The 115,343-nt window shown below is 40.3% G+C and carries 107 protein-coding genes, 1 tRNA gene and 1 pseudogene (2 of these 109 cut by a window edge); 65 read left to right on the top strand and 44 right to left on the bottom strand.

What is annotated here, in order from left to right; all coding sequences use genetic code 11:
* The 13 genes in view from DI060_RS02955 to gspN are tightly spaced (at most 31 nt apart) and all read left to right on the top strand, a layout consistent with a single transcriptional unit that may run on beyond the window.
* Positions 1 to 63, top strand: partial view of a peptidoglycan DD-metalloendopeptidase family protein gene (locus DI060_RS02955; RefSeq protein ID WP_108973529.1) — the 3' portion only. Its footprint begins 948 nt before the window's first position; only the last 63 of its 1,011 coding nucleotides appear in the window; its start codon lies off the left edge, out of view; the stop codon is at positions 61 to 63.
* Positions 64 to 94: 31 nt separating this feature from the next.
* Positions 95 to 1,006, top strand: coding sequence for a general secretion pathway protein GspC (locus DI060_RS02960; RefSeq protein WP_108973531.1), 912 nt, complete (start codon positions 95 to 97; stop codon positions 1,004 to 1,006).
* Positions 984 to 2,783 (top strand): type II secretion system secretin GspD, encoded by a 1,800-nt coding sequence (gene gspD, locus DI060_RS02965; RefSeq protein ID WP_209451976.1) that lies wholly within the window; start codon positions 984 to 986, stop codon positions 2,781 to 2,783. Before DI060_RS02960 ends, gspD begins: the two co-directional genes overlap by 23 nt.
* Positions 2,780 to 4,456 (top strand): type II secretion system ATPase GspE, encoded by a 1,677-nt coding sequence (gene gspE, locus DI060_RS02970; protein WP_108973533.1) that lies wholly within the window; start codon positions 2,780 to 2,782, stop codon positions 4,454 to 4,456. The genes gspD and gspE overlap by 4 nt, the downstream gene beginning before the upstream one ends.
* A 1-nt stretch (position 4,457) precedes the next feature.
* Complete coding sequence (locus DI060_RS02975; RefSeq protein WP_108973535.1) at positions 4,458 to 5,684, top strand: type II secretion system F family protein; 1,227 nt, start codon at positions 4,458 to 4,460, stop codon at positions 5,682 to 5,684.
* A gap of 11 nt (positions 5,685 to 5,695) precedes the next feature.
* Positions 5,696 to 6,169 carry a type II secretion system protein GspG gene (locus DI060_RS02980; RefSeq protein ID WP_108973537.1) on the top strand — a complete coding sequence of 158 codons (474 nt, stop codon included), beginning with the start codon at positions 5,696 to 5,698 and terminating at the stop codon, positions 6,167 to 6,169.
* A complete protein-coding gene (locus DI060_RS02985; RefSeq protein WP_108973539.1) occupies positions 6,170 to 6,802 on the top strand; it encodes a prepilin-type N-terminal cleavage/methylation domain-containing protein in 633 nt (210 codons plus the stop codon).
* Positions 6,747 to 7,298: a prepilin-type N-terminal cleavage/methylation domain-containing protein gene (locus DI060_RS02990; RefSeq protein ID WP_108973541.1), complete on the top strand. Its 552-nt coding sequence runs from the start codon at positions 6,747 to 6,749 to the stop codon at positions 7,296 to 7,298. The genes DI060_RS02985 and DI060_RS02990 overlap by 56 nt, the downstream gene beginning before the upstream one ends.
* A 4-nt stretch (positions 7,299 to 7,302) precedes the next feature.
* Positions 7,303 to 7,929, top strand: a complete 627-nt coding sequence (locus DI060_RS02995; RefSeq protein ID WP_108973543.1) for a type II secretion system protein GspJ — start codon at positions 7,303 to 7,305, stop codon at positions 7,927 to 7,929.
* A 19-nt stretch (positions 7,930 to 7,948) separates the two neighbouring features.
* The gene (locus DI060_RS03000; RefSeq protein WP_108973545.1) at positions 7,949 to 8,992 is read left to right on the top strand and encodes a type II secretion system minor pseudopilin; all 1,044 of its coding nucleotides are present in this window, start codon (positions 7,949 to 7,951) and stop codon (positions 8,990 to 8,992) included.
* A gap of 1 nt (position 8,993) precedes the next feature.
* A complete protein-coding gene (gene pilM, locus DI060_RS03005) occupies positions 8,994 to 10,616 on the top strand; it encodes a pilus assembly protein PilM (RefSeq protein WP_108973547.1) in 1,623 nt (540 codons plus the stop codon).
* Entirely contained in the window at positions 10,616 to 11,140 is a 525-nt protein-coding gene (locus tag DI060_RS03010) for a hypothetical protein (RefSeq protein WP_108973550.1), read from the top strand. Before pilM ends, DI060_RS03010 begins: the two co-directional genes overlap by 1 nt.
* A gap of 4 nt (positions 11,141 to 11,144) precedes the next feature.
* Positions 11,145 to 12,098 carry a type II secretion system protein GspN gene (gene gspN / locus DI060_RS03015; protein ID WP_108973552.1) on the top strand — a complete coding sequence of 318 codons (954 nt, stop codon included), beginning with the start codon at positions 11,145 to 11,147 and terminating at the stop codon, positions 12,096 to 12,098.
* A gap of 65 nt (positions 12,099 to 12,163) precedes the next feature.
* Here the strand turns inward: gspN and DI060_RS03020 are convergent, their stop codons facing one another.
* Complete coding sequence (locus tag DI060_RS03020; RefSeq protein WP_108973554.1) at positions 12,164 to 15,805, bottom strand: vitamin B12-dependent ribonucleotide reductase; 3,642 nt, start codon at positions 15,803 to 15,805, stop codon at positions 12,164 to 12,166.
* 214 nt (positions 15,806 to 16,019) lie between these two features.
* On the opposite strand from DI060_RS03020, the gene DI060_RS03025 reads away from it, so the two are divergent.
* Both DI060_RS03025 and DI060_RS03030 read left to right on the top strand, forming a co-directional pair.
* Positions 16,020 to 16,095, top strand: a tRNA-Asn gene (locus tag DI060_RS03025).
* Between the two features lie 79 nt (positions 16,096 to 16,174).
* A complete protein-coding gene (locus DI060_RS03030; RefSeq protein WP_108973556.1) occupies positions 16,175 to 16,861 on the top strand; it encodes a L,D-transpeptidase family protein in 687 nt (228 codons plus the stop codon).
* Between the two features lie 134 nt (positions 16,862 to 16,995).
* On the opposite strand, the gene DI060_RS03035 is transcribed toward DI060_RS03030, so the two are convergent.
* Both DI060_RS03035 and DI060_RS03040 read right to left on the bottom strand, forming a co-directional pair.
* Complete coding sequence (locus DI060_RS03035; protein ID WP_108973558.1) at positions 16,996 to 17,481, bottom strand: hypothetical protein; 486 nt, start codon at positions 17,479 to 17,481, stop codon at positions 16,996 to 16,998.
* 4 nt (positions 17,482 to 17,485) lie between these two features.
* Positions 17,486 to 18,313 carry an SPFH domain-containing protein gene (locus DI060_RS03040; RefSeq protein ID WP_108973560.1) on the bottom strand — a complete coding sequence of 276 codons (828 nt, stop codon included), beginning with the start codon at positions 18,311 to 18,313 and terminating at the stop codon, positions 17,486 to 17,488.
* Between the two features lie 402 nt (positions 18,314 to 18,715).
* On the opposite strand from DI060_RS03040, the gene DI060_RS03050 reads away from it, so the two are divergent.
* From DI060_RS03050 to DI060_RS03060, 3 genes are read left to right on the top strand one after another with little or no spacing between them, the layout of a single operon-like run.
* Positions 18,716 to 19,405: a succinate dehydrogenase cytochrome b subunit gene (locus DI060_RS03050; RefSeq protein WP_108973564.1), complete on the top strand. Its 690-nt coding sequence runs from the start codon at positions 18,716 to 18,718 to the stop codon at positions 19,403 to 19,405.
* An 18-nt stretch (positions 19,406 to 19,423) separates the two neighbouring features.
* Positions 19,424 to 21,349: a fumarate reductase/succinate dehydrogenase flavoprotein subunit gene (locus tag DI060_RS03055; protein ID WP_108973567.1), complete on the top strand. Its 1,926-nt coding sequence runs from the start codon at positions 19,424 to 19,426 to the stop codon at positions 21,347 to 21,349.
* Positions 21,350 to 21,357: 8 nt separating this feature from the next.
* Positions 21,358 to 22,089: a succinate dehydrogenase/fumarate reductase iron-sulfur subunit gene (locus DI060_RS03060; RefSeq protein WP_167836910.1), complete on the top strand. Its 732-nt coding sequence runs from the start codon at positions 21,358 to 21,360 to the stop codon at positions 22,087 to 22,089.
* A gap of 85 nt (positions 22,090 to 22,174) precedes the next feature.
* Here DI060_RS03060 and DI060_RS03065 read toward each other — a convergent pair whose 3' ends face one another.
* From DI060_RS03065 to lepA, 3 genes are all read right to left on the bottom strand, one after another.
* Positions 22,175 to 23,107, bottom strand: coding sequence for a glycosyltransferase family A protein (locus tag DI060_RS03065; protein WP_108973571.1), 933 nt, complete (start codon positions 23,105 to 23,107; stop codon positions 22,175 to 22,177).
* An 8-nt stretch (positions 23,108 to 23,115) separates the two neighbouring features.
* Positions 23,116 to 23,937: a hypothetical protein gene (locus tag DI060_RS03070; protein WP_135354977.1), complete on the bottom strand. Its 822-nt coding sequence runs from the start codon at positions 23,935 to 23,937 to the stop codon at positions 23,116 to 23,118.
* Positions 23,938 to 24,010: 73 nt separating this feature from the next.
* A complete protein-coding gene (gene lepA / locus DI060_RS03075) occupies positions 24,011 to 25,816 on the bottom strand; it encodes a translation elongation factor 4 (protein WP_108973575.1) in 1,806 nt (601 codons plus the stop codon).
* Between the two features lie 128 nt (positions 25,817 to 25,944).
* On the opposite strand from lepA, the gene eno reads away from it, so the two are divergent.
* The 8 genes from eno to DI060_RS03115 are packed head-to-tail and all read left to right on the top strand — an operon-like array spanning position 25,945 to position 33,206.
* Positions 25,945 to 27,249 carry a phosphopyruvate hydratase gene (gene eno, locus DI060_RS03080; protein ID WP_108973577.1) on the top strand — a complete coding sequence of 435 codons (1,305 nt, stop codon included), beginning with the start codon at positions 25,945 to 25,947 and terminating at the stop codon, positions 27,247 to 27,249.
* 1 nt (position 27,250) lies between these two features.
* Positions 27,251 to 27,697 (top strand): FtsB family cell division protein, encoded by a 447-nt coding sequence (locus DI060_RS03085; RefSeq protein ID WP_108973579.1) that lies wholly within the window; start codon positions 27,251 to 27,253, stop codon positions 27,695 to 27,697.
* A gap of 11 nt (positions 27,698 to 27,708) precedes the next feature.
* Positions 27,709 to 28,317, top strand: a complete 609-nt coding sequence (locus DI060_RS03090) for a ClpP family protease (RefSeq protein ID WP_108973581.1) — start codon at positions 27,709 to 27,711, stop codon at positions 28,315 to 28,317.
* Positions 28,310 to 29,314 carry a YheT family hydrolase gene (locus DI060_RS03095; protein ID WP_167836897.1) on the top strand — a complete coding sequence of 335 codons (1,005 nt, stop codon included), beginning with the start codon at positions 28,310 to 28,312 and terminating at the stop codon, positions 29,312 to 29,314. Before DI060_RS03090 ends, DI060_RS03095 begins: the two co-directional genes overlap by 8 nt.
* A gap of 24 nt (positions 29,315 to 29,338) precedes the next feature.
* A complete protein-coding gene (locus DI060_RS03100) occupies positions 29,339 to 30,724 on the top strand; it encodes a TldD/PmbA family protein (RefSeq protein ID WP_108973583.1) in 1,386 nt (461 codons plus the stop codon).
* Positions 30,724 to 32,106: a TldD/PmbA family protein gene (locus DI060_RS03105; protein WP_108973585.1), complete on the top strand. Its 1,383-nt coding sequence runs from the start codon at positions 30,724 to 30,726 to the stop codon at positions 32,104 to 32,106. Before DI060_RS03100 ends, DI060_RS03105 begins: the two co-directional genes overlap by 1 nt.
* Entirely contained in the window at positions 32,096 to 32,644 is a 549-nt protein-coding gene (locus tag DI060_RS03110) for a DUF4416 family protein (RefSeq protein ID WP_108973587.1), read from the top strand. Before DI060_RS03105 ends, DI060_RS03110 begins: the two co-directional genes overlap by 11 nt.
* Complete coding sequence (locus DI060_RS03115; protein ID WP_108973589.1) at positions 32,619 to 33,206, top strand: hypothetical protein; 588 nt, start codon at positions 32,619 to 32,621, stop codon at positions 33,204 to 33,206. Before DI060_RS03110 ends, DI060_RS03115 begins: the two co-directional genes overlap by 26 nt.
* On the opposite strand, the gene DI060_RS03120 is transcribed toward DI060_RS03115, so the two are convergent.
* A complete protein-coding gene (locus tag DI060_RS03120; RefSeq protein ID WP_108973591.1) occupies positions 33,183 to 33,941 on the bottom strand; it encodes a diacylglycerol/polyprenol kinase family protein in 759 nt (252 codons plus the stop codon). The two genes, DI060_RS03115 and DI060_RS03120, sit on opposite strands and share 24 nt — an antisense overlap.
* 3 nt (positions 33,942 to 33,944) lie before the next feature.
* Entirely contained in the window at positions 33,945 to 34,301 is a 357-nt protein-coding gene (locus DI060_RS03125) for an STAS domain-containing protein (protein WP_108973593.1), read from the bottom strand.
* Positions 34,302 to 34,374: 73 nt separating this feature from the next.
* Between DI060_RS03125 and DI060_RS03130 the strand changes: the two genes are divergently transcribed.
* From DI060_RS03130 to DI060_RS03155, 6 genes are all read left to right on the top strand, one after another.
* On the top strand, positions 34,375 to 34,674 hold the full coding sequence (locus DI060_RS03130) for a hypothetical protein (protein WP_108974027.1): 300 nt from the start codon (positions 34,375 to 34,377) through the stop codon (positions 34,672 to 34,674).
* A 38-nt stretch (positions 34,675 to 34,712) separates the two neighbouring features.
* Entirely contained in the window at positions 34,713 to 36,221 is a 1,509-nt protein-coding gene (locus tag DI060_RS03135; RefSeq protein ID WP_108973595.1) for an LIC12015 family putative lipoprotein, read from the top strand.
* A gap of 90 nt (positions 36,222 to 36,311) precedes the next feature.
* Positions 36,312 to 36,704: a helix-turn-helix domain-containing protein gene (locus DI060_RS03140; RefSeq protein WP_108974030.1), complete on the top strand. Its 393-nt coding sequence runs from the start codon at positions 36,312 to 36,314 to the stop codon at positions 36,702 to 36,704.
* Between the two features lie 97 nt (positions 36,705 to 36,801).
* The gene (locus DI060_RS03145; protein WP_108973597.1) at positions 36,802 to 38,382 is read left to right on the top strand and encodes a sodium-dependent transporter; all 1,581 of its coding nucleotides are present in this window, start codon (positions 36,802 to 36,804) and stop codon (positions 38,380 to 38,382) included.
* A gap of 109 nt (positions 38,383 to 38,491) precedes the next feature.
* A complete protein-coding gene (locus DI060_RS03150) occupies positions 38,492 to 40,480 on the top strand; it encodes an ATP-dependent DNA helicase (protein ID WP_108973599.1) in 1,989 nt (662 codons plus the stop codon).
* Positions 40,481 to 40,487: 7 nt separating this feature from the next.
* Complete coding sequence (locus DI060_RS03155) at positions 40,488 to 41,351, top strand: hypothetical protein (protein ID WP_108974032.1); 864 nt, start codon at positions 40,488 to 40,490, stop codon at positions 41,349 to 41,351.
* Here DI060_RS03155 and DI060_RS03160 read toward each other — a convergent pair.
* Complete coding sequence (locus tag DI060_RS03160) at positions 41,314 to 42,117, bottom strand: hypothetical protein (RefSeq protein WP_108973601.1); 804 nt, start codon at positions 42,115 to 42,117, stop codon at positions 41,314 to 41,316. The two genes, DI060_RS03155 and DI060_RS03160, sit on opposite strands and share 38 nt — an antisense overlap.
* Before the next feature lie 54 nt (positions 42,118 to 42,171).
* Positions 42,172 to 43,449: an asparagine--tRNA ligase gene (gene asnS, locus DI060_RS03165; RefSeq protein ID WP_108973603.1), complete on the bottom strand. Its 1,278-nt coding sequence runs from the start codon at positions 43,447 to 43,449 to the stop codon at positions 42,172 to 42,174.
* 53 nt (positions 43,450 to 43,502) lie between these two features.
* Between asnS and DI060_RS03170 the strand changes: the two genes are divergently transcribed.
* From DI060_RS03170 to DI060_RS03190, 5 genes are read left to right on the top strand one after another with little or no spacing between them, the layout of a single operon-like run.
* Positions 43,503 to 44,363, top strand: coding sequence for a tetrahydrofolate dehydrogenase/cyclohydrolase catalytic domain-containing protein (locus DI060_RS03170; RefSeq protein ID WP_108973605.1), 861 nt, complete (start codon positions 43,503 to 43,505; stop codon positions 44,361 to 44,363).
* Position 44,364: 1 nt separating this feature from the next.
* Positions 44,365 to 45,333, top strand: coding sequence for an acetylxylan esterase (locus DI060_RS03175; RefSeq protein ID WP_108973607.1), 969 nt, complete (start codon positions 44,365 to 44,367; stop codon positions 45,331 to 45,333).
* A 10-nt stretch (positions 45,334 to 45,343) separates the two neighbouring features.
* Positions 45,344 to 46,798: a cysteine--tRNA ligase gene (gene cysS / locus DI060_RS03180; protein WP_108973609.1), complete on the top strand. Its 1,455-nt coding sequence runs from the start codon at positions 45,344 to 45,346 to the stop codon at positions 46,796 to 46,798.
* Positions 46,780 to 47,550, top strand: coding sequence for a 23S rRNA (guanosine(2251)-2'-O)-methyltransferase RlmB (gene rlmB / locus DI060_RS03185; RefSeq protein ID WP_108973611.1), 771 nt, complete (start codon positions 46,780 to 46,782; stop codon positions 47,548 to 47,550). Before cysS ends, rlmB begins: the two co-directional genes overlap by 19 nt.
* Positions 47,551 to 47,554: 4 nt before the next feature.
* On the top strand, positions 47,555 to 48,634 hold the full coding sequence (locus DI060_RS03190) for a lipase family alpha/beta hydrolase (RefSeq protein WP_167836898.1): 1,080 nt from the start codon (positions 47,555 to 47,557) through the stop codon (positions 48,632 to 48,634).
* Here DI060_RS03190 and DI060_RS03195 read toward each other — a convergent pair.
* Genes DI060_RS03195 through DI060_RS03220 form a run of 6 tightly spaced genes read right to left on the bottom strand, consistent with a single transcriptional unit; the run spans position 48,612 to position 57,245 of the window.
* On the bottom strand, positions 48,612 to 50,351 hold the full coding sequence (locus DI060_RS03195) for a sodium:solute symporter family protein (RefSeq protein WP_108973615.1): 1,740 nt from the start codon (positions 50,349 to 50,351) through the stop codon (positions 48,612 to 48,614). The two genes, DI060_RS03190 and DI060_RS03195, sit on opposite strands and share 23 nt — an antisense overlap.
* The gene (gene hisF / locus DI060_RS03200) at positions 50,348 to 51,124 is read right to left on the bottom strand and encodes an imidazole glycerol phosphate synthase subunit HisF (protein ID WP_108973616.1); all 777 of its coding nucleotides are present in this window, start codon (positions 51,122 to 51,124) and stop codon (positions 50,348 to 50,350) included. Before hisF ends, DI060_RS03195 begins: the two co-directional genes overlap by 4 nt.
* A complete protein-coding gene (gatA, locus tag DI060_RS03205; RefSeq protein WP_108973617.1) occupies positions 51,121 to 52,587 on the bottom strand; it encodes an Asp-tRNA(Asn)/Glu-tRNA(Gln) amidotransferase subunit GatA in 1,467 nt (488 codons plus the stop codon). The genes hisF and gatA overlap by 4 nt, the downstream gene beginning before the upstream one ends.
* The gene (gatC, locus tag DI060_RS03210) at positions 52,584 to 52,868 is read right to left on the bottom strand and encodes an Asp-tRNA(Asn)/Glu-tRNA(Gln) amidotransferase subunit GatC (protein WP_108973618.1); all 285 of its coding nucleotides are present in this window, start codon (positions 52,866 to 52,868) and stop codon (positions 52,584 to 52,586) included. Before gatC ends, gatA begins: the two co-directional genes overlap by 4 nt.
* 12 nt (positions 52,869 to 52,880) lie before the next feature.
* On the bottom strand, positions 52,881 to 54,281 hold the full coding sequence (locus DI060_RS03215) for an undecaprenyl-phosphate glucose phosphotransferase (RefSeq protein WP_108973619.1): 1,401 nt from the start codon (positions 54,279 to 54,281) through the stop codon (positions 52,881 to 52,883).
* A gap of 3 nt (positions 54,282 to 54,284) precedes the next feature.
* On the bottom strand, positions 54,285 to 57,245 hold the full coding sequence (locus DI060_RS03220; RefSeq protein ID WP_439956883.1) for an LPS-assembly protein LptD: 2,961 nt from the start codon (positions 57,243 to 57,245) through the stop codon (positions 54,285 to 54,287).
* 212 nt (positions 57,246 to 57,457) lie between these two features.
* Between DI060_RS03220 and DI060_RS03225 the strand changes: the two genes are divergently transcribed.
* A complete protein-coding gene (locus tag DI060_RS03225) occupies positions 57,458 to 57,805 on the top strand; it encodes a hypothetical protein (RefSeq protein WP_135354978.1) in 348 nt (115 codons plus the stop codon).
* Positions 57,806 to 57,817: 12 nt separating this feature from the next.
* Here the strand turns inward: DI060_RS03225 and DI060_RS03230 are convergent, their stop codons facing one another.
* The gene (locus DI060_RS03230) at positions 57,818 to 58,927 is read right to left on the bottom strand and encodes a response regulator (RefSeq protein ID WP_108973622.1); all 1,110 of its coding nucleotides are present in this window, start codon (positions 58,925 to 58,927) and stop codon (positions 57,818 to 57,820) included.
* Positions 58,928 to 59,000: 73 nt separating this feature from the next.
* On the opposite strand from DI060_RS03230, the gene DI060_RS03235 reads away from it, so the two are divergent.
* Both DI060_RS03235 and DI060_RS03240 read left to right on the top strand, forming a co-directional pair.
* Positions 59,001 to 61,025: an ATP-dependent helicase gene (locus DI060_RS03235; protein WP_108973623.1), complete on the top strand. Its 2,025-nt coding sequence runs from the start codon at positions 59,001 to 59,003 to the stop codon at positions 61,023 to 61,025.
* A gap of 46 nt (positions 61,026 to 61,071) precedes the next feature.
* A complete protein-coding gene (locus DI060_RS03240) occupies positions 61,072 to 61,644 on the top strand; it encodes an MORN repeat-containing protein (protein WP_108973624.1) in 573 nt (190 codons plus the stop codon).
* Positions 61,645 to 61,665: 21 nt separating this feature from the next.
* Here the strand turns inward: DI060_RS03240 and DI060_RS03245 are convergent, their stop codons facing one another.
* Both DI060_RS03245 and DI060_RS03250 read right to left on the bottom strand, forming a co-directional pair.
* A complete protein-coding gene (locus DI060_RS03245) occupies positions 61,666 to 62,442 on the bottom strand; it encodes a M48 family metallopeptidase (RefSeq protein WP_108973626.1) in 777 nt (258 codons plus the stop codon).
* 35 nt (positions 62,443 to 62,477) lie between these two features.
* Complete coding sequence (locus DI060_RS03250; protein ID WP_108973628.1) at positions 62,478 to 64,583, bottom strand: putative bifunctional diguanylate cyclase/phosphodiesterase; 2,106 nt, start codon at positions 64,581 to 64,583, stop codon at positions 62,478 to 62,480.
* 97 nt (positions 64,584 to 64,680) lie between these two features.
* Here DI060_RS03250 and DI060_RS03255 point away from each other — a divergent pair, with 97 nt between their 5' ends.
* Both DI060_RS03255 and DI060_RS03260 read left to right on the top strand, forming a co-directional pair.
* Complete coding sequence (locus DI060_RS03255) at positions 64,681 to 64,863, top strand: hypothetical protein (RefSeq protein ID WP_108973630.1); 183 nt, start codon at positions 64,681 to 64,683, stop codon at positions 64,861 to 64,863.
* A gap of 82 nt (positions 64,864 to 64,945) precedes the next feature.
* The gene (locus tag DI060_RS03260; RefSeq protein ID WP_108973632.1) at positions 64,946 to 65,269 is read left to right on the top strand and encodes an STAS domain-containing protein; all 324 of its coding nucleotides are present in this window, start codon (positions 64,946 to 64,948) and stop codon (positions 65,267 to 65,269) included.
* On the opposite strand, the gene DI060_RS03265 is transcribed toward DI060_RS03260, so the two are convergent.
* Both DI060_RS03265 and DI060_RS03270 read right to left on the bottom strand, forming a co-directional pair.
* On the bottom strand, positions 65,266 to 66,831 hold the full coding sequence (locus DI060_RS03265; RefSeq protein ID WP_244594254.1) for a tetratricopeptide repeat protein: 1,566 nt from the start codon (positions 66,829 to 66,831) through the stop codon (positions 65,266 to 65,268). The two genes, DI060_RS03260 and DI060_RS03265, sit on opposite strands and share 4 nt — an antisense overlap.
* Positions 66,828 to 68,351 (bottom strand): PP2C family protein-serine/threonine phosphatase, encoded by a 1,524-nt coding sequence (locus DI060_RS03270; protein WP_108973634.1) that lies wholly within the window; start codon positions 68,349 to 68,351, stop codon positions 66,828 to 66,830. The genes DI060_RS03265 and DI060_RS03270 overlap by 4 nt, the downstream gene beginning before the upstream one ends.
* Before the next feature lie 80 nt (positions 68,352 to 68,431).
* Between DI060_RS03270 and DI060_RS03275 the strand changes: the two genes are divergently transcribed.
* On the top strand, positions 68,432 to 69,481 hold the full coding sequence (locus DI060_RS03275) for an LB_137 family protein (RefSeq protein WP_108973636.1): 1,050 nt from the start codon (positions 68,432 to 68,434) through the stop codon (positions 69,479 to 69,481).
* Here the strand turns inward: DI060_RS03275 and DI060_RS03280 are convergent.
* From DI060_RS03280 to DI060_RS03290, 3 genes are read right to left on the bottom strand one after another with little or no spacing between them, the layout of a single operon-like run.
* Positions 69,478 to 70,824 carry a PrsW family intramembrane metalloprotease gene (locus tag DI060_RS03280; protein ID WP_108973638.1) on the bottom strand — a complete coding sequence of 449 codons (1,347 nt, stop codon included), beginning with the start codon at positions 70,822 to 70,824 and terminating at the stop codon, positions 69,478 to 69,480. The genes DI060_RS03275 and DI060_RS03280 overlap by 4 nt on opposite strands.
* Before the next feature lie 42 nt (positions 70,825 to 70,866).
* Complete coding sequence (locus DI060_RS03285; RefSeq protein ID WP_108973640.1) at positions 70,867 to 72,072, bottom strand: VWA domain-containing protein; 1,206 nt, start codon at positions 72,070 to 72,072, stop codon at positions 70,867 to 70,869.
* Positions 72,073 to 72,861, bottom strand: coding sequence for an AAA family ATPase (locus DI060_RS03290; protein WP_108973642.1), 789 nt, complete (start codon positions 72,859 to 72,861; stop codon positions 72,073 to 72,075).
* A gap of 106 nt (positions 72,862 to 72,967) precedes the next feature.
* On the opposite strand from DI060_RS03290, the gene DI060_RS03295 reads away from it, so the two are divergent.
* A complete protein-coding gene (locus DI060_RS03295; protein ID WP_244594255.1) occupies positions 72,968 to 74,845 on the top strand; it encodes a hypothetical protein in 1,878 nt (625 codons plus the stop codon).
* Positions 74,845 to 75,555: an amidohydrolase gene (locus DI060_RS03300; protein WP_108973644.1), complete on the top strand. Its 711-nt coding sequence runs from the start codon at positions 74,845 to 74,847 to the stop codon at positions 75,553 to 75,555. The genes DI060_RS03295 and DI060_RS03300 overlap by 1 nt, the downstream gene beginning before the upstream one ends.
* On the opposite strand, the gene DI060_RS03305 is transcribed toward DI060_RS03300, so the two are convergent.
* Genes DI060_RS03305 through DI060_RS03315 form a run of 3 tightly spaced genes read right to left on the bottom strand, consistent with a single transcriptional unit; the run spans position 75,552 to position 78,840 of the window.
* Positions 75,552 to 76,109 carry a lipoprotein signal peptidase gene (locus DI060_RS03305; RefSeq protein WP_108973646.1) on the bottom strand — a complete coding sequence of 186 codons (558 nt, stop codon included), beginning with the start codon at positions 76,107 to 76,109 and terminating at the stop codon, positions 75,552 to 75,554. The genes DI060_RS03300 and DI060_RS03305 overlap by 4 nt on opposite strands.
* Positions 76,110 to 76,123: 14 nt before the next feature.
* Positions 76,124 to 77,785 (bottom strand): ABC1 kinase family protein, encoded by a 1,662-nt coding sequence (locus tag DI060_RS03310; protein WP_108973648.1) that lies wholly within the window; start codon positions 77,783 to 77,785, stop codon positions 76,124 to 76,126.
* On the bottom strand, positions 77,782 to 78,840 hold the full coding sequence (locus DI060_RS03315) for a Gfo/Idh/MocA family protein (RefSeq protein WP_244594256.1): 1,059 nt from the start codon (positions 78,838 to 78,840) through the stop codon (positions 77,782 to 77,784). The genes DI060_RS03310 and DI060_RS03315 overlap by 4 nt, the downstream gene beginning before the upstream one ends.
* Positions 78,841 to 78,890: 50 nt before the next feature.
* On the opposite strand from DI060_RS03315, the gene DI060_RS03320 reads away from it, so the two are divergent.
* From DI060_RS03320 to DI060_RS03330, 3 genes are read left to right on the top strand one after another with little or no spacing between them, the layout of a single operon-like run.
* Positions 78,891 to 80,306 carry a UDP-N-acetylmuramoyl-tripeptide--D-alanyl-D-alanine ligase gene (locus DI060_RS03320; RefSeq protein ID WP_108973650.1) on the top strand — a complete coding sequence of 472 codons (1,416 nt, stop codon included), beginning with the start codon at positions 78,891 to 78,893 and terminating at the stop codon, positions 80,304 to 80,306.
* A gap of 4 nt (positions 80,307 to 80,310) precedes the next feature.
* Positions 80,311 to 80,808 carry a 5-(carboxyamino)imidazole ribonucleotide mutase gene (gene purE, locus DI060_RS03325; protein ID WP_108973652.1) on the top strand — a complete coding sequence of 166 codons (498 nt, stop codon included), beginning with the start codon at positions 80,311 to 80,313 and terminating at the stop codon, positions 80,806 to 80,808.
* A gap of 3 nt (positions 80,809 to 80,811) precedes the next feature.
* Positions 80,812 to 81,921 carry a 5-(carboxyamino)imidazole ribonucleotide synthase gene (locus tag DI060_RS03330; RefSeq protein WP_108973654.1) on the top strand — a complete coding sequence of 370 codons (1,110 nt, stop codon included), beginning with the start codon at positions 80,812 to 80,814 and terminating at the stop codon, positions 81,919 to 81,921.
* Here DI060_RS03330 and murC read toward each other — a convergent pair.
* The 7 genes from murC to rsmH are packed head-to-tail and all read right to left on the bottom strand — an operon-like array spanning position 81,904 to position 89,493.
* Positions 81,904 to 83,400 (bottom strand): UDP-N-acetylmuramate--L-alanine ligase, encoded by a 1,497-nt coding sequence (murC, locus tag DI060_RS03335; protein WP_244594257.1) that lies wholly within the window; start codon positions 83,398 to 83,400, stop codon positions 81,904 to 81,906. The two genes, DI060_RS03330 and murC, sit on opposite strands and share 18 nt — an antisense overlap.
* Complete coding sequence (locus DI060_RS03340) at positions 83,354 to 84,445, bottom strand: UDP-N-acetylglucosamine--N-acetylmuramyl-(pentapeptide) pyrophosphoryl-undecaprenol N-acetylglucosamine transferase (protein ID WP_108973658.1); 1,092 nt, start codon at positions 84,443 to 84,445, stop codon at positions 83,354 to 83,356. Before DI060_RS03340 ends, murC begins: the two co-directional genes overlap by 47 nt.
* Entirely contained in the window at positions 84,442 to 85,584 is a 1,143-nt protein-coding gene (locus DI060_RS03345; RefSeq protein WP_108973660.1) for an FtsW/RodA/SpoVE family cell cycle protein, read from the bottom strand. Before DI060_RS03345 ends, DI060_RS03340 begins: the two co-directional genes overlap by 4 nt.
* Before the next feature lie 3 nt (positions 85,585 to 85,587).
* Complete coding sequence (gene mraY, locus DI060_RS03350; RefSeq protein WP_108973662.1) at positions 85,588 to 86,700, bottom strand: phospho-N-acetylmuramoyl-pentapeptide-transferase; 1,113 nt, start codon at positions 86,698 to 86,700, stop codon at positions 85,588 to 85,590.
* Between the two features lie 5 nt (positions 86,701 to 86,705).
* A complete protein-coding gene (locus tag DI060_RS03355) occupies positions 86,706 to 88,226 on the bottom strand; it encodes a UDP-N-acetylmuramoyl-L-alanyl-D-glutamate--2,6-diaminopimelate ligase (RefSeq protein WP_108973665.1) in 1,521 nt (506 codons plus the stop codon).
* 6 nt (positions 88,227 to 88,232) lie between these two features.
* Complete coding sequence (locus DI060_RS03360; RefSeq protein ID WP_108973668.1) at positions 88,233 to 88,583, bottom strand: hypothetical protein; 351 nt, start codon at positions 88,581 to 88,583, stop codon at positions 88,233 to 88,235.
* Entirely contained in the window at positions 88,570 to 89,493 is a 924-nt protein-coding gene (gene rsmH, locus DI060_RS03365) for a 16S rRNA (cytosine(1402)-N(4))-methyltransferase RsmH (protein WP_108973670.1), read from the bottom strand. Before rsmH ends, DI060_RS03360 begins: the two co-directional genes overlap by 14 nt.
* A gap of 73 nt (positions 89,494 to 89,566) precedes the next feature.
* Here rsmH and DI060_RS03370 point away from each other — a divergent pair, with 73 nt between their 5' ends.
* The gene (locus DI060_RS03370) at positions 89,567 to 90,076 is read left to right on the top strand and encodes an HIT family protein (RefSeq protein ID WP_108973672.1); all 510 of its coding nucleotides are present in this window, start codon (positions 89,567 to 89,569) and stop codon (positions 90,074 to 90,076) included.
* Here DI060_RS03370 and DI060_RS03375 read toward each other — a convergent pair.
* Positions 90,073 to 90,924 carry a CheR family methyltransferase gene (locus DI060_RS03375; RefSeq protein ID WP_108973674.1) on the bottom strand — a complete coding sequence of 284 codons (852 nt, stop codon included), beginning with the start codon at positions 90,922 to 90,924 and terminating at the stop codon, positions 90,073 to 90,075. The two genes, DI060_RS03370 and DI060_RS03375, sit on opposite strands and share 4 nt — an antisense overlap.
* Positions 90,925 to 90,962: 38 nt before the next feature.
* Here DI060_RS03375 and DI060_RS03380 point away from each other — a divergent pair, with 38 nt between their 5' ends.
* Entirely contained in the window at positions 90,963 to 91,745 is a 783-nt protein-coding gene (locus DI060_RS03380; protein WP_244594258.1) for a menaquinone biosynthetic enzyme MqnA/MqnD family protein, read from the top strand.
* 7 nt (positions 91,746 to 91,752) lie between these two features.
* Here the strand turns inward: DI060_RS03380 and DI060_RS03385 are convergent, their stop codons facing one another.
* From DI060_RS03385 to DI060_RS03400, 4 genes are all read right to left on the bottom strand, one after another.
* Positions 91,753 to 92,403: an LIC11874 family lipoprotein gene (locus DI060_RS03385; protein WP_244594259.1), complete on the bottom strand. Its 651-nt coding sequence runs from the start codon at positions 92,401 to 92,403 to the stop codon at positions 91,753 to 91,755.
* Positions 92,404 to 92,442: 39 nt separating this feature from the next.
* Positions 92,443 to 93,891, bottom strand: a complete 1,449-nt coding sequence (locus DI060_RS03390; protein ID WP_439956876.1) for an ammonium transporter — start codon at positions 93,889 to 93,891, stop codon at positions 92,443 to 92,445.
* Positions 93,891 to 95,711: a GAF domain-containing SpoIIE family protein phosphatase gene (locus tag DI060_RS03395; protein ID WP_108973679.1), complete on the bottom strand. Its 1,821-nt coding sequence runs from the start codon at positions 95,709 to 95,711 to the stop codon at positions 93,891 to 93,893. Before DI060_RS03395 ends, DI060_RS03390 begins: the two co-directional genes overlap by 1 nt.
* Positions 95,712 to 95,860: 149 nt before the next feature.
* Entirely contained in the window at positions 95,861 to 96,895 is a 1,035-nt protein-coding gene (locus DI060_RS03400) for a hypothetical protein (protein ID WP_108973681.1), read from the bottom strand.
* 52 nt (positions 96,896 to 96,947) lie between these two features.
* On the opposite strand from DI060_RS03400, the gene DI060_RS03405 reads away from it, so the two are divergent.
* Both DI060_RS03405 and DI060_RS03410 read left to right on the top strand, forming a co-directional pair.
* On the top strand, positions 96,948 to 97,373 hold the full coding sequence (locus tag DI060_RS03405) for a hypothetical protein (RefSeq protein WP_108973683.1): 426 nt from the start codon (positions 96,948 to 96,950) through the stop codon (positions 97,371 to 97,373).
* A gap of 74 nt (positions 97,374 to 97,447) precedes the next feature.
* A complete protein-coding gene (locus DI060_RS03410) occupies positions 97,448 to 98,890 on the top strand; it encodes an AsmA family protein (protein WP_108973685.1) in 1,443 nt (480 codons plus the stop codon).
* 54 nt (positions 98,891 to 98,944) lie between these two features.
* Here DI060_RS03410 and typA read toward each other — a convergent pair whose 3' ends face one another.
* Positions 98,945 to 100,753: a translational GTPase TypA gene (gene typA, locus DI060_RS03415; RefSeq protein WP_108973687.1), complete on the bottom strand. Its 1,809-nt coding sequence runs from the start codon at positions 100,751 to 100,753 to the stop codon at positions 98,945 to 98,947.
* A gap of 113 nt (positions 100,754 to 100,866) precedes the next feature.
* Here typA and rplU point away from each other — a divergent pair, with 113 nt between their 5' ends.
* The 13 genes and pseudogenes from rplU to DI060_RS03480 all read left to right on the top strand — a co-directional run bounded on the left by rplU (position 100,867) and on the right by DI060_RS03480 (position 111,608).
* Positions 100,867 to 101,175 (top strand): 50S ribosomal protein L21, encoded by a 309-nt coding sequence (gene rplU / locus DI060_RS03420; RefSeq protein ID WP_108973689.1) that lies wholly within the window; start codon positions 100,867 to 100,869, stop codon positions 101,173 to 101,175.
* Positions 101,176 to 101,493: a ribosomal-processing cysteine protease Prp gene (locus tag DI060_RS03425; RefSeq protein ID WP_108973691.1), complete on the top strand. Its 318-nt coding sequence runs from the start codon at positions 101,176 to 101,178 to the stop codon at positions 101,491 to 101,493.
* 14 nt (positions 101,494 to 101,507) lie between these two features.
* Positions 101,508 to 101,765: a 50S ribosomal protein L27 gene (rpmA, locus tag DI060_RS03430; protein ID WP_108973693.1), complete on the top strand. Its 258-nt coding sequence runs from the start codon at positions 101,508 to 101,510 to the stop codon at positions 101,763 to 101,765.
* 83 nt (positions 101,766 to 101,848) lie between these two features.
* Positions 101,849 to 102,847, top strand: a pseudogene (gene obgE, locus DI060_RS03435) (GTPase ObgE); the annotation flags it as partial.
* Positions 102,848 to 102,849: 2 nt separating this feature from the next.
* Positions 102,850 to 103,701, top strand: a complete 852-nt coding sequence (proB, locus tag DI060_RS03440) for a glutamate 5-kinase (RefSeq protein WP_108973697.1) — start codon at positions 102,850 to 102,852, stop codon at positions 103,699 to 103,701.
* Positions 103,702 to 103,723: 22 nt separating this feature from the next.
* Entirely contained in the window at positions 103,724 to 104,980 is a 1,257-nt protein-coding gene (locus tag DI060_RS03445) for a glutamate-5-semialdehyde dehydrogenase (protein WP_108973699.1), read from the top strand.
* Positions 104,961 to 105,584: a nicotinate-nicotinamide nucleotide adenylyltransferase gene (locus DI060_RS03450; protein ID WP_108973701.1), complete on the top strand. Its 624-nt coding sequence runs from the start codon at positions 104,961 to 104,963 to the stop codon at positions 105,582 to 105,584. Before DI060_RS03445 ends, DI060_RS03450 begins: the two co-directional genes overlap by 20 nt.
* Positions 105,577 to 106,164, top strand: coding sequence for a bis(5'-nucleosyl)-tetraphosphatase (symmetrical) YqeK (yqeK, locus tag DI060_RS03455; RefSeq protein ID WP_108973703.1), 588 nt, complete (start codon positions 105,577 to 105,579; stop codon positions 106,162 to 106,164). Before DI060_RS03450 ends, yqeK begins: the two co-directional genes overlap by 8 nt.
* Positions 106,161 to 107,312 (top strand): LytR C-terminal domain-containing protein, encoded by a 1,152-nt coding sequence (locus DI060_RS03460; RefSeq protein ID WP_108973705.1) that lies wholly within the window; start codon positions 106,161 to 106,163, stop codon positions 107,310 to 107,312. The genes yqeK and DI060_RS03460 overlap by 4 nt, the downstream gene beginning before the upstream one ends.
* 1 nt (position 107,313) lies before the next feature.
* Positions 107,314 to 107,679, top strand: coding sequence for a ribosome silencing factor (gene rsfS, locus DI060_RS03465; RefSeq protein WP_108973707.1), 366 nt, complete (start codon positions 107,314 to 107,316; stop codon positions 107,677 to 107,679).
* 335 nt (positions 107,680 to 108,014) lie between these two features.
* Positions 108,015 to 109,592 (top strand): TolC family protein, encoded by a 1,578-nt coding sequence (locus DI060_RS03470; protein ID WP_108974042.1) that lies wholly within the window; start codon positions 108,015 to 108,017, stop codon positions 109,590 to 109,592.
* Positions 109,589 to 110,770: a M20 metallopeptidase family protein gene (locus DI060_RS03475; protein ID WP_108973709.1), complete on the top strand. Its 1,182-nt coding sequence runs from the start codon at positions 109,589 to 109,591 to the stop codon at positions 110,768 to 110,770. The genes DI060_RS03470 and DI060_RS03475 overlap by 4 nt, the downstream gene beginning before the upstream one ends.
* 73 nt (positions 110,771 to 110,843) lie before the next feature.
* Positions 110,844 to 111,608, top strand: a complete 765-nt coding sequence (locus DI060_RS03480) for an enoyl-CoA hydratase/isomerase family protein (RefSeq protein WP_108973711.1) — start codon at positions 110,844 to 110,846, stop codon at positions 111,606 to 111,608.
* On the opposite strand, the gene DI060_RS03485 is transcribed toward DI060_RS03480, so the two are convergent.
* The 4 genes in view from DI060_RS03485 to DI060_RS03500 are tightly spaced (at most 9 nt apart) and all read right to left on the bottom strand, a layout consistent with a single transcriptional unit that may run on beyond the window.
* The gene (locus DI060_RS03485) at positions 111,605 to 112,048 is read right to left on the bottom strand and encodes a MarR family winged helix-turn-helix transcriptional regulator (protein WP_108973713.1); all 444 of its coding nucleotides are present in this window, start codon (positions 112,046 to 112,048) and stop codon (positions 111,605 to 111,607) included. The genes DI060_RS03480 and DI060_RS03485 overlap by 4 nt on opposite strands.
* 9 nt (positions 112,049 to 112,057) lie before the next feature.
* On the bottom strand, positions 112,058 to 113,356 hold the full coding sequence (locus DI060_RS03490; protein ID WP_108973715.1) for an aminopeptidase P N-terminal domain-containing protein: 1,299 nt from the start codon (positions 113,354 to 113,356) through the stop codon (positions 112,058 to 112,060).
* Positions 113,353 to 114,423 carry a lipopolysaccharide heptosyltransferase II gene (gene waaF, locus DI060_RS03495; protein ID WP_108973717.1) on the bottom strand — a complete coding sequence of 357 codons (1,071 nt, stop codon included), beginning with the start codon at positions 114,421 to 114,423 and terminating at the stop codon, positions 113,353 to 113,355. Before waaF ends, DI060_RS03490 begins: the two co-directional genes overlap by 4 nt.
* Positions 114,420 to 115,343: the 3' portion of a thiolase family protein gene (locus DI060_RS03500; protein WP_108973719.1), read on the bottom strand. It continues 180 nt past the right edge of the window; 924 of the gene's 1,104 nt are visible here — the last part of the coding sequence; its start codon lies off the right edge, out of view; the stop codon is at positions 114,420 to 114,422. The genes waaF and DI060_RS03500 overlap by 4 nt, the downstream gene beginning before the upstream one ends.

Consider the following 115,343-nt stretch of genomic DNA (forward strand, 5'->3'; position numbering starts at 1 on the left):
GCTCTAAACCTTACAGAGAAGTTTGTTACAAAGTTACCAAAATCAGAGATTGCAGGTTTTTGATTGAGGTTGTTTCCGACGGGGAACGAACAAGATGAACGCTTTTCTCAACCAAATCCAAAATAATAAATTCCTGACTCTTATACCTCCTGTTTTCCTATTTTCCTTTTCATTGGCATATTTGTTTCGTTTGCTTCTCTTGCTCATCTTTAGCACTGAGACAGGCATCAATCTTTCTTCTCTTCCGAAACCAAAACTTGCCAAACAAGAGGTGATCCTTGCTGTCAATACATATGAGGATATGGTATCTGGCAATTTGATCCGTGGGGTTCTGTTTGATCCAAACCAGGCGCAGGCAGGAGACGCTCAGTCGAATGTAGACCCAGAAATTGCCCAAGACAATGGAGATGCCGACCAGTTACTCGTAACAGGTACCATTTCAGGCCATTGGTCTTTTGCTAGGGTAACGGTGCGCGAGAAGTCTGCCAATGATTCCGAAGAGTTCGCAATTGGCGAAATGGTCGCAGGTTACAAGGTTCAGGATATCCAACCACATTATGTGGTATTGAAGAAGGGTGGTCTCTCGCTGAAAGTGAACATTGGGGAAACTCCTGCACAAGCCAAGGAAAGGCTAAGGCCCAAAACAGAAACAGGTGAGGCAAGTCCACTTCCTTCCAGCCAAACGGTTCAAAAAGTCTTGTCTCGTGAGGATGTGAACCGCAAGCTAAAGGATCCGAATACCATCTATAAAAATGCTAGGTTTGGCCCACATCTTGTAGACGGTAAAATAGAAGGTTACAAACTCTATCAAGTTGCCAAAGACCATGTATTTTACTCCTTGGGCGCCCGCAGCGGAGATATTATCCGTCGGGTAAATGGAATGCCGCTGAATGAAACAGAAAAAATGTTAGAGATTTGGGGTTCCGTGAAACAAGCTTCTAAAATAACAGTAGATTTAGAAAGACAAGGCAAGATAATCACATATGAATTCATTATCCGGAATTAAAATGACACGCAGTTTTCTATCCATTGTCCTATTTCTTTCTCTCTATCTCTTTACTCTTCCGAAATATTCGGAAGATAAGGTTAAAAAATCAAAAAACATAGCAAACCAGGAGCCTGTTACCTTTACGGCCGATTGGCGGGATACTGAATTGAAAGATTTCCTCATGGGGATGAGTGCCATCATCAAAAAGAATATCTTAATCGATGATTCAGTCAAGGGACGGAAAGTTACGATCATCTCACAAAAGAGAATCAAAGTTGAAGACGCCTATCCTTTTATGAAGTCCGTCTTGGAATCCCAAGGCTTTGGTCTGATCGAAGAGAATGATCTCATCAAAGTTGTAAAAATCAAGGATGCACTTGCTAAATCGCCCATAGTTAGAATTGGGAAAGATCTAATTGCGGAAAATGAAATCGGATTAAATAAAACGGTCACACAGATTGTTCCTTTAGAATTTGCAAACGCTATGGAGCTGGAACCGATTTTGAAAAGGGTGACTTCCCCTGATACAGATATCATCATTCCTAAAAACCAGAACGCAATTTTGTTGTCTGGCTCATCTGCCGATATCAACAAACTACTAAAACTGATTGATAATTTAGATGTTAAAGCAGAAGGCCCTGGCGCGATATCTTCTGCTGGTGATATCCATATTTATACTTTAGAATATAATGAAGCAGAAAAATTAGCTGCCATATTGGTAAAGTTAGACATGCCTGAGCTTCCGACTCCGCCGCCGCAGGCGAATCCAGGCGGACCACCGCCAGAAGGTGGAGAAGCACCTAAAATATCTCCTCCGCCGCAACAGCCTCAACAACCCGTAAGGCCAGGCGGAAAACAAGAAAAGATTAAAGCTGTAGCACACAAAGAATCAAACTCTTTGATTGTAACAGCACTTCCACAAGAGTGGGAAGAGATCAAAAAAATCATCAAAGTATTAGATTCTCCCAGAAAACAAGTGTTGTTAGAGGTCTTGATTGTTGAATTAACCTCTACTGACTTAAATGACTTTGGAATTGATTGGCGCTACCAACAAATGGCCTACGGACAGTTTAACACGGGCTTGGCTTTGCAGGGTGGTGTGATCGACAAGAATGGTAGACCAACAAATGTTAACACACTCTCCGGATTCTCTCTTGGTTTTATCCAAAGAGGAGGGGAGCAGATTATCGGTATTTTAAATGCCAATTCAACCAATGAAAATTTCAATGTTTTGTCTGCTCCACAAATTCTTACCTTGGACAACCAAGAGGCAGAGATCAATGTTGGGCAAGATGTACCCGTGAGAACACAAAACCGAAATGCTGGTCTGGGTGGGGACAACGCAGTTACAGTCGCTAACTTTGAATACCGACCCACGGGTATAAAACTAAAATTCACTCCTCACATAAACAAAAACAATAAGATTACTTTAGATTTATACCAAGAGATTAAAAACGTAGCAGGGATTTCTTCAGAGGCAACAGGAGGAAACCCAACATTTAACAAACGCGATATCAAAACTACCATTGTCGTAGATAATATCCAAACCATTGTCATCGGTGGCTTATTATCCAATGATAAGCAAAAAAAAGTACAAAAAATTCCAATTTTAGGTGAGATTCCACTCATAGGAAATTTATTTCGTAGAACAACAAACCAAATGAGAAAGACAAACCTCATGGTTTTTTTAACACCGCATATTCTTGATGACCGAGATAAATCCGATCGAATGACGATCCAAAAGAAAAGTGAACAAGAAAGAATGTCTGAGGAACGAGAAAAGAAATTAAAATGAGAAAGAGCTTAGGTCAAAGTTTACTCGAAGATGGTATTCTTACTGCAAAAGATCTAGAGGATTTAACCAAACAACAAGAAAAATCAAACCTCCCTCTCACCCACATTATCCAAAAAAAAGGATTAGCCTCCGAAATAGATATTTTGAAGGCCTTATCAAAGTTGCATAAATTAGAATTTCTCGACAAATTAGAGTTTGTTGGGGATGATACAGTTTTTTCAAAAATACCGCTTAGGCTCATCCAAAGGTCAAAAATTGTTCCTTTTCATATCCATAAAAATAAAGTAAAGGTTGCAACATGCGACCCAAATGACCTACATCCTATGGATGATATCCGAGCCTTTTTGGGCGGATACGAAATAGAATTCGTTCTTTGTCCAGAACAAGAGATCATGCGTATCATCCATTCGCAGTTTGACAAAACGACTGCAGAAGCGAAGGAGATGATGGATGAGATGGACGGCTCGTTTGACGAGCTTAGCGATGCGTTTGAGAGTGATGCATTAGATCTTTCCAACGAAGCTCCTATCATCAAAATGGTGAACGTCATTCTCTCTCAGGCTGTTTCAGAGCGAGCATCAGATATTCATATTGAACCCTTTGAAAAAACCTTAATTGTTCGATATCGTGTAGATGGTATTCTACAAAAGGTGCTCTCTCCGCCAAAATCATATTTGGCGGGAATTTCAACACGAATAAAAATCATGTCTAATTTGAATATCGCTGAGAACCGTTTGCCTCAGGACGGAAGAATCAAACTCAGACTTGCTGGTAAGGACGTTGACATTCGAGTCTCCATCATTCCTTGTCAGTTTGGTGAAAGGATAGTCATGAGGCTTTTAAATAAAACGGACCAAAAGTATTCTATTAACACAATGGGCTTTCATGAATCCCTTTTGCAAAAATTTAAAGACCTTATATATAAACCCTACGGAATTATCCTGGTAACAGGTCCTACAGGCTCTGGAAAATCTACTACACTCTATTCTGCCCTTTCCGAAATCAATACAGAAGAAAGAAACATCATCACTTGTGAGGATCCTGTTGAATACCAAATCGATGGAATTTCACAAATGCAGATGAGTGAAAAAATTGGACTCACCTTTGCCGCAGGTCTCCGCTCTATTCTCCGGCAAGATCCGGATGTTGTGATGGTTGGAGAAATTCGGGACGAGGAAACTGCAAGGATTGCAATCCAGGCATCCTTGACTGGACACTTAGTATTTTCTACTCTTCACACCAATGATGCAGCAAGTGCGGTCACACGTTTGGCGGATATGGGCATTGAACCTTATCTCATTACCTCCACAGTGCTTGGTTTTATGGCACAACGTTTGGTACGCGTGATTTGCAAATCATGCAAAGAATCCTATAAGCCTACAGACAAAGAGCTTTCTGTTCTGGGGATACAAAGGAAAGAATTAAAAAATGGAGTATTGTACCGCGGAAGAGGATGTTCGGCGTGTTTGAATTCTGGGTATAAAGGCAGAACGGGAATCTATGAACTTTTAATCCTGGACGATGATGTTAAGAAGGCTGTATTGCAAGGAGCTGATGCGAATCGAATTAAAGAAATCGCATTGAAAAATGGACTACAGCCTCTACGGGATTACGGAAAACAAAAAGTGATAGAAGGAGTGACCACACCAGAAGAGGTCATTAGAGTCGCTTAATATGCCTCTGTTCACTTACGTTGCATTTAACAAAAAAGGAAAAGAAGAAAAAGGCATTGTTGATGCCAACAACGTACAAGCAGCAAGGAATAAACTAAAAAATAAAGGCCTCTATGTTCGGTCGATATCAGAAGACCGAGAAAAAGAGGAAAGAGAGCTTTTCCCATTTTTATCGCAATTGCTCTACCGTATCCCAAGGAAAGAAGTTGGCCTCTTTTGTAAAATGTTAGGAACCCTTCTTGGTGCAGGCATTCCCCTAGACAGATGCCTTTCATCGATTACAGAACAGGTTGATAATCTATACTTGAAAAAGGTTATCATTGCGATGCGTGCAGATATCACGGAAGGATTGTCCCTTTCTGAATCAATGAAAAAACATCCAACAGTATTTCCTGATCAATATCCATCTTTAATTTCGGTAGGAGAGTCAACAGGAAACTATGAAGATACATTGCATCGATTGGCCGAGTTGGAAGAAAAATCTGCTGAGCTGAAATCCAAGGTGCAAGTGGCGATGATTTATCCTATCATTATGGGAACACTATCTCTAGCTGTCTCTGTCTTTTTACTTGTTGTCGTCATCCCACAGATTGAACAACTTTTTGCTTCATTTAACGCGACTCTACCTTTGATTACGCGAATTGTTATTGGTTTGTCTTATTTTATTACCAATTACTGGTTGTTAATTCTCCTCGCTATTGTCATCAGTTCTTTGTTTTTTATGAGATGGAAAAATACTGAAGAAGGAAAAAAGGTTTGGGATCGCTTGCTTGTTCGTGTACCGGTAATCGGACCGCTTCTGAAGAAGGTTTTGGTTTCCAATTTTGCCCGAAACCTTTCTATCCTACTCGTCAATCGAGTTCCTCTCATTACATCTTTACATATTGTGTCAGATGTTGTTAACCATACCATTTTCAAAGAGGAAATTTCGGCAGCTATCGTCAAAATAAAAGAAGGGGGAAAACTTTCAGACTCCCTACAGGGTTCACAAATTCTCTCACAAATGGTTTTAGGTATGATTAGCGCAGGGGAAGCCTCTGATCAGGTTCCCCAGATGATGACAAAATTATCAGAAATTTATGAATCTGAAGTGGATACAGCAATAAAGTCTTTGACCCAGTCCTTAGAACCAATTATGATTTTGGTAATGGGTGGCATTATTTTTACCATCATGGCGGCGATTATGACGCCAATGTACAAACTCACACAAGAAATTCAAAATATGTAAGAGGATAGATCATGAAGTTGAAAGGAAACAAAAGAAAGTGGAAAGAAGGACTCACGTTAATTGAGTTAACAGTGGTTATTTTGATCATTGGTTCACTCATGGGAATCCTTTATGCCGGGTTTAAAAACTTTGGAAGCGGAAATGATAGTCAGGCAAAATTAAAGGTTCAAAACGACAGCCGCATTCTTGAAATCAAATTGCGTGAGTATTTTGACAAGTTTTCAAAATATCCAAGCGAAGAACAAGGTTTGAGAGCTCTTGTAGAAAGACCTGATGATGAAGATGTTGCAATGGATTATGAGCCTTTGATTAAAGATAAGTCAGTGTTAAAGGATCCGTGGGGAACTCCCTACCAGCTTAAATTCGATGACAATAACAATTACCAGATTCTAACTTTGGGTGCTGACAAGAAAGATGGAGGAGAAGGACGAAATAAAGATTTTAATATCTTAGATCCAGAGGAGTATCCAACAGCACTCAAATAGATGACAGCCTCCAGAGGACAGCTACGGAGATTCGGCAAGTTTCGGTCTGGTTTAACCTTGATCGAGCTTGTCATCGTTGTGGCTGTCATTGGGGTAATGATGGCTTTTTTGGCGGGATTGTTGAGAAACCTATGGGTTCCAACGAGTGAAGATGTCGCTCTGAAATTGTCGGAAGCATTCAAGTTTGGTTCTGAAAAGGCACAGCTCCTGAACCAAACTGTAGTTTTCAAATATGATTTTGAAAAAGCCGAATATCGATTCTTTCTTCTGAAAAGAGAAGAGGATGGTCTTGTTGAAGAGCCCATTCTCAGAAAGACAAGTCTTCCATTTTATGCGAAGATCGTTAAGGTACGGGACTTTGCAGGAAAGGTTCAGTATAAAGGAGAGTTAAAGTTATTTTTTTCTCCGCAAGGAACCACGACTGACTGTTTTCTTTATCTGGGTAACGAAAGCGAAATCAAAAAAACGATGCAGTTGTTCCGCTATTCAGGACGGATCAAAGTGTATCCAGGGGAATTTCTTTACGAAGATGAAGCAAACCAGTTACCCAAAGTTTCTTATGGATTGGATGAAAGAGATGAACAAGTGGATCAAAACACAAATTCTTCAAAACAAACACCAAGAAATCGTTAGGTTAGGTTTTACCCTCCTAGAAATCTCAATTGCGATGGCGATGGCGACATTCGCTATGACTTACACCTATACTATGATAGCTGATGGCCTGAAATACCAAAAAAAAGGTGTGCAATTGGCAAATGCAGTTCACCTAGCAAAGATCAAGATGGCTCAAGTTGACTCCTCTACGACAATGACATCTGATACTACCAAAGGACCTATCCCGGGTTTTCCAGGCTTTGAATTTGTCACGGAAATCAAAGAAGAGGAGATGGATCTACTCAAACTTGCCGGTGGACCAGATGCAGACAAACTTCGCAAAAAAGCACCAAAAGATTTGTTAGGTGATAAGGATGTCGGTCTGAGTGATCTGATGAAGGAAAGGGGAAACAAAAAATCATTTGAGACTGGTGGTATTCTAAAGGTTTTCCGAATCAAAGTTGAGATATCCTATCCTGAAGGATCCAAGAGAGAGACCTATACAGTTGAAACATTTCGTTCTACAAAATATTAAATTTATGCGCAAAGGTTTCACCTTAGTTGAGATTTCCATCGTCATCTTACTTCTTGGGATTACGATGACAGCGATGTTTACTGTATTTTATACCAGTAACTCGATGGCAAAAAAAGGAAGATCGGAAAAGGGTGCCAATCGTAGAGAAATTCTTTATGCAATTGAGAATATCCGTGGCTCCCTTGCCCGTACCTACTTCATCGACAACCAACGGAGGGTTTTGTTCGTTGGAAAGGCTGAGGGAGGGGGCGGTGAAAAAAACGATAGAATCGTGTTTTGTTCCTCAAATCCGAATTCGGAAGAAGAAGAGGCCGCTTCCGTACGCGAGGTTTCCTTTTTTTTGAGAAAAATGGAAAATCCAAAACGACCAGATCTTTTTTATCTCATTCGCCGAGAGGATGAGATGGTGGACAATTTTCCGACACAAGGTGGAATCGAACATATCCTCCTTGAAAATGTAAAGAGCTTTCAGTTAAAGTACTCAGAGCGAGGAGAAAAATGGGTGGATGATTGGAATTCTCGGACAACCAAAAAAATCCCCCGATTGATTCGCATTGAGATCGTTTCGTTAGTAGGTAATACGTTTTTAAAATATGAATCACTCGCGCATCCCGTTATTCTACATAAATAGGCGCAGACGATCTGGCTTTATGGTGCCCATCTTGATTTTAGCTTTGGGAACCGCATCGCTCTTCACCGCTTCTCGGTACTTCCAAGATGCCGCAACGGAATTCCAAATTGCAAGGACACAAGCCCAAGGCTTTCGGGCACATATGCTCGCAAAAGCTGGCTTTATGGGAGCTGTAGGTGCTCTTAAGAAAATCCCAGAAGAGGTCCTCTACCAATCAGGCCTAGCGATGGATCCACCTCCTATACCTCTCGGTGGTGGAGTGATTTACTATACAATGAGTCCTGAGGATGGAAAGATCAATGTAAATTCTCTTGTAAAGATCTATGATGACCAGCCAAACCAAAGATCCATCGAGATGATGACCCGCCTATTCTATCAGTTTGGTTTAAAACGTGAGATGATCTTTCCCTTAATCGATTGGATTGATGAGAATTCAACAGAGACTGGCGGAGGGGCCGAATCTTATTATTATACTAGGCTTAAGCCTCCGAGAAAAATCAAAAATGCGCCTTTCTACAGTCTGAGTGAAATTTTGGGAGTCAAAGGTTTTGACCGCGCCACAGTCTATGAATCACTTAAGCCTAAGGATTTTGATAAAAACAACTCAAAAGATTTTTTAACGCCTGAAGAGAGAGCACTTCGTTCCGATAAAGATTATGTACTATCAAATAATATCACTGCTTATCTACCTGCTGGTGACTCGTATGATGATCGTATAAATATTAATACCGCACCCTATTTTGTATTAATGTCTCTTTCAGATTTTATGACAAAGCAAGCTGCCATGAAGATACTGAAGCTAAAAGTCCAAAAAGGTGGCTATATCAAAGAATTGAAAGATTTGGAAAATGAACCTGAATTCCAAGTAAAAACTACAGGAGACCTAACTCTTTACAAAGAATTGGCAGGAGAGGGAACCGACGTATCAGGTGGACGTATTAAGACAAAAGGAGAAGTGTATAAAATTACTGGTGTGGGCATCATTAAAGATAAGATTACCAGAAGGGTGTCTGGATTATTTGATCTAACCAACAATCAGATGTTATATTATACGGAAGATTAAAATGCTCTCATTTGATCAGTATTTAGCAATCGATTATGGAAGCACTTTGCTAAAAGGAGTGTTGTTTAAAAAGGTTCTTGGGAAAGTAACGATTCTCCGCACCGAAACCCTTCCTGTTGTCCACTTAGACGAAGCAGAAGGAGATCCTTTCGAATACAATATTGTTAGGTTCATACAATCTTTTTTCCCAGAAGAAAACCGTTTTTTAATCAATTTAGGAATCCATAATTTATTTGTCAGAGATATTACTGTACCTCTCACTAACGAGAAAGCCATCCAAGAAGTATTGCCTTTTGAGATAGAAAATCTAGTCCCTTATCCCATAGAGGAATTAGAGGTGATCGGGAAAACGTGGCGAGTAGGAAAAGAAAATTCGGATGTTATATGTTTCAATGTACACCATTCCGAATTGCAGAGGGCACTACGCCCCTTTGCAAAAGGAGATTTGCAACTATCTTGCCTTTCATTGGATTCCTTTGTATTGTCGACTTTGGTCAGCAAACACTACAACCAATTGATAAAAGAAAGGTCTGTGATGCAAATTGATATAGGTGGAAAGTTTACCATTTTGAATATTGTTTCGGAAGGTAAACTCAGACATACGCGTCAAATTTACATTGGTGGAAATGAAATTACAGAGTATATTTCAAAACTATTGGGTATAGATGTTTCAGAAGCCGAATCCATCAAACAAAACATTCAGTTTTCTATTTTTTCTGACTCAGAAGAAATTGCAAAGATACAATCATTTTGCTCTAAATATGGAATTTCGTCATCACAGTTTAAATCATTAAAACAGACAATACTCTCAAAACTTGATTCATTAATGAATCAAATAGAAAATAGTATTTTTTCTCTATCCGAAATGGATAGACCCTCCTTGGTTCTTCTTTCTGGTGGAGGTAGTTTGTTTTGGGGACAATTGGAATGGATGCAGCAAAGATTCAATTTGCCAGTCAGTCGTTATGATTTTTTAGGGATCGAAGATTCAACGCTGGTCACAGCCATTGCTACGGGAATTCATTATGAATCTCGGAGTAAGGTAAATTTTTTATCCACTAATTTTGCAAAACGAATCAATTCTAATCGATTTCGGTTTAGTTCATTTCGTCCACATTTTATTCTCGTTGGAATTTCAATTATCCTGTTGCTTGGCGTTTTTGTGATCGGTATCGTTCTTGATAAACGAAAGATCAATGCAAACAAGAAAATCCTGCTAGAAAAATACCGTAATGGTATGGGCGGAGATATTGCAGAAGATGAAGATGTCATTCGTGTTGCGAGTGATCGTTTAAAAGCTGAAAAGAAAAAAACCGAGATATACAGACTATTCCTTTCTAAAGAGAGCATATTGGATCTCATGAATGAGGCAACGGAACAGTTTCCTGGCAATGATGCACTTCCATTTGTTTTGGATCAATTTAACTTCGAAGAAAATGAAATCCAAATCTATGGTCGAGTCAATGAATTTGGTGAAATTGGAACGATACAGGCCGCACTTGAAAAATCTGAAAAATTTACAAATGTTCAAGTTTTAAACAAAAGACTCATTACTGGCGTAAACAAATTCAAAGTCAGCTTTAAGATTAAGATGGATATTGTGATTCCCAAGGATGAAAACTAATGATTGATCGATTGAGTGACAGAGAAAGGATCATGTTGTTTGCCTCGGTGGCATTTGTAAGTCTACTTGGTATATTTGTAATTTTTTCTCTGTTTGCTGATATGCGTAATGCCCTTACAGAAGAAATTTATGAAACACGAAGCCAAGCCACGCAACTAGATCGTATAGTTCGTGAATTTAATTATTTAAGAAGCTTACAATCAGGTGGTAGCGAGGAAGACGTTAGCGTTATGTATTCCAAATTGGACCAAATCATGGTGCGGTACAATTTGAAAGATAAAGTGCAGACCATGAAAGATTCGAATACAGTGATTCGAAAGGATTATAACAAGATCACAATCGATATATCCTTTCGATCCGTATTACTTCAAGATGTCATAAAGATGATTTATGATATAGAAAAGAATAAACAAGTTCAGGCAAAAGTAGATTATCTCAGTTTTAGAAAACCTTTCGCGGAGAAAGAAGTGTACGACGTCAACATAAGAGTATCTTCTTACAATCGAATTGTAAAGGGGAAGTAGTTGTATGGAAAGAGAAAGTGAATTGAAAGATGAAGAGGATGAGTTTTTAGATGCAGAAACTCTACAGGAATCCTTATTGGATGAAGATGAATCTCTTGCGGAGGATGAGGAGATTGAAGAAGCCAAAAAACTCACGACTCAGAAAATCATTAGTTTAGTTGGTTTTGGTATTGCATCCTTTTTTATCTTCGTACTCTTTACCTTCCCTCTAGATGAAATGGTTCGGTCATTATTGGGTAGACTCTCAAAAGAAACCGGTATGACAATAGAGGCAAAAGAAATACATTTCCCTCTCTTAGGTAGAAAGTCTTTCGATGCGTTTTCTTTGCAGTTCAATAATGGGAATTTGCTAAAAGCGGAAGAATTAAGTGTCTCCGTATCCTTGTTGGGACTACTAGGACAACGTTGGGAGGGAGATACAGAAATTGGATTTTTCCGCTACGAAGGGAGTGAACTAGTCTTACAAATCAGATCTCTTAAATTTCCTCTTCGTTTGGCGATGTTAGATGAAAAAATATCCAAATGGGCAGGGGAAGGGGAGATAGAACTTGCAGGTGGAAAAATTTTAGAATCTATGGAAATCCCTCTGCTTGGAAGCCTAAAAGATACAGAATTGAAACGGGGTAGCCTTCAATTTAAGATCAGAGCAGGAAAGATGAGCATAGAAAAGGGAAATTTCGAAACCAATATGGCTCGATTCCAAATCCAAGGTGTTATCCGTCTTTCAGATGCCTTTGGGCTTTCGCAACTTGACCTTAAGGTTTGTGGGATATTGAATGAAAAATTTTCACAAGAAAGACCAGATATTGCTGGTTTAGCCACGCTCTTGCCCCAAGAAAATGGCCGCATCTGTGTGCCTGTGCGTGGGAGTATCAACGCTCCTAAGGTAGACCTACCCAATCTGAACCAGTTTGGTAATCCCAATATCCAAACTACCGAAGAAAAACCTGCTCAATAAGCATCTCAGCTTCTAAACAATCTTCCTTCCAAACTTCAGAAAGTTTGGAAGGAATTTGATTTTCCTTAGGAACAACCTGTCGTGGATCCGCAAGAGATACACTTTAAACACGATCCATTTCGTACCATCTGAAAGGATCCACATTCAGTGCAGGAGTCACCAGTATATCCCTTGATCCGTGCTTCGGCAATATTTCGTAGTGTCTCCGCTGAGGTCGCTGAGCCAGCGTTTGCCGGCCCTGTGGACACTGTTGCTAAAACAGGTTCTTTGCTAATGCTTGGTTTTTCAGCAAGGGCTGATTTCATAGAAAGAGGCGCAACTTGCAACGGTTTGTTGATTCCGTTGCCTTTAGGCTTTCCCTCTGTTTCTTCCTTCATCTCTGTCTTTCGACCTATCTCATCGGTTCTCAAATCATCAGGTGAAACTTGCGCAAGGTCATAACGGCCGAGATAAGTAATCGCCAATTCTCTGAAGATATAGTCGATCACCGAAGTAGACATTTTAATGTGTGGATTGCCAGAAACCATTCCATTTGGTTCAAATTTAAAGAAAGTAAAGGCTTCCACAAACTCTTCTAATGGAACACCATGTTGAAGTCCTAGAGAAATCGCGATGGCAAAGGCATTCATCAAAGATCGGAAAGCCGCACCTTCTTTATGCATATCTATGAAGATTTCTCCTAGCTGACCGTCTTCATATTCTCCCGTTCTCAAATAAACTTTATGGCCACCTACCATGGCTTTTTGGGTATAGCCAGCCCTACGGTGTGGCAACTTCCTTCTTTCCGATATGTATTTGTAGACTAGTTTCTCCGCTACTTCTGTTACCGTTTTTGCTCTTGGCTTTTCATTCGCCAATTCCTCTTCTTCCTCCTCTAAATTGCTAAACAGTTGGAAGACTGAATTTAGAGGTTGAGATAACTTGGATCCATCACGATACAGTGCGTTTGCTTTGATCATTACCTTCCAAGACATATGGTAAGCGTTTTTGATGTCCTCAATGCTTGCTTCCTCTGGAAGGTTGATGGTTTTAGAGATCGCACCTGATATAAATGGTTGAGCAGCAGCCATAAGTTTGATGTGCGATTGGTAGCTTAAGAATCGTTTGCCGTATTTGCCGCATTTATTTGCACAATCAAAAACAGGAAGATCTTTATCTTTAATGAATGGTGCATTTTCAATGGTCATCGTACCGCAAACATAGTCATTTGCTTGGCCAATTTCATCAGTACTGAAACCTAAGTGCTCCAGTAAATTAAAGCCTGCTTGGTTATATAGAGTAGGGTCTATACCTAAAGTTTTTGCAAAGAAATCCTCACCAAGAGTGTATTTGTTGAATGCAAATTGAATATCAAATACAAATGGAAGTTGTTTTTCTAACTTTTCGAGTACTTCTTCCGTAAATCCCTTTTCTCTCAATCGAGCTGTGCTTACACCTGGGGCTCCATTGAATGTTGCGTGACCTTTGCAATAGTTAACGATCGCATCTATTTCTGTTTGGTTGTAGCCTAATTTTTTCAAGGCCAAAGGAACAGATTGATTGATGATCTTAAAGTAGCCTCCACCTGCGAGTTTTTTGAATTTTACCAAGGCAAAATCAGGTTCGATTCCAGTAGTATCGCAATCCATGACAAGTCCAATGGTTCCAGTAGGAGCAATTACAGTGACTTGGGCATTTCGATAGCCATTTTTGATTCCGAGTTCTAGGGCACGGTCTGCGTCTTCTTTTGCTGCTTCTAAAAGATAACTTGGTAAGTAAGAGGGGTTAATTCCAATCGGAGTGATGGTCAATCCCTCGAATTCTTCTTTGGGAGCGTTGTAAGCTGCCTTCCTATGGTTTCGGATCACGCGTAACATATGTTCTTTGTTCTTTTCGTAACCTTGGAAAGTACCAAGTTCACCCGCCATCTCCGCAGAGGTTGCATAGGCAGTCATATGCATAATACATGTTATGGCACCAGTGACTGCCATTGCTTCTTGGCTATCATAAGGAATGCCCATGACCATAAGCAATGAACCTAAGTTTGCATACCCAAGTCCTAAAGTTCTGAACTTGTAGGAGAGTTCCGCAATTTCTCTGGATGGAAATTGTGCCATTAAGACAGAAATTTCAAGTATGATGGTCCAAATTTTATTCAGGTATCTGTAACTTTCTACATCGAAACTACCATCTTCCTTTAAGAATTTGATAAGGTTTGCAGAGGCTAAGTTACATGCTGTATTGTCCAAAAACATATACTCGGAACAAGGGTTAGACGCGTTGATATCGCCATCTTCAGGGCAGGTATGCCATTCATTGATTGTTGTATGGTATTGGGTTCCTGGGTCCGCTGAACTCCAGGCAGCATTGGCAATTTTCTCCCAGAGGTCACGTGCTCTTAGAGTCTTAGCTGGCTTCGGTTCTCTTCCTTCGCGTTTTGCTCTATCTTTTTCAGTTCGGTTGTAAAGAGAGTAGCTAAGGTCTTTCTCTACCGCTTCCATAAAATCATTTGTGATCCTAACGGAATTGTTGGAGTTTTGGCCAGATACAGTGTTGTAAGCCTCTGATTGCCAATCAGTGGTAAGCTCTTCGAATAGAATATCTTTGTATCCCTGTTTTGCTAAATCGATCACCCGTTTGATGTAATTATCTGGGATGTAAGACTTACGAGCCTTGCGTATTGCTTTCGCTAATATTTCATTGTGTTGAGGATCATATGCATTCTCTTCGCCTAAACTTCCTTTTGCGGAGACACAGGCAGTCATGATCTCATTTAAGAGTCGGTTATTGAGGATGGAACCGGTGACCAAAGAAGCCACTTTTTTCTCTTCTTGTACTTTCCAGTCGATAAACTCTTCAATATCGGGGTGGTCTAAATCCAAACAAACCATTTTGGCCGCTCGTCTAGTTGTCCCACCCGATTTGATCGCTCCCGCAGCTCGGTCGCCTATCTTTAAAAATGACATCAATCCGGAACTCTTTCCACCACCGCTAAGAGATTCATTGGCGGCTCGGATTTGAGAAAAATTTGTGCCTGTGCCAGAACCATATTTGAAAAGTCTTGCTTCCCGTACCCAAAGGTCCATGATACCACCCTCATTTACGAGGTCATCGTCTACGGATTGAATGAAACAAGCGTGAGGTTGTGGGTGTTCGTAAGAAGAGGCGGAGCGTACCAATTTACCAGACTTGGGATCTACATAATAGTGTCCTTGCGACTTGCCATCGATGCCATACGCCCAGTGCAAACCTGTGTTAAACCATTGAGGGGAATTTGGTGCAGCCATTTGGCTAGCCAGCATAAAGATAGTTTCTTCATAGAAGACGCGCGCACTATCTTCATCAGAGAAATACCCGTATTTGTAACCCCAATACGTCCAACAGCCCGCAAGACGGTGGAATACTTGTTTGGTATCAGTTTCTCCCACATAGCGATCTTCTGGATTTAAAGCAGATAATTTTTCTTCATCGGCAACGGAACGCTGCAACCATTCTGGGATGCCTTTTTCGGCTACTTTTTTTAGGTATTTAGGCACGCCCTTTCTACGAAAGTACTTTTGAGCGATGATGTCTGTCGCCACTTGGGACCAAAAATCTGGGACTTCCACTCCATTTGCTTCAAAAACAACGGAACCATCTGGATTGGTGATCCGTGAGTCTTTTTTTGTCCACAGAATGCCAGGATACAAACCTGAATTATCTTTTGTAAAATGCCGCGCTATCTTCATGCAAACCCCATCTCAAATTAGACATCTATATGATTCCCTAACCGGGACCGGTAGGGATTATGTCACAATGAAGGAAACTTTCTCTCTCCTCATTCTTTTTTTTGTTGTACCATTCTATTTTCAGTAAAAAAATCGGGTGGGAAAAATGCCATATTCACATTCATTTTCATTGACGGGAAAGGCTCTTTCTCTACCATGGCCAAAGATTCGAGTTTCCCCTTTAGCTCAGTCGGTAGAGCAAATGACTGTTAATCATTGGGTCGCTGGTTCGAGCCCAGCAGGGGGAGCCACGGATTCTTGAGTCTGTTCTGAACTGTGAGTAGGCCAGATTCTCCTCACTGAACCAAGTTACCCTTTCAAACTTTCCCCATGATACGATCTTTCTTTTGGCCAATCACTGCCTTTGCCTATCTATTCCTATGCTTTTTTCCCCTTAGTGGCTCGCTCTGTCCTGAACAGATCCTTCTTCTCGACGGAAATTCGGAAAACTCAAGGGGAGAGCTAAGTCTCTGGGAGAGAGAGGAGAAAGAATGGTATCGGATTGCCTTTGCAAATTCGGTCTGGATCGGATCACAGGGTTTGGTCCAAATGGACCAGAAACGGGAAGGCGATGGGAAGACACCAATCGGTATTTATCCCATAAAAAGGATCTACGCAAAGACAAGAGTCCAACATTTTTCGTTTCCGATATCCGTATTCACAAAGTCATCCCATTGGGATGGAGATCCCAATTCAAAGTCGTACAACCAGTTCCTTAGGCATCCCAAGAAAGGTGCTGTACGACTTTGGGATAGCCCGATCTATGCACTTTTTTTGGTCATTGAACACAATACAGAAAAAGCCAATCAGAAAGGCGCTGGCAGTATGCTCTTTGTCCACCCTTGGGAAGAACCGAGACCGACCTCCGGTTGCCTCGGGCTTCCTTTAGAGGATTGGAAAGAAATCGCAAAGCATTTAGATCCAAAACACAAACCCAAACTGATCATCCAAGAGAAAGAATCGCCACTATGGAGTCCTTACTCATGGCCAATCTCAGGCCAAGAGACTGCAGAGTGATGAGAGTCGATGCAGATCTGAAAAATCCATTACTTCCCATAATCAATCTTATGTCGCATTAGCTCGGAACTAGTTTTGCGAGTACTCGTAGATCCTTTACACGGTTTGATTCGTTCGATACTCTTCGGATACCATTATTGTTTCCTGGGAGCTTCCCGCCATTCTACCACATCCTTTGCATCCGCTTCGTCCAGGAAATGCCTTTGGTTTCCTTCTGTCGTAAAGGAGATGGAATGGATCCGTAGTTCGATAAGATCTGCACCAAAGGAGATTGGTCCGAGGGTACAGCGGTCCATCTTTCCTGGTGAAAGCCTGTTCGGTAGGACACAAAGGAGTTCAGGAGTCTTCTGTCCTTCAATGGGTATAATCTTTTTTTGAAAATCCAAGCCAAAGAAAAGGATTTTGACGGAGGCAATCGAGGTTTCTGGACTGATATTTCTCACTTGGATGGGAAAGATAAGGTTTCTTGGGTTTTTACCAACTGTTTTTCTGTCGATGTTGATAAACAAAGGAAAGCCTTTTTCAAGAGCTAACCTTTGTTTATCCGATTGTTTGATCTCTTCTGTTTGGCAAAATAAGACCGCAAATGTTAGGCTGAATCCGAGGAAAACTCTCAACATTCTATTATTTAAATGGAATGAGAATATTGGTTTTATCCCCCATCATATTCTGCGGAAGCTTTCCATCCCATTTCTCTATCCACAGCTTTTGTATCATTAAAGGTGTTAGTTGCTGGGATTCTAGTCTGATTTGGGCTGCAGTTCCTTCCGCCTTGGCTTTGTCTATCTTTGCCTGTGCAAGTGCTTCTCGCAATTCATTCTCTCGGCTTTCCGCTTTTTGGATGGCTTCAATTTTTGCATCTAAGGCCTGTTTGACTTTTTCTGGCAGACGCATGGTTCCAATCCAATACAATCGTTCCACTATGATGCCTTTTGGGATAAATTCATCTCGGATGGCAACAGTCGCTTTTTCAATGAGATCCACTCTTCCAGGTCCGTAGATCATATCAGAGGTCATAGCAGATGCCAGACGATTTAAACTATCTCGTACGGCTGTGCGTAGGACACTATCTGTAATTTCATCGATTCCTCTCCTGTAAGTTTGGAAGAGTATATTTGCTTTGGACGGGTCGATGCGGAACTGGATTCCGACATCAGCGTTCACCGTCAGGCCTTCTTTAGTTTGGATGTCTATGGACTCATTGGATTCAGAGTCTTCTTGGGAATCATAGGTCCAAACGTAAGTCTTAGTAAAAGTTGGGTAAAGATATAACTCTTCATTGATGCCAATCCAATAGCGACCGACACCCAATTCTTCTGAGTCTACACCTTTGTTCGATCCGAGCAAATAGACTTTCACTCCTATGTAGCCGGCGGGGACCTTTTGGCAGCCTATAAAGGCGAAGGAAATGAGAATAAGAATCAGTATCCCGGGTTTCCAATATCGTTTCATTGTCGGTCTTCCTTTTTTCGAAATTCAACCCATAGAATGAACGGAAACAGCCAAGAAGCAAGCAAAAGTACGAGACCTAATGCGACGTGTAGATTCGTTTCACTTGAAATCAATATGGGTAATTGATAAAGATAGAGATATCCGTATGCAAACGCAACGAGGATTCCGCAAAAAAGCCGAAACCGAAATAAAAACTTTTCCTTATCCTTGGGCATCCATCTCTTTTTTGGTTTAGATCCTCCTATCCTACAAACAAAAAAGTGAATCACTTTTATGAATTTACGAAAGGAGTAAGTGGTCTAATCATGGGAAATATCCAATGATACACCGATACTTAAGTGTACGGGAGACCTCCTCCCAGTATCAAAAACTGACCTTCAATCTATCTTCAGGAGCAATTCAATGACCTTGAGTCTATCCTTCTTTCAAACCTCTATAGGGAAGAAGATAATCATGGCAATTACCGGGTTCATCTGGTTTGGTTTCGTGGTTATGCATATGTTAGGAAATTTGCAAGTTTACCAGGGCGCAGAAAAACTTAACGCCTACGCTAAATTTCTAAAAGATTTGGGACCACTGTTATGGGTGGCAAGAATCGGACTTCTTGTAGCCTTCGTCGGGCACGTAGTTGTTGCTATCCAGCTAAAGCGGGAGAACAGCAATGCAAGACCTGTCTCGTATGCAAAGAATAGCACCATTCAGGCCTCTCTTGCTTCACGGACTATGATCTATAGTGGTCTATTGCTTTTGACTTTTTTGGTCTACCACCTTCTCCACTTTACTTTGGGCATTACAAACCCCGAACATTATACAAACGTCTACCAACTCAAAAACGGGGAAATGGTGCATGATGTATATGCGATGGTCATCCTTGGATTCCAACAAGCTCCCATTTCCATTGCCTACATCGTTTTTATGTTTTTCCTTGCACTGCATTTCTCTCATGCGCTCGGATCAATGTTTCAAAGTTTAGGGATCTTTGCTCCCAAACATAACCCAACAATCCAGAAGTTATCAAGTGCACTTGCACTCATTGTCTTTATCGGAAATAGCTCCATGCCCATATCAATACTTTTGGGCTTTGTGAAATAAGGAGCTAAAGGAGAAATTATGAAATTAGATTCAAAAATTCCATCAGGTCCACTTGAGCAGAAATGGGACAAACACAAGTCAGATATAAAACTTGTTAACCCTGCGAACAAACGTAAGTACAAAGTTATCATCATTGGTACAGGTCTAGCCGGTTCCTCTGCTGCTGCCTCTCTATCTGAACTCGGATACCAAGTCTCTGTTTTTTGTTTCCAAGACTCGCCTAGACGCGCACATTCGATTGCTGCACAAGGTGGTATCAATGCTGCCAAAAACTACCAAAATGATGGTGACTCCGTTTATCGCTTGTTTTATGATACTATCAAAGGTGGAGATTTCCGTGCAAGAGAAGCCAATGTCTATCGTTTGGCACAGGTTTCTACGAACATTATAGATCAGTGTGTAGCGCAAGGTGTTCCTTTCGCAAGAGAATATGGTGGCAATTTAGCGAACCGTTCCTTCGGAGGTGCTCAGGTCTCAAGGACTTTTTACGCAAAAGGCCAAACAGGACAACAGCTTTTGTTAGGTGCCTACTCTGCCCTAGAAAAACAAATCGCAAAAGGTGCAGTGAAAATGTATCCACGTACGGAAATGTTAGATGTGGTTCTCGTGGATGGGCATGCAAAAGGAGTGGTGGTCAGGGACTTAGTAACCGGTGAAATCAGCTCGCATGCGGCAGATGCGGTGATCCTTGCTTCTGGTGGATATGGAAATGTTTTTTATCTCTCTACAAATGCTAAAGGTTCCAATGTTACTGCAACATACCGAGCCTACAAAAAAGGTGCTCTGTTCGCGAACCCTTGTTATACGCAGATCCACCCTACTTGCATTCCGCAGTCAGGAGCCTATCAATCTAAACTCACCTTGATGTCTGAATCTCTCAGAAATGATGGACGAGTTTGGGTTCCTAAACAAAAAGGGGACCTTAGACCTCCACATGAAATTCCTGAATCTGAAAGAGACTACTACTTAGAAAGAAAATACCCTTCCTACGGAAACTTAGCCCCTAGAGATATCTCATCACGTTCAGCAAAAGAGGCTTGCGACCATGGTCTGGGTGTAGGCCCTCTTGTGGGTGATAAACGTTTAGGTGTCTACTTAGACTTTACGGATTCCATCAAACGATTAGGGGAAAAAGTGGTTGCGGATCGTTATGACAACCTCTTCCAAATGTATGAAAGAATCACAGGCGAAAATCCTTATAAGGTGCCAATGCGGATTTACCCTGCAGTTCACTATACCATGGGTGGTCTCTGGGTGGACTACAATCTGATGTCAACTATTCCTGGTTTACACGTGCTAGGTGAGGCAAATTTCTCTGACCACGGTGCGAACCGTCTTGGTGCTTCTGCTCTCATGCAGGGCCTTGCTGACGGATATTTTGTAATACCTTATACAATCGGGGATTATTTTGCTAGAGAGGGATTTAAAAACATTTCCACTGATAGACCGGAATTTAAAGAGGCGGAAGAGAAAGTAAAAGCACAAATTAACCAATTTTTAAATACAAATGGAAAGCGTACTCCGGATGACTTCCATCGTGAACTCGGTAAGATCATGTGGGATGAATGTGGAATGGCAAGAAACGAGTCTGGACTTAAAGGTGCGATCAAACGCATTTCCGAGATTCGCGAAGAGTTTAAAACAAACCTCAAAGTGACAGGTGTGAACGGCGAGCTAAACCAAGAGATTGAGAAAGCTGGTCGAGTTGCCGACTTTTTAGAGTTTGGTGAGTTGATGTGTTTAGATGCATTGACTCGCGAAGAATCTTGTGGTGGTCACTTCAGAGAAGAATTCCAGACAGAAGATGGAGAAGCGAAAAGAAACGATGATAAATTCTGCCACGTTTCGGCATGGGCTTACCAAGGCGAAGGAAAAACGCCGGTAGAACAGAGAGAAGAACTTAACTTTGAAAATGTTCACCTTGCGGTGAGGAGCTATAAATAATGAAAACAATGAAGTTACATTTAAAAGTTTGGCGCCAAAAAAATGCATCTGACAAAGGCAAGATGGTCAGTTATGAAGCGGACAATGTGAACGAACATATGTCCTTTTTGGAGATGTTGGACGTTGTCAATGAAGGTTTAGTCCAAAAAGGAGAAGAGCCCATTGCATTCGACCACGACTGCCGAGAAGGGATTTGTGGTTCTTGTTCTATGGTGATCAATGGTGTTCCGCATGGACCAGAAAAGGGTACGACAACTTGCCAGCTGCACATGAGAAAGTTCAATGATGGGGATACAGTCTACATAGAACCATGGCGCGCAAAGGCATTTCCAGTCGTTAAAGATTTAGTGGTCGATCGTTCCGCTTTTGATCGTATCATCCAGGCAGGTGGTTATGTGTCTGTTAACACAGGAGGAGCTCCAGACGGAAATGCACTCCCTATCCCGAAAGTGGATGCTGATCTTGCAATGGATGCAGCAACTTGCATCGGCTGTGGTGCTTGTGTAGCCGCTTGTAAAAATGCATCCGCCATGCTCTTTGTTTCCGCAAAAGTTTCTCACTTAGCTCTACTCCCACAGGGCCAAGTTGAAAAGAAAGAACGGGTTCGGAAAATGGTGCAGGCAATGGATAAAGAAGGTTTCGGCAATTGCACAAACCAATACGAGTGTGAGGCTGCCTGTCCGAAAGAAATCTCTGTCAACTTCATCACAAGATTGAACCGAGAATTCATCGCAAGCTAATCCAAACCACAGACCCTTACCTCTTGTGTCTTAGGTACGAGAGGTAAGAGTTTTTCCAAAGAACAAAACCTTCGAATCAGCCTACCTACTGAAAGGTGTCCGAAAGTAAAAACTGCTCTAATGCTCCAAACCAAGATCCATGCGCAAATGGATCTTTCACTATCTTTCGGAAAGCCTCTCTCGCTTCTTTTGGTATCTCTGCCTTTCGTTTTTCGTAGCCCAAAGCCAAAATTTCCCATTTTCGCACTAGTGTTCTGATCAGAGATTGAAGATTCTCCTCCTTCATTCCATGGGAAAACGTAGAGAGAATATGCAACATAGAATAGATCCGAAATCGGTCCATGGCTTTGTATCTCATGGAAAGTTGATCGGGGTGTCCACCGTAGCGTATAAGTAAGGTCTCTTTGAGAAGACCGATTTCCCTCCCCAAGGCAAATATCCGAAGCCAAAGGTCATAGTCTTCACAGGCAGGCAATTCCTCGCGAAAACCGCCAAGTTCCGTCCAGAGTTCCCTCTTCAAACAGACACTGGAAACCGTGACCAAACAGTTCTCGAGAGATTCTTTGAAGAAAAATCCTTCCCTTTTTTGTAACTTTTGGGGTTGGTTTACAAATCTTTCCTTTCGTATCCACTCCTCTTCACACTGTGAGACGAAAAGCTGGGGATTGTTTGCATGGAATGCCATTTGCTTTTCTAATTTGGATGGATACCATTCATCATCGGAATCTAAAAACGTTAGCCAATCCCCTTGCGACAAGGTAACGGCGTGGTTTCTTGCACTCGAAACACCTTGTTTGGCCTGTCTTTCCCATTTGAGATTCCAATTTTTTTTTAGTGAGAGACTTTGAACAGTTTGCAGAAAGACTTCTGTCGCTAGAGCTTCTTTGTGATCGCTACCATCGTCGATTACGATCAATTCTATATTAGGATAGGTTTGTTTAAGAACTGAATGTACAGCACGTTGGAGAAGCAAACTTCGGTTATGGACAGGGATGATGACGCTAACCAGAGGTACCATTTCGTACTTTATCCTCCTATAAAGTTGAGAAAATTGATCTGACCACCTTGGTGCAAATACAACCAAGGTTTGGGATACTTTTCTTTGTTTGGGAGACTGGTTAAAAATTCTAACATTGGCATAGCATAGAGAGGATCAAAGAGAATTCCCGTAGTTTTAAAGAGACTCTTTGCTTTCTCCCGTTCTCGTATATCTCGTTTTGCATAGGGTTTTCTTTGTTCATGGATGTTGTCCAAGGAAATGCTATCTTGCCCAAGACCTAAAACTTTCGTTCGCTCGAGAAGTAATTCCACAAACTGGGATTTGGATTCTCCTATACACAACCCTTGCACCTCGCATTGGGTTTGGGAAAAAAAATCCTGTGCTGAGAGAAAACTAAGCCCAGAACCAATTTCGAGAAAGAGAGTTTTCCTACCAGGATAGGAATTCTCTATCCCTTCCCAAAGTCCTTGTAAGCCTGATACTGCCTCAGGCATAAAACCAAATTCCGGTAGCCATCCTTCGGCACCAACTTCAAGCTTGTGGGCTAGGAGAGCTTCTTTTCTGGATGAAAACAGCCTCAGATCATTTGCAAAATATTCCACTAAACATCGATTTGCTGATCTTTTTGTAGCATCTTTGGTAAATGCAAAGACTTTGCTTTTGTATCCAAGGCAGTGGAAGACGGTAACGAAGGATGCAAGGAAATTGCTATGGATGCTTCCCACGATGCAAATGCTTTTGCAGTTTCCTAGTTTAGAGAGAATGCCTTGGATCTTTCGAAGTTTTGTTCCGAAGCCCAAGGGCAATGTATCATCTCGAACGAGTATGAGCTCTGGGGTCTCTGGCATGGGCCCAATTTGCTGAAATCGAATGGGAAGCTCTCTCTGGGAGAGCTCTTTGAAAAAAGAGGAAAGGCTTTTCTCAATCACTCGTTTTTAAAATGGACAAAAAGGCTTCCTGTGGGATCTCCACATTGCCAATTTGCTTCATTCGTTTTTTACCTTCTTTCTGTTTTTCCAAAAGTTTTTTCTTACGGGAGATATCTCCTCCGTAGCACTTTGCCGTTACATTTTTTCGCAAGGCAGAGATGCTTTCTCTTGCGATCACCTTAGAACCTAAGGCCGCTTGGATAGGAATCATAAATTGATGTCTAGGAATCAAATCTTTTAGTTTTTCAATGATGGCCCTACCTCGTTCTTCTGCTTTGGATTTATGCACAATAGAGGAAAGGGCATCCACAGGTTCCCCATTCACAAGGATGTCCATTCGAACCAGTTTGGATTCTCGGTAGCCTACTTCTTCGTAATCTAGAGAGGCGTAGCCTTTAGTGTAGGATTTTAATTTATCATAAAATTGAAATATAAGTTCTGTGAGCGGGAGTTCGTATGTTAGCTGAACTTTATCTTTGGAAAGATAAACAGTATCCATATGCACTCCTCTTTTTTCAATCACGAGAGACATGATATTGCCCACATAGGTCTCAGGGGAAATGATGGTAGCTTTTACAAAGGGTTCTTCTGCTTTCTCTATCGAGACAGGGTCAGGCCATTTGGAGGGGTTGTCGATTTCCACTGTCTCGTCTTTGGAGGTTGTGATCCTGAATTTAACGGACGGAGCCGTTGTGATCAGAGCTAAATTAAATTCCCTTTCAAGTCTTTCCTGTACGATCTCCATATGAAGAAGTCCCAGGTAACCCACACGAAATCCGAATCCCAGTGCAATGGAGTTTTCCCTTTCGAAAGTTAAAGCTGAATCATTTAGCTTTAACTTTTCGATCGCATCTACCAAAACTTCAAAATCTTCGCCATTGATGGGAAAAAGACCGGCAAACACCATTGGTTTTGCATCTTTAAATCCTTGCACAACCGAATCAGTTGGGTCATTGCTCAGGGTAATGGTATCTCCCGTTTTGGCATCTCCCATCTTCTTCATTCCAGCAACTACATATCCTACATCACCTGACTGGAGTTCCTCGACGGGAACCATTGTCAGTCGGTTAACACCTACTTCGGTTACTATAAAATCCCTACCCACATTCATCATGTGGATTTGTTCCCCTTTCTTTAACTTCCCATTGAACAGACGTATCTTTGCAACCACACCCATATATGTATCGAAAAAGGAATCGTAAATAAGAGCTTTTAGTGGAGCATTTCTGTCACCTTTGGGCGGAGGGATCATTTTACAAATTGCTTCTAGTACATCCTTTACGTTCAGTCCAGTTTTTGCCGAAATGGGAATTGCTTCATCTGGATTCAATCCTAGAGATTCTTCAATCATGATTTTGCACTTATCTATATCGGCGGAAGGTAGATCGATTTTGTTAATGACAGGGATGATACGAAGGTCAAGCTCCATTGCCAGGTATAAGTTAGCTAAGGTTTGCGCTTCCACACCTTGGCTTGCATCGACGATCAAAAGGACACCTTCACAAGCCGCCAAGGAACGAGAAACTTCGTACGTAAAGTCCACGTGGCCAGGAGTATCAATCAGATTTAGGTGGTATAAATTTCCATCATTGGCTCGGTAATCAAAAGAAGCATTGTTTGCCTTAATGGTGATGCCTCTCTCCCTTTCGATGTCCATGGAATCTAGGATTTGGTCTTTTTTGGTTCTTTGGTCTGTGACAAGGCCAATCTCCAGGAGTCGATCGGCCAATGTGGATTTTCCATGGTCCACATGTGCTATGATCGAAAAATTCCGAGTGTTTTGTTGGCGATCGTTCATAGCAATTCCCTCATTTTTATGTCATTTTTTAGGGTGCTGACTCTCTGTCGAAAAAGTTTATTGTCAGCTTGTTAAAATTCCTTACACTGGAAGCAAGTATAAGCGTCAGGAGAATACAAAAGACCCCTATGTCCCAAAATTCCAATATCAAATCAGTGAAAGCGAGAGAAATCATGGACTCCCGAGGGAATCCAACTGTCGAGGTAGATGTTACTTTAGAAGACGGTTCCTTCGGACGTGCGGCGGTGCCATCTGGTGCTTCCACTGGTGAACATGAAGCAGTTGAACTTCGTGATGGTGATAAAAAAAGGTATTTGGGCAAGGGAGTTGAGAAAGCAGTTTCCAATGTAAACCAAAAGATCTCAAAGGCAATCCTCGGAATGTCTGCTTTGGAACAACTGGCTGTTGACCAGGCAATGATCAGCTTGGATGGAACCTCCAACAAATCCAAATTAGGTGCCAACGCCATTTTAGGCGTTTCTTTGGCTTTGGCAAAAGCTGCGGCAAACCATACAGGTCTTCCTTTGTATCGGTACATTGGTGGGTCATTCGCGAGAGAATTACCCGTTCCAATGATGAATATCATCAATGGAGGCTCTCATGCTGATAACAACATCGACTTCCAAGAGTTTATGATCCTTCCTGTGTCCGCTCCCAACTTCAAAGAGGGATTAAGGATGGGTGCTGAAGTCTTCCATCATTTAAAGTCTGTTTTAAAGTCAAAGAACCTCAATACGGCTGTAGGCGATGAAGGTGGCTTTGCACCCAATTTGACAAGCAACAGTGAGGCTATTGAAGTGATTCTGACTGCCATTGAAAAAGCAGGCTACAAGCCAGACACAGACATCAAAATCGGATTGGATGCTGCTGCTTCAGAATTCTACGATGAGAAAAAGAAAAAATACGTCCTAAAAGCAGAAAAGAAACCAGAGAAAACAGCAGAGGAACTCATCGAATACTACTCAAATTTAGTTTCAAAGTATCCGATCATTACCATAGAAGATGGATTGGATGAAAACGATTGGACAGGCTGGAAAAAACTTTCAGAAAAACTTGGATCCAAGATCCAACTTGTAGGTGATGATTTGTTTGTAACCAATATTGAAAAGTTAGCGCAAGGAATCCAAAAAGGGATTGGGAATTCAATATTGATCAAAGTAAACCAAATCGGAACGCTTTCGGAAACTTTGAGTGCAATTGAAATGGCAAAAAAAGCCAAATACACCGCTGTAGTATCCCATAGATCTGGAGAAACGGAAGATGCGACCATTTCCCATATTGCCGTAGCCACCAATTCTGGCCAAATCAAGACAGGATCTCTCAGTAGAACGGACAGGATTGCCAAATACAACGAACTATTGAGAATAGAAGAAGAATTGGGAGCAAGGGCAGTTTATTCTGGGAAACACACCTTTTACAATTTAGGAAAATGAAATGAAAGCCGGGAAAGCCTCACTTCTAGTCGGATATCTTTGCACACTGTTTTATGCGGTCGTTCTGTCCTCATCTGGACTCGCAGAACAGAGACTACTCGCCAAAGAACACCAAAAGATATCCGAAGAGGTGGAGCGCCTTGCCATTGAAAACCAAGTTTTGGAGGAAAGAGAAAAACGCCTCCAAAATGATTCCTATGCCTTGGAAAAAGAAGCTAGGAAGTATTACCTCCTATCTGAATCCTCACGAGTGATCAAATTTGTGGAAGCCATGAGTGCAAAGGAACTGAGCCCCAGTGGTCCAAAAGCCGCTCAGGTTTCCCTACAAATGAAAATGACAGAGCCACCTCTCTTTGTCCTAAGATTCTTTTATATTTCTTTCAGTGTTTTCTTATGCTTGGGAGTATATTTCAAATTGAAAAGCTTGCCTCCTCAGTCTAAGCTTTGAAGACTGAAATTATGCCAGATACAGAAGCACCAGAAAAAGAAATTACAGAAACCTTACAAGACCTTATCAGCGATAAAAACATCGGAAAGAAGTTCCTTGAAAAAAGAAAAATCTTCCTTTGGGGACCAGTCACAGATGAATCTTCCAAAGATCTCGTAAATAAACTTCTCTACCTCGAGTTAATGGAACCGGGCAAACCTATCACCTTTTATATCAATAGTCCAGGTGGTGTGGTAACTTCGGGTATGGTTGTTTACGATACCATGCAAATGATTTCAAGCCCTGTGTACACCGTATGTATGGGGATGGCAGCATCTATGGGCTCCATTCTTCTCATTGGTGGTAAAAAAGGCCATCGCTACATTTGGCCGAACGGTCGAGTGATGATCCACCAACCCTCCATCGGAGGTCAGATCCAAGCTCCAGCTACTGATCTTTTGATCCACGCCAAAGATATCATAAAAACCAAAGAAAAGCTGAATCGACTTTTGGCGGATGCTTGCGGAAAGTCCTACGATCAATTGGTAGAGGATACGGATCGGGATTATTACATGGATGCAGAAGAAGCCATTGCTTATGGCATCGTAGACAAGCTTGTCACCAGCGTCGACGTTGGTTGAAAAAAGATTTACCCCTCGGAGATTCCTTGAGGGGAAACATCTACAAACCGTTTACAATGTGCTCTTTCCACCTGATAATTCTCTGGCGGAAGAGTACTTCAATGAAGCCATAGTTTTACCAACGATCGATGGAACCGAAGACCATTTATGGTTAGAGCACAACCCACCCCTTTCCCTTTCCAAAAACAAAGAAGCTAAGTGGAACGGTCACTACATCATCCTAATCCACGGGATGGAAGGTAGTTCAGAATCTCATTATATGGTAAGTGTAGGAAAAGAAGCTCTCCTGCGAGGCTATGGTGTGATTCGAATGAATCTACGCAACTGTGGAAAAGGATTAGGTCTTGCGAGAAAACCTTATAATGCAGGTCAGTCGGAAGACTTGGATGCAGTCCTAAGTTATGTAGAGAGGTATTATACAAAAAAATATGTTGTGAGCGGTTTTTCCCTCTCAGCAAATTTAGTCTTAAAGTATTTCGGAGAGAATCGAAAATTTAAGGCCCGCGCTTTTTCCGCAACTTCTCCACCTTTAGATTTACGCAGGAGTTGTGACTTCATCGATTCACGGGCTGGACTTTTCTACCGAACCCATTTTTTAACAACGATGAAAGAGAAAGTGGAGTCTGGGATCTATGATATCTCACGCTCAGCCATAGAGAAGGTTTTGAAATCCAAGACTTTTTTTGATTTTGATGAGTTTTTTACAGCACCAATGTCTGGATATAAAAATGTTTTAGAATATTATAATATATGCTCAAGTAGCCGATACCTTTCAAATATAAAAACACCTGGGCTTGTTATACACGCGGATGATGACCCAGTTGTACCTTCGGAAGTATGGAGAGAAATTGACTGGCAAAAGTTCCAAAACATAGAAACAATCTTAACTGAAAAAGGTGGACACGTCGGTTTTATTTCCGACTCTACTTCTGATTATCCTGACGGCAGATGGTTGCCCAAAATGATTATGGATTTTTTTGATCGTAAACTTTCCTAGTGCAGAATTCGATTCGGAGGGATCATGAGAGATTTATTGAAAGAATGTTTAGCTGGTGAAACAGAACTTGTAGAGTTAAGGTACCACCATAAAGAAAATAGATCCTTTTTTGCTGAAAAAAATCGTATAGAATCGAGTTCTCTTCGGAAACGAAGTGGTGTAGGCGTGCGTGTGCTCCATAATGGAACTTGGGGTTTTGCCTCCACAAGTGAGATATCAAAGGTCTCCATACAAAACGCAATTCTCAGAGCAAAAAAGGTAGCAGATCTTTCTTCTTCCTTGCGCCATGATAAGATCGGTCGCCTTCCCGAAGTTACATTTGCGAAGGGTGATTTTATCGGAGCGGGCATTGCCGACTTTCGGAACCGAACGGTCGAAGAAAAGTTAGAACTCGTTTTGAAAACGCAAGAAAAAGCCAGCAAATCTTCCCCCCTCCTACAATCCGTTGGTTGTGGTTATTCTGAAATTTATGAAGAAAAGGCAATCGTTAGCTCCGATGGTGCCGATGCCTTTTTCTCTATGGTTCGTCCAGAATTCCGAGTGAATGCTGTCGCCAATGAAGCAGGTAAATTAGAAACAGGATCAGAATCAATCGGGGTGACTGGTGGCTGGGATTGCCTATTCCGTAACCAATCTCCTGATGAACTCTCTGAAGAGGCCTGTAAAACAGCCCTTGATCTTCTCAAATCGGAATTGCCGAAAGGTGGTCTTTCCATGGTAATCCTCTCTCCGTCCATCGTTGGTTTACTTGTGCATGAGGCCATTGGTCATACCGTGGAAGCTGATTTCGTTTTAGCTGGAAGTGTAGCGAATGGCAAACTTGGCAAACGAGTGGGATCAGATCTTGTCAATCTCTGCGATTCTGGACAGTCTGAATACTACGAAGGAGCAGGTGGAACAATTCCTGTAGATGACGAAGGCGTTCTACCTGAACGGACAGTAATCATTGAGAATGGAATTTTAAAATCCTATTTACACAACCGTGAAACAGCCGCTAAATTTGGAGTAAAGCCTACTGGGTCTGCAAGAGCCTGGGAGTATTCTGATGTTCCTTTGATCCGCATGAGAAACACATATCTAATGCCTGGCCAATCCAGTTTGGAAGAGATGATCGCAAACACTCAGGATGGTTACTTCTTAGATGGTGCAAAAAATGGACAAGCCGATGCCACAGGTGAGTTTATGTTTGCCGTTCAAAAAGCCTATAGAATTCGGAATGGAAAAATTGCCGAGCTTCTGAAAGGTGTTACGGTTTCTGGCCTTGCTTTTGATGTATTGCAAAGTGTGGACATGGTATCGAAAGAATTTCGTTGGGATTTAGGTTCAGGACATTGCGGAAAAGGCCAACCTGCAAAAGTGGATGCGGGTGGACCTTATATCAGAACCAAAGTTTTGCTAGGTGGCAATTGATGGATAAAATCGCACTGGAAGCAAAGATCTCCGAACAAAGAGATCACCTTACTTCTCTCGTTTTACGTGCAAAACAAAATGGTATCGATGAGCTTGAAATTTTTTCCAGTTATGGCTTTTCTGAGGAAGTTACTTTAGAAAAAAATGATCTAAACAATTGTGCCTCGACAGAAGAAAATATGTTTGGTATCCGTGTGGTTCACAAAGGCTGCCAAGGGTTTCTCACCACAAACCATCTCCCCAGTTTATGGGAATCCATCCTAGAGGCGCAGAGCCTAGCAAAATCTCAAACTACTCCGGATCCTTCCTTGGTCCTACCGGAGGTGCGGCCTTTAGAAGTTCGTCCCGAAGGATACCGCTCTGCCATTGATGCCGTTTCCATAGAAGATTTGGTAGGGATTGCAAAGTCTATCCTCGAGAGGAGACGGGATGAATATCCCCTCGTCAATATTGATTCAGGCGATATTACAATTTCTAAAGGTTTCAAAATGATCATCTCCTCAAAAGGAGTGTATGGTGCGGAACTTGGCGCCGGGATTTCTGCTTCAGTCATGGGGATGGCTGTGCAGGGTGAGGATATAGGGAGTTTTGACTATGACAGTGCGAGTGCAGAAGACTTAGAAACATTTTTACCAAAATGGCAAAAAGCGTTCCAGAAATTTGGTGATAACTGTATGGGCGCACTGGGAGCGAGAACAATTCAGAGTTTTAAGGGAAAAATTTTATTACCACCGGACGCTGTGTACTCTTTTTTTCTCGGATCCTTCTTGGGTTCTTTAAACGGAACTAGTTTAAGAAAAGGAAAGAGCAAGATGGCCAATCGTTTGGGCACCCAGGTCGCGGATTCTCGGCTCTCTATCTGGGAAGACCCAACATTGGAGTCTCGTTCAGGCACAACTGCATTTGATCGAGAGGGCCAACCAACTAAGAAACAAGACATTCTGAAAGACGGTGTCCTTTCGAGTTATTTTTACAATACCTATGAGGCAAAAAAGGCAGGCCTCCCCGCGTCCAATGGTTTTGCAACGGGTGGCGCACAGAGTTTACCCGGCTGTGGACCTAGACAATTGCAAATCCAGGCAGGTACAGAGGCAAAGGATTCCTTTTTTTCTCTGAAGGAAAAGGTTCTATATATCAATCGTATTTCTGGAACCAGTGATGCCGCGTCAGGTGATTTCTCAGGAGTTGTGAAAGGAGGATTCCTCTTAGAATCAGGAGAAAAGATTCCGATCAAAGAGGTACAAATAGTAGGCAATGTTTTTGACTCTCTCCACCAAATCGAGGCTATTTCGAAGGAAGGCGAACTTCTAGGTGAGTCCTACTTTGTTCCATATTTTTTGATGGATGGCTATTCCATTACAGGAATGGAGAATGGCAAATAATTCCCCTACCCCTGAAATCTTAGAACGGCCATTAGGTGCCTCTTTTTTTCTAATTTTGTCTTACCAAGAAGAAAAGGTTTATTTTGAAGTGAAGAACCAATGGGAAAAAAAATACTCCAAAGTTAGTTATGAATCGATTCCCCTCCCCAAATGGGAGCTTGATCCTACCGAAAAACTTCAATCCATTTCTGCAAAGTTTACAAGGATTCTCTCCTTTCGAAGAAGGATCCACCGAGAAGAGTTAGTGGAAATCAAAAAAGATTGCATCGAAGCCCAAAATGTTTGGCGTAAAGAGGATCCTCTCTTACGTCTTGTGCCTGGCTATCTAACATCACATAATGTTGTGATTGCACAGTCAAAGGATGATTTTCATCGGATTTACCTATACCAAGGTGTTTTTTCTGAAATTGTGTATGTCTATCATTCCGGAAAATTTTCTGTCTTAGATACGGCACCTCTTTTTTTTAAGAACCAGGAGGCCATTTACTTTTTCCATAATCTTCGAGAGTCATATGAATACAATAAATTCAAAGATTAAAGGATTTAGCTTTCTTTTCTGTATTGCCTTTTATTTAAATTGCCAGCTAACAGAGAATGGTGAATTAAAGGTAATAAAAATAGAGTTTTGCGATAACTTCAACAACCAGTTGGAGTGCACAGAAAAAAAGAAGGCAAAGGACTGGCTCTCTATCCCAAGGACAAAATTGGGAAAAGAATCTGAAAATTGGGAAAATCTCGGAAATTATCTATATTTTCATGTACGTGAGACACCAGGAATCCTTCTCCATTTCTCTCGAAATCTTACCGCAGAGGAGAGCAAACAGTTTAAAGGCAATTTCAAAGCATACTTAGGAATAAATGGCTATGAAGAAAAGATGGAAGGCTTAGAAATCGGAACATCAAATATTGCCTCGTTTCACTATTTAGGTTCCCTACTCAAGGATTGGATGAGAAAAAAAGGAATCGCAAAAGAAAAGGTCAACTTCGACCTGATCAATCCACTCCTATTGCAATATCGCTATGAACTTCCTGATGGAACGGGGCAATCGCTCCAACGTGAGTTGTACCTAAATTGGTCAGATGGTGATTTTCCAAAATAGTTTGTTAGGTGAAAAGAAAAATTCTTCGAATCCCAATCCAGTCAATGCTTGCATAGAGATTGCTAAGGTGATTGCACCCGCTAATGGTATTAGTAAGTTATCGTCGATGAGTCCTTTTGCTGTTGTCGAGGAAAAGAACTCAGTTAGACAAGACACCAAAACCGCAAGAAAAGTTGCTAGAATGGGAATCCAATCAATCGAATCTGCTTTGTAAATGCTAAAGATGTGATTTGGGTCTCGGAAACTCAAAAGCAAAAGTACCAAAACGCTGACAGTAAATGCGCCCGTCACAAATCCAAAGACTCCTTCCCGGGACTTGCCATTGTAAAATCGATTCTTTCCATATTTGGAACCTACATAAGCTGCGATTGGATCACCAATTACCAAAAACAAAATGGAAAGCACTGCGATTTCTGCAGAGAAAAAAAGAACCACAAGAAAGTTTGCAAGAAAATAAGGAACTGTTCCGTTGAATCGATTTCTCTCCTCTTCTTTCATTAAAAAACCAAAGTAACGAAAAAAGAAAGATTCAAAGCTAGGAATGCTTAGGCGAAGCGATTCTAAAAAGACTAAACCAAATAAAAACAAACCTAGATACACCACCAAAAAGGCTCTTGTACCATTTTGGTACCCACCAAATGAGGAAAACAAATCAAGATACAAACTAATGGGAATGATGAGGCCTAAAACATGCCATACCTTTCGTAAAAAATTGAATCCATGTTTATTTTGCATTGTCTATCTAACTCCTCTAGATGCCATTTTGAAAGCACCTTCTTCATTTTGGGCGATGGGAAAAAGGTTTTTGATGCCTGCCATAGCAAAAGCCTGGCGAACGGACATTGGTAAATTGATGAGAATAATTTTATGTTTCTGAAGGAAAGCTTCTTCGCTCAAGGTTCTGAAGGCTTGGATTCCTTGGGTGGTAACCATATTGAGTTCTTCGAGATCTAGGATCACAGATCCATGTTTTAGCGAGGAGGTCACTGATTGGACACATTTTCTAGCCGTGAAATTGTTTAGATTTCCTTGCAATTTTGTTACATAGACAGTGTCGATTTTTTCTGTCGCTACGACTAGATCGTCTAAACTCATAAAATTTTAACCATTTCATTTTTCATTCTTGCACTCTTTGGCAAGTAAATAAATCCTTTGGATGGAGGCAGGTTTGAAGGTAAAAGTAGCACACCTTTTTAAGAAACTAGAAGAAATCGAACGAGATTCTTCTGAGCTTAAAAAACTGACAGATCGTTTGGCGGATGACCGAGAGTATTCACCCGTTCTCAAAGCGAGTTTCTCTCAAGAAATTGAGAAATTAGAAGAACAGCGTAAAGAGATTCTCAGCATCAAGGTAGAAAAAAATCCTACCCTCGTTGCGACAAATTCCCAAGTTACGGAATCTGCGGAAAGGACGAATACAGAGCCCTTGGATCGCAAAAAATCTGATAAGCCTGTTCGAAAATATTAACCATTCTGAATCTTCTTCGACTCTCTCAAGGAAATACAATGAAACAAATCAAACAATTTTACCTTTTGGTAATCCTTTCGTTTACTCTGTTCTCTCTGAACCAGTGTTCGGGGGACTCGGAAATTTTAGCCACCTTTGACGGCGGTACAGTTACCAGAGGGGAACTCAATTTCTTCATCCAATCCAACAAAAGAAGTGCGGATCCTGAGCCTGTAAATTCTGAAATCCAAAGTAAGATCGTTGAGAACATTGCATTAGAAAAAATGTTAATGTTGGATAGCATAAAGAACCAAAAAGTAAGCCAGGAAGACCTACAAAAATTAGAAAATTTGGTTTCTGATTTTTTAAAGTTCAATGTGTATTTGAAAGATTATGTAAAACGAAGCATAGAATCTAAACCACTTGAATTCGTAAGCCTTGAGATGGCATTGATCAGAAGCGAAGATGAAGCTGCAAATGTAAAAAAGGCCGATGAAATATTAGCAAAATTGAATTCTGCAAAATCAAGTGAGATTTCGGATATTCTTGCTGAGGCTACAGACGATGTAGGCAGAAAGCCAATCGGCGGCAAATTAGAACCGTTCTGTACAAATTGCAATTCTAACCCTTTAGAAGATATCATCGAAGCAACTAAAAAAGCTCCAAAGGGTGAGTTTATAAAGTATGATAAAGACCCTCGAATGATCTATGTGTTGAGGATTACTGATACAGAAAAGGTAAACGCAAAACGCGTGGCAAAGTATTATACTTCTGTGTTCAAAGACTTTGCAAAATTAGCTGAAGAGTATGCTAAGACTCATACTGATGAACAAACAAAAAATGCAGTTAGTTATCTAGTCGAAGGTGATCAAGAAGAAAAAGGTAAACAATTTGCCCAACAAATGATCAAACAATTCGAACAAGGTTTGTACCAAAAAGAATCGATGAGAATCAAGGAAGCTGCCGGCGTTGAATTTGGAAATCTACCTCCTGTTTTCTCTGTTGAGGAGATAGTACCCAAAGACTATAGCGCAGATCGAGTTTTATTAAAATACAAAGATGGAAGCATATATAAATGGTCCGATCTCGAAAAAGAGTTTGCTGAATTGCCAAAGGCCTTGCTAAACGATTACAAGGATGATAAAAGTAAAATTTTTGATATGGTGAAGTTATTCCAATCTACTTTGGTGCAAGGTAAAATCGCAAAGACATCACCGGAAGTTCAGAAAATTGGAAAAAAACAAGAATTTTTACTACAATTGGATCGAATGAAAGGTTCATTGGCATTTAAGAATCTTCAAGACGAGATGTCTGCTCTCAAAATTGAGATCTCACCAAAACAAATCCAAGATACCTATGAAGCTGGAAAGTTATATGCTTATTCAAAGGCTGATCCACGCGATCCCAACAAGAGGATTCCACTTCCTTTTTATGAGGTGAAGGATAAAATTAAATCTGAATTGGAAAACAATGAAAAAAATGCATATGTGCAAAAAAGGGTTGATACATTAAAATCTTCTTATAATCTAAAGATCGATACAAGTCGCCTAAAGGATGTTATGATATAGGTCTTTGTCTTTAAAGGTTTTTTTTGTTGAGTTTTCCCTCAGTTGACTTAGTTTGGTACTGAGGGGGAGCACATGAACAACCACATCTACATGTTAAGGAAAAAAAGAGGGGTAAAGCAGTATGATATGGCCAGAGCACTGGGTGTATCGCCAAGTTACCTCTCCAAAATTGAAACAGGGGCACAGGAGCCGACAGAAAAATTCAAAGTTGCCTGCGCAAAATACCTTAAGACATCTGTTGATCGACTTTTCAACGACTCGCTTGTGGAAAAGGTATATCCTGAATTTGCAAATGGATTGAAGAACAAACTCTGGGCAGTCAGACGTGAACTTGGTATCAAGCAGTATGATTTCGCGAAAAAACTTAAAGTGTCCACTCCCTTTCTATCAAAGGTAGAGCTTGGTCTCTTAGATCCTCCCGAACAGTTCAAAACCTTAGCTTCGAAGGCATTGAAGAAGAGCAAAAAAGATCTTTTTCGTTAGTTTTACCTTTCTAAAAAGCAGGGTACTTTCCCTGCTTTTTTATGTACCATAGCAAAAAAACTTTCCTTCCGCCTGTTTTGATTTGTACTAGGCAAGAATGAAACAGACAAATGACGGTTGGGCTACAAGGATAGGATTGATCTTTGCAGTCGCAAGTGGCGCTATCGGTCTAGGAAATTTTTTGAGGTTTCCTGGGCAGGCCGCACAGAATGGTGGTGGAGCCTTTATGGTCCCCTACATCATTAGTTTTGTGGTGCTCGGCATACCAGTCTGTATGGCAGAGTGGACCATGGGTAGGATGGGTGGCCATAATGGGCACAGCTTCCCGTTTATTGTCCGAACCTACTTAAAAGGTTATAGCTTAAGGCTGACAGGTGCTATCGGGGTGATGGTTCCGGTCATGATCTATGTTTATTACATCTTCATTGAATCCTGGTGTCTTGCCTACGCCTATTACTTCTTCACCGGTGGGATCAACATTTCTAGCTCATCTGCCGCTAATGGAAAAGAGATACAGGAGACATCTCAGTTTTTCCTTCAATTGACTGGTGCCGAAGCAAATGGACAGGCATTCGAAAGCCCCATAATCTTGTTCTTTCTTTTATGTTTTCTTTTTAACTTTTTGTTGGTTTATAGAGGATTGTCTAGGGGCTTAGAAGCATTTGCAAAACTAGCTATGCCTCTTATGGGTGTATGCTCGCTTGTCATCCTAATCAGAGTGTTATCGATTCCTGGCATTGAGGCAGGTCTTGCTTTTATGTGGAATCCTAATTGGTCAAGTTTAAGCCAACCCAAAGTATGGATCAATGCGGCAGGTCAGGTGTTTTTTTCACTTTCAACTGGATTTGGAATCGCTTTGGTATTTTCCAGTTTTTTAAAAAAGAAAGACGATGTTGTCCTTTCTAGTTTATCTTCTGCCTCTTTAAATGAGTTCGCAGAAGTGGTATTTGGTGGAATGATTACTATCCCTGTTGCCTTTCTATTTTTAGGGGCTTCTGTAACAGACTTCAAAACCTTTGGAATGGGATTTATAGCCTTACCGGCTGTTTTCGGTTTGATGCCAGGCGGTTCATTCTTTGGTGCACTTTGGTATTTAGTTCTTTTTTTAGCAGCTCTTACATCCTCAATTACAATGCTACAACCCGGGATTTTGTTTTTAGAGGAAGGATTCCGACTTTCAAAAAAGAAAGCCTCACTATTTTTATTTATTTTTACTTTTTCACTTTGTCTTCCCATTATTTATTTTAACAAAGATTTTGCGGCGCTAGATATTGCAGATTTTTATGTTGGTACACTTTTGATTTATGTATTAGCAACCATACAAATCTTTATTTTTTATTTTAAAGTGGGTGTCTCAAAAGGTGCAAATGATGCATCTGTTGGTTCCCTACTTCCCTTTCCCAAAATCATAGCATTTTTTCTTAAATATATTACTCCCTGGTTACTTTTAGTGATCTTTGCTTCTTTTTGTTATATGGATTTACCTGACAATATTTTGAAAATGGACTCTGAAAGTATGGCAAGCCTGGCGGCGAATGAAGGAAAGGATGTCCACACTGCGGTTGTAAAGGCTCGTATCTCCAAATATGTAGGTATTGCCCTATTGCTTATCTTTGGATTTATCTATTTATTAGTAGATCGAGCCATTGGAAAAGTAGAAAAGGAATCTCATGTCTAGTACAATAGAACTGAATCTCCAGGGTTGGCTAATCATGATTAGCTCTATAGGTTTTGTAGTCAGCCTTAGTTTTTATTGTTTGTATTACCTTATCAAACACAAAGATTAGATGGACTCTAAACAAATTTTTGAAACGAAACTGTCTCTTCTTTGGTCAGATTATGAACCGAGAAAGGAACAAATTCTCATGTCCTCGGCAATCGAAGATGCATTTGAATTAGGCAAAAATTTAGCCATTGAAGCAGGAACTGGTGTTGGTAAATCTCTTGCCTATCTGATTCCAGCGGCTTTGTTTTCTTTAGAAAATGAAGCATTAGTAGTCATTTCTACAGAAACCAAATCCTTACAAGACCAGATCCTATCCAAAGACATTCCGATCGTAAACCAAGTGCTTTCCCAAAAGTTGAACGCGATGGTTGCACTCGGAGCCAATAATTATCTTTGTAAGCGAAAGTACCAGAAGGTTATGGACAGAGGTGATTTTGGTCCTGAAATGGAATCAGAAATCAACTCATTTGTGCAATGGGAAAAATCTAGTGAAACAGGGATACGAAGTGAATACATAGGATTTATTTCCAATTCCTTTTGGAAACAAGTTGCTAGAGAACCTGATAATTGTTTGGCGCGCAATTGTCCTAATTTTAACCGATCGTTCTATTTTTTAGAAAAGGAGCGTTGGAAAAAAGCAAATCTTTTGATTGTAAACCATCATTTGCTTGCAAGTCACATGGCGGGAGATTTCAGAATCCTTCCACCTTTCCAACACTTAATTATTGATGAAGCTCATGCATTTCCGGAAATCGTAGGGAAAGCTTTTAGTGGAGATGTGCAATACGAAAGTTTATTATCACTACTTCATTTTTTATACCATCCTGAAAAGAGAACTGGTCTTGTTTTAAAACTTACAGAAAAAGATCGAGAAAAACTTTCCACAGAAATTTCCGAAGCTATCAACTTCTTAAATGAGTTTTTCCGAAAGCTGATGTCCGAGATACCATTGAATTTTCAATTTTCGTTTCGCCATACTGGTCGGATTCAAATAGATAATGGCAATTTAGAAAATAAACTCTTAGACATTGCGGAAGGCTGTAATTCGCTGTTAGAGCAGTTCCATAAAACCTCCGAAGATATGGAAGAGAAGGAAATTGCCCTTGGTCTTGAACTTGCATCCGTTCAATTGAGGAAAGCATCAGAATTCATTGAAAGATTTCGAACCAAGTCTGATAGTAATTTGGTTTTTTGGTTGGAACAAGCCAACCAATCCTTAAAAGAAAAATACTACCATTTGTATTCACAACCAAAGAATACAGAGGAGATATTAGCAAAGACTTTATTTCCAAATGTAGAATCTGTAGTGATGACCTCAGCGACTCTTTCCCCAAGCCCTGGGAATTTCTCTTACTTTTTAAAAGAGATCGGAACAAAAGAAATCATCACAAAAACTTTGGATTCCCCGTTTCGGTATGCAAAACAGTCCCTACTCTTTGTACCCAAAACGATTGCTGACCCGACAACAAACCCAGAAAGGAATAAAATCGACATCTGTTTTTGGGTTGAAAAGTTGATAGACTTGAGTGAGGGAAATGCTTTCGTCCTTTTCACTTCAAATAAACTTTTGCAAGATGCGTACGAAGAACTTTCCCAAAGAATTTCCTATCCGATTTTTTCCCAAGTCCAACTAGGTCCCATCATGGCAAAAAAGGAATTCTTGGAAACGGAAAGATCAGTTTTGTTTGGTGTTTCCAGTTTTTGGCAAGGTGTAGATGTTAAGGGTGACAAGTTAAGAAACGTGATCATCACCAAACTACCATTCCAAGTCCCCACCGAACCTGTATTGCAGGCAAAGATGGAAGAGATGGAAAGGGACGGAAAGAGTCCTTTCTGGGAAATCCAAGTGCCCAAAACCTGTCTCCTCCTCCGCCAAGGTTTTGGAAGATTGATTCGGTCGAGTGCAGACTCAGGGATGGTAGCTATTTTGGATCCACGCATTCATACCAAAAGTTATGGAAAAAACATCATCCAAAGCCTTCCCAAAGGGATTCCTCTGGTTACCGAATTTGGTGAATTGGAGAGAAAATTCCAAAATCTGCCGAAATGAATCTTATATGAAACGATTGATCCTTGTGTCCCTATTTCTCCTTTTCTTAGCCCTGCCCCTACTCGGTGAAAGTTTTCTAGAATCGGATTTTTTTAAGACCATCATCAATTGGGGGGATTTAAGTGTGAGTGCCGAAGTAAAGGAAACTCTTCCCAAGATCATATTTGAGGAAGACGACCCTGAATACGGAAAACCAAATACTGCTACAAACAAAAGCCGTTCAGATTTACTCGCAAGAAAGAATGCCAAGGAAAAACTTAGGAAACTCATAAGTAGAAGATTGGAATCTATGTATTTGGATTCCGAACAGACTGTCTCTGAATATGCGAAACTTAATGAACAAGTAAGAACCCGAATCAATTCTTTCATTGCTGAGGAAAAGGAAGAATTTGAATTTGAGCCAGTGAAAAACCAGCTAGTCGCAAAAGCAAAAATTAAGCTCATCGGTAAAAATGGTTTTTTAGCTTTTTTGCCAATGAGTTACTCTTCTGAGGCCGTACCCGAAATGACTCCAGAATTGATGCCAGAAATGTTTACTGGTCTTGTCGTAGATGCAAGGCATTTGAACTTAAAAACTGCTCTTTTCCCTAGAATCCAAACAGACCGCGGTTTAGATATCTATTCTCCACATTATGTAAAGGAAGGGTATTCAATTGAAACAGGGTACATTATGTACCGAACAGATTCAGAGGAAAAGAATTGGCTCAAACGAGTTGGAGATAAACCATTTTTTGTTGTCGCCCTGGGAGTTGCTGGAAGGAACCAAACAGATTTGATCCTCCCATCCGAAGAAGTGGCAAAGTTATTGAGTCATAAAGAAACTAGAAAAAATCTTACGCGATGCAAAGTTTTGATTTTAGTTTCGAAGTAATCGATAAAAAAGTTTTTTCCGCTTTTTCATAGTCGCCATGAAATAAATAAGCAAAGCCCATATCCTCTAACTCTCTAAGGCTTAGGTCTTTGCTATCTTTTTCCAGCTGTTTGATCTTTCCATAGACTTCGGTATAAGCTTTTCTTTTTTCTTCAAAACTGGGTAAGGTAAGTTTTCCAGGGATGTTGTCGAAGATAAGGTTAGCTTCTTTGTGTCTATCAAGAAATAATAAAGACATACCAACTATTTTGTGAACTTCCACATCATTCAATAGTTTTATATTTTCTCTAAACAACTTAAGTAACTCTTCATACCTTCTTAAATGATAGAGAACCGTTATTTCTTCTTTTACAAAGGAGGCCCCAAGGTTTAGTTTTTTGTAGCTAGATATAAGGGCTCGGCATTCAGCATACATCTCAGCACGGAAGTAGATTTTGATAGCTAGCTGGATGATAGAATAGCAGATCATTGCTTGAGAGGATTGGAAGTAGAGGTTGAGTTGATTCCCAGCTTCTTTATAATTACCTAAGAGAAAATTGGAGAGCGATTCCACAAGCGGAGAAAGAGATGAAATTCCTTTTGGGGGTATTCCCATGGCTTTGGATTGCAATTCATACTCCGCAAGGTAAGAAAGGTGTTGCAAGAAAAAATGATTTGGATGCGTCTTAGCTAACTCTATGACTTCATCCCAAGAACCAACCTCAAAGAGTTCCCACGCTTCATTTTCTACCGAAGTAGAAATTTCTTTCATCGCTTGATTTGCCATAGTTTACCTCTCTAAGTGAAAGATCGGTAAGTCAGAAAAAATTAAGTATAATTTTTAGGGGTGCAAACGGTAAATCATGCGTGGAAACGGGATACATTCCCGCACATGTTCAAGACCTGCAATCCATGCAATGACACGCTCTAGACCCATACCAAAACCAGAATGCGGTACAGAACCATACTTTCGGAGATCCAGATACCAATCGTACGCTCCAACAGGCAATCCTTCTTCCTCGAGGCGGTGGATGATTTTCTCATAGTTCTCTTCGCGCTCTGATCCACCGATGATCTCACCGACACCTTCAGGCGCTAAAAGATCGGCACAGAGAACGGTGCGTGTATCTTTTGGATTTTCCTTCATATAGAAGGCTTTGATTGCCTTAGGATAATTGGTAACAAATACCGCCGATTGGAAGTGAGCCGTAAGGATGTTTTCTCGTTCGGCATTGATATCTTCCCCCCAAGAGATGGACTCTCCTTTGGATTGTAGGAGGGGTATTGCCTCCGAATAGTCGATAATGGGAAAAGGTGTCTCCAAACACTTTCGGATGGATTGCGGATTTCGTTCCAAAAGGGTAAGTTCCGATTCGCAACGGTCCAAGGTGCGAGCCACAACCGTTCGCACAAAATGGTCTTGGAAACGGATGTTCTCCTCGTTCGAACAAAAAGCGGTTTCGGCTTCCAACATCCAAAACTCAGTCAGGTGGCGTCTCGTTTTGCTTTTTTCCGCCCGAAATGTGGGTCCAAAGCAATAGACTTTGCTATGGGCAAAGGCTGCGGTTTCTAAATAAAGCTGACCCGTTTGTGCTAGGTAGGCAGTGCCCAAATCAAAATACTCGGTGGAAAATAGAGTCCCTGCCGACTCGCCCACAGAACCTGTCAAGATGGGTGTATCAATTAGGACATAGTCGAATTCACGGAAGTACTCTCGGATCGCGAAGGAGAGTTCTGAGCGGATCTTTAAGATGGCTAACTGACGTTTGGACCTTAGCCACAGGTGACGGTGGTTGTGTAAAAAGTCTGGACCATGCTCTTTCGGGGTGATTGGGTATTGCTCCGAGGCACCTACAATCTCTATCTTTCGGAGATGAACTTCCCAACCAAAGGGAGCTTTCGGATTTTCTACTTTGGGTCCAGAGATGATAAGCGAGGTTTCTTGTCCGAGTGATTTAATCGACTGGAACAAATCTTCACCCAGGATTTCTTTTTCTGCCACTACCTGGAGGATACGTCCTTCTGTACGGATTTGAAGAAAGCGGACATGGTTATTTCCCCTGCTATTCTGCAGCCAGCCTTGGAGTGTGATTTGGTTTGGGAGAGTGTCTTCAGCCATAGATGGTTTTCTGTTTGCCAGTGAAATTTTCTTTGAAATCTTGAACTAAGTAGATGAATCCACCTATCCTTTTAAACGGTAAAGCGATTTCCGAACAAATCAAATCCAAGATTTCAGAAGAGTTGAAGCTGAGAGTTGCAGATACTGCGCCTCCTACATTGGCAACCATCCTCGTTGGTGAGGACCCTGCGTCTGCGACCTACGTAAGCATGAAAATCAAAGCTTGTCATGCAGTTGGGATACAATCTAGGTCTGTAACACTGCCAAAAGAAACAACGACCGAAGAGCTCCTTAAGCAAATCCACACTTTAAATAATGATCCCAATGTGAATGGGATTCTCTTGCAGCACCCTGTGCCTCACCAAATTGAGGAACGAGCCTGTTTTGATGCAATTTTGCCCGAAAAGGATGTAGATGGAGTGACAACGACTTCCTTCGGTAAATTGGCAATGGGAAAAGAAGCCTACTTCCCTTGCACACCCTATGGGATGATTTTACTTCTTCAGGAATATGGTATTGGCATTGCAGGCAAACATGCAGTTGTCGTGGGACGTTCCCCAATTTTAGGAAAGCCGATGGCAAGTATGTTAACCAATTTAGATGCCACAGTCACACTCTGCCACAGCAAAACCAAAGACCTACCTGATCATGTCCGACAAGCTGACATCGTTGTGGGCGCCGTTGGCAAACCTGAGTTTATCAAGGCAGATTGGATCAAAGAAGGTGCTGTTCTTTTAGATGCAGGTTATAACGTTGGTAATGTGGGTGACATCGAGATTTCGAAGGCTAAAGAGAAATCCTCTTATTATACTCCTGTGCCTGGTGGAGTTGGTCCTATGACCATTGCTGTTTTACTTTTACAAACTTTGTATTCCTACCAATCAAAGTTTTCTCCTATTTTGAGGGCTAAATAAAATGCCCCAAGCGGTAAATTTTGATGAGTGTTTTCAAACATTTCCTAAATTGGATAGCCCTGAGGATTTAGATGCTTTCTGGAAAGAAGGCTTCCAAATATTGAAGAAAATTCCGATCAAAGAGAGTTACAAAACGGTATTGAAGGGCTCATTTATTTGGGAGTCTTTAAACGAAGTTAGTTTCCAAAGTGTTGGAAACTATACCATTCACGGAAAACTTGCCATTCCTAGGAAACGGGGAGATAGACCTGTCGTTGTTTTTTTTCATGACTATCTGGGTGGTGAAGAGGAACTTCATAAAGGTTACTCGGAGTTGGGTGTGGCACAGTTGCACATAACCTTACGAGGCCACGGTGCTGACATGGTCCAAGCACCTGTGGATTTAAATACTGGAAAGATATTAGCAAATTGGTCTCCGAATTATTTTGCAGAAGGTTTAGAGAACAAGGAAGATTTTTATATGCGCAAACTCTATTTGGATGTTGTACGCACTATAGAATTTTTACGATTATCCGATGGCATTGATGGAGATAAGATAATCCTTCATGGTAAATCCTTAGGTTCAGCTCTTGCCGTTTTTGGTGCGGCTTATTCTGATCGTGTAAAAGGATTGATTTTGGAAACTCCAAACTTTTGTTATATTGATAAAGACCAAATCTCTTTGAAGCAAAATCCCTGGATCAGAGAACTCACGCCAAGTTTAGAGAAAAGAGCTACGAAAAAAGTGGATTATAAAAAATCCCTCGCATATTTTGATGTGATCCATTTGGCAAAAAAAATTAAAATACCTGCCTTGTTTACCTGTGGGATGGAAGATCAAATCTCTCATCCGAAATCAATTTTCGCTTTATTCAATCATATGAATTGCGATAAAAGGATGCAAATTTATCCGAATGAAGGAAATGAAGCCGGCAAAGAAAAACAAATTCAAGTTAACATTGATTTTGTTAAAGAAATCTTAGCTCTCTAAATTATAAAATATGGACTTTCTTTTTTATAATACAAAAACCGGAAAAAAAGAAGTTTTTAAACCGAAAGATCCAAGTGAAGTAAAGATTTATTCATGTGGTCCTACGGTTTATAATTTTGCTCACATAGGAAATTTACGGTCTTTTCTTTTTGTAGATATATTACGGAGAAGCCTTAAACTGGCAGGTTTTCAATTAAACCAAACCATGAATATAACGGATATCGATGATAAAATCATTCGAGAAGCCATAGCAAATCATATGTCAGTGGAAGAGTTTACAAAGCCCTGGACTGAACGTTTTTTTGAGGATTTAAAATCTTTACATGTAGATTTAGTAGAAAATTACCCTAGAGCTACCGAGTCGATTCATGATATGATCTCAATCGTTCATAAACTCATTGAGAATGGTTTTGCCTATGAAAAGGACGGAAGTATCTATTATTCTATTCAAAAGTTCGAAAACTATGGAAAGTTATCGCATATTGATGTGAGTGGAATGAAATCAGGAGCCCGATACGATGCAGATGAGTATGAAAAAGAGGATGTACGGGATTTTGTTTTGTGGAAGAACAGAAAGACTGAGGATGAAAAGGCCTGGGAAACAGACTTAGGGATAGGTAGACCTGGCTGGCACTTGGAATGTTCAGCGATGATCAGAAAGGTGTATGATTCTGGTATTGATATCCATACAGGTGGAATTGATCTTCTTTTTCCCCATCATGAAAATGAGGTAGCTCTATCAGAGGGAGCATTTCCTGAAGAACAATTTGTTGGCACTTGGTTACACTGTGAACATCTGCTAGTGGACTCTGAGAAAATGTCAAAAAGCAAAGGTAATTTTTATACCTTGAGAGATTTGTTGGATTTAGGTCATTCTCTTGATGCGATTCGATTCCATTTAATCTCTGTTCACTACCGTTCAAAATTGAATTTTTCTCTGAAACATTTACCAGAGTCCAAACAAGCCATTGAGAGGATACAAACTGCACTGACTCGTTTGTTAAAGGATTCAGGCTATCTTACTGATTCGGAGGTAAAGAGAGCTATTTTAGAAATTAAAAAGGAAGTTACTTACCAATCATTTAGTAAGGTTATAGTAGAATTTGAGGAAGCCCTAAAGGATGATTTAAATCTCCCGAAAGCACTTGCCTCAGTATTTGATTTTGTAAGAGAGACAAATTCTGCTCTTGACCAAGAAACATGGTCGATCGATTTAAAAAAAGAAGCTGTCAGAGTTTTCCAAATCTTTGATTCCGTATTAGCTGTTCTTCGATTTACTGAACCAGATGTTGGTTTACCTACAGACCTTGTCCAAGAAATTGAAATGCTCATTGCCAAAAGAGCAGAGGCAAAAAAGAACAAACAGTACGATATTGCTGATAAGATACGAAAGGAGCTACTTGAAAAAGGCATTACTCTTTTGGATACCAAAGACGGAACAACTTCATGGAAAAAAAGCCCTTAGAAATCCTCTTCGGAAAGAGAAATTTTTTTGAATTTCTGGAATCCTTAGATTCTATGACTCCCGAAAAAGGTGTGTCCTCTATCCGTGAAGTTTTGCTAAAAGATTCCATCTCTTCGGAGGAAAAACGCAGGATCTCTTCGCTCTTGCCTTCTCATACTAAGATTAAAACTCTTTCCCTAAAAGAGCTAGATCGTATCGCAATGGACAAAAACCACCAAGGCTATGTGATCCTTAGACAAAGGCAAAAACAATTAACAGCTTTGAATTGGGAACAGTTCAAAGAGAATGTGGGGCCAGGTGAAGGGCCAATTTTGATTTTGGATAGAATCCAAGATCCAGGCAATCTTGGAAACTTGATTCGAACCGCAGAATGCCTAGGAGTCAAACATATCGTACTCTCTGACAGGGACACTGCTCCTATTTCTCCCGTGGTCGAAAAATCATCGGCTGGTGCCATCCATCATGTTCATATATATCGCTTTGCAAATTTAAATTCAGCGATTGAGCGTTTAAAAGAAAAAGAGTATTGGATTTTAGCAACCGATGAGGAAGGAACTGAAGAAGTTTGGGATGACCTACCTTCTGCCGAGCAAATTGCTATCATTATGGGTAACGAAGGTGAAGGAATCAAAAGAATCTTGTTGGAATCAGCGGATTACATTGCTAGGATTCCTCTATATGGTTCCATATCCTCTTTGAATGTTGTGGTTGCATGTGGTATTACCTTAGATAGAGTCTGTAGCAGAGGTTAATCGGTTGAAGAGAATCTTCTCTTTTTTGTGTATACTCTTCCTTACGAATGGCTGCTTGTACTATGTTTGGAAAAAAGAGTTTGCAACCGAAGAGCGAAACAACGAGGCTCTCACTCTTTCCTTGTTAAATGTTATACAAAATCCAAACCAAGAACTCTTCTCGTTTACTCCTGCCCTCAGCAGAGACTTAGCGGACTGGCAATACCAAGAAAGTTCTCTGTTCCAGTCTGGTGAAAAACCGAAATTGATTTACATCCATGGTTGGAATCCAATCGAAAGAGACTCAGATCCGTTTACCTCTAGAAGTCGTAAGATCCTAAATATACAAGGCACATTTAAAAATGGTATCATTTATTTCCAAGAGAACCTATCGGGCGTGAAGGATCAATTTGAACTTTATCTATTCACATATCGTACCTCAAACGGGATCATCTTCAATGGTGAGGGATTCAATGATTTTCTAAACCGTAAATTCAAACCTACAGACAAAGTGTTTGTCATTGCACATTCTATGGGTGGTCTTGTCACCCGTGCCGCAATGAAATCCAATCGCTACCAGAAAGATATGATAGATGGTGTAGCTACTTTGGCATCTCCTATCTTTGGTTCTCCATTTGCATCTAAACAATATATGAGTAATAACTCCACTTTTGTCACAGAGATTACTGGTTTTTTATTAGAAACCCAAGGTGGTTCTGACCTTACACATACAAATACGGGTTTAGGACAGAGTACAATCAGCGGTTCAACAAATCTTGTTTTAGATGTTTTGAACCAAGATTTTCCTTATAATGCAAAGTTTCTTACTTTCTCTGGCGTGCTTACTTCATGCAATGGTGCTGAAACTTTTTATTACAGAACTGGTTGCCAAATCCTTGCGCAGTCCTCTCCAAGTTTTCCTTTCAATGATGGGATTGTGCCTGAAAACAGTGCCTGGATGGGAGCTTCGGGATCCAAACGCTTTCAAATCAATGGCTTTGACCATTCTATGATGGCCTTCCAAACAACAAATGTAGATGATGCGAATGCTAAAGCATACTACGAACAAGTGATCAGAGAAATTAGGTCCTCGTTTCTTCCATAAATTTTCGGATCGAGTAAACAAGAAAAGTGCTTCCAAAGGCAAAACCGACTGCATAGCTGAGGATCATTTCTCTGTCCCATAACATTGCTTTGATGAGCAATAGTCCAATTAAAATCACAGAAAATCCTGAGAAAACGCCTAAGAAGGAAAACAAAAGATTGGATGAAAACTCTGGCTGCTTTTCTTCCAATCTTTTGTACAAGCCCCGCCAGAAGTAATGAGGAGGTTTCGTTGTTTCATAAAATGATTTTAACCGGAGTAAGTCAGTAGGCGGAAAAATCCAAGTGCTAAACAATAGAATGAATATAGATAAAAAGGATGTAAAAACCACAGTATAAGGAAAAATAAGACCTAATACTCGTGATGCGATGATATATAGAACGGGAGAAAGGATAATGGCAAGGATTTCCGTTTTTGCAGTGATTTTCCAATAGTACCACCTAGCAATAAGGATAAATCCGATTCCGGAACTTGCTTCTAACAAAAAGACCCAAGCACCTTTGATAGTCTCGAGTCCAAAGATGGCTAAGAGGATGGACAAAGCCCCTGTGATCGTCTGCACAAGGTATGACACCTTTAAATAGTATTGGTCCTCTTTCTTTGGTTTAACAAAGGGTTTCCAGAAATCGGATACCAAATAACTGGCACCCCAATTGAGATGAGTAGCGACTGTGGAAAGATAAGCAGCCAAAAATGCACTTAAAAGTAATCCCTTGATACCAGGAGGTAACCCTAATTGTAAAAATAATAAAAATCCCTTTCCACTTTCTTCGGCTGTCAAGTTGGGAAAGGCAATGAGAGACGCAAGCGCCACAAGAATCCAAGGCCAGGGACGTAAAAAATAATGTGCAAGTACGAACCAAAGGGAACTCTTGACCGCGGCTTTCTCATCTTTAGTTGCCAAAATCCTTTGGGCAATGTAACCACCTCCTCCAGGTTCCGAGCCAGGATACCAACTCGACCACCAAATTACAGTTAGCATGATAATGAAATGGGAGAGTGGTAAACTACCACTAGAACCAAAGCTTGGAAAAAAATACAGTTGTTCGGGCTTTAGATTTTGGACTAGAGATTGTATACCACCGATCTCTTTCACATCCAAAACAAAGTAGGCATACAGGATACAACCAAACCATGCCAAAAAAAATTGGAAGACATCAATATAAGAGATGCCTCTAAGCCCTCCAATTGCGGTATACACGATTCCTAGAACCATTATGCCTGTTAGGATTTGCCAATCAGGTAGAACAGGGAAAAATACCTGGATGATCTTAAGCATGGCAAGATTCACCCAACCCAAAATGATCAAATTGAGTATCCCACCAATAAAGATAGCTTTAAATCCTCTCAGTACATTTGCTTCGCTTCCTGAATACCGTATATGGATAAGCTCTAAGTCCGTCATTGCACCCGATCGCTTCCACAAACGAGAAAAAAAGAAAACGGTTACGAGTCCACTGAGGGACATATACCACCATAACCAGTTTCCAGAGATTCCATCAGACCGAACAATTTCAGTCACAGCAAGCGGTGTATCAGCGGCAAAAGTTGTGGCCACCATGGCTGTGCCGGAAACAAACCAAGTCATAGATCCTTCCGCTTGGAAATATTCTTTTAAGGTTTTATTTTGTTTTTCTTGGGATATTTTTAAGATAATGAATATAATGATAAAAGGAAGGAAAAATAGAACCAAATCAAGTAAGTGAAAGGAAATCATAACCTAACTTTGATTCCCATCTCTCTCATCGTCTGTTTGGTTTCTTGGATAGAGAAAACTCCAAAATGAAAAATGGAAGCTGCGAGTACGGCATCTGCTCCACCCCTGAGGATAGCCTCAGCCATATGTTCCGGATTGCCAGCGCCACCGGATGCAATGATGGGTATAGTTAGATTCTGGGTAAATAGTTTCAGAACGTTGATGTCAAAGCCGTCTTTTGTTCCATCTTTGTCCATAGAGGTAAGTAAAATTTCGCCGGCTCCTTGCTCTTGAGCTTCTGCCCCCCAATCCAAAGCCTCTCGCCCTGTCTCCGTTCTACCTCCATTTAGATATATTTCATGTCTCTTTCTTTCATGATTGTATTTTGTATCAATCGCGCAAACGATGCACTGTGAACCGTATATCTCACTTGCTTCTCGTAAGAGTTCAGGTCTTTTAAATGCCGCGGTATTGATGGATACCTTATCAGCTCCTCGGTTAAGTACGGAACGTACATCATCTAAACTACGAATGCCGCCGCCTACAGTGAATGGAATGAACAATTTATTCGCAACTTCTTCAACCAAATGAAGGAGAATGTCTCGTTTATCTACAGAAGCCGTGATATCTAAAAAGCATAGTTCATCTGCCTTATTCTCTTCGTAAGCCACAGCGCAAGAAACGGGATCTCCAGCATCTACAAGGTTTACAAAATTCACACCCTTGACTACCCTACCATCTTTAATATCTAGGCAAGGGATAACACGTTTGGTGAGTTCATCTGTAGCTATCATCGAATTTCGTCCGGAAGACTGATCTTTGTTTCAGGAATTTTTTCTAACATCTTTGCAAAGGATAGTAGCTTTTCTTCTTCAAAATGATTGCAGGTGATTTGCAATCCGATGGGAAGCCCTTCACTGCTAAGGCCTGCAGGACAACTGATCGCTGGAACACCGGCAAGGTTTACAGTAGTAGTTAGCACATCGGCTAGATACATCTGAATCGGGTCCTTTGTTTTTTCGCCTAAAGTGAAGGCAGTGCTTGGTGAGGTCGGCTGCAAAATACAATCTACTTCCTGAAAAAAGGAGTCGTATTCTTTTTTTATCATCACTCTTGCTTTCTGTGCCTTACCGTAATAGGCATCATAATACCCTGAACTAAGACTGAATGTGCCTAACAAAATTCGTCTTTTTACTTCCTTTCCAAAACCTTTGGATCGAGATTCCACATATAAGTCTTCTAATCTGCCTTTGCCCTCGTCTCGTAAACCATAGCGAATCCCATCAAAACGTGATAGGTTTGAGGAGCATTCTGCTGTTGCAATCAGATAGTAAACAGGAATCGAATATTTGAAAGTACTAAAATCCAATTCCTTGATTTCTGCACCCTCTTCTCTTAGTTTCGCTTTGATCTCCTCATATTTTTTTAGAACTGAAGGATCTAAATTTAGATCCTTCGATTTCATAAAGCCAACTTTTACGCCTTTCCAAGTGCGTGCCTCTACTTTGTTAGAGAAAAACGATTTATCTTTGGCAGTGGTTTGGTCATGCGGATCGGCACCTTGGAGTATTTCAAATAGATCCACGATCGCATCCAGATCATTTCCAAAAGGGCCAATTTGGTCTAAACTTGATGCATAGGCTACAAGTCCATACCTAGATATACGTCCATATGTGGGCTTTAAGCCCCAGATCCCGCAAAGAGAGGCTGGTTGACGGATCGATCCTCCTGTATCGGAACCTAAGGAAACGGACACCATGCCCGCTGCCACCGCTGCTGCAGAACCTCCACTCGATCCACCGGGAATACGACTTGTATCAAATGGATTTCTTGTGACTTGAAAAGCAGAATTTTCTGTCGAGCTTCCCATCGCAAATTCATCCATATTGGCGCGAGGAAGAAATATAAAACCTTTATCTTTTAGCTTTTGGATGACCGTTGCATCATATGGGGAGCGGAAATTCTCTAAGATTTTGGAAGAACAAGAGGTAATTTCGCCATCGATACAAATGTTATCTTTGATCGCAATGGGTATACCATCCCAAATAGATTTTGCCTTACCAGACTTTCTCCGCTCGTCACTTTCTTTGGCTGCTGCGAGGATCTTATCCTCATTGATTGCCAAAAATGCCTTTATCTTCGGTTCTACTAATTTTATGCGTGTGAGATAGGATTGAACTAAATCGTTTGAAGTAAACGCATTGGAATTGAGTCCTGCTTTAATTTCTGCAAAAGTGAGTTTGTACAATTCGCTCATGTTTCAATAACCCTTGGCACTACCACATAACCATTTTCATAGGATGGTGCTATTTTTGCTAATTTCTCTCGTTCCAAATCATTTTCTTTGACATCTGGGCGTAACTGATTCATCGTTAGTTGGTAAATCTCATCGTCAGAAATCGAAGAGGTGTCCAAACTCTTAATCTCGTCCACATAGCTTACGATTCTTGAAAAGTCATTTAACATCCCACTAATTTCATCATCATGAATTGCGATTTTTGCTAAACTCGCGATATTTCTTAATTCTTTTTCGTCCATTGACTTCCTCTTCTAATATGCATTACGGTCCAAAATTGCCTTAACAGGCGTTAGAAGTATAATTTTTATATCTAAAATCAAACTCCAATTCTCAATATAATATATATCTGCTTTGATTCTCTCTTCTATCGAAGTATCACCACGAAGACCTTGTATTTGCGCCCAGCCAGTAATACCGGCTTTGGCCGCATGTCTTCGCATGTATTGATGGTGTTCATTTTGAAACTTCTCAACGTAATATGGTCTTTCTGGCCTAGGACCCACAACTGACATATCTCCCATCAACACATTGAAAAATTGTGGAATTTCGTCTAAGGACATTTTCCTGAGAAAGGCTCCAATTTTTGTAACTCTTGGATCGTTTTTAGTTGTCCAGAGAGTATCGGAATCCTTTTTTTCTTGTACGACCATCGATCTAAACTTTAACATTTGGAATTTTTTATGGTCTAAACCTACACGTTCTTGTTTATAAAAAACGGGTCCTTTGCTTGTACATTTAATCAAAAAGGCAATCAAAAGAAACAATGGACTAAATACGAGAATGAATCCTGTAGCAAAAAATATATCAAAGGTCCTTTTGACAACACGATTGTAGCCTAGACGAAGAGGGATGTTTCGAATAGAAATGATGGGAATCCCATCCATCACTTCAACGCGTCCCTTAGCTGTAATGATCTCTTCGTAACTGGGTACAATTCTTAAATCCAATCCCAAATAATCTGCGATATCGATCACTTCTTTGAGGTAGTTGCCTTCTTCATGAGAAAATGCATAAACAATAAGATCAATATCAGCTTCCTTTAGATAGCTCTCAAGATTGTTTGCGGCGGTGACAATGGGCAAACTTTGCTCTGCAAGAGATTCTTTACCAGAGACAAATCCTTTGACCTGGTAGCCATAAATAGTATGTTTGTTCAAACTATTTGCAAAATTAACAGCTTGTTTACTTGTTCCTAAAATTAATACAGATCGTAAATTGTAACCTTTCTTTCGGAGAAATTGAAGTACCTTTCTTAAAATAAAATGTCCGATTGCCGTTGACATCACTGTAGTCAAAGCAAAGTAAAGAATCACAAGTCGCGAAAAGCTTTCTCCTCTGAAGAAAAATAAAATCGCGAGTATAAGGACTAAATTGATCAGAACACCAAATGTAATCGCAAAGAATTCATCAGTAAAGGAAAGTCCTCTTCTGGGATGATATAGATCAATCGATAAAAAAGATATGACTTGGCTGATACCCAACACTGATCCAAGTATCAAATAACTTTTGAAATCGATAACGGTTCTTTGAAAGTCAGAATCATCTAAAAGATAATATCTTACACAAAAGGCTATTCCAAAACTTAGAAAAGTGATGAGTAAATCTGTAACTAAAAATAATAGTTTGAAAGATTGACTTCTTTCTTTTAGCATAACCTATTGAGCTCCTGCTGTAACGGTTTCCGTTGTTCCATCTAACGGACGTTTTCTAAATCTATACAATCGAACTCTAGCTGCTTGTGCACTTGATGAATCTCCAAAGTTGAAGTTCATTACATTCACAGAAAAATAAACACTTTGGTCATAAAAAGTCAATTGGTTGTTTCCTGTCAAACCACCAGGGAAAGCTCTTAAATTCATACTATATCCCAATCTAAATTCCCAGTTGTGCAGGTCCAATTTTAGCGTTGTCATAAAGCGATTGATATTAAAAACAGTTTTTTGCCTTCTTTCTTCTCCATTGGCACCAGTCCCTGACACTGCATCTTCCCAAATTGTAGTTTGGTCATAATTTGTTCCTGACTGTATTGTGTACAACTCAGGTGTTAATGAATAGGCATAGAACTGTCCTTGGGCAAGAGCTGTTAAACGCCATGGTTCTGTCACTCTTGAATCAAGTTCTAATTCGATGCCCGAATAACGTGTGATTTTTGTGTCAGTCTTAAAAAAGAATCGGTAGCTATCCAAAAAATTATCCTTATAAACGTGGTACCAAGTACCTCCGATTTCAAGACTCCGAAAGGCTCTAATGATAGGCCATGAGAAGCCACCCATTTTATAAGAGATTGTTAAGTTATTGGATAGAGATCGATTTTGCGGCGTATGGTGAATGTAATCGTTGTTGATGTAGATTCCGGAATAAAAATTGCGTTTTCTTTCTAGAACACTCGGCCTTCTTGTCTGAAAGCCATCAATAAAATCAATAAACCCGCCTACTCGCAAGATGGTAAAATACCATCTTTGCATGTTTGTAATCCCTGGGTTATAGTCTGGAGATAGAGTTCTTAAGTCCCTGATTGTGCGAACCGAGATGTCCCAATCATTTAAGGCGTAACTTTCCAAAGCAAGCTCTGCTTCATGTTGCCTCTGGTTTCCTAATACAGGATCTTTCACTTCCGCTTTTTGTGCATCAATCCTTCGATAGGTGGTAGACAAGAATAGTTCTGGTACACCAAATCTAGCGGTATGTGATTGTCTGAGATATTGGTAAGATTGTTGTCTTAAAAAAGTAACATATGCTTTATTGGAATCTAAGTCGGGGCTGTTGGCTGCTGTACCTGCACCCGGGAATTCCGCAGTCTGTTTTGTCGCTCCAACATAAAATGAGGGAGTAAACGATGCATAAGTACCGAGGGAAATAGGGGAACGCAATCCAGACTCTCCCATAATGGATGTTTGTGTACGGAGTACAAAATCTTTGTACTTTCCTGTCGGATCCACGATTGACGTTCCCGGGTAATTAGATTGAACTGGAGCTCCGTATAATTTCTGTATGTTGGATAAAAAAGTAAAGTCCCAGTAGACTGGACTATTAAAATACGGGACAGTTCCGACGACCGATGAATTTTTAATCGTGACCACAGGCAGTGTATCCTGCGCTGAAAAATAACGATCTGCTTGGATTTGATATACTAAAGTACGGTTCATCCCTAGACTGACACTCAAATCACCACGGTTTTCAGTATAATTGAAACTCCAATTCAGTAAGTTCTTAATTAATCCAAATCTTACATCTCGAAAGGAATAGAGGGATTGCAATGAGTTGGAAGGTTGGTAACGATTTCCAAATTCGTAATCAAATTGTCTGTTGCTATAATTCTCATAAGCAAGTTGCATGTTACGAGTAACGTCTTTTGTGAAATCATTGGATTTGATATTTAACCTTAAATCGGCCTTCCACCATGGATCATAATCTATCCCAGTATTCCGAAATGGCAAAGAGGTGTTTGGAACGAGAGGGCCTCTGTCAACGGTATTTGTAACAGCAACATTTCCAACACCAAAATTGCTAAAACGATCTTCATATGCAGGAGTAATTTGGTTGTTTTTATAGTTTGCATAGCCTAGATTGATATTGTAATTCACATTAGGTGATAGTTTCCACATCTCTAACTGAGCTGCTTGACCCGTTTTTTCATACACATCAAATCTAGCTTTATATCCTGTAGCAAGAAACAATGAGTTTGGATAAGGATCTGACCATTGGTAACTATTTTGCCAGAACCATCCTTGCGTATTGTTTTTTCCAAGTTGAGTTGTTAAACCATTTCCTGTGTCTGAGTTATAAAGAGCGGGAAGCCAAAATACTGGCGTGCCACCTACTTTAAAAGTGATTTGGTAAGCTACAACAGATCGATCATCATATATTAAGATTTTCTTTGCCATAAAGGTATCATGAGGGAGTTCCGCATTGCAGGCAGTAAAGTATCCCATTTCTAAAAGGTAGCGTTTTTCATCTAAACGTTTTAGTTTTTGGCCTATGAAAAAACTTGGGTATACACTTAGTTTAGAATTATAAACAACTCCTTGGTTTAATTTGATATCGTATAAAAATCTCTCACCAGTGACCTTAGACTGGCCATCTTTGTAGATGACCCCACCTTCTGCATACACTTCCTGTCTTTGGGCATCAATGGAAACGGAATCTGCAGTTAACTCACCACCTTTGATCTTTAATTTTACCTTTCCTCGGAGGATCAACACTCCTCCCTGTGTCTTATCAATATTGAGCAATTGTCCTTCTGCCGCATTTTGGATTTGGATAGGTGGCTCTTTTTTCTTTTGGTTTTGTTGGTTTAAGAGCTCTTGCATGGGATCAATGAGTGGCTCGGGGACAATCGCTTCTCGTAATCTTTCTCGTTTCACATAGATAGTACCTTGCGTACTCAAACCTAGGTTGCGCAGGTTCTCGTCTACTTCTCGGTCTGTCATTTTATCAACGGACTTTTGGATTAAATTTCTTTGGATGGAATTGGCGGTTGATTTTCTTTCTTCATCACCCGTTGGTCTGGATTGGTTAGTTGAGTCCGGAAAAATTTGCCTAAGCGAGTCCATATCCTGACCTAGCAGCCCAAAAGAAACGAATAGAAATAGGTAGTAGAAAAGAATGAGATAAATCGTTTGCACGGGCAAAATCGTAAGGATTGGCTATAACGAGAATCTCAATGAGTGCCAAAAAAGCAATGGGAAAAGCAATTTCATTCATGGAGCGAACGCGAAAAGCTGCGTACTTTTATAGCATTTTTTCCTTTTTTGTTAGAGAAAAAGACTTGCTGATTCTTAGATTCAGACATAATTACCTGGGACTTCTTCGGAGAGGAGCAAATCACATGCCCAATACCTACCATGGGGAGCGGATACCTGGAACGATCCACTACCGGATCCAAGTAGCAGAAGGGACAAAGTTACGGAGTCTCGTTCTCTCACCATCTTTACAACCTCCGGAATCTATCACAGGCACTTCCTTTCTGATTCGAGATAGATTGCTATACACAATGAGCCATGCTGTTCTAACTGATTATTTAGACAAACAAACGATAGACGAAAGAACTTGGATTGGTTTCACGCGGCAAGTTGAATCACTTTTTTCAGAGGATTTCTGGATCTTACATTCGGATCGTATAGCAAGTATTTTGCAGTCACTTGTTGAAGAGAGCGGGAGTGTATCTAATTTTTGAGTCTAGGTTCTCTTAATTCTGCCTGGTCTCAACGGTGATAGAATTCTTCTGGGAACGCGAAGGTAGAACTAGATCCCAATAACCACCGGAACCCTCCTCTATTCTATTGATCTTTCCACCCAATTCTTCTACCATGATTTTGGTGACCTGTATGGATTCCTTGTGGTCAAATTCGAGATTGGGATTGGTTTTTCCATTGTCTTTCAATCGGAGATGAATCTCTTTATCGTTTGCCTGCACCAACTCTAGTTTGATTTGGCTTTCTGAACTTGGTTTTGCATTTAGCACCCTTGCCCTTGCATCCAATAGAAGATTCAAAAAGATTTGTTTTATTTTTTGAGCCTGTCCCACTAAAAAAATCTCGGTTTCAGAAAACACTTCGCACTGTATGTTTTCTTTTAAAAAATATTGGTGTAAAAAACTACAGGTATCATGGAATACTTCTAGTACATTGATCTCACTATTTTGCTCACTTGTAGCCTGCGAATATTGCACTAAATTTTTAATAATTTTTGCAATCCGTTCAGACTCATTTGCAATTTTTTGTGCATAAGACAAAAGCGATGCATTGTTTTCTGCTGCTGTCTCTTTAACAATCAAATCTGAATAATTCAATATTGATGTTAGGGGATTGTTTATCTCATGAGAGATACCTGCCGCTACCAAGCCTATCGTTTCCCATTTTTGAGCTTCCGCTAATTTTTGTTGTATTTCTCTCAATTGGCGCTGGATTTGTGATTTGTAAATTGCCATTTCGGCAGTAACATACAAATCACGGCTGTTAAATGGTTTTATCAGATAACCGAATGGTTCTGTTTTTTTTGCCCGGTCTAGGGTTGCCTCATCAGAATATGCAGTTAAATATACAACGGGGATTTCTTGCTTTTTCTTTACAATCTTTGCGACTTCTATCCCATCGATACCGCCACCTAGCATGATATCCATGAGGACTAAATCAAATGTGTCGCTATCAACCTTTTGGATTGCTGATTCGCCGTCTGAGACATATTCTGTCTGGTATCCGAATTGTTTGAGAGTAGAGCAAATATTGATTGCAATGATTCGCTCATCTTCAACAACTAATACCTTCTTTGGTTCAGAACTATCTGAGGAGAAAACCATATTTTTTACAAAGCTTCATTTCAAGGAAGATTTCTGATTTGTCAATGAATTGAAGGAGAAAAAACTGTAAGATGTGAAAAAAGAAGATTTGTTGAACGAGGCTCAGAAACTAGCAGCTGAATACCCAGCTGGGCCTTTACTCATCATTGCAGGTGCAGGCACCGGCAAAACCAAAACACTTGTTCATCGAATCATTGGACTCGTATCCCAAGGATTTTCGCCAGAGTCAATTTTGCTCTTAACCTTTACCAAACGTGCCGCCTCTGAAATGCTCTATCGAGCAAAAGCGAAACTCGATATTAATGTCGGAAGGGTTTTCGGAGGAACCTTCCATTCATTCTGCAATTACTTACTCCGCAAGTATGGCTCTGCCATTGGCATTCCTCCTCAATTTACCATTTTGGATATTGAAGATGCGACAAGTCTCATTGGAATTGCAAGAGAGGATATCTTGTCCGATGCGCAAAGAAAAAGATTTCCAAAGAAGGAAAGTCTACAAGATTTATTTTCCAGTGCCTTCAATTCTAATCTTTCTCTTAGCCAAGCGCTCGCCAAACATTACCCACAATTTGCAAAGGATAGTAAAGAAATTCAAAAAGTGAAGGAAAGGTATGAAAGCCTTAAAAAAGAATCAGTCTCTTTAGACTTTGATGATTTGTTGCTATTTGCACGGCAAGTCCTTATGGAACACCAGTCGATTCGAGAAAGGGTTGCCGATGATTTCAAAGCGATCCTTGTGGATGAATACCAAGATACAAATCGTATCCAAGCTCATATTGCCTGCTTGCTTGCCGCAGAACACAAAAATATAACAGTCGTTGGCGATGAAGCACAAAGTATCTATGGCTTTCGTGGTGCGGAAGTAAAAAACATATTAGATTTTCCAAAGATTTTTCCTCATACAAAGGTCTTGACCTTAGAGGAAAACTTTAGAAGTAATCAAGGTATTTTGGATTTGGCGAATGAAACTCTTAAGAAGTTTAAAGAAACCTATGAGAAACGATTGTATTCCAAGAGAGAAAGTCATGCGAAACCTCAATTGATATCGTTTTCTTCTGAGAAATCAGAGGCCGACTGGATTGCAGAAAAAATCCTTCATTTAAACGAAAACGGTCAAAAATTTAAAGACATTGCCGTTTTGTTTCGTTCTGGTTGGCACAGCAATCTTTTAGAGATAGCTCTGACAGAAAAAGGGATCCCCTATCGCAAATTTGGTGGGAAAAAATTCCTAGAAAATGCACACATCAAAGATGTACTTGCCTATTTAAGATTAATCGAAAATCCTTTTGATCAAATCTCATTTCATAGAGTTTTGCAACTTGAAGAGGGCATTGGACCAAAAGTATCTGCTCTAGTTTACAAACATTATCTTCAAAATCATTCTAATATCGGTGAGCTATCTTGGGAATCATTGACTCCTCTTATTTCAGAGCTTCCGAAGCAAGCAAAGGATAGTTGCCAATCATTCTTCCAGACATTGCTTAAGGCTCGGTCTCTCTCCGAAGCAAAGCCGATACATTTTTATGAATTTTATTTGGCATACTACAAAGATAAATTCGAGAAGCGATATGATGATTTTGAGAAGAGATCTAAGGATTTTGAAAGTTTAGAGTTAATAGTAAAGAACCAAACCAGTTTGCGCCAATTCTTGACAGATATGAGCCTCGAAGGAACAGAGTCAAGTATCCTAAATACAGAGAGAAATGACCAGGAAACGGAAGGATTTGTTACTCTGAGTACGATCCATTCGGCTAAGGGGCTAGAATGGAATTCTGTTTTTGTTATCCATCTCATTGAAGGTGAATTTCCAACTAACAAAATGAGAACGATTGAAGACCTGGAAGAGGAAAGAAGGTTATTTTATGTTGCTGTCACAAGGGCCAAGGACCAACTATTTCTCAGTGCCTCGCTTGTAGATGAGAAGATCGGAAATACGTTAAAAGGGATCAGCCGATTTGTTTCTGAATTGCCAAAAGAAACATATGACCAAATTGAGAGTCCAGCTTCTACATCACAAATAGTATCTAATTCTAGCCCTTCTACCCAATCTGAGAAAACATCTCATTTTGACGCCATCCAAAACTACTTTTTGAATTGATTTTATTTTTTCTTAGCCTACAGTTTTACCTGGTTCGGAGGTTTCCATGTCAATTCTCGTAAGACGCGAGCTGCTTTTCATTTCAATCCTTGCTTTTGTTCTATCATTCAACAATTGTTCTTCCAGTGAAGAAAAAACAAATTCAAATGAGCCATCCCAAGATACAAAAACAGAATCTGCAAAAGAAAGAAAGGTAGAGATCGTCGAGGGTGCTGACCCATCCAAAACCAACGCAAAAAAAGGCTGTGTGGAAGGTGACTGCGTAAACGGTTTAGGCAAGTATATCTATGATAATGGAGATATTTACACTGGAAGTTTCAAGAATGACCTAAGGGAAGGAAAAGGACAGTTCGAATACGTGGATGGTGAGAAGTTTGTTGGCAATTACTTGGCTGACCAGAAGGACGGGGCTGGAGAGTACTTTTTCAAGAATGGAGACAAATACGTCGGAGAATTTAAATCAGGGCAAATCAATGGAAAGGGCATTTATACCTTCCAAGATGGTAAGTCCTTGAATGGTGAATTTAAAAATGATGGTATGGAAGGAAAAGGAACTTTAATTGAGTCAGGCTCACCAAAAGAGTGTCAGGTGAGCCAAAGGAAGCTACTTTGCGATTGATCCAATCGCAAGCAAAACCGATTACAATTTACAATTTGGAACGATGCCTCGGAGCTCTGCCTCCCTCTTCAACTGGAGGGCATCTTGCATATTGTCATTTAGATTTTTCATCCTAGTTGCATCCGATGGATGGGTTGACATTAGCTCGTTAGGTTTATTCCCCCCCAAAGCACTCATATTCTCCCAAAGTTTGACACTTTCCGTAGGATCGAAGCCAGCCTTAGCCATAATTTTGAGCCCGATTAGATCAGCCTCTGATTCGTGCGCTCTCGAAAAGGGAAGGAGAACTCCATACTTCGCTCCTCCACCGAGTATACCCGCCATTTCTTTTTTTCCAATCTTTCCGAGCGCCTCCATGCCCCCCTGTGTGACCTGGTTTTGGGAAACACGTTCATTTCCATGCCGAGCAATTACATGACCAATCTCATGGCCAAGAACGGCTGCCAATTGTCCGGGTGTTTTTGCGATCGGTAAAATGCCAGTGTGCACTCCAATCTTTCCTCCAGGAAGGGCGAATGCATTCGGACTTGAGTCTCGAAACACAACTACCTCCCAAGAAGATACTCCAGTATCATCGTCCGTAAAAGCAAGTTCTGCAAGGACAATGCACTTCACATATCGATTGATGGAGTCTGATGTTTCGATGGGAACTTTTGACTTCAAGTCTTGGAAGGCTTCTTCTCCCAATTGGTTCATCTCCGCATCTTTGAGGAGAATCAATTGTTTTCTGCCTGTGGGTGAAGTTTTACAAGCTGCAATCAATAGGAATAGAAGTAAAAATATAGATGTACGTTTCATAGGCAAATTTACCAATGAAAAGAGATTTGGAAAATCTAATCTATTTGTCCAGTAAACTTTTGTAAAAAATCTAGAGCGCTTTGGCTAGGCAAGGGTTTTGAGATTAGATAACCCTGTATCATGTCACAATTGAATTCCCTCAAAAGTTCAAACTGATCTTTCTCTTCTACACCTTCCGCAACTACCTTATATCCAAGATCGTGTGCCATATGGATGATAGATACGAGCAAGCGTGCCTGTGTAGATCCTTTTTTCACGTCATTCAAAAAAGACTTATCAATCTTAACCGTGTTAAGTGGTAATTTTTCCAGATAAGATAATGAGGAATAGCCCGTACCAAAATCATCCAAAGAAATCTTTACACCCAGATCCTGCAGATTGGCTAAAATTGGGGTAGTCTCTGCCATATTCTTCATAGCCAAACTTTCTGTTATTTCCATTTGAATCGATTGGAAAGGGATATCCTTACTTTCTTTTAGTTCTACAACCCAATTGAATATATTCTGATGTACGAATACTTGAGGTGAAAGATTGATTGCAACACCAATTCTCTTAAAAGAAAGTAACTCCATTGCTTTGATGAAATCCCCAGATTCTTCTAAGACAAATTTTGTTAATGGTAAAATAAAACCAGAGTTTTCAGCCATCGGTATAAAGTCAGCAGGAGAGACCATCCCCTTTTTCGGATGTTTCCAACGCACCAGTGCTTCCCAGTGTACGATTTGTTTGGTTGCTATATCATAGATAGGTTGGTAAAAAACTAAAAACTCCCTTCTCTCCAGTCCTTTAGCCAAATCATTTTGGATTTCTAATTGGTTTTGGATTTTTTCCTTCATAGAATGGTTGAAGCTGGATGTGCTACCTACACCTAACTCTTTTGAATGGAACATAGCAATCTCCGCATTTCGGAGAAGCTCCTCAGCTTCTCTTCCTGCGAGACCGAATCCTGCTAGTCCAAATGATGAGGTCAAAAAAATCTCATAGCCATTGTATTCGATCAGTTCTTTTAGGTGTTCTTTGAGTTTGCCAATGAAGAGTCCCGCATCCTCTACGCTTAGAAAGTCTATTGCCAATATAGCAAATGTATCTGCACCCAATCGAGAAATCGTAGCATTTAAACCACAAAACTTTGAAATTCGATCCGCAAATGCCTTCAGCACAAAATCTCCAGCCTCTGTACCCAAAGAATGATTGATCCTTTTGAAATTATCTATGTTCAATGAGATCAAAATCGGATAACCTATAGATTTGGTATTGAACTCAAAAATCCTCTGCTCAACTCTTGCTAAGAACAATGCTCTATTTGGTAAATCTGTTAAGACATCATAAAATGCATCATACAATAATTGGTCTTCTGCTAATTTACGATCGGTGATGTCTTTTGAAATCGCTATGTATTGGAAGATACTTCCGTCCTCTCCTCGGAATGGAACGATTGTAGTTTCTATAAAATAGAATGAACCATCTTTTTTCGTATTTTTAATTTCACCAACCCAAGTCATTCCTTGGCTGATGGTATCCCACATCATTCTCCACTCTTCTTTGGTTTTATCCTGTGATTTGAGAATGCGATGGGAATTGCCGATCAATTCCTCTTTACTAAAACCTGAAATTTTTACTAGCTTTTCGTTTACATACGTAATGATGCCATTCGCGTCCGTAATGGAAACTATGTTTGCTTGGTCGAGTGCATATTTCTGAAATTGGAGTTCATTGAGAGAGCCCTCTAAATAATTTTGAGTAATCTCCTTTTCTCTGCGGAAGACCAGCTCTCTTCTTTCCCTTTCTAGAACCTGTGTTAATCGAAATAAGGTTTTTGAATCGATGATATCGGAAGCTCCAGCCTGCATCAATTGTAAAGCTATGGGAAAATCCTCCTCGGATGCTAAAATGATGAAAGGTATATCCAAACCATGGAAATGAAGGTCATCTAACAAGGACATAGGAGTCACTTCGCTATTCCATCTGTATGATACTAGAATGGCATCCCAATCTTCTTCATGGATACGGCTGTCCCAGTCCGATTTTTTTGAAATGATTTGGTAGAGCGGAGAGAAGCCCTGTGCTTTAACTTCCCTCACCACATGAAAGGCTTCTTCTTGGTCACTGGAAACGATAATGATGCTAAGCGGTTTGCCCATAGGAAAAGACTAGGAGCAATATTATGGGAAATCCATTTCGTACCAAACCAAAAAGAAAAAGACTTTGATTTTTCTTTCAGATAATTGAAATAGGAGTGTGCATCCTAAAATCTTTGAAACCACTTATATACGTAAAGACTACTTGGAAAATGAGCTAAGGAAGATGTTAGTGGAAATGAGCGGTTTGGAATACAAAAACCTAGCGGATTACGACAAGGGAGGTTTTGATGGCTACAACCAAGCAGTCACCGAAATTTTGAGAAAAATCTCTCATACTTGAAGCCTGTCCCAGGGCTTTGTCTCTAAAAAGTCTTTACAAAATTCCTCGAAATCGAGAGAATATCAAGCTAGTAGGAAGTTGAATGAATTTCACAACGAAACAGGTCAAAAATCACATTGTAGTTACTTTAGAGGGTTCTTTGGATATCTATTCTGCACCAGCCCTCAAAAAGGAATTGCATAAGATCATCGATGATGGCGCTGAATCGGTCGCAATCGACATGGTGAACATCAAACTTCTAGATAGTTCTGGCATCGCCCTTTTGGCAAACCTTCAGAAAAAGCTAAAATCAGAAGAAGGTACCTTCTTCCTTCTGAATGTAAGCCAAGATGTGATGGTAATCCTCAAACTCTCGAGTTTGGATAAGTTTTTCACCATTTTAGGCGGCGAGAACGAACTCCCTTAACGTAAACGGATTTCTCTGATTTCCTCATCTTGCCACCTTTGGTCGGAGTTTTCTTTCGACATCCAGACCCCTTCTTGGTTCCGCCTCCATTCGTTGCCGACACTCGGAACTTTACCTGCCCCGGAAATTGTGACTGTTTTCCCATCCGTGCCCTCGTTGGTGTAGACCTTTGCCACCATCTCTAGTGGGACACTGAGCTTAAAACTTCCGAGATTTAGATGAGCTAGGGCACCGTCCGAGACAATCACCTCGCAGGTCACTTCCCTGCCATCTCGCATCCGAACATACATCTTTGTTTCAACTTTCTTTGGAGGTGGAATGTCCTTTTTTTCGATAACCTTTTCTTCTATGGCTATTTGTTTTTCTGCGGGGTTTAAATCCTCCGCAAGCACAGGAATTTTTTCTTCTTTAACGACTGTTAATAATTTTGTATTCTCTTCTTTAGACTCGATGAGCGATTCCTTCAAAGAATCCTTAATTTCTGCAAGCTCTTTTACGTCTTCTTTACTAGACGATTCTGTCTCTGCCTTCAGAATTTTTTCTACAATCATAGGTTTTAAGGCTAAAGTCTTTCCCTCTTCAATTTGCGTTGCCGCCTTCTCATCACCTAATTTCGTCGCTTCGTTTTTTGAAAACTCTACTAAGGATTTATTTTCCTGATAGAAATTGCCTATCAGTAAAAGTCGACGATTTGCTTTGATGGCTATTTCTTTGTTTTCTTTTTGTTTGACTAGTTGAATATATTCTTTTACGGCATTTGATGTAATGCCCAATTCTTCCATTGACCTAGCTTTAATGTAGGATTGATCATTTGTTAATTTTGGCAAAGATTCAAGTGCTTTGAGGGTACCTTCATAGTCTCCAGTTTGAAAGCTCAGTATCGCTCGGTCTTCAGGTCTTTTATTTAGTTTTTCAAGCTCTGATTTATTCTTTTCGCTATCTTGTAGAAAACTGATCAATAATTCTGCATTTTCCGCATAGTGTGTGCCTGGAAACAAATCGATAGCCTTCTGCAATTTAACAAACGCATGGTTTCTATCTCCCATCATTACCAGACAGTATCCATGGTGCAAAAGAGTAAACGCATGTTCATCCGATAAAGATCCATTCAAAGATTCTTCTAATTCTTCATATTTTTTAGCAGCAATTGCATACTTTCTTGTTCTCTCCATGTAGAAAGCAAATTGAAGGCGAAGGATTGTTTTTTGCTGTTCCTCTAGTTCAAGAAAAGGTTTAAAATTTAAGGCCCGCACAAAATTGATTACGATAAGTCCGAATCGGTCCTTGATCCCCATTTCTAAATCCAGACCTTTTGTTTCAGAATTCATGATTCCAGATTCAAGAATATTCACTTTTACCTCAGTGATATAATCATCTTTGGAGAGAAACATTTGTTTCAGTCTTTCTCTTAACGTTTGTGAAGAAAGCTCATAGTTCATGAGCTGGTCACGTAGAATACCGAACCTTAGTTCTTGTAGTTTAACACTGACTATAGCCTGGGATGCTAGGGCAAAAAAGGCAAAGAGTAGAAAAAACAAAGAAAAAAGAAACGCCTTTCTCATGCTGGAACTTCAATGATGATCATGGTGACATCATCTTTGTATTCTTCGTGAAGCCGATCCAAATCAGCCATTGCCAATTCAACGATTTCCTGGTTTGGTTTTTCTATATTTTCTAAAACTAAATTTGCAAATCGGTCCAAACCATAAAGATTTCCATCTTTCATGGGCGTTTCTACCACGCCATCTGTATACAGTACGATCTTGTCGCCCGCAGACACGGGAAAGGTGTCCAAAGAATATTGAATGTCATCGCCCATCCCTAGAGGAGGACCTGAACTATCAATGTAAATCAATTCTTTTGTATTTGGTCGAATGATAAAGGGGGCATTGTGGCCTGCATTCACAAATTTGACTTTTCCCGGCTCATCAAAAGTGACAAAAACACCTGTTGCAAAGAAGCTAGCTTGTAAGCGATTTGCAATTGTGCCACCTAATAGGTTTATTGCGGAAATGGGGTCATGGTTTTCCTTCATAATCCCCTGCAAAGACATTGCCATAACGACTGTTACTAAGGCTGCTGAAACACCATGACCAGATGCATCGGCAAGGAAAAATCCGTAGAATTCTTGTCCGTTCTCCTCTGGGAAGTAAAAGTATTGGTAGATGTCACCTGATACTTCCCGCATTGGACGGTAGATTTTACCAATATTAAATTTTTTGTATCGTTTGTTTGGAGGCAAAAATAATTCCTGAACCTCTTTTCCAATTTGCAATTCTTGGTTGATCTCATGGTTCAATCGTGTGATTGTATTTACCTTTGTCTCGATCTCCTCAGCCATACTATTAAAGGATCTTCCTAGGCTATCGAGTTCATCTTCACTTTTAAATCCCCAGTCTACCCTTGTTTTCAAATTGCCTTCGGCCATATCTTTGGAAGCAGTTTCAAGTATACCAACCCTACGAAAGATGGCTCGATAGACCAAAATGGCAAAAATCAAATGGAACACTATGCCCCATGCGACCGCATAGGCTACTTGGATGTAGAGTTGTTTCAAACGTTCTTGGATGGAAGAAATATTGAAATGAGTGAAGAGAAAGATTTCCTCGCCAGTTGCTGATTGGATCGGCAAAAGAAAATCAACTGTAAAGTCGGCTTCATTCAGGTCTAGGTTGTATCTTGCTTTGAATAGATTTCCTTCTTTGTCTGAGGATACATCTTTGGTCTTTTTTAATACGGATTCTGGTATGGACATCTCAATACTTGTGCTAGGTTCTCTTAGCCAAACCTTACCTTCTCGATCGAATACATAAAAAGACTCGATCTCATACAATTTTAAAGTTTTTCGGAAGACCTCAAATGCTTGGTCCCTTTCCTTTGTTAAACCAATGTTTTGCAAATCCGCAAGGATTGTGTTCGCTAGATTCTCTGATTGGAATTGAAAATTTTTCAGAAGTAAATCCGATTGATTTTCAAAAATCATTACGGTGAAAAAGATAATATTCAAAAGTGCAAGTAGGGAGTAAAAAAGCCCTATTTTGAATCGCAGTGAATTTGTCGTTTTGAGTTTACTTTTAGTCACGGTTGCTTTTGATATTGTCGATAGATAACAAAGAGAAATCTATCATAAAAAATAGGTTTTCGAACGAGCAGAAGCGCGAGATGGGCAAATTTTTTAAATTCCATTTAATCAGGTATTTTCCCCTGATTCTCTATTTTGCTCTACCTTGGGCAATCAATGCAGACAAACTGAAATGGAAAAACGGAACAACCTCTCTAGGCAAGGCGATTAGTATCACTTCTACCTTTGTTTTATGGCAAGAGAAAGGCAAAACTGTTAAGATCCTATTGAGCGAATTGGAAGGTGTAGAAGTAGGATATGAGGGAATTCCAGTTTGCGTACAATATGTTGACGAAAAGGATGAGAATTGTGAAAAACTTCTACATAAGATCAATGGCAAACAGATCTCCTTTGTAGACAAAGAAAACCCGCTTAAATTAGAAATCCTTCCGATTAAAAAATTCCAGCGTATCAAGGCAATATTTTCATCGGAGTATGATTATTCTTATCACTTTCAAAGAACCACCTTTGGTCTTTGGGAAACACAAAACTTTAAAGGGTTTGGAACTCTTATTTCGGTGAAAGATGATATTTGGGAAATCCAAACAGATGGCAAAACGCAAGCCAAACAGTCGTTTAAACAGACTGATTTGATCTCATTTGAATTTTTGAAAAAGCCAGAAATTACAGAAATTATAGTTAAGGAAACTCCGAAGGTTATCCCCGGATACCAACCGGTGATCGAAAAAAAATATGGCAAGGCTGTCGTGTTATTTGGCGGGACTGCAGTATCCGCCTTGGGAATGTTATATGAATACAATCAATCTGTTGATGCGATTAATAAAGACTTAGAAGTAATTCCTGGACCAAATGGACAACTTTTTTTAGTCAGTAATGTTCTTGGCAATGATAGATACGAATTTCACAACCAAAGATTTCGGATGTATAGTTTGGTATTTCTGGGATTTTTGTCTTATTCACTTTATGATTCATTTTACTTAGGACAAAATGTAAGCGAAAAGGGAAATTCAAATGCAGTATGGTTAAAGCCTTGGATACGCGATCAATCGATACCTAAAGAAAGACCGTGGGATAGTTCGCAAGCATTCAAAGTTATGCAATACGGATTCGAGTTTGAAACTAGATTTTAATAAAAACTCCTTCGGATAAATAAATTCTTTAGATTTTGTCGAAACCTCACAAGATTCCAGTGTAGAAGAAAGCGAATCGGGATTTGGTCTAGTTTACACATAGCTCCACAGTTCCCCTCTTCTGTTTCCTTAGACCAAAGAATTTTTCCTGTAATATGCGAGTACATTTTTACACCAACGTATAAATCAAATTCAGCTTTTGTGTTGGGCTCATATATCTTTGAAATGGGGATAAAGAATTTGTTCCAGTCTATATAGTATAGAGCTGTATTTTCCTCCGACTCACCCGTTCTAACATCAACGGAACCAAAAAGTGGAACGGCGAGCATCCTATCTCGGAAAAAATATGGATTGATCACACCTCCAAAAAAGACCATAAATCCAAGCAAAAATGGATAAATTATGAATAGGGCAAAGTAATCTTTTGGCTCCAACTCAGGAAAGATTCGATTGATCCAGTGAGGTTCTATGATCCAAACCGTAACAGAGATAATTGCGGGTAAAAAGAAAAAAATTGCCAAAAGCAAATGCCGAGAGCCAGGAAATTGAAATAGATGGATCGTTTTGAGATTAATATTTTTTTGTACATTCTGTATCCAACCTTCATGTCTGTTGTGTCTACTTAAAATTTGATACTCTTCAACTGTCATTTCCATGAGTTTCAAAACATTTCCAGGCAAAATAACGCGGGACTTTGCGATTTTGAATTCAAGTATTAGGAACAATCCTAATAAACAAGTGGGTAGAGTGAACATTGGATAGATATCCAAAAAGAGGGCATAATTATAAAAGGTGTGAAAGCCAATACAAATCAAAAGGCCCAAACACAAACGTATCCAACGAACAAGTCCATTTCCTGAAAACAGAAATACCATCAGATAGCCGCCGATCAAACCTCCATTGATCATATGGATTGGTAAGGAGGTAATTGACCGAAGCACCTGTGACCAAAGACCTGAGTCTATAAAGTATAGTATGTTTTCAAATAGGCCAAAAACTCCTCCCAAAACCAATCCGTAAAAGATACCGTCAGTAACAGAGAAATCATCCTGATTCTTTCGAAAAAAGATTAAAATTCCCAGCAATTTAGCAATCTCTTCTACGCTGGCAGAGAGAATGAATGCTTTGAAAAAATGATTCGGATATGGATAGATAGATAAAATTGAAGCTTGCATGGCAAGTGCGATGCCTGCACTAAAAACGGAAAATGAAATGGCTATGGAATGAAGGACTGTTTCTGTATAATGATAGAAATGAAAGCGATAAAAGACATAATAAAAAAGTACAGTCGCTAAATTGATGCCAAAAATCAAAAAGCTAGAAAAGGATATAAATTCTCCCATATCGTATTTTAATTAACGACATCGGCGATAGCAGAAATGAAATTATTTTCCGAGCAAGGAACGAACGGCTTGTCGTATCCCTTCGACGCTCAAAGGAAACATTGGTACAACAGTGTGTATAGCATCAATGGTTGGTGCTGACCAGAAATGTTTTGGTTCTGGGTTTAACCAGACTGAATCTTGGAAAACATCAGTAAGTTCCTTGAGTGAATCAAGTCCACTTTTTCGCTTTTTCTTCCTTTCTTCCTCTGATTCTCGGTGATACGCATAAGGATTATATGGGGCACTGAAAAGTTCATATGGTGCCATATATGCATCGCCAACAAAAATTATCTTTGTGTTCTTTCTGAATTTTTCTTTAAAATGATCCAAAGTAATTCGATTTGAAAAATCATGGTCGGTATATAAATAATCATGAAAAATATTATGAAAGAAAAAGTTATGGACTTCCTTAAAATGATAGATCGACTTACTAGCGCTAAATAAAGTCGAAACCCGGTCGGAGTGTATTGTCATACTCCCTCCTATGTCCATTACCAAGACCAATCGAAGAGAGTTTTTTCTTTCACGTTCCTCTACAAATTCAATTTCTCCCGCATTTTCACAGGTTTTACGTATCGTTTTTTCTATATGAAGGTCCTTTTTCCCTTCTTTTTTTAGATTTCGCAGTTCCTTGAGTGCCATCTGAATGGACCTAGTATCCAAAATTTGGTCTTCACGGTAGGCTTTATAATTGCGTTCTGTCCATTCACTGATACCTGTACGATTCCCTGCTCCTTCTTCTCCCCCCATCCGAATGCCATTTGGATTATAACCAGAGTTCCCAAATGGAGAGGTCCCCCCCGTACCTATCCATTTTTTTCCTCCGTCATGTTTTTCAGTTTGTTCTTCTAACCTTTTTTTCAACTCTTCCCATAGCTCTTCCATAGAGTACTGAGGCGCTTTTTTCTTTTGCTCCTCAGAGAGCATTTGGTCAAAACGTTGGTTCAGCCATTCATACAGCTCATCACGCAATTGAATTTTGGTCTCTTGGAAATGAGCAAAGGTCTTGGTAAAACCAAGGTCATATCCATCAAAATACTTTAAATCCTTTGCAAAGTTCATTCGACCAACTCTGTACAAAGTGTTCAGTGAAATATATCCTTTGGGATCAGTTAATGATCGGATTGAATGCAAAAATGCAATTAGCTCACCAGTCGAACAAGGAACCGACTCACTCCTGAGATTATAGAAAAGGTTTAGAAACATTTAATTTAGATGTACCCTGTAATCCTCTTCTGATTTGAACAGCGTACCTGCGAAAGGAATTTTACTTGAGTCAAGAGTTTCCCCAGTATGTAGTAAAATCTGGATCCAATCCAGAAGTTCGCTCGTTGAAGGTTTTTTTCTAAGTGAATCTATTTTTCGAATTGTGTAAAACATAGCCAAAGCTTTTTCCATGAGTTCGGTTTGGATTCTTGGAAAATGAGCCAAAACAATCTCACGCATTGTTTCTTTTCGGGGGAATTCAATGTAATGAAAAATACAACGGCGTAAAAAAGCGTCCGGTAATTCTTTCTCATTGTTGGAAGTGATGATAATCATGGGTCTCACCTTCGCAGAGACCAATTCCTTGGTCTCTGAAATGAAAAACTCCATTTTATCTAATTCTAATAAAAGATCATTCGGAAATTCGATATCTGCCTTGTCGATCTCATCAATTAATACAACAGACTTATTTGGGAGAGAATACGCTTCTCCCAAGGCACCCAATTGGATGTAGTTTTTTACATTTCGTACTCTTTCCATCGAAGCTTGGTCAGGAAAACGGGAGTCATTCAGGCGAGAGACAGCGTCATAAAAGTAGAGACCTTCTTTTGCAAGACTTGTGGATTTGACATGCCATCGAAAGAAAGGAAGATTTTTGGATTCTGCAACATGGCTTGCTAGAAGAGTTTTCCCAGTTCCAGGCTCACCCTTTAATAAAAGGGGCCTCATTGTAATTTCAGCCACTTGTACGGCTTCTTTTAACTCTTCTGAAAGGATATATTCTGGCATCGACAACCTCTACATTCAGACTCCTGAAAATCCCTAGAAAATGCACTAAAAATTGCTTTTTGATTCCCGTCTAGTTTGAACTCATAGTCTACAGATAGAGTATCTTATGCCTGAGTTTGATAGTACAAAAAGAGCCATAGGTGTTGGGAAATTGGACGATTCTGCTAGGAAGGAAATGTTCAATAAGTTCGTCAGCGCTGGTGGCGAAATTATCAAAGAAAAACCCGACCCTACCGAAGAAGCAAAACGCAACCGTCCGGAGGTAAAGACCAGACAAGGTACGGTTTCGCGTGGGGGCTCGCAGGACGATTCTCGCTCCCGTTCTCGTTCCAACTCTGGTCGAGGTGATGGAAAAAACCAAGGCTCAGGAGATTTTAAGGGAAGCTCTGATTCAAAGGCTGACTACGAGAAAGAAATATCAAGTTTTATGGCTCGGTTTTCTATTAAGTTGAAATGTTGGTTAGCTCGCGTTACCTCCTTTGGTTCTCCTGATTTGCTTCCTGGATTTATGCATGACCTGGCATCGAGAGCAAAGGAAGCACTCATCGAATGCAATTATGCAGCTAACGAAATCCTAGGCAATTCAACTCACTCACCTGCTGTCTCACAAGCCCTCGATAAAATCAATCCAATGTTAGTGGAATTGATTGCAATGGCTCAAAAATTATACAACGGGCCTGATCTTACAGATATTTCTGAACCAATCATGTCAGCACCGGAATCTCCAGTAAGCATCGAAAGGGTAAAATCACCAATATATACACTTTTCCGTAAGATGTACATATTGTATCCTTACCAAGAGACCTTAAAAAAATCCTTTCTCCAGGCGTATGATGAATTGCAAAAAGTTGAAGGGAAACCCTCTCTGATATATGCAAGCAAAAAGAAAAAAGTAACCTCGGAAATTGATGTCTTGTTCAATACATTTTTTGAAAAGTTATATTTGGTTGTTATAAGAGCAGAAAACAAAAACATTCCATTAATCTCTCGTTATATGGAAAATCTTCTCGACATCCAACCAGAAGATAAACCTGGCATGAGAAAAACTGGGGAGAATGTTCCAGGCGGCATCGACCCCAAACAAAAAGCGGAAGAAGAAAAAGAGAGAAAGAAGGAAGAACAGGCAGAAAAAGAGGCTGAAAAAGAAGAAGTGCCTCTCTCCAAAGAACAAGCCTACGGCCTTCGTTTGATGCAAATGTACTCTATTCCTAAACTTAGGAAGAAATTTGATCCGAAGAATGATCTACATTTTGTTCCCGATACAGATAAGGCAATGCTTGCTTATTTATATTTCCGCGAGTTTGATGAGGAGTATTCATTTGTCCTTACCACCAAAAAAATCGACATTAAACTCACGCATGTGAACGGTGTCAAAGTTGATTATCGGCAAAAGATGTTGGATTTATATGAATCAACTCGAAGTATCACTGACCAATTTAAGATTTATTTAGATGTTATGCGGGAGTTAGAAAAACACAAGGCAAATCCTGGCGCAAACTACATTGAGGCTTCTAAAAAGCTATCCGGGATTGAACAAAAACGCACTGGGCAATCAAGGACAGTGCGAATGATTACAAAAGATTTTACCCAAAAAGCAAGGGATATCCTCTTAGAATTTATAAAGGATATGAAAACCAAAAAAGAGATTATCGCAAATATGAATGATGTCATCACATTGGATGCGATGGAAGCAAAGAAACGTCTCAATAAAAAACAAATCAAACAATGTATCATGGAATCCTATTGTTATGCGATGGCATTAACGGACAGAATTGAGTCGGGGGATTTGTACGGAGGTCTTGTTGAGTTGACTCCAGAACAAATGAAGGAATCTTTCGGAGTTGATATTACAAATACTTCCGAAGAAGGTGCGACAACGGACGAAACGAATTCTGCTAGTACAGGATCACTAGATTCAGATCCTGGGTCTACGAACATGGATGATTTAGGCCAGGACTCTTCTACTGAGGAAAACCCAATCTAATGGCTGTTGTTAAGATTGCTCTTTACCAAAAGAACATCCATAAAAAATTAAGTGCACAGGAAATCCAAAAGATAGCAGATACTAAGGCTCATTTTTTTCTGCTCCCCAGTGGCTTTCCCTATTTCTTCCAAGCCACCGATGCGAAAGAATCAGCAGCGCATGCCAAAGAATACCAAGACCATGTAATCGAAATTTCTGAGTCCTATCCTGGGGTCATTTTGGGAGGCTCCCACATCCGTAAATCGGAAGATGGAAGTCTTTTGAATAGCTGTCCGATTATCCAATCGATGGTTCTCGTGGATTTTTATGACCAAAAATGGTTTTCCTCTCCTCGAGGTAAGGGTTTAACTAAAGGTGATTCAGAATCTATCTTCATTATGGGTGGATTACGATTTGGGATTCTCCTCGCAGAAGAAATCATGGAAGAAAGTCTTTGGGAAGAGTTTAAAAGAGAGGGATTGGAACTCATCTTTCACCTAGGGAATCAAGACTCAAATGTAAGTTATGAAGATGACTTAGCCTTTTATGCAGACCTTTCCCGAAAACATGGCTTGCAGATCATCCGAGTATGTGGAGTCTCCGATTCTTTGAAAGGACGGAGTTTGTATGCGACACCTTCGGGCATCAATTGGAAGGTAGGGAAAACGGAAGAGAGTTCGGATGTTTTAAAAACTCTCTCCGTAAACTTACGCTCTACTTTCTTTCTCTAAGTCTTTTGTTCTTCCGCCCAGTCCATCGTGAAGAGCAAAATTACAATGCCAATGGAAACACAAGAGTCAGCAACATTGAAAGCTGGCCAACGCTCAACTAGCAGGAAGTTTGGCCAATCAAAGTCAAAAAAATCTACAACCCCAATGTGCTCTCCCGTTGCCTTCACTCGGAAGCCGAAATGAAACCCAATCCCCGGGACTTTCACAAAGAATTTGTCTAAAAAATTCCCGAAGGCACCTGCCATGACGAGATTCCAACCCCAGGGGTTGCCCAGTTCAGAATTTTGCCAACGGTAGAAGGTCAAAAAGACAATGGCAAAACCAGTTGCAAATAAGGATGGTATGGAATTGCCTTGGAACAATCCAAAAACAAAGCCTGTGTTAAACGTAAGGGAAAGTCGAAAGAAGTCGCCAATCACAGGCACACTTTCTAAGGGATTCAAATTTTTAATCGCAAGCCACTTTGTCAGAAGATCTAAAAAACAACCAAACAAAACGAAGGCTAAGTATTGCGGTTTATATACTTTGAAAAAAGGTTGAGGAGGTAATTTCATTGGAATGGCACCATTTATTTTTTGCTTTGATACACCCAGGCTGCTTTGGCAAGAGACCAAAAAGAGACACCTGAAAAAAGGAAAAATAGCATACTAGGTTCTTTCCATCCTTTTTCAGAGTATAAAATTCCGAAATAGAAAAATAAGGCGGCTAAAACACCGAAGGTCATTTGTTCTCGGAGCAGAATTTGTTTTTTGAATTGTTGTTCATCCATCGAGGTTCTAAATACAACTTCGCCGCGATTGAACTTATAGAAAAAATCATACAATTCTTTGGGAAGTGAAAAGAGACTAGAAAAAGTCTCCTCTCCCTCTTCTTTCCATTTCCGTTTTAAATGGGAACCCTTCAATACGATTTGCGAGAATGGTTTTTCGGCATATTCGAAGATTGAGCGATGTGGATCCAGATAAGAGAAGTTTCCCAATAAAAGGGCTAGTACTCGGTGTAGACTTAAAAAATTGGGCGGAAGTTTTAAGCTTCGGAACAGGGACCGAAGGCTAAGTTGGATCTCCTGTAAAAACCTAAGGTCTTCCATGGGTTTGAGAGTCTCCCATCCCAGGTTACGATAGTTTTTCGTCGTTTGCATGATTTGCTGCAATTTATCTAAGGAATATTTGAGTATTTGTAGTAAATCTTCCTTAGCTAAGGAATCTTTCACAGCATCCATCTGATAGAGCGTATCAGCCATTAGATGGTAGTCTTTCTTAATTGCACTTATCAAAAATTTTTCTAAAAATCCGATATCATTTGCAGACAAAGTTTGGACTGCCCCAAAATCGATAAAACAAATCTCGCCTGTTTCTAAAAAAATTAAATTTCCAGGGTGTGGATCAGCATGGAAAAATCTATGTTCGAAGATCATCAAAAGATATGCTCTCATCAGCTTATCAAGATAAGAATTTTTTTTGTTTCCGTTTGATTCCGGAGGAAAATCATATATCTTTTTTCCTTCGATAAATTCTGTCACAAGTATAGATCGTTTACAAAGATCTAAAATAGGATCAGGAAAAACAAAATCCTTTTCGTTTTGGAAAAGCTCTTTTGTTCTAGTTAAGCATTGCAGTTCGTTTCTTAAATCGAGCTCTTGTTCTACTATATCCCTTAGCTGAGTTGATATTTCCGTAGCCGATATTGGCAATACCCAAAAATCAAACCAGCGTAAGATTGTATCTATGGTATCTAAATCATCCCGAGCTTCTTTTTCTATACCAGGATACAATACTTTAACGGCTACCTTTTTCCCTTGGTAATGTGCAATGTGCACCTGTGCCGTTGATGCACTCGCATATGATTCTTCAGTGAATGTATCAAAATAACTAGAAATCGGTTCTGGAAATTGTTCTAACCAACGTTTTTGTATTTCATCGAAGTCCTTGGGAGGAACCTTATCTTGCAAATCTTGCAATTCCCAAATGAACTCCTCCGGAAGAATATGGAAGAGATTGCTTAAAAATTGACCTATTTTAAGATAAATACCACCTAACCGAAAGAAGATAAATTTGGCCTCTTTTCCTTTTATCTGGAAAAAATTTGATTTCTTCTTCTTCCAATTAGATTCTGAGAGAAAGGGCTTTTGGAATTTTGTCTTTAAGTAATACTGAAACCAAGTCTTGAGTACAAAGAGATACACATACAAGGATCTACCTCGCCGAATCTTCGTTATACTTGGATTCATTTCTTTCGCCTAAATTGATACATGGATTCTATGCATTCGAGGATTTTTATATTTTCTTCTAGAGTGCCTTCCTGGAAATCTATTTTTCCAGAAATATTTTGAAAGATTTCTGAATAGATCCCTAAAAATGCATTGGAAGATTTTAATTTAGGTAGACCCTTCCAAGGAACTTCCTCCAAACTCCGAAATCCTTGGTACAATTTAGATTCTTTGGAGGCAAACAAGCGAAATCCATCATTGGAAAGGATGAGACGAGCTCGATCAGTAAAGATTTCAATTTCAAACTGAAAATAATCCCGTCCACCGGACACATCCAAAAAAATTGGGTATCCTTCCTGGTTCGTAAACCAAGCAGTTGCCCTGTCCTCAATCGATGTTTTACGGGGTCGTTTTACCTCTGCAAAATGGAGTCTAAGGGAACCAAAAAGCCAAAATAAAAGGTCAATGGCATGGGTTCCATCATGAAGGAGCGGACCGCCGCCATATTTTTGGAAGGCGATGCCTGGATTCTTTGCCGAAGTGAAGACATTTGCTTTTACAGACTTGACCTGACCAAAGGTTTTTTGCTTTAGAAGATCTCTTACCCTTTGGTAGCGCGGGTGGTAACGGCGCTCATGGTTGATCCAGATGCGACTTCTGGAACGTTTTGCTAAGGCGAATAGCTCCTTTGCCTCCAGACTTTTCAAACAAACTGGTTTTTCAATCAGGATGTTTGGGACTTTTTGACGTAAGAGAGCCTTTGCCAATGCAAAATGGCTATTGCTGCGAGTGGCAATGATGGCAAAGTCAATGGCCAGTCCCTCTCGTTGTATGTCTTCCCAGGCAGTGAATTCCTTCCAAGTTTTTCGTTCTTGTTTCCATTGGCTTGAAAATGCAGCGAGCGCAAGAGTTTCCGAATCACAGACTGCCTGTAAATCAAAACGCTTTTTGCCCCACTTTGAGAACAGCACTCCTGCATGCGTGCATGGTTTCATTCGGTAAGCATCTGCCTCTAATTTTGTTCCGATCCGACCTAGACCAATGAGCAGAGTCTTGATTTTGCTAGTTTCACTCAATGTTTTTCTTCCAATATGCGACTTCTCATGGTCCTTGGTATTATTGAGCTATGATCTCACCTTTTTCCTATTCATTGTCAACTATTCTTACTTTTTTAGGTAAGGAACCAAAAGACCGGATCCATGCAAAGGGAAGTGTTTCCTGGATTACAAATTCTTCTTTAGAAGCTCGCCCTGGCGCACTCTTTGTTCCTTTAAAAGATAAACGAGATGGTCATGAATTTATCTCCGATGCACTTAGGCGTGGTGCCGCTTATTTTTTATATGAAACGGGAAATAGTGAATTCCAAAAGCTTTCAAAAGAGGAAAAGTCGAAGGGAATCGCTGTACAGGATGCTTTATTGGCTCTCGGCCAATTGGCAAAGTTCCATAGAAATCGTTTCAGCTGCTTGGTGATTGGAATTACAGGATCAAGTGGTAAAACGTCCACCAAAGAATTGTTAGGCAATTTATTTCATTTTTTAAAACCAAATGAGAAAGTAATCACCGAAAAAAATTACAATAATCATATCGGTGTTCCCTTTACTTTATTTCATATAAATGAAAAAACGAAAGTAGTCGTATGTGAAATGGGTATGAACCATCGAGGAGAAATTTCCTACCTTAGCAAAATTGCCAAACCAAACATTGCTCTTATTACTACCATCGGTTCCGCACACATAGAAAACTTAGGAAGCCCGAAAGCGATTGCACTGGAGAAATCGGATATTGTTCAGGGTATGGATGAAGGCTCCGTTCTATTTGTTCCCCAAGGCATACAATTCCCTGAAATTGTAAAACAAGTCGCAAAATCCAGGCGTGTGAGTGTCAGGTTTTGGCCTATGGACAAGAACCCAATCTTAAAAGTTGTCAAAACAAATCGCTTTGGCTTTACCTTGGAATATAAGGGTAAGGAAATTCAATGGAATTTGCCCGGAAAATCTTTGCTATCCAATGTGAGGGGCGTAGTCGCCGTTGCGGAAGCTTTAGGTCTAGCAGACGATACCATAATCAAGGGTATCCAATCCTACAAATCACCAGACAAACGTTTGCTAATCAAAAAATCCTACTTTCATATCATTGACGACTCATACAACGCCAATCCTGAATCCATGTTATCATCCATTGATGCAAGCCTTCAGTATGCCGAAAACCAAACAATCATTTGGTTGCTTGGGTCTATGAAGGAATTGGGCAAATTTTCCAAGTCATATCATTTGCAAATAGGCAAAAGTTTGCAAAACCACAGCAAACATCATTTGTTTACATTTGGAAAAGATGCAACCTGGATTGGGAAGGCAGCTGGAAAGGTACACAAAGGACATCTAGAAGAAGACAATGTCGACTTTACTCAATTTGCGCTACAATTGCGGACCACATTTCCGAAGGGCACTGTCATTTTGGTGAAAGGTTCAAGATCTATGAAAATGGAGCGATTTGTAGAGGCGCTTTTTAAGCTTGAATCCTTAGATCGAGAAAGAAACTAAAGTTATGACAGAAAGAAATGGAAAAGTGGCCATTATTATGGGCTCCCATTCCGATTGGGAAACGATGAAGGAAGCTTGCCTTATATTGGATCATTTCGCAGTAGCATACCATAAGGAAATTATCTCCGCACATCGTTCCCCAGAGCTGATGTTTCAGTTTGCCAAAGATGCTGAAAAGGAAGGTTATTCCCTCATCATTGCAGGTGCTGGTGGAGCTGCTCATTTGCCAGGTATGACTGCCTCCTTGACTACTTTACCTGTACTAGGTGTTCCGATTCAATCCAAGGCTCTTTCTGGTTTGGATAGTCTTCTCTCCATTGTCCAAATGCCAAAAGGAGTTCCTGTTGGGACTTTGGCCATAGGCACCAGTGGAGCAGCGAATGCAGGCCTCCTAGCCGTAAGAATCCTTTCTCTACAAAATCCAGATTTGACGCATAAATTGAAACAATATGCAATACAGCAAAGAGAAGAAGCCTTAGCCAAAAATTCTCTTTTACAATAAAGAATGAAAAAACCACGCATTGGTGTATTAGGATCTGGTCAATTGGGGCAAATGATGGCAGAAGTAACTCTCCGTCATGAGATACCTATGGTTTCCTATAGTCCCGATATAGAATCACCCATGTCCCACCTAGGGGTAAAAGTCATCGAAGGCGAGTTTGATGATACTGATCGGATTCTTCAGTTTTTATCTCAAATCGATATTTTAACTTTTGAATTTGAAAATATCCCTAGTCGTACTTTACAATTTTTAAATGAATCTCAAAACACAAATTCAGTTCTTATCTACCCACCGCCAAATGCGCTTCTGATTGCCCAGGATCGACTCTTGGAGAAAAATCACTTTCAATCTTTGGGGTTTAAAACTCCACAGTACTACCACTTAACAAGTGCAAATCGATCTCCACAAATTGAATTTCCTTTGATTGTAAAGACCATTCGTTTTGGCTATGATGGGAAAGGGCAAAGCCAAATCAAAAATGAAAATGAGTGGCAATCATTCCTCGGTTTTGCGTTCTCAAACCCAGAATCAGAGTATATCGTTGAAGAAAAGATTCAATTTCAAAAAGAAGCAAGTGTCATCCTCACTCGGTTTGTAGATGGAAGTATCTATGACTATGGTGTGGTTGAAAACCAACACAAGAATCATATCTTAGATCTCTCTATTTTTCCAGCGGACATAGACAAGACATTAGCCAAAAAAATGCAATCGATTGCGCATACCTTGGCAAATTCTCTTGAGTATATAGGCACTATGGGGGTTGAATTTTTTCTAACGGAAAATGAGGTATATCTAAATGAATTTGCCCCCAGACCGCATAACTCTGGTCATTTTAGCCAAGATTGTGGTAGTATCTCGCAATTCAAATTACATATTTTAGCAATCCTTGGCGAAAAGCCGAAGCTCCCTTTGCATCCCAATCCTACATTGATGAAGAATATCTTAGGAAACGATTATGAGCACTCCATTTCCATTGCAAATAAACTCTTGGCTGACGAAAGGTATGAACTCCATCTATACGGAAAAAAAATTGCTAAACAAGGAAGAAAAATGGGTCATATGAATTTTAAAGGCAAATTAGATGAGGTTTCAGAGCTATTTTTTGAGCTTTGATTTTTCTTGTAAGTAGTACTCACCCCAGTCTCTGACGTTCCCTGCGCCAATACAAAGGAGAGTATCTCCAGGATGAAGGTGTGCGTCTATTACCGTAACATCTTCTACCACTTCCCCTTTAAGAATTTTCCATGGATTTGAGTTGAGGTTTTCGGCGATGCTTTCCGAACTGATGCCTGGTATGATCGCCTCTCCTGCAGAATAGATGGGCAGAAGGAAAATATAATCCGCATTTACAAGTGAGTCAGCCAATTCATTTTTAAGATTTGCAGTCCTCGTATACCTATGTGGTTGAAATAGAACGATCAATTTTCCATTGTCTTTTTTTTGGTTTTTTAGAGAATGTATGACCGTTGCAATTTCTGTGGGATGGTGGCCATAATCATCAATGACAGTGATCGAATTGGCAGTTCCCAACACTTCTTGCCTTCTCTTTACACCTTGATACGCATTCAAACCTGCTTGGATTGAAATTGCTGGAATGCCTACGATATGGAGAGCTATGAATGCAGTTAATCCATTTAAAGAATAGTGTTGGCCAGAAAACGGAAGTTCTAATTGATAGGTTTGTTCCTGGACTTGGAAAGAAATTCCATTCTTTTTGAATTCATATGGAATTATATGTAAATTTTTCGTTAGGTGCTTTCTGATTTGATCCAATTTATCTTTGTACTCTAGGTCTAAAGAATTTAAATTTAATAAAATCCAGAGGTTAAAATTTTGATTTTCTGGTTTTGGTTGGAATAAATGACAAATCATATTGCGAATGCCTTCATCCATTCCTTGTACTATCACATGACCAGGTGTATCCGTGGCTATGTAGCGAAAGAAAGCTTCTTCTAGTTTTTCTCTTGAGTGATAAAAATCTAAATGATCATTATCTATATTTGTTATGATGCGAAGATTAGCTTTATGTTTCAGAAAAGTTCCATCTGATTCATCTGATTCGTAGACTCCCCATTCCCCTGCTCCAAATTGCCCGCCCCGTTTCCCTAAAAAAGGTACTTCCCCACCAACCATAACGCTAGGCGATAGATTTTGATCCTTTAAAACTTGGGCTATCATTGCTGTGGTAGAAGTTTTACCATGAGAACCGGCTACGGAGATGGATTTTTTTTGAGAGAAGATTTTATGTAATACATCGGAGCGATGGAACATCGGAATATTTAGATTTTTTGCATCCTCAAAGATGCTATGGTTTTTATCATTGATTGCTGAGCTAAAAACCATAAACTCAATATCTTTAATTTCGATTTGATCTAAATTGCCTGCGATTTTTGCTCCCCTTTCTGTCAGATAAGAGGTGACAGCAGTTGATTTTTTGTCGTAACCATAAACTGATACACCCATATCCAAAAGTATATGGGCAAGACTTGACATGCCACTTCCGCCAATCCCCAACAAGAGTGCGGAATGTCCTGGTAGATTAAATTTAGCCATGGCTGTGAAAAAAATAGGAAAGGGTCTGAAACGCGGCATTGATATTCGAAAGCCTCAATGCTTCATGCCCCATATCACGGAGTGAACTTGGATTTTCTTTCCATTCCAACAAATATCTGACAAGAGGTGATGGGTCTTCTGAGGTGGAATGGATTACCTTGGCGGCACCTTCTTTTTCCATATATTCAGCATTCTCTTTTTGATGGTTGTCTGCTGCATAAGGATAAGGAATAAGAACCATAGGAAGTCCAAACACAAGGCATTCCGCAACAACCCCTGCACCAGATCTTGCGACTACAATATTTGCCCACTCGTAGTTCGGTTTCATATCGTCCGCATAAGAAATAATTTCCGCTTCTCCCTTTGATTTACTTTTGGTTTCGTCATACAAAGAGTTACCTGTAAGCAATCTAAATCTAAATTTTTGGGATACTTCCACATTTTCCATGGCTTTCAAAATCATGTGATTCAACTGCCTTGCACCTTGGGAACCACCTAGTACCAAAACATTCAATAAATTTCGTTTATTGTCATGTAAGTTTTCATTCTGGCGTAGATTCATTTGGTTCGGTATCACCTTCTTTCGTAGAGGATTGCCAATGATCTTCCAATTTTGGTTTTGAAAGGTATAGGACTCTACGGGAAAACTAAGAGCAATTTTTTTGGCAAAGTTCTGGAAGATACGCGTGATCTTTCCAGGGATGCAGTTTTGCTCGCATAAATACAAAGTTTTACGGAATAAGATAGTATATAAAATTGCTGGCAAACTGGAATAACCACCCATACCAATGACGACGGAAACCTTTCTTTTTTTCAGTTCAAGACAAGTAGAGATAAAACTCACCAAAAACTGGAAAGGAAAGATAAGAAAAGAAACCCCCGAGTACTTAGGCATAGAATGCCACAAAACAGGACAAGGTGGAGAGAGAAGATCTGGGTTGTCTTTGTTTCGAATGAGAGAATGTAGGAAGACAGTTTCTATTTGAAAAAAATCTTTTTTTTCCAAAAGAACTTCTGCCAAAGCAACACCAGGCGAAATATGCCCACCGGTACCACCAGCTGCGATCAAAACTATCTCTTTCATACAACCAGATTCCCTTTTTGTGTGATATTGGCAAGGATTCCCATAAGGATAAATATTGTTAAAAGTGAGGAGCCTCCGTAACTAAAGAACGGAAGTGAAATCCCTGTAACCGGAAAAAGACCTGTAATTACATACAAATTGATTAAAAACTGAAAGCTTAGGAGAAGTAAAATCCCAATGCCAAGATAAAAACCTGACTTGTCTTTCACACGCAGAAGTAAGTTGTAAATTCGATAGATCAAATACAAAGTAACGAGAAAAAAAACCGTAAATCCGATGAAACCAAAGTCTTCTACGAATGCAGCCAAAACAAAATCTGTGTGACTATAAGCCAAATACCTATGTGCATACCCAGAACCAATGGGTGTCCCGAAACTCCCACCATCAAAAAAAGCGCGGAAGGAAGTTACCAATTGGTGCCCTTCGTCAAACCGATATTTATAAGGATCGAGCCAGATTTCTAATCGTTTCTTTCGGTAGCCGACTTGCGTGACCAGTATAAACATAAGAGGAAGAACTGCTAAAAAAAGGAGTATGATGCGCCTAATAGGAAAACCTGTGATGATGATGAAAAAGAAAATCACAGTGAGTATCTCTACTGTTGTTCCAAAAGCAGGTTCGATAACGATCAATACCAATATTAAAAAAATCACAATGACTGAAATTACCTGTTTTCGATTCCAGATCATCTTTTTTGGATCAAAGTTTTGAAAGAAAGTGGTTAAAAACAATAAAACACTGATTTTACTAAATTCAGATGGTTGTATTTGAAATCCTCCAATTTGTATCCATCTATTAAAATTTCTTCCATAACTTGTTCCAACGGATTTTCCGAGTCCAGGAATGAAAACCGAGATCAAAAGGATAATGCTAACGAGACAGAGAGGAAACGCAATTTTCAGCAAAAACTGATAGGGGATCTGCACAAAACACAAAAAGAGAAATATCGCAACGATTCCCCACACCAATTGTTTTTTCAAATAATAGTAAGGATCGGAAAACTCACGTTCTGCGGGTATGACAGAGGCACTGAACATTATGATAATGCCTAAGAAAAAAAGAAGAAAAATAGTATATAAAAAAGGCAAATCAATGTTTCTTTTTCCAATAGAAAAGAAAGATTGAATTTCCTTAAACATAATTTATTGAATTTTAAGTGTGGATAAAGTCACTATCGCAAGTAAAATGCCGATGATCCAAAATCGAATCACTACCTTTTCTTCTGACCATCCAATCAATTCAAAATGATGGTGAAGTGGCGCCATTTTAAAGATTCTTTTGCCTCTCAACTTAAAGGAACCCACCTGCAAAATAACACTCACGGCCTCGGCAACAAAGATCCCTCCGAGAATCACCAAAAGAAATTCTTTCTTTAACATAATGGCTGTTAAACCCAAAGTTGATCCTAAAAATAAAGAACCTGTGTCTCCCATAAACACTTGAGCGGGGTGGCAATTGAACCATAAAAAACCGAGCAAGGCACCAGAGAGTGCTGCTAAAAAGACAGAATACTCATGTGCACCCGGTAAATAAGGGATATTTAAGTAATTTGCCGCAACCGGAGTTCCCGAAACGTATGCAATCAAACCAAGGGTGGCAGTAGCGATGACAACAGTTCCACTTGCCAAACCATCTAAACCATCAGTAAGGTTAACAGCATGACTACTTCCAATGAGAACGAGAATGGCAAAGGGAATTGCCAATACCCCAAGGTTCCAGACGGGACCTTTCCAAAAAGGAAGAAATAAGTCTGTGATCTCAAAAGGAATACCCTTACTAGCAAGGGTATTTGGTTTTCCTGTAAAATAGAAAAAAATAGATGTGACGGTGATCGCAATGAAAATCGTAATTAGGAATTTGCTCCTGGCTCGCATCCCTCCTTTGATTTTCTTCACAGACTTCATATAGTCATCCGCAAATCCTAATCCACAAAATGCAATGGCCGATGAAAGAAGGAGGAGTACATTTAGATTTCGTAAATTCCCCCAGAGAAGAACGGAAATGGAGAGCGAGAGAATCATGATAAGCCCCCCCATGGTAGGGGTACCCGATTTCTGCGCATGGGACTCTGGGCCATCTGAGCGAACACTTTCACGAAACTTCAAAGATCGTAAAAAATCGATCATCGACTTCCCGTATACAAAAGTTATAAACATTGCCGTGATGCCAGCCATCATTGCGCGAAAGGTTACATAATTAAAAATCCTAAGTGGTCCAAGTTCATTTCCATACAATTCATAAATCCAGTGAAACATATAATCTATCCTGATCTCTCATTAAAAGCCAAGTCTACTTCTTCATGATCGACAAAATGCAATTTCTCCTTTCCGATTATTTGGTAAGTTTCATGACCCTTTCCACAAACTAATAAAATGCCATCCTTCTCCAACATTTGTATGGACCTTTGGATGGCTTGGCGTCGGTCTGCAATGGTTTCAAAGCGTTTGAATCCTCTTGAAAATCCTGATTCGATTTCCATTAAGATGGAAAGTGGGTCCTCAGTTCTAGGATTATCCGAGGTCAATACCACATAGTCAGCATACTGTTCCGCGATTTTTCCCATCTGAGGTCGTTTTGTTCTGTCTCTATCGCCTCCGCAACCAAACAAGCAAATCAATTGCCGTGGGTTCAGATCCTTACAACTTTTTAAAACATTTTCTAAGGCATCTGGAGTGTGTGCATAGTCGACGACGGCGATCCTTTCTTCTTTTGGATCTGGAACCACTTGGAATCTACCAGGCACGGTAGGTAGAGTTTGTATAATCTTCAAAATTTCTTCCCAGGGAAATCCGAGTTCAAGTGCTATAAACGAAGCCATACTCACATTGAAGACATTAAAATTTCCGAGTAAATTTGTATGCGCCTTTCTCACTTCGATAAAAGGAAGATTTTTTTCCTTTTTGTGGAGCCTGAATTCGCTTCGAAATAGGCTGAGTTTTACATGCGAAAAATTATACTCTCCAGAGCTACCTAACAAGAAGATAGGCGATTTGATTTGGTTTTGTTTGATTGTCTCCATCATCTCGGCACCGCCAGGAACATCACAGGCCAATATCCCGAATTTATTAATTTGGCTGGAAGATTCTAAAAGCTGAAAGATTTTGAATTTACTCATCAAATAATCTTCCATGGTCCCATGAAAATCCAAATGGTCTTGGGTCAAGTTCGTAAAACCCACTGCCTGCACTTCAATGCCACTCGTTCGTCCAAGCTTCAGTCCATGTGAACTCATCTCCATGAAAACATATTCTATTTTTTGGTCTGCCATCTCTTTCAATAAAAGATTCAAACTTGAGGCGTCTGGAGTTGTGTATGAGGATTCTCGGATTTCGCTTCCAAATCTGATTTGCACAGTTCCAATCAGACCACATTTTTTTCCAAGTTCACTTGCGATATGATAGAGAATATAGGTAAGAGAGGTTTTTCCATTTGTTCCAGTGATACCCACTACTTTCAGACGCTTACTAGGTTGGCCAGCTAACAGATGTGCAAGTTTTCCATATACATCACCTAGATACGCATCTGTTTCTAATATTAGGTCAAACTGTGTTTTATCGATTAACTTCAACTGCCCGGGGCCTAACAAAATGGCCTTTACATTTTTCTCTTTCAATTGACCTAAAAATTCAGGATAGCGTGCATTTTGTCCTTCTGGAAAGACAAAGATATCTCCTGCTGAAACTCTCCTTGTATCGGAATGAACGTATCCTATTTCTGAATCGGTTTCATTTTTTGTGATTCGGATTTCTGGCAGTTTTTTTATGATATCTATAACTTTCACACAAACTCACTTTTTTATCTCTGGTTCTTTCGGTAATTCGATGGTGACAATTCTATTTCCAACACTGACTGGTAGATATTGATATGTCCTTCTATACAAAGCCTCGATCCTTTCTGCAGACGTATAAGAGACTATCCCTATTTTTAAATCATCGTTTCTTCGAATGAGATCATCTTTTTCCACCACCTTCTCTCGGATCATTCGCTTCAATTTTGCAGTTTCTATGCCCTGTGATACGACAAAATAAAAAATCAGTAGTATAGGAAATAAATAGGGTATCGGTTCCAGCGGAGCAAAGAATTGCCTTAACTTCTCAGGAAGACTCTTTCCAATCGAAACTATTTTATGATTCTTCATCTTCACACATTATCGGAACATTTTTTTGAATTCCACGTAGCTTCGCGGAGCGGGAAGCTCGGTTTTGCCTGATTTCGGCATCAGTTGGTATCAATGGTTTTTTAGTTAAGACCGTAAAACTACCGCTAGCCTGGAGATCTCGAAAGGTCCATTTTACAATGCGATCCTCGAGGGAGTGAAAGGAAATACAAGCCATGATTCCATTTTCCTGTAGAAGACCCGATAAATTGCGAATCCCTTTTTCAGCATGTTCTAACTCTTGGTTTACCTCAATCCTCAGGGCTTGGAAAATTCTGGTCGCAGGGTGTGTATCCTTTGGCCAAAATTTACGCGGTATGGAAGACTCCACTAATTTCACAATTTCTTGGTTTTGGGTGAATTTCTTTTTCTTTCTAGTCTCAATGATTTGGTTTGCTATGCGGAGTGCCCACCTCTCTTCCCCATATTCTTGGAAGATGCGCTTAAGTTCTAAAACGGAACTAAAATTGACGATATCCGCCGCCGTACGATTCCCTATCTGTGGTTCCAATCTCATGTCTAGGGGTTCCTCCTGCTTCAGAGTAAACCCTCTTCCTGAATGGAGGAAATGGTAAAGGGAAACCCCAAGATCAATCAAAACAAAATCCAGGCCTGGACAACCGATCTCTTCCAAACACTCTCTGTCTATCTCCGAAAAATTACTTCGAATCGGGAAAACTTTGCCCCTGCCCTCCATCGTTTTTTTGGCTCGTTCCAGCATCACTGCATCTCTGTCCACCATCACCAAATTGGCCTCAGGAAAAGTGTCCAAAAGCAAGGAGGAATGCCCACCTTCGCCAGCAGTGGCATCTAAAATCCAGGTTGGGTTCCCAATCTTTGCCAGTTGGATCACTTCAGAAGGTAAAACGGGTATGTGTGGGCTTACAATCACAGTTCTACTTTCTTTCTCTTCTCATTCCAAAATCCTTGCAATCCTTTAATGTACACGGGATGTTGAATGTCAGATGAGCTCCTTCGAAGAACACTCCCATCGAAAGAATCTATTTAGTGTGAACAAGTTGGGCTATGCAAAAGGAGACCGTCCGAACGTGGACTGTATACTCTGTGGGGTTCGAGATAAAGACCCTTTGGTGCCCAATCTAACGATTCATGAATCGGAGCTTTCGATCGTATCTGTGAATCTATTTCCCTACAATCCTGGACATATCATCATCTTTCCGAAACGCCATATCATTGCTTATGAGGAACTGACAAAGGAAGAAGCTGAAGACATCCATCTTCTGACCCAAAAAACCCTTTCCATTCTAAAACAAAAATGGGCTGTACAAGGTTTTAATTTAGGTTATAATTTAGGCAAAAATAGCGGAGGCTCTATCCCTCATATCCACCAACACATTGTACCGAGATTTCCGAATGAAGCAGGTTTTTTAGACGTATTTGCCAACACCCGTGTCGTCATTTATGAGCCATTCGGTATGCAAGAGCAGCTCAAACAGTTTTGGAAAGAATTTTAAATCTTTTTCTGGTAAATGGTATGGCCTAAAAACTTGAACTGGTCTGAAATACCAAACATAGTTTCGGAATGCCCTAAAATCAAATAGCCCATGCTCTTCAACTGTTCTGCAAAATTAGAAAATAAGGTCTTCTGAGTTTGTTTATCAAAATAGATAATCACATTTCTACAAAAGATAAGATCGATCTTTTCTTTAAATGGAAATGGGAAATGCAAAAGGTTGATCTGTTTAAATTCAATCAAAGATTTAAGATGCGGTTTAACTTGGTAAGAGATATGGTCACGGTCAGTGAGTTTGTTAAAGTGTTTTGTCTTCAAAGCTTCGCTGATAGGCTCTAGACGGTCCTCTTTGTAGATTCCTTCGCTTGCTGTTTTTAAGACAGCGGTATCGATGTCTGAAGCATAGATCTTTACATTCCAACCAGTTTTGTTTTGGAAGTAATCATAGAGAGTGATGGCAATGGAATATGGCTCTTCGCCAGTGGAAGATGCCGAACACCAAATGCGTAGGTGTTTTGTTTGTTGGTTTTCCCTTTCAAATTCAGGAAGATAGGTATTCTTTAAGAATTCAAAATGATGGTTTTCTCGGAAGAAATCCGTCTTATTGGTTGTAATGCGATTGATCAATTCTTGCATTTCATCAGATGCAAACTTAGGATCACGTTTCAGTCGGTTCACATATTCAACATAATCTGAAATGCCCAATGTTCTAAGGCGTGTGTTGAGCCTCGATTGGACCATAACCTTCTTATGTGGGGCAAGGAAAATGCCCGCTTGTTTGTATACCAAATCTTTGATATATTCAAATTCTGAGTCACCAATTGCATTTAAAGTAGTTCGGAAGTCCATTCGATTAACACATTGAAACTACCATTAAAAGGAATGCTATGACAAGCGGTTTTTTAGAAGCTGGCAGAATGAGAGTCGGTATTGTGAAGCACCTAAACGCTCGCCCCCTCACCTATTATTTCGAAAAAAATACTCAGTATGAAGTGACTTCAGACCACCCCGCAAAGCTTATCGGGCTTCTCCAGGAAGGGATTTTGGATATGGCACTGGTTTCTTCCATCGAATGCGAACGCAATGCTCACATTTTGGACTATTCTAAGGTGGTTGGAGTCTGTGCCAAAGATGTGGTCAGATCCGTTCTGTATTTCCAAAATAAGGCAACCAGGCCAGAAGCTGAGAAATTTATTTACACAGACAGTGGCTCTCGTGCCAGCGTGGCACTCTTGCAATGCCTCTTTTACCTTGAGTATGGTTTTGTACCTAGTGTTGTTCCAAGTCCCGCCGATCAGATTGAAAGGATGATGGAAGAGGGTTTTGGTTCTCATCTGCTCTTTGGTGACCATGCTCTCCTCCACAAAACCCAAGAGGCCTACCAAATTCTAGATCTTGCCGACTGGTGGAACAAAAAAACGCAACTTTACTTTTGTTTTGCGTTCTGGGCGAAAAGAAAAGAGATACAAGTTGAAGAATCACTCTACCTCGAGGCACTTTCTTTTGGTATGGAGCACATAGAAGAAATCATACAAAATGAAAAGCGACTTCCCACAGCTATCGTGGATCGCTATCTCAAACAAGAATTACACTTTATCCCCGAAGCAAAAAACTTGGAAGGGTTTTCTCTGTATCTAAAAACCTGCCGTGAGATTGGCATCTTATCTTGATCTCATATCAGAAGAATCGTATCTTATATTCCCAGGATTTTGCCTCCGGGTTTTCCATGGTTTCCTGGAGAGGCATTTGGTAGGTAACATTGCCGAGCCCAACCAATCCTCTAGAAGAGATGCATTCGGAGTCCTTGGGGAAGAGAACTCTAAACTGTAATTTACCTTCACGTAACAGCCGTATGGTCTCGCCTATAATTTTCTTCTCACCAACACTTTCCCCTTCCTTGGAAAGTTCTGAAAGGTTTGGGAATTCACGTTTTACGTTTAAAGATCTTGCTTTCAATTTAGAAGAAAAATTACCAATCAATATACCTTCCAATTCTGCACTATCCTCAAAATCGATTTTGTAGGAAACTCTGCCTTTCCGTTTGAAAATCGTGTCAATAAATTCAGTTTTATCAAGCTCTCGGAAGGTAAAATCACGAATCACAAGACTTGTGCTAGGCTTTCGCAAAATTTTCTTTTGGATACTTTCTCTATCTGTTGGCAAAAATTTTAAGAGGGATTCTTGGGTTTCTTTTTTAAGAGGAACCGTATAGCTAACTTCTACCGTACCAGAGTTTAGTTTGCGAAAGAGAATGGTTTCTTCATACTCAAAACAATTTACAAAACACAAACAGAGGCATAGGCTACAAAAGCCAAAAATACGGTTCATATTTCTAAGCTCCTCTAGAAGAGAAGCCTAGGTCAATGTTTATTTCGAGACTGGGTAGGCCTCATTGCCATGTTCTAGGATATCTAGACCCATCAATTCCTCTTCCTCGGACACACGTAAACCTACGGTCACCTTGATCAAATAGAAGAGAAGAAAGCTAATCCCAAAGCTCCATACAAAGGCGAGAGCCACACCGATCAACTGTGCAAAGAGTTGGTGAACGCCACCACCATAGAAAAGGCCTGTGTTCACATTGAAGAGTCCAACTGCCAATGTCCCCCAAGCTCCGCATACGCCATGTACAGAGACGGCACCTACCGGATCATCGATTTTGATCTTATCAAAGAACAAAACACTAAAGACCACAAGAATGCCAGCAATCAAACCAATCACAACGGAACCAAGGATGCTGACCTGGTCACAAGGTGCGGTAATGGCCACCAATCCAGCAAGACCTCCATTCAAAGTAAGACCGATTTCCGGTTTGCGAAATAAGATCCAAGTCGTCGCCATGGCTCCGATAGCCCCTGCGCAGGCCGCCATATGGGTCACCACTGCGATGATGGCAAAGTTTCCATCTTTGATGGATGTCGTTGAACCAGGGTTAAAACCAAACCAACCAAACCAAAGGATGAAAACACCTAAAGCTGCCATTGACATATTGTGTCCAAGGATCGGAAACACACGTCCATCTGGCTGGAACTTACCCAACCTTGGCCCCACGACAATGGCTCCCGCAAGACCTCCCCAAGCACCGATGCTGTGGACGACTGTAGAGCCAGCAAAGTCCAGAAAACCCACACCAGATGATTCACCGACAGCACCTAGGTTTAAACTTTCAAGAAAACCTGCGTCTCCGAATAGGCCTCCCCAAGCAAGGGAACCAAACAACGGATAGATAAATGCAGTGATGAATACAGAAAAGAGCAAATAGGCAGGGAATTTCGTTCGCTCCGCCATAGCACCCGATACGATGGTTGCAGCGGTTGCCGCAAAGACAATTTGGAAGATAAAAAAGGAATACTTCCCAGGGTCAGGAGTTTGTCCTTCTGAGAGCAAAAGTGAATCCGCGACCCCAGGTAGGCCTATGCCAAACCCTGAGATGATTTGTGGTCCAAACATCAAACTGAAACCAACTAACCAGAAGGCAATGGCTCCCACCGTCAGGTCGGAAAAGTTTTTCATTAAAATATTAACGGCATTCTTTGCACGAGTAAACCCAGCCTCTACAAAGGCGAAACCTGCTTGCATAAAGAAAACGAGGAAAGCGGCAATACAGGTCCAAATCCAATCTGCCTCAGAGCCTGCCTTTTCTTGCTTGGCTTCTAGTTCCGAAAGTTTTTTTTCCAATGCCTCAAAGCTGCTAGGTGCGCTAGCTTCTGGATTTGGAGATTCTTCTCCAAAGATCTGGCTACTTGTTGTTAGAAAAAAAGTAAAGAGAAGACCCAATGCCAAGGCATTAGGTCTTTGGAAGATACGATACATCATTAGCTTGCCCTTTGCGAAAGCCCTTCTAATTTAATTAAAGAAGCTTTCAATTCTGTATTTTGTGGAGTGTTTTTTACGCCTTGCTGTAAGACTTTGATCGCTTTTGGTTTCGCATTTTCTTTGAGATAACATTGAGCAAGTAGAATGCTCGCTTTGCCAAAGGAATGGTCAGCAGATAGCGCCATCTTTAAGGCACGTTTTGCTTCGGAAATCTTTCCCGCCTTGTAATAGGCTCTACCCATCATGAAATAGGAGCTTGCGGTATTATCTCCAGATGTTTTTAAATAGGCTTCAAGATATCGAATCGACTCCTCATAATTACCGTCTCGGTAATATAGTTTTCCTAGAAACAATAGAGTCTCTTTTAAAGACGAGTCAATTGAGTATGACTTCAATGCCAAGGCATAGGCATCATCTGCCTTCATCTTCGCGTTGGCTTGCTTCGCCAAACTGAGATAATGGGATGCTTCTGGAATCGAATCGCCACAGTAAAGAAACAGGAAGGATAGGTCATCTCCAATCGCTGCATTTCTGCAATACTCTCGAAACCGCAAGATGAACTTTTCTGCTAGTTCCTTTACATTTACCTTTCCTCTGTTTTTCTCAACGAGAAGCTCTCTCTCTTCGGAAAGCCAAGTCTGAATCCTTTCCGGACCGATCTCTTCTTTTTCTGGATTTCTCTGCTCGGTAAAACCATCGGACATGAGCAAAAGAAAATCGCCAGCATCCAACTTGCCTTGTTTTTCCTCGTAGTCACTTTTTCGAACGGGTAAAATTCCTAGTGGAACACCTTTCGTATCATACGTGATAAACTTATTGTCTGCAGATTTATAATGCATCATTCTTTGGTGGCCTGCATTCACATAGCCAAAAGAATAATCACTGAAGATCCTCACCATGAAGGCTGTGAAATAAGTAGACTCGGGAAGTTGTTCCCTTAGGTTTTCACCCAATTCTTCCATAATCTCAGTGAGTCCGAGACCTGCCATAACAGATCGTCTAAATTGGTGGTGGATTGCCATAGTGACAAGGGCTGCTGGGATTCCATGGCCAGATACATCGATATTGATCGCCGTGAGAGAATGTCCCTGTCGAACAATATCTACCAAATCTCCACTCACCTCCGCCATAGGCTCGTAATGCGAAGCAAAATAAACACCGTTCCAAGCACTTAGGTCTTGCGGTAGGATTTGACTTTGGACATTTCGTCCCATTTTTAAATCCCACTCCAGCTGATTTAAAATGGCTGCCTCTCTTGCTCTTGCAGTGACAAGGCCCTCAATCAATCTTACTCCAGAAAGTGCGAGAGCCAATTGAGAGGTTAAGGCTTCCAGAATTTCCAAATCATCTATGAGATAAAAATTTTCTCTATTCGATTCTACAGCAAGAGTACCAAGGCAATCTTCCTTTTGGAGGATGGGCACACACATTACTGATCTAGTTTTTTCCCCTTCATCAATAAAATCTGGAGATTTACTCAAATCGTTCACTAAAATTGGTTTTTTAGAAGAAAAGACAGCTCCTGAGTATCCCTCACCTAACTTTAAATTCCGCCTAGGCGGTTCCGTTTCCTTTACGAACTTGACTGGCACTAAGAATTCTCCATCCCATAGACGAAGAGTCGTGTTATCTGATTCGAAAATCTCTTGGCAGATCAACATGACTTTGGAAAACAATTGATCCTCTTTATCTAAGTTGGCAAATTCTTTGGATATATACAAAAGGATGGCAATTTTATCTTTATCGGTCAATCCCCCAACGACTTTGTTTTGTCCTCGGAAGTTGACGAGCATACGTTTTGAAACTTTGAAGTCGACCATATACCTTACCCTTTCTAATGCACTGCAAAAATCGTACCGACTAAGCAATTAGTCCAAGGATCATTATATAAACTGATTATTTCTACAAATTGTATAGAAATAACACAAAAAAGACATCTCTGCAAACACTGCGCTAGGCGATATGCTTATTATTTAGACATGTCATTGTCTAAACTTTGTACACTAGGTAGGACATACACTAATTGGAGACCCAAGGTCCGCTCCACTTCGATCGGAGGTTCACTGCCCCTGATTTGGTTTTGTTGGAAGAAACAATTGAAAAAGATACCCTTTCCAAAGGCATCTGGAAATAATTCTGTCGCATACCCAATCGAGGCACCATACATCTTTTGGAGACCTGAGGATTGAGTAGCCCTGGTATTGTTTGCTAAGCCAAATAGGATTTGAGAGCTGGAAGAATATTTCCAGCCCAGACCGAAAGATCCGGTGAACATGGTAAGGGAGGGATAATCTGGTTTTTCTTCTATACCGTTTAACCTAAAATATGCCCTCTCCCAAATAACACGCCTTAGTTCTGAATACAAAAAAACATATTCATTCAAATCATATTGAACTCCCAAAGACACTCTTTCTGGAAGACGCTCTCTTAACCTTTCACTCCCAAGAAATGAGTCCATCCGAAAAGAACCAGGGCTTTCAAGACTAATACCGAACGTAAATTTATCGTACACTATGCCCACACTTGCATAGGCACTCAGTGAATAGCTACTGATCCCACCCACTCGGCTTGCCAGTGAAGGTCCGATTCCAAAACTTAAAAAGATGGAGTCGTTGAGTGCATAGCTAAGAAAGACTTGGCCTTGGTATGCTTGTAATTTTTCTTCTGTTGGGAAGGAACGTGAATACATTGGCCGCGCGCGCACTCCGAAGCCCATTGATGCATTCCACTGGTAATACGCTGAACCATTGAATTGATATGCAAGATTGCTTTGTTTTTGTTGGTTAGCCAATAGACCAAACGAAACCAAAGAGGATTTGTTGTAGGCTAAAAGTGCAGGATTGCCTGAAGAATTTGCAAGTGCGTTTCGCAGACCAACTCCTTCCGAATACAAACCAGCTCCAAGGCCCGAGGATACATTTTCCTCATAGCCTGAAAACTGAGCCTTGATAGGCGAAACAAAGAATGCACTTGTGAATATAAACAAGGCAAAAGAATTCTTCATTAGTTACAATTTCTCTTGAGTTTCTTAATGTGCAAGGGAATATTGTTAAGCTATGGCCAAGCCAATGTTTAAACAGTTTCGGTCTCCCCAAGGATGGTACTCGCTTTTGTACCCTGCCCATTGGGAACATATGGTGGTGGAGGAGATACCAGCTTTCTTCCATCCAGACGGTGCAGGTGCCTTACAATTTTACGCCTTCGAATCCAAGCAAGATTCTTTTGATGTAAATGCAGAACTGGCCAATTACCTAAAAATCCACCAGATAGATTACGAAGAAGATAAAGTTGCAGAATTTGAAAATAACGAAGGCTCCTCTATCAGAGCTTGCGAATTTGAGAAGGAAGGGCGCATCTGGCTTGTGTATATGATTGCAAATCAAAAACAGATGCTATTGGCAACATACAATGCAGATGAACCTGTTGACGAGGAAATGTTCCAAAACCTGACAGACATCATCAGTTCAGTCCGATTCCTTTGATTTTTTTCTTTACTTTCAGTTTTAGTCTGACACCTTTCTAAGATTTTAGAACCATCTATAGACAGGAGACTTACATGAAAAAAATCCTCATTGGGATTGGGGCATTTTTGGGAACCATCCTCACCCTACTCATCATTGGATTGGTATTTGCGGGCAGCTTTATCACCAATGAATTTTTAGTAAAACAAATTGAATCATCGATCAACGTCAGAGCTAACGTTGAAAAGGTAAACATCAGTCTATTTAGTGCCTTGTCTAGTATTGAAATTGAAGGGATTCAACTAGCATACCGTGATTCTATCGCAGATAAGGGAACTGCATTAGGGGAAAGAAAGCCAATCTCCAATCCAGTAATTTCAATAGGAAAAGCCTCTGTAAAAGTTTCATTCTTGGCACTCTTACAAAAAAAGTTTGAGCTAAAGAAACTACTTATCTCGGAACCTAAAATAACACTCGTCATGTTTGAGAATGGAGGGAACAATCTTACAACTCTTTTCAAAACTCCCTCTACTGTGAATGGAGAACCCAATCCTGCCCTAAGCCCTGAAGCCATTGCGGAAAGAAAAAAAGAAGAAGCTGAAGAAAGGCAAAGGGCCAAGGATGAACCATCTGAGCCATTTTCAATCAAGAGCATACCAATCGCTATCCAGATGGGTTTGGTAGGTTTGGAACATGCCGACGTATCAGTCTTGATGAAAAAAACTGGCCAAGTAATCCAAGTAAAAGATTTGAATCTAAAGTTGACGGATATCGACATCGATGGAGCAGATCTTGCTAATCATAACCATGTGAGTGTTGATTTCGATGCAGACGTAACTATCATTGGAAAGGCAAAAAATGAGGCCGCACAATTTCTATTGGATACAAATGGTGAGATCTCACCCTTTGTGGAAAAAACAGGGCTTGTCAACCCCAGTGTTATCTATAACGTAACTATGCAAGAAGACTCTTTTCTCTCAGGTTTTGCTGCCTTTGATGCGATCGCCGGAGAACTTCCAATCTTAAACCAAGCAGGCCTTAAACTGGATAAGCTGAAGGAAAAGGCAATCTTGAAAAAAGATGTAAGTTTTAAAGTATCTTATGCAGATGGGAAAGTTACTTTCTTAGATGAACCAACCTTTCCAACAAAAAATTATGATCTTCAAATCAATAAAGGTTCATTTCTGATCATCACAAATAACCAGCATGAGATGAAAATGGGTATGCTCTATGACGAAGAGGAATCCAAAAAATCTATCGCTGGAGTGGACGCAAAAATTAAGGACGCAACGAAAGGATCGGGTGATCCAAAAGAACTAAGAAACAAAGTATTAGGTTCACTCATCAAAGACGACAGGATCAATATCCCATTCAAAACATCAGGTGACATCAGAAATCCTTCGGTTACTCTGGGTGTGGAAATTGGTTCTTTGGCTGATCTGCTCGGTGGCGCAATCAAAGGAGCTATCAAAGGTAAGATTGGAGACGAACTTAAAAAAATTCCCGGTGGAGATGCATTGAAAAAATTTGGGTTTTAAAGGTTTGTAACGATGCAAAAAGGATCCACAATATCTTTGTGGATCCTTTTTAATTTAACGACCGTTTCCTGCCCGTTTTCTCATATTGGCATCTAGGATCTTTTTCCTAAGCCTCAAACTATTAGGCGTGACTTCCAACAATTCATCATCATCTAAAAACTCAATGGATTGCTCTAGAGTCAGTCTTTTGGGAGGAGTCAAACGGATCGCTTCATCTGAACCAGAAGCTCTTACGTTAGTAAGCTTTTTTTCCCGTACTGGGTTTACTTCTAAATCTGAATCACGAGCGTTCATCCCAAGGATCATCCCAGGATAAACTGCAGTTTGAGGCTCAATGAATAGCTCCCCTCTTTCTTGCACCTTCCAAAGAGCGTAGGCAGTAGCATCTCCAGAATCCATGGATATGAGAGCTCCATTTTTCCTTCCTGGAATTTCCCCTTTGTATTTATCATAACGAAGGAAGCGGCTAGACATTACACCTTCACCTCGAGTTTCGGAAATGAAATGACCGCGAAATCCGATAAGGCCCCTTGTGGGTATCTCATATTCAACCCGAGTTATACCAGAGGCATGCGTCTCCATTCCTTGGAGTTCCCCTTTACGTCGATTCAGTTCTTGGATCACAGCTCCACTGAACTGCTCTGGCATATCCATCACCAAATTTTCGTAAGGTTCCGTTTTTTCACCATTTTCATTTGATTTTAAAATAACTTCAGGTCTGGAAACTTGCAACTCATAGCCTTCTCGACGCATTGTCTCTATCAAGACAGAAAGGTGCAATTCTCCCCTTCCCAAAATTTTGAATCGATCTTTATCTTCTGTCTCTTCTAACTTAAGTGCCACGTTTGTCTCTAATTCACGGTCTAGTCTTTCCCGTAAGTTTCGAGTGGTAACAAATTTCCCTTCTTTGCCAGCAAAGGGGGAATTGTTAATCATAAAAAACATGGAGACCGTAGGTTCTTCGACTTGTATGGCCGGCAATGGAATGGGATTACCTAAATCACAAACCGTATCTCCAATGAACATGTCTGGGATACCTGCAATCGCTACGATATCACCAGAAACTGCTTCGTCCATTTCGTAGCGTTGCAATCCTTCATAGCCATACACTTTTGTGATTTTATAATTGGCAGTTTGGCCATTTGTCTTTGCGAGAGTGACATCCTGTCCTTTTTTCAATGTGCCTGCGTAGATTTTACCGATGGCGATCCTTCCTACATAGTCATTATAGTCAAGAGCCACTACTTGGAATTGCAAAGGTCTTTGGTCATCCGATTTTACAGCAGGAACATGTGCGAGGACTTTGTCGAGAAGCGGTTCAATATTCTCTCCTGGAGAATCCTTTAACTCATTCACCGCCCAACCTTGTTTTGCCGAAGCATAGATGATGGGAAAGTCCAACTGTTCTTCTGTGGCTCCCAAATCGCTAAACAAATCAAATACTTTATCAACAGCAAAGGCAGGCCTTGCTCCGTCTCGATCCACTTTGTTGACAACGACAATGGGTTTGTGGCCCAATTGTAAAGACTTGCCCAGCACGAAACGGGTTTGAGGCATGGGACCATCAAACGCGTCCACCAGAAGCAAAGTGCAATCTGTCATAGACAGAACTCGTTCCACCTCTCCGCCAAAATCGGCGTGGCCAGGAGTATCGACTATGTTGATACGGGTGTTCTTATACTTTACAGAGGTATTTTTGGCAAGAATTGTAATCCCTTTTTCCTGTTCCAAAGCATTGGAATCCATGATCCTTTCACGGTCTTCTTTAGCGGTAACGGCTCCTGTATGGCGGAGGATGCAATCTGTCAGGGTAGTTTTCCCATGGTCGACGTGGGCAATGATGGCGATATTTCGTATTTCCATTGTTTTTACCAAAAATTAGGAATGCTCTAGGCTGTCTAGGGCATTTGCCATTGACAAGCCCATGTTCCTATAAATCCTGGTAAGAACAGCTAGTTTTACATTAGGAAAGGTATATGTTCGCCATTATTGAGCTTGGAGCCAAACAATTTAAGGTCTCTGCTGACCAGATTTTCGTAGCAGATAAAACTGCCAATGCAGTGGGCAATAGCTTCGATGCCAAAGTTCTTTTATTATCCAGTGAAAATAAGGTGAACGTTGGCTCCCCCGTACTTTCTGGGGCAAAGGTCACTCTTAAGGTCATAGAAGACTGCAAAGGTGACAAGATCCACGGTTTTAAATACAAGAAGAGAAAAAATTATAAGAAGGCATGGGGACATAGACAACAACTCCAAAAGTTTCAGGTTGTTTCCATCAGCGCTTAGTTGGTCATCATAGAGATTCAAATTAAGGAAGGATTGATAGAAGGGTTTCGGATAGAGGGTCATGCACCGATCGAGTTTGGTTCTCCAGGAGAGAATTTGCTTTGTGCCGCAGTTTCGATGCTAGGCCAAACACTTCACTCTTATCTGGCAAAGGAAGGGGTGCTCTCCCACGAAAGAAAGGAAAATGGTTTTTTGGAGCTGAGCTTGCAAGCTGAAAAGCGCACTGCCTACAAACAAGCAATGGAGCTTGTTCGATTTGGCCTTCGCTCCTTAGAAACCCAATACCCTAACATCCTAAAAATAAAAGAAAGGCAATAAATAAGAGGTAAACAATGGCTACAAAAAAAGGTGGTGGATCCACAAAGAACGGAAGAGATTCGGTATCCAAGAGATTGGGAGTCAAGGTGTTTGGTGGTCAAGTCGCGGTTGCTGGCAATATCATTGTAAGGCAACGTGGCACACAATTCAAACCTGGTAAAAATGTTGGAATTGGTCGTGACCATACCCTCTTCGCTCTTACTGATGGTGTCGTAGCTTTTGAATACGTAACCAAAGAGCGCCAACAAGTTTCGGTTTACCCAAAACTTTAATCCAAACCCTAGCCTAGGCTGGGAGTTGTGGAGGAAGAACCCGTTTGGAGTGAGACTCGGACGGGTTTTTTTTATTCAAAACAATGTCAAATTTCATAGATGAAATCCAGATCCGAATCCAGGCCGGTCACGGCGGCGCGGGATCTGTACACTTCCATAAAGAAAAATTTGTAGAGTTTGGCGGTCCAGATGGTGGTGACGGCGGAGATGGAGGAGATGTGGTTTTCCTTGCCGATACCCGGGTCATAACACTTGAACAGTATCTACCCGACCGCCTGTATTCTGCAGAAGATGGACAAGCAGGAACTGGCAACCAAAGGCATGGAAAGAACGGAGCTGACCTTATCCTAAAAGTTCCTATCGGTACCCAAATCTTCGATTTCGAAACACGAGAGTTGCTCTACGATTTTACAAAAGATGGAGAGACGGTTCGTCTTGCCCAAGGAGGTCGAGGTGGAAAGGGAAACACTTTCTTTAAATCCTCTACCCACCAAACTCCCCGTTTTGCGCAACCAGGCGAGGATGGACAACGATTTTCTATACTACTGCAATTAAAACTGATTGCTGATATTGGGATTGTTGGACTGCCCAATGCGGGAAAATCTACTCTCCTTGCTAAAATCACACAAGCACACCCAAAGATTGCTGGCTATGCCTTCACAACACTCTCTCCCAATTTGGGAGTTGTTAGGCGCCATGAAGATTTATATAGATATACTGTTGCGGACATCCCTGGTATCATTGAAGGTGCTTCCAAAGGAGTGGGATTAGGCCTCTCTTTTTTGAAACACATCGAACGGGTTCGAGGGATATTATTTTTGTTTGATGGAAGTAATCTTTACCTAGAAGAAGAGCTGAGTATGCTCCGCAACGAATTAGGTTCCTATAACGAAGCTCTATTGCAAAAACCCTACCTACTTGTGATCAATAAGATTGATATCTGGGATGATCCGAATTTTTCTCTGGAAGTACAGAAATCCTATTCACACTTAGGTGAAGTTTTTTTGATATCAGCAGATAAAGATATAAACCTCGATGCATTATTGGACAAAATGGACGAAGTGTTTTTCCCGGACCAAATTACATGAGCACAGAAAGAATAGACCTACTCAAATCCTTGAAAGATACAAAAACAATTGTGATCAAAATAGGATCGGCACGTGTTTCGACAAGCCCTGAAAAAACAAATGATTTTCTATATGGTTTGGTGGGAGAAATCCGTGCCTTGCGGGACCAGGGCAAAAAAGTGATTTTGGTTTCTTCTGGTGCCATTGCGCAAGGAAAACGTCTCTACTCAAAGATCAAACTCTCTGAGCCAAATTCGCAAATCGCTTTGGCCGAAAAACAAGCATTCGCGGCAATGGGCCAAAATCGGCTCATGAATTTATATGAAAGTTTTTTTAGTCGAGTCAATATCCCGATTGCACAGATACTATTTGGCCGAAGGGATCTGGGAGAAGCGCAAAACTTTGTAAATTTAAAAAACACCTTCCAACAACTATTGGATTGGGGTGTGCTCCCTATCGTAAATGAAAATGATTCTATTTCAACCGAAGAAATTAATCTGGGTGACAATGATGTACTTTCATCGATTGTAACCGCCACTGTGGGAGCCGAAATGCTCATCATCCTAACGAGTGTAGATGGATATCTAAAGGATGGGAAGCCTGTTCCTTTTTTGCAAGAGATTGGCGAGGCTGAGGAGAAGTATGCATTAGGTCCATCCGGTCCAGGAACTGGTGGCATGATGACCAAATTAAAGGCAGCAAAGTACATCCTTCCTTTCGGAATGAAAACTGTGATTTTAAATGGGGAAAGAAAAAACATCATCTCCCAGTTTTTTCAAGATCCAAACATTGGCACCTTGATTGCCAATCCAAAGATAAATTTCTTTGCACCAACAGAAAAAGAAGTTCAAAAAAGATTTTTTCAGTGAGTCGACTTAGGAAGGATTTCAAATGAATACAGATTATGAAAAAGAAGCACTAACACATGCCAAACAAGCAAAAGAAAGTGTAAAGTTCATTCGGAGTCTTTCTACCCAAAAGAAAAATGCGGTTCTCAAAAGGTTTTCTCAACTACTGGAAAGCCATGCGCAAAGCATCATAGTTGAAAATAAAAAAGATATGGAAAACGGTAAATCGAAGGGACTTAGCCAAGCACTCCTCGATCGTTTGCTCCTCGATGAAAAGAGAATCCTCTCTATGAAAAAGAGTGTCGAAGATATTGTTTCTTTACCCGACCCAATCGGAGAGGTCGTCCGTGGAGTACAATTGCCAAACGGTTTAGAACTCATAACCAAGCGGGTACCCATTGGTGTCATAATGACCATCTTTGAATCAAGACCGAATGTAATTGTGGATATCGCTTCCCTTTCCTTTAAATCGGGAAATGCATGCATTCTAAGAGGAGGTTCAGAGGCATTTCACTCAAATCTAATCCTCAGTGGCTTATTCCATGAAGCCTTGATAGCCGAAGGACTTAGCTCCGATTGTGTCGTCTTTGTAAAAAGTACCGACAGGGAGGCGATGTTGCCTTACTTTCAATTGGACCAATTGATCGATATCATAGTGCCAAGAGGTGGGGAAGCTCTTATCCAATTTGTTAGCAAAAATAGCAAAGTTCCAGTAGTGAAGCATGACAAGGGTGTCACAAACCTATTCATCGATGCGAGCGCAAAAGAAGGGATTGTTTTACCCATCCTTTTGAACTCTAAAATGCAGAGACCCGGTGTCTGCAATGCGCTTGAGAATTTATTTATTCATAGAGACTATCCAGACATTTCCTCACTTTTGGAAGCATTAGCTGCAAATGATGTTAAACTTTTGTTAGATGAAAAATCTCTTCCCTTCTATCCAAAAGCAAATAAAGCAAGCGAGGAAGACTTCTACCTTGAATTTCTAGATAATCGATTGAGCGTAAAAATTGTCGAGAATCTGGAGGAAGCGATTCAAAACATAGAGCGCTATAGCTCTGGTCACACGGAATGCATTCTGTCCGAGAGCCAAAGCAATATTTTAGAATTCCAAAGTCGTTTAGATAGTGCTTCCATTTTTGTGAACTGCTCCACCCGTTTTCATGATGGTGGTGAGTATGGATTGGGAGCTGAAGTAGGAATTTCTACTGGCAAATTGCATGTAAGAGGTCCCATGGGACTCATCCATTTAACTACAACAACTACATTTGTTACTGGGAATGGCCAAACAAGAGTATGATCATCTAATATTCTTTGGAGGTAGCTTTGATCCTCCCCATTTAGCACATTTAGAAATGGTAAGGATATTAAAAAAGGATTACCTTTCAAAAACTAAGATACTTATCGTACCTAATTACCAATCTCCATTTAAAGACCAAAAAAGTTTATTACGTGAAGACATTTTGTTACTATGCAAATGGAACTTTGCCTCCATTTTGGATGAGAATACGGAATTGAGTAGTCTTGAAATCTCAAAGAAAGAAAAAAGCTATACAGTGGAGACTCTGGAAGAATTAAAATCTAATTACAGCCAAACGAAGATTTCACTCTGTATGGGTGAAGATAGTATCCTCACACTACCTACTTGGTTCCAATATGATCGTATCAATCAACTTGTGAGTAGCTACCTTATTTTCAGAAGGCATACTCCCTCACCTGTTGAAATTAAATTTCCCAACAATTCCATTCGAAACAAATCAAAAGTATACGACAATCCACTTTGGGATATTTCTTCCACAATGATCCGAAACAAACGGAAGCTCTCCCTGGCAAAGATTCACTTGGAGGAGAAAGTATTGGGAAGACTCGTGGAAATAGGATGGTTTTCAGAAGATAATGAGTGAAGATGATTGGATCGAGTTCTTTAGCAAAGAAGTTCCGAAGCATATAACAGAGAGTCGATGGCAACATTGTTTGCGTGTAGCCAATTTTGCCAAAAGACTTTCCGATCTAAATCACAACCAGAATCAAAAAAAAGCTTATCTTGCGGGCATACTTCATGACATTACAAAACAAAAGAAAACAGAATTTCATTTGGATCTTTTTGGCATAAAAAATCTACTCGATCAAGTCAAAACAATGCCGAAAGAAGCATACCATGCCTGGTCTGCTCCCATTTATATTGAAATCGAATTTGGGTATCAAGATGCGTCTGTTTTCCAAGCAATTCGATCTCATACTATGGGTGGAAAAAACATGGGCCTATTGGAAAAAATCCTCTACGCATCTGATTTTTTAGGTTCAGAGTATGCAGGTAGACAAGAGCTATTTCCCTTTTGGGTAGAGAAGGTTGAAAAAGACCTTAACTTTGGAGTCAACCTCAAAGCATCTCAAACAATAAATAATCTGATTGAAAGCAAACGTCCAATCTCTGAGACTACATTGGAAACCTATCACAACAGCTTACCAAAGAATACAGAATGACTCGAGATCCTAGATCAAAATTTAGTTTGAATCAAATCCTTCTCGCGGCGGCGATTGGGATCTTTTGCATTGCTCTCTTAAGCCTTTTCCTACGCAATAAATCTGGCGGAGGCACGGGGCTTAGGTTTGGAGGGGGGAAAAAGACTGTTGTCCTCTTTCACTTTCTTTCGGACAAAGATGAATTCCTTTTTTCGGTGTATGCGGAATTTTACAGCCAAGAAAAAAAGGCTGCCTTATTTTTTATCAACCCACTCACAAGTTTAGAAGATGAAAAGACCTTGGAGGATTATGGGAAAAAAGCTCCCGATGAGCTTGAGTCATCTCTGGAAGATATATTTGATGCATCGATTCCAAATCAAATTACGTTTAAAGCTTCTTCTTTCAGAAAGACTGTAGACCTATTGGGAGGGATAGAATTTTTCTTCGAACCAAAAAGCAATCGAGTTACAGAACGCTATGAACGTAAACAGAAGATCTACCGACTAGATGGCGAAGATGCATTCGATGTGATTTCTTACCTAAAAGAAAAAAAACTCATTCACTATATACATAGACTGGAAATCCAGGAGAGTATGTTTCTCAGCTTCCTCGAGGCAATCCACCACCAAGGGGAATCATTCAACAAGACAAAGGTAGGCTTTTTACATGAACAAATCGAAAACAATCTTTCCTTGAAAGAATGGGAATCTCTCTTCGATTTATTTAAAAAAGAAAAGTTTACCTTTGGAGTCTCCGAATTACCAGCAGAGCCTATCCTAAGAGCCAAGAAAAAAGATGAAATTTTAAAAGCGAATGAAGAAACTGTAAAAGTTGCCTTTGCAAAATTTTCTTCTGATATTCGATCTGCTTATTTTGTAGATGGCGAAAGAGCGAGAATCGAAGTATTGAATGGAACTCAAAAAAGTGGGCTTGCCCGCTACGGTAAATCTTTGTTAAATGACAAAGGACTCAAAGTATTGTCTGTGGACAATGCTTGGGATTCTTCGTTTACCCAGAGCGTCATTTTGAATCGCTCGGGGAATACACATTATACAGATATCATATCTGAAACATTTCAAGGTAGAAAGGTGTTCTACGCTTTGCGAAAAGATCTAGGCTTAGACGCAACAGTCATTCTAGGGGAAGACTTTCAGAACTCAAAGGAATAAAATGACCAAACTTAGTGAAGAAACGCTCTCGCATCTCAAACGTATCCAAAAAAGTCTAACAGAGAAAAAATGTGAAAAGGTTGAGATCCTAGATTTGAGATCGGTTAATTCTTATCTTTCCTTATTCGTGATTGCCACCGTAAAAACGGAAACCCAAGGAAGAAGTGTGGCAAAGGATATCGAGAAATTTATGAAACCGCTAAAACTTGCAGAGCGGAGAAATCACATCACAGACCTACCCAAAGATGCTACAGGTTGGATTCTCTTGGATTATGGTGAGATTTGTATCCATATTATGACCGAGGAAATGAGAAATTACTATGCACTTGAACGACTTTGGGGAGATGCAAGTCCAATCCAATTATAGTGAGTCTTTGTAATTAAAAACACCACCTTACGTTTGAAAAAAGGTTCCTTACTTTTCACGTACAACTTTCTTCTTTGCATTCTGGATGAGACCTAGTCTAAAATAGGATGCTTTGTCCCCTTCAGTTTCTCTCCTCATCACTTAAATTTTCTTGCTTCCGCCATTCTATTTTTGATCTTGTAGAAAGAGGGAGTTTTTAAGGCCTACTTGTGAAACGATCGACGCAATTAAATGCAGGAAACGGCAGATACATTCGAATGTTGACCAAATGGTTAATGATTTTTTTTGCCCTCCCTCTATTTTCCCTGGTTGGTGAGGAGACTTTTGAGGACCAAATGACTCGTTTCCGAGAATCGGAATGGGTCGTGAATACAAATCCGTTCCCAACAAATGAGGACTCCAAGGTTAAACCTCTATTAAAACTGAGCATACAAGAAGCAGTCCAGAAGGTCATCGAAAGCAATACGATTGTTCAAAATGCAAAACTCGAAATTGCGAAGGCGGATTCTCCTGAATTGAAAAACCAATCGCGTTTTACCTGGAAAGCGCTTGCGGGAATCCAATCAGCCAAACAGGAATTTCCCGAGAATCGAAACAATATCTTTGGGGGAACGAAGCGTTCTCAAGATAGAATTTCAGCAGGCATTGAAAAACAATTCCAAACTGGCACATACTTCAAAGCTGAAGTGTCGACCGTTCGTTTTGACACAAATGCCTTTGAAGACCCGCTCAACCCTCTTACTTCAAATTTTACGGCTTTGGCTGCTCCACCAATGTATACAGGGGCTGTCTCCTTTACGCTTTCCCAAGAATTATTAAAATATGGATTCGGTAGAACAGAAGCAGACAAAGAAAAGCTTTTGAAAAACCAAACTTTACTCGTAAGAGAGAATTATATCAATTTGTTAACGCAAGTTGTGGTGAAGGTTCTTGTAGACTACTGGTCTTTGAGTATCATTGATTCACAAATTGCAACGTATGAAAGGCTTCTCAAAAATACAGAGGAGATCCGTTCATTGACAAGACGTAAACAAAGTTTAGGCCTATCGGAGAGCTTTGAAATCAACCAGTGGAACCAAGCTGTATTTAAAGTAGAATCTCAATTGGAAAAGGCAAAAGTTGATAGAGTAGAAGCGGAACGAAATTTGATCCGTATTTTGAATGCCGATACCGGTTCTTCAATTTCTGGAGTTACAGATTTGTCTGAAGACTTACCGAAAGGCATCGATCTAAAAAAAGATAAAGTTTATGCACTTGAACATAGAATTGATTACTTGATTTTGAAGCGACAAAAAGAAATTGCAGGTTTGGCATTTCGCAACGCGGAAGATGAAGACCAACCTTCTTTAAAGGCTAGTCTGACCTACAGTTCTATTAACCAGAATTTCATGTCTCCCCAAGAGAACTTTATCGCCAGACAACAGATGGGATTAAATTATATGAATAATTTCCCACAAATAAATGCTGAACTCAAGATGAGTTACCCTCTATGGGATCAGGGTGTAAAAGCAGGGATACGTGACGCCAAAACAAACTTACAGATGTTAGATTTACAAATCAGTAATCTAGAACAAGAGATTCAACAAGATATTGATAATAAATACGAATCATTACTCGCAAGCCATCAAGTTCTACGAGATATCCAAAAAACGAAAAAAGAAAATGAAGCATTTTATTCAGGTCTACTTTCTCGTTTTAGACAAGGAAGATTCACTGCAGTAAACATAAAAAACGCTTTGGATGCGCTTGCTCAAACCGAACTAGCTGTTACTCAAGCTAGGATCAATTTTAATATCAATTTAATTCGCTATGAATTGGCTAAAAATTCACTCTTTGAAAAATACGGACTGAATATTTATGAGATCCTCGAAGAAGTAGAAAAAAGAGCCGCCAAAGAAATGGAAAAACTATGAAGCCATCTCTTCCAAACTCAGGTTTATCTGATATGGTCCAATACAGAAGAACCATTCACAAAACGCCAGAGTTAAAGTATGAAGAAGAGAAAACAGCTGCATTCGTTACCAAACACCTTTCTAGTTTAAACTTTGGTTTTGAAGACAAAATTGCAGAAACGGGAGTGGTGTGCCTGGTAGACTCAGGTAATCCTGGTCCCACAGTGATGGTTCGCGCGGATATGGATGCCCTACCCATTTTCGAAGAAACCAAACATGAGTATAAAAGCCAAATTGATGGAAAGATGCATGCCTGCGGCCACGACGGCCATACTAGCATCTTGATGAAACTTGCTTCTGATTTAAAAACACATCTCCAGGCGATCGTACCAAAAGGAAGAGTTCTTCTCTGCTTTCAACCAGCCGAGGAAGGTGGTTCTGGTGCCAACCGTATGATAGAAGCAGGTATCCTTGAGAAATACCACGTAGACGCATGTTTTGCTCTTCACCTTTGGAACCACATTGACATAGGAAAAGTGGGTGTTGTGGACGGAACCATGATGGCATCGGTTGATGAATTTGTGATACGAGTACAGGGCAGAAGTGGGCACGGTGCCCTTCCGCAACACACTGTCGATCCGATTTTAGTCGGGTCTCATTTGGTAACTGCCTTGCAAAGTATAGTATCTCGGAATGTAGATCCATTAGAACCTTGTGTTGTAACCGTGGGCAGTTTCCATGCTGGCAATGCTTTCAATGTGATCCCAGAATCTGCCGAGCTGAAGGGTACAGTTCGTACCTATTCAAAAGAAGTTTACAATCTGTTTCCTGAGAGATTAGAATCTTTAGTTCGTTCTGTTGCCAAAGGATTCGGAGCGGACATTGATTTTAAGTACACTAGAATCGATAAACCCACGATCAATGATCCTGAAATGGCAAACATTGTAAGACAGGCTGCGAGGAATGTGCTCGGATCTGATTGTCTTACTGAAGAAAATACCCGAACGATGGGCGGTGAAGATTTTTCTGCCTTTCTAATGGCGCGGCCTGGGTGCTATTTTTTTATCGGTTCCCGTAATGAAAAAAAAGGTCTGATCCATCCACACCACAGTTCTTTTTTCGACTTTGATGAGGATGCCATGCCAGTAGGCCTGGCCGTCATGAAAGAAGTCATCCGCCTCTATCTTTCCAAAGATTAAATCTCGAAATTCTTGACTTTCCACCCCTTTTAAAAAATTAGTTAGATATCTAACTGATTGGAGAGTTCTCATCATGATACACTATAAAAATGAAGCTGGAATCCAGACCATCACTCTGGACACAAATGAATCGAATAGTTTTAATCTCGAATCCTTCCAACGATTTGAAGAAACTATATTGAAAGCTAAGTCCGAAAAAGGAAAGGCTCTTGTGATTCGTAGCAGCAGAGAAAAAGTTTTCTCGACTGGCTTGGATCTGGCAACCATTAGCGGTTCAGCGGATGATGCGGTACTAAGGAAATTTTTAGGTTACTTTTACTCTATCTTGAAAGAGATTTATAGCTACCCTCTTCCAGTGATTTCAGAGGTTTCGGGACATGCAATGGGTTACGGAGCGATGATTGCACTTGCGAGTGATTTTCGAATGGGTTTAGATGGAATGAGAATCGGACTTCCAGAAGTCAAGATAGGAATCCCTGTTCCTAGTTTTGTGGCAATGCTTGCATCCGATGTCATAGGATACAAAAATGCATCGGACCACATCTTAACAGGGAATGCTCTAAAAACATCAGAGGCATTCACCTTAGGTATGTTTACCGAAGTCCACCCTGATGCAACTAGCTTAAAATCAGCTACGGATAAATTTGTGAATCGATTGGTTAAAAATTCTATCTCAGCCATGTCCCAAACGAAATCTGCATTAAGAAAACTTCGTAAGAATTACGAAGATCTCATCAATGACGATATACCTACTACTTTGGCCAGCTTACAATCTCCCGATGCGAAAGAGGGCGTATCAGCAAGTGTTCAAGGTAGAAGACCAGAATTTAAATTTTAAGATTTTTTGGTATGTAGATAAATTTTTTCTAAAATTTGGAACAATATCTCTGATTCTTTTGGCTCTACTCCCCAAAGTTTCAGAGAGAATACTTTAGCAGAGATACGCAGAGCGACTTTTCGAAATTCCTTCCCCGATTTTGTAAGACTCACCATATATTCACGTTTATCCTCTTTGCTACTTTCTTTTTGGACAAGTCCCATAGCTTCTAATTTATGAACCAGTATCGTTACGGTGGGTTTCTTTCGGTGGATCGATTCGGAAATAGTGGTCATATTGACAGGTGATTTCTTTCGGATAAGGTAGGTCATAATCTCAAAATGCGTAGCGGAAAGGTTTTGGTATCCCGCCTTATCGAGCTCAGTTTCGATCACCTCTACAAGGAATTCAGATAGCCTTCCAATAAATTTTATAGAATTAAATCTTTGTGAATTCGCCACAAGTAAATGCTAAGTTCTCAATGCTTCAATGTCAGAAATTTCTTTGGGAATCATCGCTGTTAGATTGAGAGGGGTTTTTCCTTGTATGCAGATATCATCCTCAATGCGGATTCCTATACCTCTAAATTCACCTGGAATGGTTTCATCATTGGGATCAAAATAGAGTCCCGGTTCGACTGTTATCACCTGACCATTCTTTAACTTTCTACTTTTTCCATTCGTATAATAAGTACCGACATCATGTACATCCATTCCCAAATAATGACCTGTTCTATGCATATAGAATTTGCGGTAGGCTCCAGATTCCATGACGGAATCAAGCGACCCTTTCAGAAGTTTCATATCGATTAGACAATCTGCTAAAAAACGGCAGGTCTTTACATGGATCTCATTAAATTCTTGGCCTTCTACTGAGAGTCGTATTGCATTTTTTTGCGCAGCTAAAACTATTTCATAAACCATTGCTTGGACGGGAGAAAACTTTTTTCCAGCTGGAAATACTCGAGTTACGTCCGCTGTGTAATAACGGAACTCTGCTCCTGAATCGACCAGTATTAAGGCATCTTTGGCAATCTCTGCGTTGTTGGATACATAGTGTAAGACACAGGCATTCTTACCTGCAGCCACAATGTGACCATAGCCCCCACCCCAAGCTCCTTGGCTCAGGTATGACTCTTCCAGAATTGCTTCCAATTCATATTCAAACATTCCTGGCTTCACTGCCTTCATGATGCGGGTATGGCCAAGGGCCGTAATTTCTGCGGCTTTTTGTAAAAGGGCTATCTCTTCTTTTGTTTTGTACAATCGCATTTCATGCAAAAAACTTGGTTCCACAATTTGAGAAGGAGCGACTTTTCCTTCTCTCACTCGAGAGGAAACTTCTCGAACTAGTTGCAATAAAGACGCATCCCGGTCGCGATCATATCCAAAGAAATAATACAATGAATGGTAACCTTCTATTAGCTTGTACTTTTCTGTTTCCCAAGAAGAAAGGTCAAAGGTCTGGTCCAAGGAAAGCGCATCTTTGATTTTTTCTTTTCCAAGGCGAATCCCTGTCCATATCTCTTTGTTTTTATCTTTTTCTAAACAAAACATCCCAGTTTTATCTTTAGAAATAAATAAAATGCCATCTGCCTCTTCTATTCCAGTTAAATAAAAAAAGTCAGAATCCTGCCTAAATTTATATTCTACATCTCGATTTCTAATTTTATGATTTGCAGCAAATAGCAGTAGTAATGCGCCATCGGGTAAAAATTTTTGGACTTCTTTGATTCTTTTTTTATAAAGTTCCGTTTTCCAATCGTTCATGATTTGCTCCCTATGATCTCATTTAAGGACCTAAAGATTTTTTCTGGATCCTGGTTTAACATACATTTAAAGTGAGCCTCTGGGCATTCTCTCCCGCCATGTATCCCACAAGGACGACAAGATAGCCCTCCTACTTCCATGATCCTTTGTTTAGTTGAAAGTGATGAATAACCAAATGCTGGCACAGTAGCTCCATAGATCATAATTGTGGGTATGTCAAATGCAGAGGCAAAGTGTATGGGGCTGGAATCATTGGATACCAAGGCTTTGGCTCTTTCAATCCAAACAGCTAACTCACCTAAGCTGGTTTTCCCTATCAATGAAAAAAGTCTTTGCCTCTCTTTAGGTTTTAAGGGCTGTATTTTTAATAGTTGATCAATTCTTTGTTGGATGGAGATGTCCGCTTTTGATCCAACAAGAACTATGCTTTCTTTCCGTTTCCGTAGGATGTATGAAATAAGAGAGACAAATTTTTCTTCCGGCATTCTCTTTGTTTCCCAAAGGGAAGAAGGAGCAATAATGATGTATGATTTTGGGATTAACTTCCATTCATTGGCTATTTTCCAAAAGGCATCCGAATCAGCCTTTCTCGGATAAAGAAACGGCCGTCGATTTCTCCCTGAAGGGAAGTCTACAGTGGAATCGTAGCAAAGTGAAAACAGTTTATCAACTTCATGCATACCCATCTTCGGTCTAGGTACTTTTTTTGTATGGAGAAAGGCAAAACCTGATTCTTGGTAGCCAATTCGCTCTTTAGCGCCTGTTAGCCAACTTAACAAACTAGAACGAAAGGAAAAGTGAGCGGCATACACCTTGCTATACCCTTCCTCTCTCAAAGCCAAAGCAAATTGAAAAAAGCCCCAAGGACCTTTGTGTTTTCCCTTTTTATCAATGGGAAAAACCGCATTTAAATCTGGGTTTCCTTCTAAGATCGACTCGGTACCTAAATTGCAAACAAGGTGGATCTCTGCTTCCGGGTGCAAGAGACGCAAGGCACGGAAGAAAGGAGTGGAGAGAACCAAATCTCCTAGGAAAGCCGTTTGCAGTATAAGGATTTTTTCCTTCATGAATTTCTTTCTAAAATCGTAGCAAAATTGTTAGTAGCTAGTCCACCAATGCTGTGCGCAAGTGCAAACCTTTGCTCCTTTCGACTGGGAAAAAAACGACAAATTTCTACGATTTGTGCAAGGCCCGAGGCCCCGATAGGATGACCTCTTGACTTTAAGCCCCCAGAGGCATTGATAGGAAGTTGCCCTTCTGGGTGGCTAAGGCCCTCTTTCACCCATTGTAAGGCCTTTCCCCTCGGGATAAGACCTGCATCCTCCGCTCCAATCAATTCAAAAGTGGTGAATGCATCATGCAATTCTGCAAAATTGATCTCGCGGGCTTGGATCTTTGCTTCCGCAAATGCTCTTTGGAAGGCAATCACACTCGCAGAAAAACTAGGCTCTGCCGAACTCAAAAATTTTCCTGTCCCATGGCCCATCCCTTTTACAGAGATTTGACTTGGATCGGTAGAAAGTACAAGCGCAGCTGAACCATCGGATAAAGGGGAAATGTCATAGAGTCCCAAAGGAGAGGATATCATCGTTTGGTTTTCATACTCTTTCTCCGACAAATTCTTTTTGATTTGTGCGATTGGATTTTTCAAACCATTGTCATGGAGTTTTTTAGAGAGAAAATAAAGGTCACTACTCTGGTAACCATACATACTTAAATAGCGTCTCGTAATCATGGCTCCCCCTTGTGCCATGGACATACGCAATTGTTGTTGTCTCCTTGAGAGAACGGAACCTAACAAAAGATTGTTTTCTTCTCGGTTGAACTGTGACATCACCTCAGTGGCCAAAACCATTCCATGCTTATATCTGCCACTGAGAATCAGATTCACTCCTAATTGAAAGGCAGAAGCTCCCGCAGAGGAAGCAGTTTCGGATCGGATACAAAACGCATTTTGTAATCCAAGATTTTGCAATATTTTAGTAGG

It is taken from the genome of Leptospira ryugenii (genome assembly GCF_003114855.1).
Taxonomy (GTDB): Bacteria; Spirochaetota; Leptospiria; order Leptospirales; family Leptospiraceae; genus Leptospira_A; species Leptospira_A ryugenii.

What these genes read in the sequence shown, in the direction of transcription:
- DI060_RS02960 (WP_108973531.1), top strand. Translation starts at nt 95, where the DNA reads ATGAACGCTTTTCTCAACCAAATCCAAAATAATAAATTCCTGACTCTT.
- gspD (WP_209451976.1), top strand. Translation starts at nt 984, where the DNA reads ATGAATTCATTATCCGGAATTAAAATGACACGCAGTTTTCTATCCATT.
- gspE (WP_108973533.1), top strand. Translation starts at nt 2,780, where the DNA reads ATGAGAAAGAGCTTAGGTCAAAGTTTACTCGAAGATGGTATTCTTACT.
- DI060_RS02975 (WP_108973535.1), top strand. Translation starts at nt 4,458, where the DNA reads ATGCCTCTGTTCACTTACGTTGCATTTAACAAAAAAGGAAAAGAAGAA.
- DI060_RS02980 (WP_108973537.1), top strand. Translation starts at nt 5,696, where the DNA reads ATGAAGTTGAAAGGAAACAAAAGAAAGTGGAAAGAAGGACTCACGTTA.
- DI060_RS02985 (WP_108973539.1), top strand. Translation starts at nt 6,170, where the DNA reads ATGACAGCCTCCAGAGGACAGCTACGGAGATTCGGCAAGTTTCGGTCT.
- DI060_RS02990 (WP_108973541.1), top strand. Translation starts at nt 6,747, where the DNA reads ATGAACAAGTGGATCAAAACACAAATTCTTCAAAACAAACACCAAGAA.
- DI060_RS02995 (WP_108973543.1), top strand. Translation starts at nt 7,303, where the DNA reads ATGCGCAAAGGTTTCACCTTAGTTGAGATTTCCATCGTCATCTTACTT.
- DI060_RS03000 (WP_108973545.1), top strand. Translation starts at nt 7,949, where the DNA reads ATGGTGCCCATCTTGATTTTAGCTTTGGGAACCGCATCGCTCTTCACC.
- pilM (WP_108973547.1), top strand. Translation starts at nt 8,994, where the DNA reads ATGCTCTCATTTGATCAGTATTTAGCAATCGATTATGGAAGCACTTTG.
- DI060_RS03010 (WP_108973550.1), top strand. Translation starts at nt 10,616, where the DNA reads ATGATTGATCGATTGAGTGACAGAGAAAGGATCATGTTGTTTGCCTCG.
- gspN (WP_108973552.1), top strand. Translation starts at nt 11,145, where the DNA reads ATGGAAAGAGAAAGTGAATTGAAAGATGAAGAGGATGAGTTTTTAGAT.
- DI060_RS03020 (WP_108973554.1), bottom strand. Translation starts at nt 15,805, where the DNA reads ATGAAGATAGCGCGGCATTTTACAAAAGATAATTCAGGTTTGTATCCT.
- DI060_RS03030 (WP_108973556.1), top strand. Translation starts at nt 16,175, where the DNA reads ATGATACGATCTTTCTTTTGGCCAATCACTGCCTTTGCCTATCTATTC.
- DI060_RS03035 (WP_108973558.1), bottom strand. Translation starts at nt 17,481, where the DNA reads ATGTTGAGAGTTTTCCTCGGATTCAGCCTAACATTTGCGGTCTTATTT.
- DI060_RS03040 (WP_108973560.1), bottom strand. Translation starts at nt 18,313, where the DNA reads ATGAAACGATATTGGAAACCCGGGATACTGATTCTTATTCTCATTTCC.
- DI060_RS03050 (WP_108973564.1), top strand. Translation starts at nt 18,716, where the DNA reads ATGACCTTGAGTCTATCCTTCTTTCAAACCTCTATAGGGAAGAAGATA.
- DI060_RS03055 (WP_108973567.1), top strand. Translation starts at nt 19,424, where the DNA reads ATGAAATTAGATTCAAAAATTCCATCAGGTCCACTTGAGCAGAAATGG.
- DI060_RS03060 (WP_167836910.1), top strand. Translation starts at nt 21,358, where the DNA reads ATGAAGTTACATTTAAAAGTTTGGCGCCAAAAAAATGCATCTGACAAA.
- DI060_RS03065 (WP_108973571.1), bottom strand. Translation starts at nt 23,107, where the DNA reads ATGGTACCTCTGGTTAGCGTCATCATCCCTGTCCATAACCGAAGTTTG.
- DI060_RS03070 (WP_135354977.1), bottom strand. Translation starts at nt 23,937, where the DNA reads ATGCCAGAGACCCCAGAGCTCATACTCGTTCGAGATGATACATTGCCC.
- lepA (WP_108973575.1), bottom strand. Translation starts at nt 25,816, where the DNA reads ATGAACGATCGCCAACAAAACACTCGGAATTTTTCGATCATAGCACAT.
- eno (WP_108973577.1), top strand. Translation starts at nt 25,945, where the DNA reads ATGTCCCAAAATTCCAATATCAAATCAGTGAAAGCGAGAGAAATCATG.
- DI060_RS03085 (WP_108973579.1), top strand. Translation starts at nt 27,251, where the DNA reads ATGAAAGCCGGGAAAGCCTCACTTCTAGTCGGATATCTTTGCACACTG.
- DI060_RS03090 (WP_108973581.1), top strand. Translation starts at nt 27,709, where the DNA reads ATGCCAGATACAGAAGCACCAGAAAAAGAAATTACAGAAACCTTACAA.
- DI060_RS03100 (WP_108973583.1), top strand. Translation starts at nt 29,339, where the DNA reads ATGAGAGATTTATTGAAAGAATGTTTAGCTGGTGAAACAGAACTTGTA.
- DI060_RS03105 (WP_108973585.1), top strand. Translation starts at nt 30,724, where the DNA reads ATGGATAAAATCGCACTGGAAGCAAAGATCTCCGAACAAAGAGATCAC.
- DI060_RS03110 (WP_108973587.1), top strand. Translation starts at nt 32,096, where the DNA reads ATGGCAAATAATTCCCCTACCCCTGAAATCTTAGAACGGCCATTAGGT.
- DI060_RS03115 (WP_108973589.1), top strand. Translation starts at nt 32,619, where the DNA reads ATGAATACAATAAATTCAAAGATTAAAGGATTTAGCTTTCTTTTCTGT.
- DI060_RS03120 (WP_108973591.1), bottom strand. Translation starts at nt 33,941, where the DNA reads ATGCAAAATAAACATGGATTCAATTTTTTACGAAAGGTATGGCATGTT.
- DI060_RS03125 (WP_108973593.1), bottom strand. Translation starts at nt 34,301, where the DNA reads ATGAGTTTAGACGATCTAGTCGTAGCGACAGAAAAAATCGACACTGTC.
- DI060_RS03135 (WP_108973595.1), top strand. Translation starts at nt 34,713, where the DNA reads ATGAAACAAATCAAACAATTTTACCTTTTGGTAATCCTTTCGTTTACT.
- DI060_RS03140 (WP_108974030.1), top strand. Translation starts at nt 36,312, where the DNA reads ATGTTAAGGAAAAAAAGAGGGGTAAAGCAGTATGATATGGCCAGAGCA.
- DI060_RS03145 (WP_108973597.1), top strand. Translation starts at nt 36,802, where the DNA reads ATGAAACAGACAAATGACGGTTGGGCTACAAGGATAGGATTGATCTTT.
- DI060_RS03150 (WP_108973599.1), top strand. Translation starts at nt 38,492, where the DNA reads ATGGACTCTAAACAAATTTTTGAAACGAAACTGTCTCTTCTTTGGTCA.
- DI060_RS03155 (WP_108974032.1), top strand. Translation starts at nt 40,488, where the DNA reads ATGAAACGATTGATCCTTGTGTCCCTATTTCTCCTTTTCTTAGCCCTG.
- DI060_RS03160 (WP_108973601.1), bottom strand. Translation starts at nt 42,117, where the DNA reads ATGGCAAATCAAGCGATGAAAGAAATTTCTACTTCGGTAGAAAATGAA.
- asnS (WP_108973603.1), bottom strand. Translation starts at nt 43,449, where the DNA reads ATGGCTGAAGACACTCTCCCAAACCAAATCACACTCCAAGGCTGGCTG.
- DI060_RS03170 (WP_108973605.1), top strand. Translation starts at nt 43,503, where the DNA reads ATGAATCCACCTATCCTTTTAAACGGTAAAGCGATTTCCGAACAAATC.
- DI060_RS03175 (WP_108973607.1), top strand. Translation starts at nt 44,365, where the DNA reads ATGCCCCAAGCGGTAAATTTTGATGAGTGTTTTCAAACATTTCCTAAA.
- cysS (WP_108973609.1), top strand. Translation starts at nt 45,344, where the DNA reads ATGGACTTTCTTTTTTATAATACAAAAACCGGAAAAAAAGAAGTTTTT.
- rlmB (WP_108973611.1), top strand. Translation starts at nt 46,780, where the DNA reads ATGGAAAAAAAGCCCTTAGAAATCCTCTTCGGAAAGAGAAATTTTTTT.
- DI060_RS03195 (WP_108973615.1), bottom strand. Translation starts at nt 50,351, where the DNA reads ATGATTTCCTTTCACTTACTTGATTTGGTTCTATTTTTCCTTCCTTTT.
- hisF (WP_108973616.1), bottom strand. Translation starts at nt 51,124, where the DNA reads ATGATAGCTACAGATGAACTCACCAAACGTGTTATCCCTTGCCTAGAT.
- gatA (WP_108973617.1), bottom strand. Translation starts at nt 52,587, where the DNA reads ATGAGCGAATTGTACAAACTCACTTTTGCAGAAATTAAAGCAGGACTC.
- gatC (WP_108973618.1), bottom strand. Translation starts at nt 52,868, where the DNA reads ATGGACGAAAAAGAATTAAGAAATATCGCGAGTTTAGCAAAAATCGCA.
- DI060_RS03215 (WP_108973619.1), bottom strand. Translation starts at nt 54,281, where the DNA reads ATGCTAAAAGAAAGAAGTCAATCTTTCAAACTATTATTTTTAGTTACA.
- DI060_RS03225 (WP_135354978.1), top strand. Translation starts at nt 57,458, where the DNA reads ATGCCCAATACCTACCATGGGGAGCGGATACCTGGAACGATCCACTAC.
- DI060_RS03230 (WP_108973622.1), bottom strand. Translation starts at nt 58,927, where the DNA reads ATGGTTTTCTCCTCAGATAGTTCTGAACCAAAGAAGGTATTAGTTGTT.
- DI060_RS03240 (WP_108973624.1), top strand. Translation starts at nt 61,072, where the DNA reads ATGTCAATTCTCGTAAGACGCGAGCTGCTTTTCATTTCAATCCTTGCT.
- DI060_RS03245 (WP_108973626.1), bottom strand. Translation starts at nt 62,442, where the DNA reads ATGAAACGTACATCTATATTTTTACTTCTATTCCTATTGATTGCAGCT.
- DI060_RS03250 (WP_108973628.1), bottom strand. Translation starts at nt 64,583, where the DNA reads ATGGGCAAACCGCTTAGCATCATTATCGTTTCCAGTGACCAAGAAGAA.
- DI060_RS03260 (WP_108973632.1), top strand. Translation starts at nt 64,946, where the DNA reads ATGAATTTCACAACGAAACAGGTCAAAAATCACATTGTAGTTACTTTA.
- DI060_RS03265 (WP_244594254.1), bottom strand. Translation starts at nt 66,831, where the DNA reads ATGAGAAAGGCGTTTCTTTTTTCTTTGTTTTTTCTACTCTTTGCCTTT.
- DI060_RS03275 (WP_108973636.1), top strand. Translation starts at nt 68,432, where the DNA reads ATGGGCAAATTTTTTAAATTCCATTTAATCAGGTATTTTCCCCTGATT.
- DI060_RS03280 (WP_108973638.1), bottom strand. Translation starts at nt 70,824, where the DNA reads ATGGGAGAATTTATATCCTTTTCTAGCTTTTTGATTTTTGGCATCAAT.
- DI060_RS03285 (WP_108973640.1), bottom strand. Translation starts at nt 72,072, where the DNA reads ATGTTTCTAAACCTTTTCTATAATCTCAGGAGTGAGTCGGTTCCTTGT.
- DI060_RS03290 (WP_108973642.1), bottom strand. Translation starts at nt 72,861, where the DNA reads ATGCCAGAATATATCCTTTCAGAAGAGTTAAAAGAAGCCGTACAAGTG.
- DI060_RS03295 (WP_244594255.1), top strand. Translation starts at nt 72,968, where the DNA reads ATGCCTGAGTTTGATAGTACAAAAAGAGCCATAGGTGTTGGGAAATTG.
- DI060_RS03300 (WP_108973644.1), top strand. Translation starts at nt 74,845, where the DNA reads ATGGCTGTTGTTAAGATTGCTCTTTACCAAAAGAACATCCATAAAAAA.
- DI060_RS03305 (WP_108973646.1), bottom strand. Translation starts at nt 76,109, where the DNA reads ATGAAATTACCTCCTCAACCTTTTTTCAAAGTATATAAACCGCAATAC.
- DI060_RS03310 (WP_108973648.1), bottom strand. Translation starts at nt 77,785, where the DNA reads ATGAATCCAAGTATAACGAAGATTCGGCGAGGTAGATCCTTGTATGTG.
- DI060_RS03320 (WP_108973650.1), top strand. Translation starts at nt 78,891, where the DNA reads ATGATCTCACCTTTTTCCTATTCATTGTCAACTATTCTTACTTTTTTA.
- purE (WP_108973652.1), top strand. Translation starts at nt 80,311, where the DNA reads ATGACAGAAAGAAATGGAAAAGTGGCCATTATTATGGGCTCCCATTCC.
- DI060_RS03330 (WP_108973654.1), top strand. Translation starts at nt 80,812, where the DNA reads ATGAAAAAACCACGCATTGGTGTATTAGGATCTGGTCAATTGGGGCAA.
- murC (WP_244594257.1), bottom strand. Translation starts at nt 83,400, where the DNA reads ATGCCGCGTTTCAGACCCTTTCCTATTTTTTTCACAGCCATGGCTAAA.
- DI060_RS03340 (WP_108973658.1), bottom strand. Translation starts at nt 84,445, where the DNA reads ATGAAAGAGATAGTTTTGATCGCAGCTGGTGGTACCGGTGGGCATATT.
- DI060_RS03345 (WP_108973660.1), bottom strand. Translation starts at nt 85,584, where the DNA reads ATGTTTAAGGAAATTCAATCTTTCTTTTCTATTGGAAAAAGAAACATT.
- mraY (WP_108973662.1), bottom strand. Translation starts at nt 86,700, where the DNA reads ATGTTTCACTGGATTTATGAATTGTATGGAAATGAACTTGGACCACTT.
- DI060_RS03360 (WP_108973668.1), bottom strand. Translation starts at nt 88,583, where the DNA reads ATGAAGAATCATAAAATAGTTTCGATTGGAAAGAGTCTTCCTGAGAAG.
- DI060_RS03370 (WP_108973672.1), top strand. Translation starts at nt 89,567, where the DNA reads ATGAGCTCCTTCGAAGAACACTCCCATCGAAAGAATCTATTTAGTGTG.
- DI060_RS03375 (WP_108973674.1), bottom strand. Translation starts at nt 90,924, where the DNA reads ATGGACTTCCGAACTACTTTAAATGCAATTGGTGACTCAGAATTTGAA.
- DI060_RS03380 (WP_244594258.1), top strand. Translation starts at nt 90,963, where the DNA reads ATGACAAGCGGTTTTTTAGAAGCTGGCAGAATGAGAGTCGGTATTGTG.
- DI060_RS03385 (WP_244594259.1), bottom strand. Translation starts at nt 92,403, where the DNA reads ATGAACCGTATTTTTGGCTTTTGTAGCCTATGCCTCTGTTTGTGTTTT.
- DI060_RS03390 (WP_439956876.1), bottom strand. Translation starts at nt 93,891, where the DNA reads ATGATGTATCGTATCTTCCAAAGACCTAATGCCTTGGCATTGGGTCTT.
- DI060_RS03395 (WP_108973679.1), bottom strand. Translation starts at nt 95,711, where the DNA reads ATGGTCGACTTCAAAGTTTCAAAACGTATGCTCGTCAACTTCCGAGGA.
- DI060_RS03400 (WP_108973681.1), bottom strand. Translation starts at nt 96,895, where the DNA reads ATGAAGAATTCTTTTGCCTTGTTTATATTCACAAGTGCATTCTTTGTT.
- DI060_RS03405 (WP_108973683.1), top strand. Translation starts at nt 96,948, where the DNA reads ATGGCCAAGCCAATGTTTAAACAGTTTCGGTCTCCCCAAGGATGGTAC.
- DI060_RS03410 (WP_108973685.1), top strand. Translation starts at nt 97,448, where the DNA reads ATGAAAAAAATCCTCATTGGGATTGGGGCATTTTTGGGAACCATCCTC.
- typA (WP_108973687.1), bottom strand. Translation starts at nt 100,753, where the DNA reads ATGGAAATACGAAATATCGCCATCATTGCCCACGTCGACCATGGGAAA.
- rplU (WP_108973689.1), top strand. Translation starts at nt 100,867, where the DNA reads ATGTTCGCCATTATTGAGCTTGGAGCCAAACAATTTAAGGTCTCTGCT.
- rpmA (WP_108973693.1), top strand. Translation starts at nt 101,508, where the DNA reads ATGGCTACAAAAAAAGGTGGTGGATCCACAAAGAACGGAAGAGATTCG.
- proB (WP_108973697.1), top strand. Translation starts at nt 102,850, where the DNA reads ATGAGCACAGAAAGAATAGACCTACTCAAATCCTTGAAAGATACAAAA.
- DI060_RS03445 (WP_108973699.1), top strand. Translation starts at nt 103,724, where the DNA reads ATGAATACAGATTATGAAAAAGAAGCACTAACACATGCCAAACAAGCA.
- DI060_RS03450 (WP_108973701.1), top strand. Translation starts at nt 104,961, where the DNA reads ATGGCCAAACAAGAGTATGATCATCTAATATTCTTTGGAGGTAGCTTT.
- yqeK (WP_108973703.1), top strand. Translation starts at nt 105,577, where the DNA reads ATGAGTGAAGATGATTGGATCGAGTTCTTTAGCAAAGAAGTTCCGAAG.
- DI060_RS03460 (WP_108973705.1), top strand. Translation starts at nt 106,161, where the DNA reads ATGACTCGAGATCCTAGATCAAAATTTAGTTTGAATCAAATCCTTCTC.
- rsfS (WP_108973707.1), top strand. Translation starts at nt 107,314, where the DNA reads ATGACCAAACTTAGTGAAGAAACGCTCTCGCATCTCAAACGTATCCAA.
- DI060_RS03470 (WP_108974042.1), top strand. Translation starts at nt 108,015, where the DNA reads ATGACTCGTTTCCGAGAATCGGAATGGGTCGTGAATACAAATCCGTTC.
- DI060_RS03475 (WP_108973709.1), top strand. Translation starts at nt 109,589, where the DNA reads ATGAAGCCATCTCTTCCAAACTCAGGTTTATCTGATATGGTCCAATAC.
- DI060_RS03480 (WP_108973711.1), top strand. Translation starts at nt 110,844, where the DNA reads ATGATACACTATAAAAATGAAGCTGGAATCCAGACCATCACTCTGGAC.
- DI060_RS03490 (WP_108973715.1), bottom strand. Translation starts at nt 113,356, where the DNA reads ATGAACGATTGGAAAACGGAACTTTATAAAAAAAGAATCAAAGAAGTC.
- waaF (WP_108973717.1), bottom strand. Translation starts at nt 114,423, where the DNA reads ATGAAGGAAAAAATCCTTATACTGCAAACGGCTTTCCTAGGAGATTTG.